Here is a 114,509-nt window from a genome sequence, read left to right as displayed (position 1 = left end):
GCGCGACCGCGGCCGCGACCGCCTTCGACGAGGCCTACGCGGGGGTTGCACCGCCGCCGGTGATCGCGGCGAACCGCAGCGCGCAGTCGACGCTCGTCGCGACGAATGTGCTCGGGCAGAACAGCGCGGCAATCGCGACGCTGGATGCCGAGTACGCACAACTGTGGGTCCAGGACGCGATCGCGATGTACGGCTACGCGGCCCAGTCGTCGGCGGCCACCACGCTGACCCCGTTCACCCAACCGCCGGCCACCACCGACCCCTCGGCATCGGGCCGGCAGGGGGCGGCAGTCGCGGCGGCCACCGCCGGCAGCGGGCAAGCTCAGCTGTCGCAGCTGATCGCCGCGGTCCCGCGGGCGCTGCAAGGACTGGCGCCGGCGGCGGCCTCGCTGCAACCCGCAGCGGACACCAGCACGCTCACCCTGTCGCAGCTGGTCTCCTACTTCCTGATCCTGCCGAAGAGCATTGTGCCGTTCAACGATGCGATCAAGACCGTCCTCTACGGCTTGATCCAGTACTCCCGCAACCTCAATACCGACCTGGATATCGCCGCGGCCACCGGTGGCAGGGCCGGGTTCGGTTCCGGTGCAACGGCGTTGGCCGCGGCCGAAGCATCCGTACCGGCCGGCCCCGGACCGGTGTCGGCCGGAGCGGGTAACGCGGGCACGATCGGCCGACTCAGCGTCCCACCGAACTGGGTGACGACTGCACCGGTGGCCAAGATGGCTGCCGCCGCCTTGCCGGGTACCGGACTGGCGGCGGCACCCGCCGCGGCGGCCGCCGCCGCGCAGATTCCGACCGGTGTGTTCACAGACTTGGCCCTGGCGAGTCTGGCGGGACGGGCACTCACCGGGGCCGCGCCGCGGAGTCATCCCGCCGCGGCGATGAACGGCCATGCACAGAGCCGGCTGGAACGCCTGGTCACCGAGCTGGCCGGCACCACCGACGTCCAGCACTGGCACGTCGACCCCAGCCGCCTGGACAGCCTGCTGGAAGAACTCGCCGAGCAGCCCGGCGTGCATGCCGTGCACGTCAAACCGGACGGTCGCAGCGGCCCCGGTCAGGATCGGCAGCCCAGCTGATGCCGGTGCGATTTCTGGCCGAAGACAAGCTGATTCGCAGTCGGCGCCGGCCAATCTCCGCCAGGAGGCCCGCGACCCGCCGCGCCTGATTGACCCGGCCCGCCGGCTGGTGCACTATGGTTAAGCAAGCACCTCGTTAGGTGAGGCGTCTGCACGGATACAGGCCACTGACCCCGAACGTCGAAAGACGCCCCGGGTCAGGACAGCTCCTCCCGGATTAAGGGTTGAGCCCAAGTGGCTTCCGGATCTGCGTACTTTGCGCAGGTCAGGACACGCCGTGCAGTGCCGAAGCTCTGACGAGAGGGGTGCGGTGTCTGTCCGGCTGTTTCCGGGCGACTTCACCTCTTTGTGCACACGTGCAGGCACCCCCGCGTGCCCAGGCCCAGAGGAGGTGAGAGCGACATTGAGTCCGAGTGATAGTTCCTATCCGAGATCGGCGGTCGTCTCCCTCAATCTCGGTACTGCTTTCACCATCTGATTCTCACCGGCGCTGAACTCGTCGTCTGGCGTGACTTTCGTTCGCGGAATACGCCAGGCTTCGGCATGTCCTGAAAACGCTTGGTAACTCGGCCTTTTCGTCGAGCAGCGATTTCGGCCGACATGCCCGGCTCCGGCATGTCGCCATGACCGGCTGACCCGATCTTTCGTTCCTCTGACCTACGGATGCAACGCGTATCGGGATATCGACGTGCCTGCACACCCGCAACAAACCCAGTCATCTGGAAAAGCCACTGATCAAAAAGGAGCAATGCCATGGACTTCGGAGCATTTCCGCCGGAAATCAACTCAGCTCGTATCTACACCGGGCCCGGCGCGGGACCGATGATGGCCGCCGCGGGGGCCTGGGACATGATGGCCGCCGAACTCGGTTCGGCCGAGGCCGCCTACCAGTCGGTCATCAACGGACTCATCAGCGAAGGCTGGATGGGGCCCGCTTCCAATGCGATGGCCGCCGCGGCAGCGCCCTACGCGGCGTGGATGGGCACCACCGCCACCCAGGCCGAGCAGGCCGCCGCCCAGGCCAAGGCGGCCGCTGCGGCGTTCGAGGCGGCGTACGCGATGACGGTGCCGCCGCCGCTGATCGTCGCGAACCGTTCCCAGCTCGCGCTACTGGTGGCCACCAACGTCCTGGGCCAGAACGCCGGGGCGATCGCGGCAACCGAGGCGCACTACAGCCAGATGTGGGCCCAGGACGCCTCGGCCATGTACGGCTACGCGGCGGCGTCGGCGGCGGCCACGAAGGTCACGCCGTTCAGCTCGCCACACGAGGTGGCCGACCCGTCGGCGCAGGGCACCCAGCAGGCCGCGACCGCCCAGGCCACCGGTACGGCGGCTGCTTCGAACGCGCAATCCACACTGTCCCAAGCGATCACGAACACGCCGCAGACATTGCAGGGTCTTGCGGCGCCGCTGCAACCGCCAACAACGGGCGCCGAGGGGATCAGCACGGGCGATCTGACCAATGGATTGACCAACCTGATGAGCAGCTCGTTCAGCCCGATGAGCGCGGCCGGGATCTCCGGCTTCGCCGCCGACATGGCGGTGGTACGTGGTGCTGCGATCGCTGCGGGTGATCCGCTGGGCTTGGGCGCGATCGACCCGTTCACGCCGATGCTCGGAGCACTGGGCGGCGGACTCGGCAGCGGGATGCACGGCCTGGGCGCCGGGTTGGGCGGTCTGGGCACCGCCTCAGCGACGATGAGCCAGGCGTCGATGGTCGGGGGACTGTCGGTGCCGCAGGCGTGGGCTGCGGCCGTCCCGGCCACCGGTCCCGCCGGCGGCGTCGCGGCTACCGGGTGGACTGTGGCCACGCACGCCCCCCAGGCGGGCGCGGCCGGGATGCCGGGCGTGCCGATGGCCGGCGCCGGGCAGGGCCGCAGCTACGGATTCGCCGCCCCGCGCTACGGCTTCAAGCCCACGGTGATGGGTCGGCCGGTGGTCGCCGGTTAGGGCGTGTGACAGGGTTAGCTCATGCAGACGCTGAGCGTCGCCGAGTTCACGCTGCGACTGGCCGTCGGGCTGGGCTGCGGTGCGCTGATCGGGCTGGAACGGCAGTGGCGAGCCCGGATGGCCGGGCTGCGCACCAACGCGCTGGTGGCCGCCGGCGCAACGCTGTTCGTGCTGTACTCGATCGCCGCCGGCGACACCAGCTCCACCCGGGTCGCCTCGTATGTGGTGTCGGGGGTGGGGTTCCTCGGCGGCGGGGTGATTCTGCGGGAGGGGTTCAACGTCCGCGGTTTGAACACCGCGGCCACCCTGTGGTGCTCGGCCGCCGTCGGCGTGCTGGCGGCGGCCGGGAACCTGCTGTTCGCGGTGATCGGTACCGGTGCGATCGTCGGCACCCACCTGTTGCTGCGGCCGCTGGGCCGGCTCATCGACCGCGACCAGCACGTCGAGGAGGACGAACCGCAGTCGCCCTATCAGGTGCAGGTGATCTGCCGCCCGAAGTCCGAGAAGTATCTGCGCGCCCAGATCGTGCAACACACCGCCGGCAACGACCTGGTGCTGCGCGGGATCCACACCGGCCCGGCCGCCGGCGACAACATCGCGCTCACCGCATCGATGATGTCGGACAACCGGGCGCCGGCCCGGCTCGAACGCCTGGTCGGCGAACTGTCCCTGCAGCCGGGCGTCTACGCGGTGCACTGGCACGCCGAGGACCAGCTTGTCCTGCCGCCGTCGGCGGCGGACTGACGCGGGCCGGTCAAAGGCCGGTCAAAGGCCGATCAGCGGCCGGGGTCCGGCCGGTCCTGCAATACCGGCGCGGCCGCGGCCAGCAGCTCCGTCCGGTCGCCGCCGGCCGGCGGGTAGATCCGGTGGGTGTTGATCACCCGCTTGGTGGCCTTGGCGGCGTCCCCGTGCGCCACCAGGGTGCGTTCCCAGCCCTGCGTGTAGACCGCCCCGGCCGGACCGAGGTCGACAACCGTGACGTACCAGGGAATCCGCAACCGCAACATCGGCTGACCGAGCAGTTCACCGACGACGTTGTAGCCGGCGTAACGCCCCATCGGCCGGCCGTGCTGGCACGACATCACCGACAGGTGCTCGTCGTCCATCCGCGCCGCGGCCACATCTCCGGCGGCGAACACCGCGGGCACCCCGACCACCCGCAGGTAGTCGTCGACCGGCAACCGGCCGAACCGGTCGAGCGGTACCGGCAGCTGCGAGGTCAGCGGGCTGGCACGCATGCCCGCACACCAGATGACCGTTGCTGCCGCAAGCACCTCACCGGAGGACAGCGTCACGTGGCGGGCACCCACCTCCGTCACCCCGACACCGGTTCGGATCGCGATGCCGTTGTCCCGCAATGCGGTTTCGATCACCGGACGTGCCGAATCGCCCATGTCCGAACCGACGTGGTCGTTGTGGTCGACCAGCACCACCCGCGGTGCGGCGGCGGGCCCGAAGATCGCGGCGAGCCGCCGCGGCAGTTCGCAGGCCGTCTCGATACCGGTCAACCCGGCCCCGACCACCACCACGGTGGCCGCCTCGGGGCCCGGCGCACCGGCCGCCAACCCGCGCAGGTGGCGATCCAGTGCGGTGGCGCCGTCGAAGGTGTCGACGTCGAAACCGAACCGGGCCAGGCCCTCGATCTCGGGTTCGGCCACCCGACTGCCCGAGGCCAGCACCAGGGCGTCATAGCGGTACGTCGTCCCGTCCGATGTGGTGATCCGGTGTGCGACGGTGTCGATTCCGATCACCTCCGCGACGACGTGCCCAATGCCTACCGGGTCGAGCAGACCGGCCAGCGGGATGCGGCAATCGCGAAGGTCGGCCTCATAGTTGCGCACCCGGATGTCGTGAAATGGGTTGTGGCTGAGGACGGTGATGTCCACCGTTGCAGGGGCCACCCCGAGTTCGTCGAGTCGGCGGGCGGCACCGAGTGCGGCCCACAGGCCGGCGAAACCGGACCCGATGACGATCACGTTGGGCATGGCTGCCAGTCAACACCAGTGCACGGCGGCGGAAGCGGGCTCTAAACTGCTAGCACGGAGGTGAACCACGGTGGATGCGATCGCTGGTGTGTGGTCGGTGTTGCCCGCGCAGATGCGTGACCCGGTGCTTTTCGCCATTCCGTTCTTCGTGCTGCTGCTGACCCTGGAATGGCTTGCGGCCCGCAAGCTCGAAGATCTCGAACGCGGGTCCTACCGCGCGAGGGACGCCTGGACGAGCATCTCGATGGGATTGGTCTCGGTGGCCACCACCGCAGGCTGGAAGCTCATCGCGCTGCTCGGCTATGCGGCGATCTACACCTACCTGGCGCCGTGGCAGCTGTCGCCGAGGCACTGGTACACCTGGGTGATCGCGATCCTCGGCGTGGACCTGCTCTACTACTGCTATCACCGCGTGGCGCACCGGATCCGGCTGATCTGGGCGACCCACCAGGCGCACCATTCCAGTCAGTACTACAACCTGGCCACCGCGCTGCGGCAGAAGTGGAACAACAGCGGTGAGATCCTGGCGTGGATCCCGTTGCCGCTGCTGGGAATTCCGCCCTGGATGGTGTTCGCGGCGTTCTCGGTGAACCTGATCTACCAGTTCTGGGTGCACACCGAACGGATCGACAAGCTGCCGCGGGCCGTCGAGTTCGTCTTCAACACACCGTCGCACCACCGAGTGCACCACGGGATGGACGCGGAGTACCTGGATAAGAATTACGGCGGCATATTGATCATCTGGGACCGGATCTTCGGCAGTTTCACTGCGGAGCGGTTTCGTCCGCACTACGGGCTGACCAAGCAGGTCGACACCTTCAACATCGTGCGGCTGCAGCTCCACGAATACGCCTCGATCCTCGCCGATGTGCGTGGCGCGACCCGGTGGCGTGATCGGCTCGGATACGTTTTCGGTCCGCCTGGCTGGCGGCCCGCATGGTCGGAGTCGTCTTCGGCGACCCTGGGACAATGAGGAGCGCACCGACCGGTGTTCGCATAGGCTTGCGAGGTCGCATTCGAGCGATGACGCCCCGGCGGTTTCGGCCGCGGCGTGACGACGAGAAGGGAACAACGTGGCACAGAGCTTGGGAGACACGCTCACCGCAGGCAAGAAGCTCGTCAAGGGCGAGTCTCTGACCTCCAATAATGGGGCGTACACCCTGACACTGCAGGACGACGGCAACCTGGTGTTGGCATCGCGCGGCAAGGCTGTCTGGTCGTCCGGCACCAACGGCAAGGACGTGGTGCGCGCCGAGGTGCAGTCGGACGGCAACTTCGTGCTGTACACCGCGGACGAGCCGATCTGGCACACCGACACCAAGGGCAAGAAGGACGTCAAGCTGGTGTTGCAGGACGACCGCAACCTGGTGCTGTACGCCGCCGACGGCGCGGCCTGGTCGACCAAGACCGAGACCGACGCCCCGCCGCCCGCCGAAGAGCCGAAGGCCGAAGAAGCTCCCGCGGCTCCCGCGGCGCCCGAGGCTCCCGCGGCTCCCGCTGCGCGCAAGTACACCGTGGTCTCCGGTGACACGCTGTTCGCCATCGCCGAGCGGTTCTACGGTGACGGCAACAAGTACCCGCAGATCGCGGAGGCCAGCGGTATCGCCAACCCGGACCTGATCCACCCCGGTCAGGAGCTGACGATCCCCTGACCACCGCTTGAGGCCGACGCGGCGGCCCGGAACCCATGGGACCGGGCCGCCGCGCTGCGCCGATGATCACAGCGGTCAACCCGGCCGGACCGAAACCGGCCCCCAACGAGCGGAGTCGACGGTGCGCGGGCGCATTGTGCGGGTGCTGACGGTGATCGCCGCGGCCGTAGCCACGGCCGCGGCCCCGGCGATCGGCACGGCTCGGGCAGATCCGGTGCTGGTGTTTCCGGGGATGGAGATCCGCCAGGACACCCATGTCTGCACCCTCGGCTACGTCGACCCGGGCATGCGCATCGCCTTCACCGCCGGCCACTGCCGGGGCAGCGGTCCCGTCACCGACCGGGCCGGCAACGTCATCGGCTCATTGGCGACATTCCGCGACAACACCCCCAACGGTGCGACCGTCAACACCGACCAGGTGATCGCCGACTACGAGGCGATCGTGCTGGCCGACGGCGTGGCCACCAACGACATCCTGCCCGGCGGCCTGCGACTCGAGGCCGGCCCGGACGACGCGGTGGCTCCCGGAGAGCCGGTCTGCCACTTCGGCATCGTCACCGGAGAGACCTGCGGAACCGTCGAACGGGTCAACAACGGCTGGTTCACCATGACCCGCAGCGTTCGCAGCCAACAAGGCGATTCCGGTGGCCCGGTCTATGCGATCCGCGGCCCCGGCTCGGCCCGGATCGTCGGGTTGTTCAACAGCGTGTGGGGGGAGTACCCCGCCGCGGTGGCGTGGTCGGCGATCTCCCAGCAGGTCCGCGAAGACGTCGGCGTACCAACCATTCGGCCATGATCCCGCCGCCCCGACCGCCCGTCCAGATCGCTTGGGTCACCGCTGATCTGGACGCCACCGAATCGACCCTGAGCGCGCTGTTGGGCGCCCGCAAATGGGTCCGCATGCCGGGCGTGCACTTCGCCCCGGACACCTGCAGCTACCGGGGCGAGCCGGCCGATTTCGTCGCCGACATCGCGCTGAGCTACGCCGGGGACATGCAGCTGGAGTTGATCGCGCCGGTTAGCGGGCGCAGCATCTACTCCGACTTCCTCGACGACAGCGGACCGGGCCTGCACCACATCTGTGTCGAGGCCGACGACCCCGACGACTTTGCCACGATGCTCGACGACGCGGCGGCCAACGGCGCCGAAACCGTCTCCCAGGGCGTGATGCCCGGGGGCATCCGGTTCGCCTACGTCTCGGCGGCCGACGCGGGTGTCCCGTTCGTGGAGATTGCGTACATTCCGGCGGAGATCCGAGCCGTCTTCGACTACATCAAACAGGAGCAGCGGTGAGCCGCACCGGCGACGCTGCGGAGACCCAACGACGAGAGAGGCGGCGCCGATGAGCACCGAGATACCGGAAACCCTAGGCGCCGAGGACGTCTCGTCGTGGTCCGACGACGTCGACGTGGTGGTGATCGGCTTCGGCATCGGCGGCGGTTGCGCCGCGGTCAGCGCGGCGGCCGCCGGGGCGCGGGTGTTGGTGCTGGAGCGCGCTGCCGAGGCGGGCGGCACGACCTCCATGGCCGGCGGACACTTCTACCTCGGCGGCGGCACCGCCGTGCAGGAGGCCACCGGGCACCCGGACTCGCCGGACGAGATGTTCAAGTACCTCGTCGCGGTGTCGCGCGAACCCGAGCACGACAAGATCCGGGCGTACTGCGACGGCAGCGTCGAACACTTCAATTGGCTTGAAGGCCTGGGGTTCCAATTCGAACGCAGCTACTACCCGGAGAAGGCGGTGATCCAGCCCAACACCGAGGGGCTGATGTACACCGGCAACGAGAAGGTGTGGCCGTATCTGAATCAGGCCGTTCCGGCGCCGCGCGGACACAAGGTACCGGTGCCCGGCGACACCCAGGGCGCCAAGATTGTGATCGACCTGCTGCTCAAGCGGGCCGAGAGCCTCGGAGTGGAGATCCGCTACGAAGCCGGTGCGACCGGTCTGATCACCGATTCCTCGGGCGGTGTCGCCGGCATCACGTGGAAACGCTTCGCCGAAAGCGGTGCGATCAAAGCGGATTCGGTGGTGATTGCGGCCGGTGGCTTCGTGATGAACCCGGACATGGTCGCCCGCTACACACCCAAACTGGCGGAGAAGCCGTTCGTGTTGGGCAACACCTACGACGACGGGCTGGGCATCCGGCTGGGGATGTCGATGGGCGGGGCGACCAAGCACATGGACCAGGTGTTCATCACCGCGCCGGTCTATCCGCCGTCGATCCTGCTCACCGGGATCATCGTCAACAAGCAGGGCAAGCGGTTCGTCGCCGAAGACTCATATCACTCACGCACGTCCGGCTTCGTGATGGATCAGCCGGACAGCGCGGCATTCCTGATCGTCGACGAAACCCACCTGCGGAAGCCGCAGGTACCCCTGGTGCCACTGATCGACGGGTGGGAGTCGGTCACGGAAATGGAAGCGGCACTGGGTATTCCGGCCGGAAACCTGGTGGCGACGCTGGACCGTTACAACGCCCACGCGGCGCGCGGGGAGGACCCGGACTTCCACAAGCAGCCGCCGTTCCTGGCCCCGCAGGACACCGGGCCGTGGGGCGCGTTCGACTTGTCGTTGGGCAAGGCGATGTACGCCGGCTTCACCGTCGGCGGGCTGGCGACGTCGGTGGACGGCGAAGTGCTGCGCGAGGACGGCAGCCCGGTGCGCGGCCTCTACGCGGCCGGCGCCTGTGCGGCCAACATCGCCCAGGACGGCAAGGGCTACGCCAGCGGAACCCAGTTGGGGGAGGGCTCGTTCTTCGGCCGCCGCGCCGGAGTGCACGCGGCTAAACGGGGCTGAGTTCCCACCGGCCGCGCCCGAGCAGCTCCAGCACGTGCTTGTGGTGCTGGCGGACGGTGTGCCGGTGGCTCACGCTGACGACGATGGTGTCGGGAAGTTCGCTGCGCAGCAGGCGATACAGCGTCAACTCCAGCCCTTCGTCGAGCGCCGACGTCGACTCGTCCAGGAATGCGGCTTTAGGCCGGGTCAGCAGCAGACGGGCGAACGCCACCCGCTGCTGCTCGCCCGGCGAGAGCACCTTGGCCCAGTCCTCGACATCGTCGAGCCGGTCGACCAGATTCGGCAGCGCCACCTTGACCAATGCCTCGCCGATCTCGGTGTCGGAGACCTCGCCGGCAGACAGCGGATAGGACACCACCGCGCGCAGATCACCCAGCGGGATATAGGGCAGCTGCGAGATGAACATGGTCGCGTTGACCGCATCCGGGCGCCGCAGGGTGCCCGACGCGTACGGCCACAGCTGGGCCAGGCTGCGCAGCAGGGTGGTCTTACCGCTGCCCGACGGGCCGGCGATCATCAACGCGTCGCCGATGTCCAGGTGCACGTCGAGCGCGTCGATGAGCGGATCGCCGGCCGGGGTGCGCACCTCGACGCCCTCGATCTCCACGGTGCCGTCCGGGCTGGGCTTGACCAGCAGCTCGGGCAGCTCGCGTGCCTCGCGGTCGACCTCCACCAGCCCGTGCAGACGGATGATCGAGGCGCGGTAGCCGGCGAAGTTGTCGTAGGCGTTGCGGAAGAACGACAGCGAGTCGGAGATGTTGCCGAAGGCCGACGCGGTCTGCGCCACCCCGCCGAACATGATCTGCCCGGAGAACAGCCGGGGCGCCTGAATCACCCAGGGCAGCGGCACGATCGCCTGGCTCACCGACAGGTTCCAGCCGGCGAACCCGATGGTCCGGTTCACGAACTTCAGGTAGTTGTCGATGATCGCGGAGAACCGCGACCGCAGCTGCATCCGCTCGGCGAGCTCGCCCCGGTAGAACGCGACGGATTCGGCGGCATCGCGCACCCGCACCAGCGCGTAGCGGAATGCCGCGTTGGTGAGCTCATTGCGGAAGCTCAACCGGATCAGCGGCCGGCCGATCCAGAACGCGACGATGGTGGCGATCGCGACGTAGACCAGCACGATCAGGAACATCGCCCGGGGAATGTCGACTCCCAACACGGTCAGCGTGCCCGAGAGGTTCCACAGGATGGCGGTGAACGACACCACCGTCACCATCGACTGGACGGCGCCGAACAACAGCGTGCTGCCGGTGCCGTTGGCCGGCGCATTGGGACTGGCGCCGTTGCCGGCGGTGAAGATGTCGATGTCCTGCTGGATGCGCTGATCGGGGTTGTCGATGGCACCTTCGATGGCTTCGCCGATCGACGGGTCCAGCGGCGACTTGACGAAGTGGGCCCGGTAGTAGGCCCGCCCCTCCAGCCAGTCGCCGGTGAGCCGCTCGGTGAGCCAGATGCGCCAGTTCACCATGAAGTGCTGGGTCAGGTAGATGTCGAGCATCACCCGCGCCACATGCAGCACCGCCATCAGGCTGAAGATGCCGATCGACATCCAGAACCCGTGCACGCCCGACTGTTTGACCGCGTCGTCGCCGCCGGCGGCGCCCTGGAACGCGGTCTGCAGCGAGGAGTACATGTCGTTGCCCTGGAAGCTGAACAGCACGTTGAGCCGGACCGCGGTGATCACCGACAGCAGCAGCACGCCCAGCATCAGCCAGACCCGGGCACTGTCACGTCCGGTGAAGTAGGGGCCGGTGATCGTCCAGAACTGACGGCCCCACCGGGTGCTCACCCGCAGCAGCGCCACCACCGCCACCACACCGACGGCGCTGATCGTCCAGGCGATCGCTATCCACAGCAGCGAATCGGGCAGCGCGTGCGCCCAGTCGATGGACGGGTTGAACAGCTTCGAGTCCACTGCCACGTCTCCTTGCTGTCCCTGCCGCCGGAGCCACGTCGCGGTCGGTGTCCGAATCGAGAAAAGCCCGTGCGCAACCTACCGCAGCGGTGCACGGTCGCGTCGGATGAGCGGGGACAGAAAGGCCGGTGACCCCGGTGGTGCCCCCGGCTTGCAGACGGTGCCCACCGCGTACGGTTGTGCTGTGGCTAACACCTCGAAGACGGTCTCCGGGACCACGCGCGCCAAGTCGGGCCGGCTGAGCGGAAAATTCTGGAAACTGCTGGGCGCCAGCACCGAGAAGAACCAGAGCCGTTCGATGGCCGAGGTCACCGCCGCCGCCGACTACGCCAAGAAGGCCGCCGGGCTCGACGACGAGCAGCTGCGTAAGGCCGCGCAACTGCTCAAACTCAAGGATCTGGCGGACGCGTCGGACATTCCGCAATTCCTGGCGATCGCCCGCGAAGCCTCCGAGCGCAGCATCGGACTGCGCCCGTTCGATGTTCAGCTGCACGGTGCGTTGCGGATGCTGGCCGGCGATGTGGTCGAGATGGCCACCGGCGAGGGCAAGACGCTCTCCGGCGCGATCGCCGCCGCCGGTTACGCCATCGGTGGGCGTCACGTGCATGTCGTCACGATCAACGACTACCTGGCCCGCCGCGACGCCGAATGGATGGGTCCGCTGCTCACCGCGATGGGGGTGACGGTCGGCTGGATCACCGCCGACTCCAGCGCGGCCGACCGCCGCGCGGCCTACAAGTGCGACGTCACCTACGCGTCGGTCAACGAGATCGGCTTCGACGTGCTGCGCGACCAGCTGGTCACCGACGTCGAGGATCTGGTCTCACCCAATCCCGACGTGGCGCTGATCGACGAGGCGGACTCGGTGCTGGTCGACGAGGCGCTGGTGCCGCTGGTGCTGGCCGGTACCACGCACCGCGAGACGCCCCGGATGGAGATCGTCGGGCTGGTCGGCCGGCTCACCCCGGGGGTGGACTACGACTCCGACGAGGACCGGCGCAACATCCACCTCACCGAGGAGGGCGCGCGCAAGGTCGAGAAGGCACTGGGCGGCATCGACCTGTACTCCGAGGAACACGTGGTGTCGACCCTGACCGAGGTCAACGTCGCCTTGCACGCCCATGTGCTGCTGCAGCGCGACGTGCACTACATCGTCCGAGAAGGCAAGGTGCAGTTGATCAACGCCTCCCGCGGCCGGATCGCCGCCCTGCAGCGCTGGCCGGACGGCCTGCAGGCCGCGGTCGAGGCGAAAGAGGGCATCGAGACGACCGAGACCGGCGAGGTGCTCGACACCATCACGGTGCAAGCGCTGGTCAACCGCTATCCCACGGTGTGCGGAATGACCGGAACGGCGCTGGCCGCCGGCGAACAGCTGCGCCAGTTCTACCAGCTGGGCGTCTCGCCGATCCCGCCCAACATGCCCAACATCCGGGAGGACGAGGCCGACCGGGTCTACATCACCGCCGCGGCCAAGAGCGACGCCATCCTCGAGCACGTCGTCGAGGTGCACGCCACCGGGCAGCCGGTGCTGGTGGGAACCCATGACGTCGCCGAATCCGAGGAACTCTACGAACGGCTGCGCAAGCGTGGGGTCCCGGCTGTGGTGCTCAACGCCAAGAACGACGCCGAGGAGGCCACGGTGATCGCCGAAGCCGGCAAGCTCGGCGCGGTCACCGTCTCCACCCAGATGGCCGGGCGTGGCACCGACATCCGGCTCGGCGGATCCGAAGAGTCCGACCACGACGAGATCGTCGAACTTGGCGGGCTGCACGTGGTCGGCACCGGCCGTCAACACACCGAGCGCCTCGACAACCAACTGCGTGGCCGGGCCGGCCGCCAGGGTGACCCCGGATCGTCGGTGTTCTTCTCCAGCTGGGAGGACGAGGTCGCCGCGACCAACCTGGAAGCCAACAAGCTGCCGTTGGAGACCGATGACGACGGCCGGATCCTGAGCACCAAGGCCTCCGGGATGCTCGATCACGCGCAGCGCATCGCCGAGGGCAAGCTGCTCGACATCCACGCCAACACCTGGCGGTACAACCAGCTGATCGCGCAGCAGCGCGCGATCATCGTGGAGCGGCGCAACACTTTGCTGTCCACGCCGGCGGCCCGCGAGGAACTGGCCGAGCTCGCACCGCAGCGCTTCGCCGAACTGCGCGAACAATTCGGCCAGGATGATCAGGACGCCGATGCGAAGCTGGAGAAGATCTGCCGGCTGATCATGCTGTATCACCTGGACCGCGGCTGGGCCGATCACCTGGCATTCCTGGCGGACATCCGGGAGAGCATCCACCTGCGCGCGCTGGGGCGGCAGAACCCGCTCGACGAATTCCACCGGATGGCCCTGGATGCGTTCGCTTCGCTGGCCGCCGATGCCATCGAGGCGGCCCAGCAAACCCTCGAGACCTCCGATTCGATCGAGTCCGAGCCGGGCATCGACCTGTCCAAGCTGGCGCGGCCCACGTCGACGTGGACCTACATGGTCCGGGACAACCCACTCAGCGACGACACGATGGATGCGCTGAGCCTCCCCGGGATCTTCCGCTAGGGGCACGGCGAACATGCCTGTCGGCTCAGAGCACGACCGGGTGCTCACGGTGCCCAACGTCATCAGCCTGGCTCGGCTCGGCCTGATCGGCGTCTTCGCATACCTGATGCTGGTCGCACAGGCCGACGGGCCGGCGGTGGCGGTCCTGATGCTCAGCGGCGCCTCCGACTGGGCCGACGGCAAGCTGGCCCGGTTGCTGGATCAGTCCTCGGCGCTGGGTGCGCTGCTCGACCCGGCGATCGATCGGCTCTACATGGTGGCGGTCCCGGTCATCTTCGGACTGCGCGGCCTGGTGCCGTGGTGGATCATCGGCACCCTGCTGGCCCGGGACCTGCTGCTGGTCACGGTGCTGCCGGTGTTGCGCAGTCGGGGCCTGACCGCGCTGCCGGTGACCTACATCGGCAAAGCCGGTACCTTCGCGCTGATGTCGGCGTTTCCGCTGATCCTGCTGGGGCAGTGGGACGCGCTGGCCAGCCGGGTGGTGCTGTCCGTCGGGTGGGCCTTCCTGATCTGGGGCCTGGGCATGTATCTGTGGGCGTTCGTGCTGTACCTGATCCAGGTGGTGCTGGTGGTCCGCACGATGCCGAAGGTCGCATCCCGAGTGGCAGATGTCTGAACCGTTCTTCGCGCTCAGCGGCTATGACGGCCAGAGTGACCGGGGCGCGCATGAGGCCGGCCGGCCGCAGAGATTCGCGGTGCCCTCGTTGCTGCGCTCACTGCTGTCCGAGCATCTCGACCCCGGCTATGCCGCGGCGGCGGCCCAGCGTGACCGGCGCGGCACGACGGCGCGGGCCCGGATTTCGGGATGGGCGTGGGAGGCGCTGGCGGCGCTGTTGGTGGCGACGGTGTTCGCCGTCGCATTCGCCCAGGCCCGGTCATTGGCGCCCGGTATGCGCGACGCCCAGCAGGTGCTTGCCACCAACGTGCGGTCGGCCGAGGACGTGACCGTCAAACTTGTCGACAAGCGCGACACCTGGACGAATCGCGTCGACGAGTTGCGCCGGCATCGGCTGGCCGACGACGCCGAAGGGCAGCGGGTGCTGGCCGGCCTGGACGCGCTCAGCCTGGCGGCCGCCAGCACCCGGGTGAGCGGTCCCGGCCTGATCGTCACGGTGACCGACCCGGGTGCCGGGCGAAACCTCTCCGACGCCTCCAAGCAGCGGGTGTCCGGCAGCCAGCAGATCATCTTGGACCGTGACCTGCAGCTCGTCGTCAACTCGCTGTGGGCCAGCGGCGCCGAGGCCATCGCGATCGGCGATGTCCGGATCGGTCCCAACGTGACGATCCGCCAGGCCGGCGGCGCGATCCTGGTCGACAACAAGCCGATCAGCAGTCCCTACACGGTGCGTGCCATCGGGCCGCCGCGCGAGTTGCGCGATGCCTTCGACCGGACGCCAGGGCTGTACCGGCTGCGACTGTTGGAGGTGTCTTACGGGGTGGTCGTGCGCGTCGACGGCCGGACCGGCGCCGATCTGACACTGCCTGCGGGTTCGGCGCGAGATGTCCGGTTTGCCAAACAGATAGGGCACTCGTGACGCAAGCTTGCGTTGCGGGCTGTGACGCTGCGGTGCTGTCGGCGGCGCGGCCGCAGGATCCGGTTCGGGAGGCTGGAGTGAGTTCTACATGATCGGTATCGCCGCGCTGATCGCCGGCATCGTGCTGGGTCTGGTCTTTCATCCCAGCGTTCCGGAGGTGGTTCAGCCCTATCTGCCGATCGCCGTGGTGGCGGCATTGGACGCCGTGTTCGGTGGCCTGCGCGCCTACCTGGAGCGGATCTTCGACGCGAAGGTGTTTGTCGTGTCGTTCGTTTTCAACGTCCTGGTCGCCGCGCTGATCGTCTACCTCGGCGACCAGTTGGGGGTCGGCACCCAGTTGTCCACCGCAATCATCGTGGTCCTGGGCATTCGTATCTTCGGCAACGCGGCCGCGCTGCGGCGACGGCTGTTCGGAGCCTGACCGGTGGCTGGGGATCCGGTGCCGCACGGCCGGCACGAGCTGCCGGAGGCGGATGACGGTGACGGCGCGCCGCCTCGGCGCGGCCCGCTCGGTATTCGCCGCGGCCCGCTCGGTATTCGCCGCGGCCGCTCCGGGCCGCTGTTCACCGTGCTGGCGATGCTGCTGTGCCTGCTGCTGGGAGTGGCGATCGTCACCCAGGTCCGCCAGAACGATTCCGCCGACGCCCTGGAAACGGCCCGGCCCGCCGATCTGCTGGTACTGCTGGATTCGCTGCGTCAGCGCGAAGCCTCGCTCAACACCGAGATCGCCGAGTTGCAGCAAACGCTCAACGCGCTGCAGCAGTCCGGCAGCAGTGACCAGGCCGCCATCGAGAACGCCCAGGCCCGGCTCTCCGCCCTGTCGATCATGATCGGCACCGTCGGCGCGGTCGGTCCTGGAGTCGTGGTCACCGTGGACGATCCGGCCCGTGGCGTCGCACCGGAGACGATGCTCGATGTGATCAACGAGCTGCGAGCCGCCGGCGCCGAGGCGATGGAGGTCCGCGACGGTACGAAGGCGGTGCGGGTCGGGGTGGACTCGTGGGTTGCCGGGACCCCGGGCTCGTTGGAATTCGACGGGATAGCCTTGGCTCCACCGTATTCCGTTCTGGCGATAGGAGATCCACCCACTCTGGCGGCCGCGATGAACATTCCCGGTGGGGCGGTCGACAGCGTCAAGCGGCTGGGTGGCGCCATGGGTGTGCAACAGGCCGGCCACGTGGAGGTGACCGTGTTGCGGCAACCGAAACCGCGCCAATACGCTCAGCCAGTCAAGTGAACCCGACACCGCAAGGAGCACGATCACCGTGAGCTCGGAAAGTTTAGTTCCGTCCGATCTGTATTACACCGCCGAGCACGAGTGGGTTCGGCGCACCGGCTCCGACACCGTCCGGGTGGGCATCACCGACTTCGCGCAGGCGGCGCTGGGTGACGTGGTCTTCGTGCAACTGCCCGGCGAGGGCACCGAGGTGGCGCCGGGGGAGAGCTTCGGTGAGGTGGAGTCGACCAAGTCCGTCTCGGATCTCTACGGGCCGATCTCGGCGAAAGTGGTTGCGGTCAACGCGGATCTGGACGCCAATCCACAGCTGGTGAACTCCGACCCGTACGGCGCCGGCTGGCTGCTGGACCTTCAGGTCGACGACACCGCCGCCGATGCCCTGGACCAGACCCTTGCGGGGCTGCTGACCGCCGACGCCTACCGCGCGACGCTGGGCGAATGATTATTGCTAGCCTGCCTGCCGGGACGCGCCGGGTATTCGGCGGGTATTCGGCCGACACGATCCCGCGGTGCGGGGGACATTATCGACCGCTGCGCGGTACGGTCGACTCAACAATCGTGGGTCCGGTGCCCTGGATATCCGGCGGGTGCGACCAGGTAGTACGACAGTGGCCAGTGAGGAGCAGCGGGTGACGGAGAAGGACTCGGGAAATGGGCAGGACCAGGCAGGCGACGAGGTCACCGTGGAAACCACATCGGTCTTCCGCGCTGACTTTCTGAGCGAGCTCGACGCCCCCGCACAAGCCGGCGGTGAGAGCCTGACCTCGGGCGTCGAGGGGTTGCCCGCGGGATCGGCGCTGCTGGTCGTCAAGCGTGGCCCCAACGCAGGGTCGCGTTTCCTGCTCGACCAGTCGGTCACCGCGGCCGGGCGGCATCCCGACAGCGACATCTTCCTCGACGATGTCACGGTCAGCCGTCGTCACGCCGAGTTCCGGCTGGAGGGCAACGAGTTTCAGGTCGTCGACGTCGGCAGCCTCAACGGCACCTATGTCAACCGGGAGCCGGTCGATTCCGCAGTCCTGGTCAACGGCGACGAGGTCCAGGTCGGCAAGTTCCGCCTGGTATTCCTGACCGGCCCGAAGACCGGTGAGCCAGAGGCCGGGCCGGGGAGCTAAGTGGGCGCGCCTGACAGTCCTGAACTGGCCGGGATGTCGATCGGAGCGGTACTGGATCTGCTTCGGCCGGAGTTTCCGGATGTCACGATCTCCAAGATTCGTTTCCTGGAGACCGAAGGGCTGGTAACGCCGCAGCGGGCGGCGTCGGGCTACCGGCGGTTCAGTGCATATGACTGCGCCCGGCTGCGTTTCGTCCTGACCGCGCAACGCGACCACTACCTGCCGCTGAAGGTGATCAAGGCGAAGCTGGACGCCGAACCGGACGGGGCGCTGCCGCAGGCCGAGTCGTCATATCCCGTCCCGCGGTTGGTGCCGGCGGTCGACGGTCCCTCCCGAAACGGCCCGGCGCTGCCCGCTCCGCCCAGGCGGGTCAGGCTGAGCCGGGAGGATCTGCTGGAACGCTCGGGTGCCGATGACGCCCTGCTGACGGCGCTGGTCAGATCCGGGGTGATCACCGCCGGGCCGGGGGGATTGTTCGACGAGCATGCGGTCGTGATCGCGCAGTGCGCCCGGGGGCTGGCTGATTACGGTGTCGAGCCGCGGCACCTGCGGGCGTTTCGCTCAGCCGCCGATCGGCAGTCTGATCTGATCGCCCAAGTTGCCGGGCCGCTGGTCAAGGGCGGCAAAGCCGGCGCACGCGACCGCGCCGACGACTTGGCGCGCGAGGTCGCGGCGCTGGCGATCGCGCTGCACACCGCGCTGCTCAAGTCGGCGGTGCACGACGTTCTGCACGGGTGAGGACTAGACTCGCCTCGGCGGCTTGTTGTGCGGCATGCGGTTGTCGGACCGCGGGTTTCGCAGCGAGTCGGACTGGGACGTCGGACTGGGAAACCGCCACTTGGGGCACAGGCAAACGCGGAGGGCTGACTGGAGATGGGTGAAGTACGCGTAGTCGGCATTCGCGTCGAGCAGCCGCAGAACCAGCCCGTGCTGTTGCTGCGCGAAGCCGACGGCGATCGATACCTGCCGATCTGGATCGGGCAGGCCGAAGCCGCCGCCATCGCGCTGGAACAGCAGGGCGTGGAGCCGGCCCGGCCCCTGACCCACGACTTGATCCGGGACCTGATCGCCGCGCTCGGACATTCGCTCAAAGAGGTCCGGATCGTCGATCTGCAGGAAGGCACCTTCTACGCCGACCTGATCTTCGACCGCGACATCACGGTGTCGGCGCGTCCGTCGGACTCGGTGGCGATCGCGCTGCGGGTGGGGGTGCCGATCTACGTCGAGGAGTCGGTGCTGGCCGAAGCGGGCCTGCTGATTCCCGACGAGAGCGACGACGAAACCCCCGGCGCGGTGCGCGAGGACGAGGTGGAGAAGTTCAAGGAGTTCCTCGATAGCGTGTCGCCCGACGATTTCAAAGCAACCTGACCCGGCGCGGCGGCCTCAGCCCCGTCACAGATCCGTCTCATCTGTGAGCGGCGGACGACACGCCCGTTCGAAAGCGTGTCCCACATAGCGCGCCCCCCATACTTGGAACACGGCGGGAACAACGGCACGGCGGCTCGACGGACGGCGTATGCTCACCAGCAACTCGGGCAAGAGCAAACGCGGCTACCGGCCAGCCAGTGGCAACGAGCGCGATCGGCGAGAGGAAGCATCGTGGGCGATCAACCGGGGCAGGATCAGCTGGACTTCGCGGGTCAGCCCGAATCGGGCTGTGATGTCGAGGTTGCAGCGACCGCTTCCGGCGTCGGTGAACCGGTCCAGGCCGGGCTGTTCCCCGATGACTCGGTCCCCGACGAACTGGTCGGCTACCGCGGTCCCAGCGCCTGCCAGATCGCCGGTATCACCTACCGTCAGCTCGACTACTGGGCCCGCACCTCACTGGTGGTGCCGTCGATCCGTGGTGCGGCCGGCTCCGGCAGCCAGCGGCTGTACTCGTTCAAAGACATCCTGGTGCTCAAAATCGTCAAGCGACTGCTCGACACCGGTATCTCACTGCACAACATCCGGGTCGCCGTCGACCACCTGCGTGAGCGCGGGGTCCGGGACCTGGCCAACATCACCTTGTTCTCCGACGGCACCACCGTCTACGAGTGCACCTCGGCCGAGGAAGTCGTCGACCTGCTGCAAGGCGGCCAGGGCGTGTTCGGCATCGCGGTGTCGGGCGCGATGCGCGAACTGACCGGCGTCATCGCCGACTTCCCCGGTGAGCGCGCCGACGGTGGCGAGTCGATTGCCGCACCGGAGGACGAACTGGCCAACCGCCGCAAATTCCGCGACCGCAAGACCGGCTGATCTCCGCCGGGTTCGCTCTGCGCTCACGGCGGTCGCCGCTCGCACTTTGCCGCCGCTGACGCAGCGTCGTCGTCACGTGGGCTCCGGCGACCGGGGTAACATTGGCGGCGCATCAGCCTCACGCGGGAGAGTCTCGGGACAGCCAGTCCCGGGCGCCGAAGGAGCAATACCTCTCCGTCAACCTCTCAGGCCCCCGGACCGCGCGGGCATCGATGCCTCTGGAAAGCGGTGCTGCCCGTTTCGGGTTCACCCGCCCATGGGGAAAGGCGCTCCGGATTTTCAGGCGCCGAATCTCTCAGGCGCCCGGGATGGGCAGACGACAGAGGGGGAGGACACCAGTCGTCTATCGCCGAGGAGTCCACGTGTCCGAACACTCTGAATTCCGTTTTGTCGACCGGCACATCGGTCCGGACAGCGACGCCATCGCCACGATGCTCGCCACCATCGGTGTCGACTCGCTGGAAGACCTGGCCGACAAGGCGCTGCCGACCGGCATCCTCGACGCACTGCGGCCCGACGGCACCGCTCCGGGACTGGATATTCTGCCGGCCGCGGCCAGCGAGACACAGGCATTGGCCGAACTGCGGGAGCTGGCCGACGCCAGCACGGTCGCCGTGTCGATGATCGGCCAGGGCTACTACGACACGTTCACCCCACCGGTGCTGCTGCGCAACATCATGCAGAACCCCGCCTGGTACACCGCCTACACGCCGTATCAGCCCGAGATCAGCCAGGGCCGGTTGGAGGCGCTGCTGAACTTCCAGACCATGATCGCCGATCTGACCGGCCTGGAGATCGCCAACGCGTCGATGCTCGACGAGGCCACCGCGGCCGCCGAGGCGATGACGTTGATGCACCGTGCGACGCGCGGGAACTCGCATCGGCTGCTGGTCGACACCGACCTGTTCACCCAGACCGCCGCGGTGCTGGCGACCCGCGCCGAGCCACTGCGCATCGAGATCGTCTCCGCCGATCTGCGCGACGGACTTCCGGACGGGGACTTCTTCGGAGTGATCGCCCAACTGCCGGGGGCATCTGGTCGGGTCACCGATTGGTCGGCGGTGATCGAGGCCGCCCACGAACGCGGTGCGATGGTGGCGGTCGGCGCCGATCTGCTGGCATGCACGCTGATCACACCGCCCGGCGAGATCGGCGCCGACGTGGCGTTCGGCAGCGCCCAGCGCTTCGGCGTGCCGATGGGCTTCGGTGGGCCGCACGCCGGCTATCTGGCAGTGCACGCCAAGCATGCCCGCCAACTGCCGGGCCGGCTGGTCGGGGTGTCCAAGGACAGCGATGGCACCAATGCCTACCGGCTGGCGCTGCAGACCCGCGAGCAGCACATCCGCCGCGACAAGGCGACGTCCAACATCTGCACCGCGCAAGTGCTGCTGGCGGTGATGGCCGCGATGTACGCCAGCTACCACGGCGCCGAAGGTCTGACCGCGATCGCGCGGCGGGTGCACGGCCAAGCCGCGAAGATCGGCGCGGCACTCGGTGACGCGCTGGTGCACGAGAACTACTTCGACACCGTGTTGGCCCGGGTCCCCGGCCGCGCCGACGAGATCATCGCGGCGGCCAAGGCCGCCGGCATCAACCTGTGGCGGGTGGACGCCGACCACGTGTCGGTGTCCTGCGATGAGGCCACCACCGACGCCCATCTGGCCGCAGTGCTGGACGCGTTCGGGGTCGCTCCCTCGGAGCAGGTCGGTGCCGGTTCACATGCCCTCACCCGCACCTCGGAATTCCTCACCCATCCCGCGTTTCGGCGCTACCGGACCGAAACCGAGATGATGCGCTACCTGCGTGCGCTGTCGGACAAGGACATCGCACTGGACCGCAGCATGATTCCGCTCGGCTCCTGCACGATGAAGCTCAACGCCGCGGCGGAGATGGAGTCGATAACCTGGCCGGAATTCGCGCGCCAGCACCCGTTCGCGCCGGCCGCCGACGCGGCCGGGTTGCGCCGGCTCATCACCCAGTTGGAGAGCTGGCTGGCCGGGATCACCGGGTACGACGCGGTGTCGCTGCAGCCCAACGCCGGTTCGCAGGGCGAGTATGCGGGCCTGCTGGCGATCCACGCCTTTCATGCCAGCCGCGGCGAGTCCCACCGTGACATCTGCCTGATCCCCTCCAGCGCGCACGGCACCAACGCCGCTTCGGCGGCGCTGGCCGGGATGCGGGTGGTGGTGGTGGCCTGCCGGGAGAACGGTGACGTCGACCTCGATGATCTGCGCGCCAAGGTCGACGAGCACGCCGCGACGCTGTCGACGCTGATGATCACCTACCCGTCCACCCACGGGGTGTACGAACACGACATCGCCGAGATCTGCGCCGCCGTGCACGACGCGGGCGGGCAGGTCTACGTCGACGGCGCCAACCTCAACGCGCTGGTCGGGCTGGCCCGCCCCGGCAAGTTCGGCGGCGACGTCAGCCACCTGAACCTGCACAAGACGTTCTGCATCCCGCACGGTGGCGGTGGCCCCGGCGTCGGGCCGGTGGCAGTGCGTTCGCACCTGGCCGGATTCCTGCCCGGACACCCGCTGGCCGCCGAGTTGCCCGGCGGTTCCCCGGTGTCGGCGGCTCCCTACGGCTCGGCCTCGATTCTGCCGATCACCTGGGCTTACATCCGGATGATGGGTGCCGAGGGCCTGCGGTCGGCGTCGCTGACCGCGATCGCGTCGGCCAACTACATCGCTCGTCGCCTCGACGAGTACTTCCCGGTGCTTTACACCGGGGAGAACGGCATGGTCGCCCACGAGTGCATCCTGGACCTGAGGCCGATCACCAAGGCCACCGGCGTGACGGTCGACGATGTGGCAAAACGATTGGCCGACTACGGTTTTCATGCTCCGACGATGAGCTTCCCGGTGGCGGGCACCCTGATGGTGGAGCCCACCGAGAGCGAGAGCCTGGCCGAGGTGGATGCGTTCTGCGAGGCGATGATCGCGATCCGCGGCGAAATCGACCGGGTCGGAGCCGGCGAGTGGACGGTTGAGGACAACCCGTTGCGGGGGGCCCCGCACACCGCCGAGTGCCTGATGGTGGACAAGTGGGAGCACCCCTACACCCGGGAGCGCGCAGCCTATCCGCTGGGTCGTGACTTCCGCCAGAAGGTGTGGCCCCCGGTGCGCCGGATCGACGGCGCCTTCGGCGACCGCAACCTGGTCTGCTCATGCCCGCCGGTGGAGGCTTTCGCCTGAGCTGCGACAGCCGTGCCGGCCGGGCCTGGGGCCGGCACCGATAAAATAGACGCGAACGTCAATATCAGCAAAATCTCATGCAAAGCCACGAAATAGCTTAAGCTGGTCTCACTTACACGGTGATGTGAATCACAATGAGGAGAGATCATGCTTCAACTCGCGCTTCGCCCCTACGTCACTGCCGGTATCGCCGTCGCGGGTGCCGGCGTCATCGCGGTCACGCCGGTGGCGCCGGTGGCGCCGGTAAAGCTGCCGGCCCCGGGCGCCGAGTACCACGCGGTGCAGTTGACCGACGCCTGGTCGGATCTGTTCACCCACACCACCGCGAACCTGAACAACATCGCCGACAACGCCGACCTCACGGCGATCTCGCAGGTATTCACCGCGCTGTTCACCAACCCGTTCGGCGTGATCGGCGCGTTCACCAGCATCACCCCGACGGTCACCACCGACATCTCGGAACTGCCGGCGTCGGTTTCGGTGCAGCTGCCGCCGGGGCTGGAGCTGGCGATCGCCAGCATGGGCGCGCAGGCGCTGGCCTCGCAGGCGATCAGCAACGCCGCGAGCGACATGGCCAACGGAAACTTCTCCGGACTGCTCAGCGCTCCGGCCACCATCGCCGATGCCTACCTCAACGGCGCGCAGAACGTCAGTCTGCTCGGCGGCATCATCAATATCCCGGTCCTCAACGGGATTCTCGCGCCCGAGCAGAACTTCGACGTCGACCTCAACCTGGCCAAGCTGCTGGACGTCCTCGGGCTGGGCAACCTGGATCTGAGCAACCTGGACCTGAGCGGTCTGGTGGGCGACATCACCTTGGGCAACTTACTCAGTGAGCTGGGCATCAGCGGCGACGGCCTGGGCGACTTGCTCAACGGCAGTGGCCTCACCAACCTGGGCGGAATGCTGGGCTTCCTCGGCCTGGGTGACCTCGGGCTGGGCAGCCTCAGCCTGACCGGCATCTTGAGCGGCCTGGGGCTGGACACCGGCGTCGACCTCAATAGCCTGAGCCTCTACGACGTGCTGGGCGCGTTCGGGCTCAACACGGACATCAATCTCGGCTTGGGCCAATTGTTGACCGATCTGGGCCTCGGGGGCCTGCTCGACACGTCGCTGGGTGACATGCTGGCCGGGCTGCCCGGCGGGGTCCTGGACGGCATCACCGGTTTCCTCAACTCGGTGATCGGCGACCTCATCACCAACGTCGTGGGCGGACTTCCGCTCGTCGGCCCGATACTGCAACCACTACTCGACGCCGTGCTCCTCAACCCGCAGAACCTGATCGACGCCCTCAGCGGCGTCACCATGGGTGATCTGCTGGGCGGCCAGAGCATCGACGAAACCGTCAGCTCGCTGCTGAGCGCACTGGGCGTCACGCTGCCGACCGGTGACCTGACCATCGGCGGCATCCTGGAGGGCCTCGGCTTCGCCCCCTCGACCGGCGACCTGACGCTCAGCGGCCTGCTCGGCGGCCTGGGCCTCGGCGGCCTGGACATCACCGGCCTGCTCAACGGCCTGGACCTGGGTGGCCTGATCAGCGGCTTGGGGCTCGACGACCTGCAGCTGAACCTCGGTGACCTGATCGGCGACTTGACGGGCCTGAACCTGGGCGAGCTGCTCGACGACCTGGGTCTGGGCAACCTGGACCTGGCCAACATCAGCGTCGGCTCGTTCGGCGGGATGATCACCGAGCTGGTCGACACCATCCCGCAGCAGATCCTGGCGGCGCTGGGCGGCTAAGGCGTGCGCAGGGGCGTTGCGAGCCCGGGCGGCCAGTTCAGTGAAATCTCATGTTGTTCCCGAAAAAGGTTTATGCTCAACTCACCTAAACGGTGATGTGAGTCACACATTTGGAGGGATCATGCAGTACGCGCTTCGCCCCTACCTCACCGCTGGCATCGCCGTTGCGGGTGCCGCCGTCATTGCGGTCACACCTGTCACGCCGGTCACAATCCCCGCCCCTGCGGTCGGCGTCGAATTCCACGCGGTGCAGTTGACCGATGCGTGGTCGGATCTGTTCACCCATACCACCGCGAACCTGACCAACATCAGTGACAACGCCGACTGGGGCGCCATCACGGCGGTCTTCGGCAAGCTGTTCACCGACCCGTTCGGCGTGATCAGCGCGTTCACCAGCATCACCCCGACGGTCACCACCGATCTGCCGGCGTCGATCTCGGTGCAGCTGCCGCCCGGCCTTGAACTGGCGATCGCCAGCATGGGCGCGCAGGCGCTGACCTCTCAGGCGATCAGCAACGCCGCGACCCAGATGGCCGGCGGCGACTTCTCCGGGCTGTTCAGCGCCCCGGCCACCATCGCCGACGCCTACCTCAACGGCGCACAGAACGTCAGCCTGCTCGGCGGCATCATCAACATCCCGGTGCTCAACGGCGTGCTCGCGCCGGTGCAGAACTTCGAGGTCGACCTCAACCTGGTCCAGTTGCTCAACGCCCTGGGGCTGGGGAACCTGGACCTGAGCAACCTGGACATCAACGGTCTGCTCGATGAGCTCGGGCTCCCCGGGACCCTGGGCGGGCTGTTCAGCGCGCTGGGCATCAGCGACGACGGGCTGGGCACGCTGCTCGGCGGCGGAAACCCGCTGGACCTGAACGCGCTGCTGGCCGATTTCGGGCTGGGCGGACTGAATCTGGGCCCGCTCAGCCTGGCGGGCGTCTTGAGCGGGCTCGGGCTGGACACCGGCGTCGATCTGAACAATCTGCCGCTGAGCAGCGTGCTGAGCGCTTTCGGCATCGACCCGACGACGCTGCTGTCGCCGGCCAGCCTGCTGGGGCTGGTGGGACTGGACCCGGCGAATGCGCTGTCGGCGACCATGCTGAACAGCCTGCTCGGATCGCTGGGCCTTGATCCGGCAGGCGGTGTGTCGACCGGGATCGTGAACAGCCTGCTGAGTTCGTTGGGGCTGGACCCGGCCGGCGCGATACCGACGGCGACGTTGACCAGCCTGCTGAACTCGCTGGGCCTGGATTCCAGCAGCACGCTGACGCCGGCCGTGATCAACAGTCTGCTCGGCGCGCTGGGGCTCGACCCGAGCACCTCGGTGTCGACGACGATGTTGAACTCGCTGCTCGGTTCGTTGGGCCTGGACCCGAACAGCACGGTGTCGCCGGACACGCTGCTCAGCCTGATCGGCCTGGGTACCAGCGACCCGCTGTCGGGCAACGTGGTCACGTTGCTGACCAGTGCGCTCAATGGTGTGCTGACGGCATTCGGCATACCGTTAAACGGCCTGGTGACCGGCGCGGTTCAGGTTCTTGTCACCACTATCAGCGCCCTGATACCCAGCACCGCCCCGAGCATCGGCGGCCTGATCGGCGGCGTACTGAGCGCATTGGGCATCACGCCCACCAGCCTGGGCCTCGACAATCTGCTCGGTGGCCTGGGCCTGTCGACCGCCGGCCTGACGCTCAATGACCTGCTGGGCGCGCTGGGACTCTCCGGTGGCACCACGACGATCGGTGATCTGCTCGGCAATCTGGGGCTGAACGGCAGCGGCCTGACCGTCGGCGATCTGCTGAACGATCTGGGGTCGACACCCGGTGGCTTGACTATCGGCGGCCTGCTCGGCGATCTGGGGCTGAACGGCAGCGGCCTGACTATCGGCGGCCTGCTCGGCGATCTGGGCCTGTCATCGAACGACCTGACCCTCGGTGGTCTGCTCGGTGACCTGGGCATCGTGCCCGGCCAGGGTCTGAGTGTCGGCGGAGTACTGGAGGCGCTGGGCTTCCCGGCGTCGACCGGTGACCTGTCGCTGAACGATCTGCTCGGCGGGCTGGGCCTCGGCGGCCTGGACGTCACCGGCCTGCTGAACGGGGTCAGCCTGGGTGACCTGCTCGGTGACCTGGGGCTGAGCAATCTGGCGCTGAACCTCGGCGACCTGGCCGACCCGTTGAACCTGAATCTGGCCGACCTACTCGACAGCCTGGGCCTGGGCAACCTGGACCTGGCCGACATCAGTGTGGGCTCGTTCGGCGGGATGATTACTCAGTTGGTGGACGTCATCCCGCAGCAGATCCTCGACGCACTGGGCGTCTAGCGGCGGGTTGCTTCGGGCGTCAGCTCAGCAGCGTGTTCAGCGCGCCGGCCAGTTCCGGGGTGTTCGCCCCGCGCAGGTTCTGGTAGGTGCCGCCGGACAGCTGAGCCACCGACTGCCAGGTCGGCCGGTCGGTGTCGGCGCCGAAGTCGATGACGTTGACGGCGACCGGGCGCTGCGGGTCGGTGTTTGCCCGGATGAAGTCCTGCAGTCCGGGGCCGTCCAGAGTGCGGTCGGTATGCGGGCCCGCCGTGATAACCAGCACCGAATTACTCTGCCCGGCATGGTAATTGGCCAAAGCCTGGCTGTAGACCATGCGCAGCGTGGTGAACGACACGGCGCCGCCGGACGTCGAGCTCAGATTATCGAGCTCCTTGGTCAACGTCTCGGCCCGGCTTGCGCCGTTCACCTGGTCGTCCAGCGGGCCGGAGGCGACCACGTTGCGGCCCTCCACGCCGTCGAAGGCCCACAGGCCCACGGCGGAATTCGGCGGCAGCGTCTTGATCCGTTGATCCAGGGCGGCGATCACATGGGCCAACCGGGTCTTGCCACCCTCGTCGGTGGTCATGGACTCATCGAGCATGAGCGTCACCGCCGAACTGCCGGGCAACGTGGTCAGTGCGTTGGCCAGCGTGGCCCGCATCGCGTCGTCGCCCACTGACAGGGTGTCCGAAACCGCGGGGAGCCCGGTGACATCACTGCTCGGCGGCGCGACACCTTCGACGCGGAATCCGGCTTTGGCCAGCTCCGCGAGCTGATCGGGCTTGCGGGTGAATCGAGCGAATTCGCTGGCGGCACTGACCTGTTCCTGCGAGAGCCACGAGCCGGCGAGCAACACGGTGGGGTAGTCGGCGACCGGCACCGGCCCCGGCGGCAGCCAGGAGCCGAGTGTGGTCGCCGGGTCCGACAGGGATTGGCCACGGGTGAACAGTTGCTGCTCGGTGGTCACCACTGCGTGCACCGGGGAAGCCGCCGGATCGCCTTGGCGCAAAAGTACGTTCATCGCCTCGGCAAGCGAATTGTCGGCGAGCTGGGGTTGCGCGCCGGCCAGTCGGTGTACCGCCCCGGTCCCGTCGGTGGCGGGGGCGCCTTTCGGGGCGGCACCGGAGGCCACCGCCTCGCCGGCCAGGAAAGCCGCGTCGCCGTTGCCGCCGATCGGCAGCGCCAGCCGCAGCTGCCCCCAGCCGGCAAGTCCGAGTCGACCCAAACCGTCGGGATCGGTTTGCAGCTCCGGCAGGCTCGCCCAACTTTGTTTCTGCAGTGCGGTCTTGAGCTGGGGCCGGACCGCCAGCAGCACCGGCGAGGTCACCAGGGAACGACTGTCGCTGACGGTTTCCTGGCCCGCGGAGGCCTGGAGGCGGGCCGCTGAGATCGAACTGCCCGGAATCCACAGCGCCGGGCGCTGGCCCAGTTGTGCCGGCCAGTCACCGATGAAACCGCTGACGACGGCGTCGGAATCCACCGGTTTGACCTGTACCGACACACAGCGGTCGCCCACCGGCTTGGCGGTCTTGTTGAACCGGTCGGCGAAGCCCTGTACGTGATCGGCTATCGACGGGTCCGCCACGACAGCGACCGTGAGATCACCGTCGGCGCACTTTCCGGCCGCGTCGGCGGAGCGATGCGACAGTGAGTTGCCGAAGAAGCGCCACAGGATCACCGCGCCCACCACGACGATCACCGCCACCAGCGCGGCGATCACGCCCTCGCTGACACCACGTCGGCCCGTCTCGTTGCGATGCCGGCGCCACCGGTCCAGGTCGCGGTGGCCACCGCGCGGCTCGTCACGTGCGGCCGCCTGGTCCGGGTAAGCGTCGATCGCGCCGAAAGGCCCGGTGCGGTAACGGGTTTCTTCTTCGTCGTCGCCGCCGCGCCGCATGTACTGCGCAGGGTCGACATCGTATCCGGCGTCGCCGCTGAACGGCGCGTCGTCGAACGCGTCGTGATAGTCGTCGACGTACTCGTCGTCGTCCGGATCGCCGAAACCGACGTGATCGGGCACCCCGGCATCGTGACCGTAGTCGGGCTCGTCGTCGCCGACCGGTTCGTCGGCGGAATCGTCCGATCCGGGGAAACTGTGCCTACCCACGGTGGATGCGTCCTCTCCGCCTGGTCGGCTCTCCGGCTACGGTCAATTCCAAACTCAAATTCCGCGTAGGGCTCAGACGCCGGCCTGGGCTTTGAACTCACGTCGGCGCCGGTGCAGGATCGGCTCGGTGTAGCCGTTGGGCTGGGTGGTTCCGGACAGAATCAGTTCCCGTGCGGCGGCGAACGCGATGCTGTCGTCGAAATCCGGGGCCATCGGCAGGTAGGTCGCGTCGCCGGCGTTCTGCCGGTCCACGGCCGGGGCCATCCGTTCCAGGCTGGACTGCACGTCGTCGGCGGTGATCACTCCGTGCCGCAACCAGTTAGCCAGCAGCTGGGACGAGATCCGCAGTGTCGCACGGTCTTCCATCAGGGCCACGTCGTGGATGTCGGGGACCTTCGAGCAACCCACACCTTGGGAGATCCAGCGCACCACGTACCCGAGGATCGACTGGCAGTTGTTGTCGACCTCCTCGCGGATCTCGTCGGGTGCCCAGGCCAGACCCTCGGAGAGCGGGATGGTCAACAGCTGATCGATTGTCGCGCGACGCTTACCGGCCAATTCCTGCTGCACCTCGAACACGTCGACCTGGTGGTAGTGCATCGCGTGCAGGGTGGCTGCGGTCGGCGACGGCACCCACGCGGTGCTGGCCCCGGCGCGCGGGTGTCCGATCTTCTGCTCGACCATGTCGGCCATCAGATCGGTCATCGCCCACATGCCCTTGCCGATCTGGGCGTGGCCGGTCAAACCGGTCGCCAGTCCCGCGTCGACGTTGTTGTCCTCGTAGGCAAGGATCCACGGCTGAGACTTCATGGTGGCCTTGCGGACCATCGGCCCGGCCTCCATCGAGGTGTGGATCTCGTCGCCGGTGCGGTCCAGGAAGCCGGTGTTGATGAACACCACGCGGTCAGCGGCGGCCTTGATGCAGGCCCGCAGGTTGACGGTGGTGCGCCGCTCCTCGTCCATGATGCCGATCTTGAGCGTCGCCTGCGGAAGTCCCAGGACGTCTTCGACCCGGCTGAACAACTCGGCGGTGAACGCCACCTCGTCGGGCCCGTGCATCTTGGGTTTGACGATGTAGATCGACCCGGTCCGGCTGTTGAGCAGCGGCCCGTTGTCATCGGATGCGGTCAGTCCGTGCACGGCGATCAGCCCGGTGAACAGCGCGTCCTGGATACCCTCGAACACCTCTGAGTCTTCGGTGCCCTCTGCGCCCTCGGCGCCGAACACGATGGCGTCGTTGGTCATCAGATGACCCACGTTGCGGACGAACATCAGGCTGCGGCCCGGCAGGGTCAGGGTGCCCGCGTCCGGCCCCTCGGGCAGGGTGAACTCACGGTCGGCGGACAGGGTGCGGGTGAAGGTCTTCTCACCCTTGCTGACCTGCTCGGAGAGATCGCCGCGGTTCAGGCCCAGCCAGTTGCGGTAGCCGAGCACCTTGTCGTCGGCGTCGACCGCGGCCACCGAGTCCTCGAAGTCCATGATCGTGGTGACCGCGGACTCGAGCACCACGTCCTTGATGCCGGCGGTGTCGGTCGCCCCGATCGGCGACGTCGGGTCGATCAGGATCTCGATGTGCAGTCCGTGGTGAGCCAGCAGCACCGACGCCGGCGACTCGGCATCCCCGGTGTAGCCGACGAATTCCGCGGGTGCGGCGACCGAGGTCTCCAGGCCGTCGCGCAGCGTGACCACCAGCCGGCCCTCATCCACGGCGAAGCTCTGGACCTCGGTCCACGCGCCGTTGGCCAGCGGCACGGATTCGTCGAGGAACTTGCGGGCGTAGGCGATCACCTTGTCGCCGCGCACTGCGTTATATCCAGCGGTATATCCCGTCGGCACCTTCTCCGCGCCGTCCTCTTCGCTGATCACGTCGGTCCCGTACAGCGCGTCGTACAACGACCCCCACCGGGCGTTGGCGGCGTTGAGCGCGAAGCGGGCGTTGAGCACCGGCACCACCAGCTGCGGGCCGGCCTGCACGGCGATCTCGTCGTCGACGCCCGCGGTGCTGACGGTGAAGTCCTCCGGCTCGGGCAGCAGGTAGCCGATCTCGGTGAGGAAGTCCCGGTAGGCCTCGGTGTCCAGCGGCTCGATCACCCGGTGGCGATGCCACTTGTCGATCTGCGCCTGCAGGTCGTCACGCCGCGCCAGGAGCTCCCGGTTCTTGGGCGCCAGATCGGTGACGACCTTGTCCACGCCGGCCCAGAAGCTGTCCGGGTCGACGCCGGTACCCGGCAGCGCCTCGTCGGTGATGAAGTCGTACAGCACGCGGGCCACCCGCAAATCGCCCACCGACACCCGGTCAGTCATGTCTTCCTCCCTCATAGCCGATCTACCACCTTACCGGCCGACAGCGCCGCTACCTGCATCCGGCGAAAGCCGACAACAGGTCACACCGCTCCAACAGGCCGGCCCGCAGTGGTTCCGCGCGCTGCGTGATCGCACTTTGACAACGGACGTATTCAGCACGGCCGGCCGCGTTTTCGACGGTGATGGGCGAATAGCCGTATCCGCTCAGGTCATAGGGACTGGCTCGCATGTCGATCTCACGAGCTGCCGCGGCCAGCTCCAAGCAGTCCACCAGCAACTCGGAGTCGATCAGCGGACCCAGCTTGTAACACCACTTGTACAGATCCATGTTGGCGTGCAGGCAACCCGGCTGCTCCCAATCGATTTGGGCGGCCCGGTTCGGCGCCCCGGCGTTGCGTGGCGCCGCAGCCGGGGTGAAGAAGCGGAATGCGTCGAAGTGGGTGCAGCGCAACGGTATTGCTTCGACGACTGCCTCGAGCTCGTTCAGGCTCATCCGCAGCGGGACGTGAGCGTGCCGGACTTTCTGCTCCACCGGGCCGCGATACAGCATCGCCCACTCGTGCAGTCCGAAGCAGTTCAGCTGGGCGGGCCGGGCAGCGGTGGCCCGCAAGAGACGCGCGACGAACTCCACGGTGTCGGCCCGCTCACGCGCGAAGCCCTCGGCGACACCGACCCCCTCCTCGGTCACGCTGTAGCCCCGCCGCCCGCGGTACTCGCGCACCGCCGCGGACCCGGCCAGCGTGACGCCGAAGCCGGGATTCCAGCTGCGCAACTGTCTGGGGCGCAGGCTGTAGTAGCTGAACAGGAACTTCGGCACCGGATCACCGGCGGCGATCCGGCGTAGCCGGGGTGCCAGGAAACGCTCCAGGCGCACCCGGTGGGCCGCGGCGCGGGCCTGCCACTGCTCGGCTTCCAACGCCACTTCGGCCAGGTCAAACACGATGCGTTCCGTCTCGGACGGTGCCGACGACGTCTTGGACCAGGTCTTCGAGGGCCACCATTGCCACCACTGCGCCGTCGGCGGCGACCGCCAGGGCCAGATGGCTGTTGGTGCGCCGCAGTCGTGTCAACGCGTCGGCCAGCGGCAGCGACGCGGGAACGCGGGGCAGGGGCCGCACGGCGCCGATGTCGACGATGGCTTCGGACCGCTCGGATGCCTCAGAGGCCTCGCTGAGCGGCAGGACGTCCTTGATGTGCAGGTAACCGACGAATTCGCCCTGGTCGACGACGGGAAACCGCGAGTAACCGGTCTGGGCGAGGGCTCTTTCGACGGCGGCCACGGTGGGGCCGCGGCCGGCGGCCGCCGCCGGAACGGCGCGGATGTCGCCGACCGGCAACGCCACATCGGCGACCGTCCGGGTGCGGATCTGCAACGCGCGGGTCAACCGGGTGTACTCCTCGAGGTCGAGTAGTCCCGCCGAGACCGATTCGGCGATCATCTCGCTCAGTTCGACGGTGGACACCGTGATCTCCAGCTCGTCCTTGGGCTGCACCCGCATGGCGCGCAGGATGGCGTGGGCACACCGGTTGTAGAACGCGATGAACGGCCGGGCGGCCGCCATGTAGACCAGGTACGGCGGGATCAGCAGCATCGCGGCCTTCTCCGGGCCGGCGAGCGTGATGTTCTTCGGGACCATCTCGCCGAACAGCACGTGCAAGGTGACCACGATCGTCAATGCGACGACGAACGCCACGGTGTGCAGCAGCGGGTCCGGGATTCCCGCCAGCCGGAACGGTTCCTCGAGCAGGTCGGCCACTGCGGGCTCCCCGATGCGACCGAGCAGGATCGAGCACACCGTGACGCCCAGCTGGAAGCCGGCCAGCATCAGCGGTAGTTGCTCGCCGGCGCGGATCACGGTGACCGCGCTGCGCCGGCCCTGTTCGGCCAGCGACTCGAGCCGGTCGCGCCGCGCTGAGATCAGCGAGAACTCCGCCCCGACGAAGAACCCGTTCGCCGCGACCAGCAGCACGGTCAACACCACGTTGAACAGGTCAGCCATCAGCTGGTCCCAGTTGGGTGAGTGCCAGCAAGTCGATGCGCCGGCCGTCCATCCGGACCACCCGGGCCAGCCAGCGCGGCGGGTGTGCGGACAGCTCGTCGGGGTCGAACGCGGTCAGTTCGACGGTTTCGCCGTCCTCCGGAATGTGCCCGAGTTCTTGCAGCACCAGCCCGCCGATGGTCTCGTAGGAGCCCTCGGGAGCCCGGTATCCGGTGGCGGCGGCCACTTCATCGATGCGCAGCAGGCCCGACACCTGCCAGCCGCCGCCGGCCGCCACCACGTACGGGGTGGCGTCGTCGTGTTCGTCGCGGACGTCGCCGACGATCTCCTCGATCAGGTCCTCCACCGTGACCATCCCGGCGGTGCCGCCGTACTCGTCGACGACCATGGCCGCCTGCTGGCCATTGGCCCGGATCTGTTCCATCACCGCGTCACCGTCGAGGGTCGATGGCACCACCGCGACGGGTTGGGCCACCGCGGTGATCCGGGTGGTGGCCCGGTCGGCGACGGCGACAGCGAACACCTGTTTGACGTGGACGATGCCGACGGTGGCGTCGAGGTCGCCGTCGACGACCGGAAATCGGGAAAAGCCGGTGTCGATGGCCCTCGTGGCCAGATCGGCGACCGTGTCGCCGGCTTGCAGGCTCACGATCTTGGATCGTGGCGTCATCAGCTCCGCGGCGGTCAGGGCGCCGAACCGCAGTGACCCTTCCACCAGGGCGGCGGTAGTCGGGTCGAGGGCTCCACTGCGCGCCGAATTGCGCACCAGCGACGCCAGTTCTCGTGCCGAACGGGCCGATGCCAGCCGGTCGGCGGGCTCGACGCCGAGCCGCTGCAGAATGCGGTTGGCCGTCCCGTTGGTCACCTTGATCGCGATCGCGAAGATCCGCGAGAACAGCAGCTGTGGCCCGGCCACCGCGCGGGCGACCGGCAGCGGGCGTGCCACGGCCAGGTTTTTGGGTACCAACTCGCCGAAGACCATCGACAGCGAGGTGGCGATCACCAGGGCCAGGACCAGCGCCACCCCGGCGGCCGCCCCGTCGGACAGCCCCAGGGCGGCAAGCGGGGGGCGCAGCCACCGGGCCAGCACCGGCTCGGCCAGGTAACCGGTGGCCAGCGTGGTGATCGAGATGCCCAACTGGGCGCCGGACAGCTGGAACGACAACGTGCGGTGGGCGTCTTGGATGTAGGCGTCGCGACGGCCGCCGCGGCGGGCGTTGGCCTCCACCGCGCTGCTCTCCAGGGTGGTCAGCGAGAACTCGGCGGCGACGAACACCGCGGTGCCCAGGGTGAGGACCACGAACGCCAGCAGACTGGCCAGGGTCAGGGCGATAGTCATGACGATCCAGTACTCGCCGCCGTGGGTCTCACCAGCCGAACGGTAACGGATGGCCCTCGGCGAAGCCGGCGGCCGACTGCACCCCGAGCACTGCGCGCTCATGCAACTCGGCCAGGTCGGCGGCGCCGACATAGGTGCAGGTGCTGCGGAGGCCGGAGGTGATGTGGTCCAGCAGATCCTCGACTCCGCCCCGATCAGGGTCCAGCGCCATTCGCGACGTCGAAATACCTTCCTCGAACAGTGATTTGCGGGCCCGGTCGAACGAACTGTCCGCGACGGTGCGCGCGGCCACCGCTCGTTTGGACGCCATGCCGTAGCTCTCCTTGTACGGCTTGTCGTCGCGGTCGAACATCAGGTCGCCGGGGGATTCGTAGGTACCGGCGAACCAGGAGCCGATCATCACGTTCGACGCCCCGGCCGCCAGGGCCAGTGCCACGTCGCGGGGATGGCGCACCCCGCCGTCGGCCCAGACGTGGGCGCCGAGTTCGCGCGCCGCCGCCGCGCATTCCTCGACGGCGGAGAACTGCGGACGGCCCACCCCGGTCATCATCCGGGTGGTGCACATCGCGCCCGGGCCGACGCCGACCTTGACGATGTCTGCGCCCGCGGCGATGAGGTCCCGGGTGCCGTCCGCCGATACGACGTTGCCGGCCACCAGGGGGACGCCCGGTTTCAGGGCGGCGACCGCGCGGATGGCCTGCAGCGCCTTTTCCTGGTGGCCGTGCGCGGTGTCGATGACCAGCACGTCCACCCCGACGGCCAGCAACGCGGCCGCGCGGGCCGTCACTTCGCCGGTGATGCCGACCGCGGCCGCGATACGCAATCGGCCGGCCGCGTCGGTGGCGGGGGTGTAGATGCCGGCCCGGATCGCACCGGTGCGGGTCAGCACGCCGGCCAGGGTGCCGTCGGCGTTGGTCAGCACCGCGACGTCGACCGGCGCGTGCTCCAGCAGGTCGAAGACCTTGCGGGGCTCGGTGCCGATCGGGGCGCAGGGAAGGTCGGATATCGCGACGTCTCGAACCCGGCTGAAACGGTCCACGCCCTCGCAGCACGCCCGGGTCACCAGGCCGGTGGGGCGACCGTCGACGGCCACCACCGCCGCGCCGTGAGCGCGTTTGGAGATCAGCGCCATCGCGGCGGACACCGAGTCGTCGGGGGAGAGCACGACCGGGGTGTCGGCGACCAGGTCGCGACTTTTCACGAAGGCCACGGTGTGGCCCACGGCATCGATCGGCAGGTCTTGGGGCAGCACCACGATGCCGCCGCGCCGGGCCACGGTTTCGGCCATTCGCCGGCCCGCCACCGCGGTCATGTTGGCCACCACCACCGGGATGGTGGCCCCGGAACCGTCGCGGGTGGACAGGTCGACGTCGAGGCGCGAGTCGACGGCCGAGCGATTGGGGACGATGAAGACATCGTCGTAGGTCAGGTCGTAGCCGGGCTCGTACCCGCTGGCGAATCTCATCGGGTGCCCGTCACCGGGCCGTTGGGTTCCGATGAGCCCATCTGCTGTTCGCCTCCACAGATCCTGAGCCGGGGTTTCGCTCAAACACCGGACGCCTACACGCGGCCACCGGGCGCGCAATTCGGCCCGGTCAGCCACGGTACCGCCAGCGCGTCGCCGGACACCACTTGTTTTCCCGCCGGCGAAGCGAATGAAAAATTGATCTTCCTCACAGCCGAATCGTCGGGTAAACTCATGACGTCGTTTAGGGGAACAGTGATGACAGTTAGCTACGGCCGGCGGGGTGTGGCCATTCAGGCCCCGGTCGCAGCCTCTGGCGTCCTACGGTCCGATCGGCCCGGCCACCCTGGCGTGCGCCCACGCGGGATCGCCCCTCGATCGGCGTGGCGGGGATGCAACGTCGAAGGTTACCTGCAGCGCAAGCTGCACCGGCAGTGGCGTAACCGCGGGTCGTAGCCGGTTCGCGCCGACTCGAGGTCCGTCTGAGACCGCCGATACCGTCTGCGACTTCTTAGCTTGCAACACAAGGAAGTTCGGTTACTTCAGTTCCTGCTGAAGAGCAGATCGGCGGGTGTGGATCCCGCGAAACCCCGGGATGGTCTCCCACGGTGCCGGTTCCCGCCGATGCATGGCCGATGCGTGTCGCGCGCCTACATCAGATGCGAGTGCGTCCGTTCGCTGTCCGCACTTGTCCCCCAAGGGTCGGGGATCCCCGTAAATATTGGGCGATACAGCGGCAGCGTCGTTGATCGCAGTTAGCTAGCGATAATTCAGCAACGCGACATGATACTTAGAAATCACTAAACTGCGCAATATTCAAACGTCCATTACGCAGCCGACCGGAAGCCACTCCCACCAAAAGAGGTACGCACCATGCAGGTCAGCCACATCCTGTCCGTCACCGCCGGTGCCGCCCTGGTCGGCGGCATCGCCGTCGCCCCGGTCGCTGCGTCGCCGGCGACATCGACCGCGGCCCCATTCGACGTTCGGCTCACTGCCCAAGATGTCGTCATCGATTTCGTGCGGCATGCGCAGATGACACCGCCGTACGATCTGCTGCTCACCCCCTCGCCGGACCATCCGGGCGCCCCGCTCAGCGACCTCGGCCACCAACAGGCGAACGATGTCGGGCAGCAGTTGTTCACCCAACTCGGCCCGGTCGCCGGCATCTTCACCGGGCAGGGCGTCCGGGTGGAGGAGACCGCAGCGCCGTTCGCCGACCTGCAGGGCACCGGCGGCACCCCCGCGGATGTGCAGATACTGCCCGGGCTCGACGAAGTGGACAGTGGCGTCTACGCGCTCGATCCGATTCAGAGTCTTGGCGGTCAGCTGGCCTTTCTGACGGTGGGTGCGTGGAGCCTCGGAGCGCCGCTGGGGTTGGCACTGGTGCAGGGCCCGGGCTCGCACGACATCAACGGGATCGTGCTGGACGATCGATTCAGCGACGCAGTTCAGACGATGTACGACCATGCGTTGAGCACCGGGGTGGTCAGTGCCAACGGCCAGCTCACCGACGTGGCGTTCAGCAGCACGGCGTCCATCTTCGCCTGGGTGATGCAGAACGTCGACAACCCCGATCTGCCGTTCTTCCTGGACCTCATCAAAGAGTCACACAGTGTCGCGAACGGCCAGACGACTATTTTCCTGCCCAACGCCGCCGTCGTCGAAGTCGAGGGCAATCCCACCGACGGCTGGACCCTGGTCAGCTGGGACGGGCACGCCATCCCCGCCGATCCAGGGCTGCTGACCGCCCTGTTCGTCGACGTGCGGGACGTGATGCTGCCGCTCCAGGAGTCGTGGTGGGCTGTGCACCAGGCCATTCTCGGCTCGGATCCCGAAGCGGTCATGAATGCGGTTCAAACCGGCTTCGAGCAGGTCAGTACCGCGCTGGTCCAATTCCCGGGTGCGGTGTTCCACGACATCGTCGATGCACTGAGCGGTGGCGCCGGCACCGGGGACGCATTCGCCGATCTGCTCACGGCGTTCTGACGAGAAGGAATCGATATGTTGATCAACCCGATGTGGTCGGTCGCTGCCGGTGTTGCCGTGCTGGGCGCCGGCGTCATTGCCGTCATCCCACCGGCTCAAGGCGGTGTCGCTGCGCCCGGAGTCGCAGTACCTGCCATCGCCCTCACCAGTGGTGAGAACCAGGATATCGTCATCGATATCGTCCGACACGGACAGCGGATGCCGCCGTTCAACGACGTCATCACCCCCTCCCCGGACCATCCGGGTCCGCCGCTCAGTGATCTCGGCGTGCAGCAGGCGCAGGACGTGGCCGACAAACTTCACCAGGAACTCGGCGACCACGTCGCGGGGATCTTCTCCGGGCAGGCCATCCGGGACATCGATACCGCCGCACCGTTCGCCGAGTTGCAGAACATGACGACGCAGATCCTGCCCGGGCTCAACGAGATCGACAGCGGCATCTACGCGGGTCAGCCGATCGCCAGCCTGTCCGGCTTCCTCTACCAGTTCACGCCGATGCTGTGGACGTTGCTCGGCTTGGTGCTGGTGCCGATCCCGGGTTCTGTCGAGGACCCCAACGGGGTGGTGATGGACCAGAAGTTCACCGAGGCCGTCGACGCGATGTACAGCGCCGCGATGGCCAACCCGGTCGAAAGCGACAATGGCGACATCACCGCCGTGGCGTTCAACAACGAAGCCGACATCGCGGCCTGGGTGGCGCTCAACGTCAAGAACCCCGACATCGCGCTGCTGCTGCCGCTGTCTCTGCAAACCATGTTCGCCAATGACGACGGCTCACCGCTGCTGCCCAACACCGGCATCGTGCAGATCGAGGGCAACCCCACCGACGGCTGGACGCTGGTCACCTGGAACGGGATCGCGGTCGCGCCGGACCCGGGGTTGCTGACAAGCCTGATCATGGAGGTGCGAGACCTGATCACCACGCCGCAGGTCGCGGTGTGGAACTTCTACCAGGCGCTGCTCGACGGCGATCCGACCGTGATCGGCAATGCGCTGCAGACCGGGTTGCAGGACATCGGTTCGGTGTTCCTCGGGTTCCCACAAGCGGTGTTCAACGACATCACCGATGCGCTCTCGAACCTCGGTGGCGCCGCCGCCGGGCAGGTGGCCGACGAAACGGGCTCGGCGTTGAGTGACCTGCTGGCGTGGATCTGAGCCGCGGCCCACGATGACGTTGTCGCAGAGCGTGCGCGAATGGCGCGACGGCGGTCGCTGGGTCTCGACCGACGCGGGGGAGTTGTTCGTGCGGTCAGGCGCGGGGCAAGGGCCGACTGTGCTACTGCTGCACGGGTTTCCGTCCTGCTCCTACGACTTCCGGCCGGCCGTCGCCCGGCTCGCCGGCCGGCCCTGGCTAACCATGGACTTCCTCGGGTTCGGGCTGTCGGACAAGCCGCGGCCACATCGATACAGCCTGTTGGAGCAGGCCGATCTGGTGCAGCAGGTGGTGGCGTCGACCACCACCGGGCCGGTGGTGCTGGCCGCCCACGACATGGGCACCTCGGTGACCACCGAACTACTGGCCCGCGACCTGGAAGGAACACTGACCTTCGATCTGCGCCGCGCCGTGCTGTCCAACGGCAGTGTGATCCTGGAGCGCGCCAGTCTACGACCCATCCAGAAAGTGCTGCGCGGCCCGTTCGGCGGAGTCGCCGCCCGGCTGACGAACCGGCGGAGCTTCGTGCGCAGCTTCGGCCGGCTGTTCAGTGCGCAGCATCCGCTGTCGCAGGACGAGGCCGCACTGCAGTGGGAGCTGTTGTGCCACAACGGGGGTAACCGGATCGCGCACCTGCTCTCGGCCTACCTCGACGAACGGGTGCGTTACGCGCAGCGCTGGCATGGCGCGGTGCGCGACTGGCCCAAACCGCTGGGGTTCGTGTGGGGACTCGGCGATCCGGTCGCCACCACCAACGTGCTGGACGGCCTGCGAGAGCTTCGCCCGGCCGCCGAGGTCGTCGAGCTGCCCGGGCTGGGGCACTACCCGCAGCTCGAAGACCCGCAGGCCTACACCGACGCCGTGCTGCGCCTGCTGGTTTAGACCGGCACCTCGCTGCGGTCCGCGCTCCACAGCGTGTGGTACTTGCCCTCGGCGTCCACCCGGCCGTAACTGTGGGCGCCGAAGTAGTCGCGCTGGGCCTGGGTCAGGGCGGCGGGCAGCCGCTCGGTCCGCAGGCCGTCGTAGTAGGACAGTGCCGAGGAGAATCCCGGAACCGGGATGCCCAGCTGCGTCGCGGTCACCACCACCCGCCGCCAGCAGTCGATGGCGGTCTCCACAGCACTGCGGAAATACGGGGCGGCGAGCAGGCTCACCAGGTCGGGATCGGTGTCGAACGCCTCTTTGATCCGGTTGAGGAACTTCGCGCGGATGATGCAGCCGCCACGCCAGATCGTCGCCAGGTCCCCGGGGGTGACGTTCCAGCCGTTCTCGGCACTGCCGGCCTGGATCTGGTTGAAACCCTGCGCGTAGGCGACGATCTTCGAGGCATACAGCGCCTGGCGGACGTCCTCGGTGAACCGGGCCGCATCGTGTGGGCGTTCGCCGAGAGCCCCGGCGGCCAGACCGGCCGCGGCGCGACGCTGGGGGACCGAGCCCGACAGCGCCCGGGCGAACACTGCCTCGGCGATGCCGGTCACCGGAACCCCGAGGTCCAGCGCCGATTTCACCGTCCAGCGTCCGGTGCCTTTCTGCTCCGCCTCATCGACGATGACGTCGACCAGCGGCTTGCCGGTCTTGGCGTCGACCTGACGCAGGACCTCGGCGGTGATCTCGACCAGGTAGCTGTCCAGCTCACCGGCGTTCCACTCGGTGAACACGTCGGCGATCTGCGGCGCCGAGAGCCCCAGGCCGTCGCGCAGCAACTGGTAGGCCTCGCCGATCAGCTGCATATCGGAGTACTCGATGCCGTTGTGCACCATCTTGACGAAGTGCCCGGAGCCGTCCGGGCCGATGTGGGTGCAGCACGGCACCCCGTCGACGTGTGCGGAGATCTCCTCCAGCAGCGGGCCCAGTGAGCGGTATGACTCCGCCGGGCCGCCGGGCATGATCGACGGCCCGTTGAGAGCGCCCTCTTCGCCGCCGGAGATTCCGGCGCCGACGAAGTGCAGTCCGCGCTCGGCCATGGCCTTCTCGCGGCGAATGGTGTCGGTGTAGAGCGCGTTGCCACCGTCGATGATGATGTCGCCGGGTTCCATCGCGTCGGCGAGGTCATTGATGACGGCGTCGGTGGCGGCGCCGGCCTGCACCATGATCAGCACCCGCCGCGGCTTCTCGCACGCGGCAAGGAATTCCGGAATCGACTCGCTGCGCACGAACTTTCCATCGGAGCCGTGCGCGCTCAGCAGGGCGTCGGTCTTGGCGACCGAGCGGTTGTGCAGTGCCACGGTGTAGCCGTGTCGAGCGAAGTTGCGCGCGATGTTGGATCCCATGACGGCCAGACCGGTCACCCCGATCTGGGCGGTGCCGACAAGCTCCGACGCGCTCATACATTCGCCTTTCGGTGGTAGGTGATCGATGCGCGGCACGCCGGACGGCGTGGGTTACTCCGCGATCAGTCGATGCAGTTCGGTCAGCCACGGTACCGCCAGTGCGATCGTGGGCACCGTCAGCACCCCGGCCGCGGCGGAGTACGCGGCCGCAGCCAGTGTGCGACTGTTGCCCCGCCCCGACAGTCGCTGCACGCGTAATACCGTGTTGGGGCCGCCGGCGGCCAGCGCGCCGGCGGGGGTGCTGGCCGAAGCGCAGGTCACCAGGGCGCGGGCCAGGGGCGGGGCGCCGGCAACCCGAACGGCGGCATCGTCGGCCAGCAGTTCGACCAGCAACCGCACCGCATCCAAGGCGCTGCCACTGCGCACGAACCGCGGAAACGCGGTGTGCACTGCCGTGAACGCCTCCAACACCAAATCATGCCGGGCCCGCAGGTGGGCCCGCTCATGGCAGAGCAGGGCGGCCAGTTCGGCGTCGCCGAGAGCCTGCAACGTCCCTGAACTGAGCACCACCCGGCTGCGCACCCCGGGCAGGCAGTAGGCCAGCGGCTGCATCACCTGCAGAATCCGCAGGCCGCTGCTGCGCGCCGCCGGGGTGCTGTCGGAGACGCCGACCAGGTCGACCAACATGCGGTGGCGGGCCCGGCGCTGCCGAGTGCCGATCGCGACCCGCAGCACGGTCAACGTGAGCCGCAGTCCCACCAGCAACGTCAAGGTGGACACCGCGGTGTAGAAGGTCCACAACGGCCAGCCCAGCCGGTCAATGGACCCGAGGATCGTCGCCGTGGGCCGGCCGTCCGGACCCGGCATCAGTAGACGACTCGAAGTGGCGACCCCCGCGCTGAAAGCCGACAGCACCGCGGCTATTGCAATGGCCTGCCAGAGCACCACCGCGGCCCGCGGGGCGCGCAACGGCCAGTCGGCACGCGCAAGTAGGGCGGGCACCGGCCCCACGAGCAGCAGCGCGAGGAGGGAGAAGGCCAGCGCGGACACGCTGCCAGTGTCCCTCAGGACGCGGGCCGGCCGCCAGCGGGCCGGCCGACGCGATGCTTGGCTTCCAACTCGTCGAGTGCGCGGCGCAGAGCCTCGGCCTCGTCCATGCCGACACGTTCGACGAAATGCACCAGAGCGGCCCGGCGGTCCCCGGAGTCGGCGGCCTGATCCAGCGCCTCCACCATCAGCCCGGCGACCAGTTCATCGCGGCCGCGGACCGGTGTGTAGCGGTGCGCGCGATCGTCGCGGATCTGCGAGACCAGATTCTTCTTGGCCAACCGCTGCAGGACCGTCATCACCGTGGTGTAGGCCAGGTCTCGCTGCACGGACAGCGCTTCGTGGACCTGGCGCACCGTCTGAGCCTCGGGTGCGGACCACAGGTGATCCATCACCGCTCGTTCCAAATCCCCTAGGTGGGTCTGCTTCGCCATGTGGTAATCAACTCCCTGGGCAACGGAGCAAGCCTACCCTCAATTACTACCGGCTGTCGTATGGGCGGCTGTGGGTCTGCTGCGGCGCAGGCGGGCCCTTCCGACGCCTTGACGCTGCGTTCAGCGGGCGCAACGCCGTCGTGTAAAACCATGGCATGGCTGCCAGCGGCTCCCCGCCTTCCTATTTTTCGCCCTTCGATGCCGAAATCGGCCTGGTCTACACCGATATCGGTCCCGACGGTGCGAGCGCCGAGCTGGAATTGCAACCCAAGCTGTGCCAGCCCACGGGGATCGTGCACGGCGGGGTGTACTGCTCGATCGTCGAGAGTGTGGCCAGCGTCTCAGCGCACACCTGGCTGAACGCGGACGGCGGCGAAGCAGGTGGCAACGTGGTCGGGGTCAACAACAACACCGATTTCCTGCGGGCGGTCTCGTCGGGCACGGTGTTCGCCGAGTCCACCCCGATCCACCGCGGCCGTCGCCAACAACTGTGGTTGGTGACGATCACCGATTCCGGTCAGCGGGTGGTCGCCCGCGGCCAGGTTCGGCTGCAGAACCTGCCGGCTAACTGACCGCGCGTTCGGCGCCACGCTGCGCCTCGGCCGCCAGCATTTCGAGCTGTTCGAGGCGGGTTCGGGCGAATGCCTGCTGTTCGGTGATGGTGAGCTGGCCGCGCCGCGTGCTCAGGAACGTCACGTTCCACGACAGCAGCGTGCTGATCTTGTTCTTGAACCCGACCAGGTAGACCAGGTGCAGTACCAACCAGGCCAGCCAGGCCAGGAAGCCGCTGAACTCCAGCGGCCCGATCTTGGTGACCGCCGAGAACCTCGACACGGTAGCCATCGAGCCCTTGTCCAGATACTGGAATGGTTCCCGGTCGGCCGGGTCGGCTCCGCCGAGTTCGGCTTTGATGGTGCTCGCAGCGTGCTTGGCGCCCTGGATGGCGCCCTGCGCCATGCCGGGCACGCCGTCGACGGCCGCCATGTCGCCGACGACGAACACGTCCGGGTGGCCCGGCACGGACAGGTCGGGCAGCACCTTGACCCGCCCGGCGCGGTCGAGTTCGACCGCGGACTGCTCGGCGAGGTCGCGGCCCAGCGGGCTGGCCGAGACGCCGGCGGACCACACCTTGCACTGGGATTCGATCCGCCGGATGGTGCCGTCGGACTCTTTGACGGTCAGCCCGTTGCGGTCGACATCGGTGACCATGGCACCGAGCTGGATCTCGACGCCCATCTTCTGCAGCCGCTCGGCGGCCTTTCTGCCCAACTTGTCGCCCATCGGCGGCAGCACGGCCGGAGCGGCGTCGAGCAGGATCACCCGCGCCTTGGTCGAGTCGATGTTGCGGAACGCGCCCTTGAGTGTGTAATTGGCCAATTCGGCGATCTGCCCGGCCATTTCGACGCCGGTGGGGCCCGCGCCGACCACGGTGAAGGTGAGCAGCTTCTCTCTGCGGGCGGCGTCTCTGGACCGCTCGGCCTGCTCGAAGGCGCTCAGGATGCGGCCCCGCAGCTCCAGGGCGTCGTCGATGGTCTTCATGCCGGGTGCGAACTCGGCGAACTGGTCGTTGCCGAAGTAGGACTGGCCGGCGCCGGCCGCGATGATCAGGCTGTCGAACGGGGTGTCGTAGGTGTGGCCGAGCACCTCGGAGGTGACGAACTTGCCGGCCAGGTCGATATGGGTGACGTCGCCCAGCAGCACCTCGGCGTTGCGCTGCTTACGCAGTACGACGCGGGTAGACGGCGCAATTTCACCTTCGGAGAGGATCCCGGTTGCCACCTGGTACAGCAGCGGCTGAAACAGGTGGTGGGTGGTGCGGGCGATCAACTTGACGTCGACGTCGGCCCGCTTGAGTTTCTTGGCCGCGGTCAACCCACCGAACCCCGAGCCGATGATCACGACCTGGTGGCGGCGGCTCGCTGGCGCAGTGACTTCAGGCTGGGCACTCATGGGAATCCGGTTGCTCCTCGATGGCGACTGCGTTCACAAATACGCTAGTCGACCGGATTGACGGTCACCGCATTCGCCGGTTGTGGGATTAACCACTTGCCGTGTGATCAGCCGAAATGCGCGAGCGCTCCGTGGCTGACGTGCAGCGTCTGGCCGGTGATGTGGCGGGCGGCCGGTGTGGTCAAGAACACCGCCAGGCGGGCGATCTCGGTGTCCGCGGTGGGCGGGGCACTGCTGAGCCCGTCGTAACCCGGGCGCGCCCCGACGCCGGGGGCGACCACGTTGACGGTGATCCCACGGGTGCCGAACGCGGTGGCCTGCCCGGCGGTCCAGTTCGACAGGGCCGCCTTGACCGCTGCGTCGGCACCGCCGTCGAGCGGGTTCTCCGGCATCACCGAAAGGATCGAGCCGCCGGAACGCAGGTGATCGCCGACGGTCGCGACCGTCAGCACCGCCGAGAGGACGGTGGCGTCCAGGGCACTGCGCCACGCGGCGGCCTGGTCCGCCAGCGAGTAGGTGCGCGGGTCACCGCCGTGCCAGCGCGGCGCCGGGACGTTGACAATGGTGTCGAGGTGATGGGGGAACAGGCCGCGGGCCTGCGACAGGCTGGCCGGATCGGTGTTGTCGCAGACGACGGCGTTGGCGTCGAGTTCCTTGGCGGCGACCTCGAGTTCGGGACCACGCATACCTGCGAGCGTCACCTTGTGGCCGGCGTCGCTGAAGCCTTCGGCGACGGCGCGACCTAGCTCAGTGTCACCACCGGTGACCAGCACATCCATCGGTAGGACCTCCTCGTGTTCGCAGCTATGTTACTGGACAGTAGCCGGTTTGTGTGAGAGGGGCGGAATCGGCACAGACACGATCCGGCTACGGTCCGAGTAAGTGCCGCTTCGCCCGGCTTCGCCGTGCTTGCGATCGACGTGGGCCGATGGCGCCGACCCGCGTCGCCCGGCTTCGCCGCGCTTGCGATCGACGCTGGGTCGATGGCGCCGACCCGCTTCGCCCGGCTTCGCCGCGCTTGCGATCGACGCTAAAGTTCCAGCCATGTGGCGAACCCGGGCGGTCTCCGGTGCGGTGTGGGTCATGCTGGCGACGGGGTTGACGGGCCTGACCGGCTGTAGCTCCGGACCCGCGGCGCCGTCGATCACGGTGTTCGCGGCGGCGTCACTGCAACCGGCATTCACCGAGATCGCCGAGCAGTTCAAGACCGACCACCCCGGCGTGGGCGTGCAGTTCAACTTCGCCGGCTCCTCGGAACTGGCCACCCAGCTGACCCAGGGCGCCGGCGCCGACGTGTTCGCCTCGGCCAACACCGCCCAGATGGACAAGGTCGCCCAGGCCGGCCTGCTGGACGGCGAGGCGGTGCCGTTCGCCTCGAACACGCTGGTGATCGTCACCGCCCCCGGCAACCCGCACGCGGTGCGCTCCTTCGCCGACCTGGCCGGCGCCGGCTTGGCCGTGGTGGTGTGCCAACCGCCGGTCCCGTGCGGAGCGGCGACGCACAAGGTCGAAGAAACCACCGGAGTGCGGGTGAATCCGGTCAGCGAGGAACCCGACGTCACCGACGTGCTCAACAAGGTCACCACCGGCCAGGCCGACGCCGGTGTCGTCTACCGCACCGATGCGATCAACGCCGGCGACAAGGTGGCCACCGTCGAGTTCCCCGAGGCCGCGGGGGCGGTCAACACCTACCCGGTCGCGCTGCTCGAGAACGCGCCGCAGGCCGGGCCGGGCCGGGCCTTCGTCGATCTGGTCACCGGTGCCGCGGGGCAGAAGATTCTGCACGCGGCCGGCTTCGGCAAGCCCTGATCTGGTGCACCGGCCCAACGACCTGCCCCGCTGGGTCTATGTGCCCGCCGCGATCGGCGCCGCCTTCGTGCTGCTGCCCCTGGTCGCGATCGCGGTCAAGGTCGACTGGCCGCATTTCTGGTCGCTGATCACCAGTCCGTCCTCAAGGACGGCGCTACTGCTCAGTCTGAAGACCGCCGCGGCCAGTACCGCGCTCTGCATCGTGGTGGGCGTGCCGATGGCGCTGGTCCTGGCGCGCAGCCGGGCGCGGGTGGTGCGGTTGTTGCGGCCCCTGGCGCTGCTGCCGCTGGTTCTGCCGCCGGTGGTGGGCGGTATCGCGCTGCTGTACGCGTTCGGCCGGCTCGGGCTGTTGGGGCGCTACCTGGACGCGGCCGGAATCCACATCGCGTTCACGACCACGGCGGTGGTGCTGGCGCAGACCTTCGTGTCGCTGCCGTTCCTGGTGATCGCGCTGGAGGGCGCGGCCCGCACCGCCGGCGCCGACTACGAGGTGGTCGCATCCACCTTGGGCGCCCGGCCGAGCACGGTGTGGTGGCGGGTGACACTGCCGCTGCTGACACCGGGCCTGATCTCGGGCGCGGTGCTGGCGTTCGCGCGGTCGCTGGGGGAGTTCGGGGCGACGCTGACGTTCGCCGGCTCCCGTGAGGGTGTCACCCGGACGCTGCCGCTGGCCATCTACCTGCAGCGGGTGACCGACGCCGACGCTGCGGCGGCGATGTCGCTGCTTCTGGTGGCGGTGGCCGCGGTGGTGGTGCTGGCCCTGGGAGCCCGACGGCTGGCCGGCGTCGGGTGAGTGCCGTGGCGGCGGGCCTGACCCTGCACGCGGTGGTGGCCGAGCGCGGCCTGGATGTGCGGGTGACCGTCGCGCCGGGTGAGGTGCTGGCCGTGCTCGGGCCCAACGGTGCCGGCAAATCCACCCTGCTGCACGTGATCGCCGGTCTGCTGCGGCCCGATGCGGGCCTGGTGCGGGTCGGCGATCGGGTGCTGACCGACTCCGGGGCCGGGGTGCACGTCGCCACCTGTGACCGCCGGGTCGGGCTGCTGCTGCAGGACCCGCTGCTGTTCCCGCACCTGAGTGTGGCGGCCAACGTGGCGTTCGGGCCGCACAGCCGGCGTCGCTTCGGCCGCCGACGACCGCGTCCCTCGGCGGCAATGGCCTGGCTGCGAGCGGTCGACGCCGAGGATCTGGCCGACCGCAGACCGCGCCGGCTCTCCGGCGGACAGGCGCAGCGGGTCGCGATCGCCCGTGCCCTGGCCGCCGAACCCGAAGTGCTCCTGCTCGACGAGCCGCTGGCCGGGCTCGACGTGGGCGCGGCGATCGCGGTGCGCACCGTGCTGCGCGACGTCATCACCACCGCCGGCCGCACCACGGTGCTGGTCACCCACGATCTGCTCGACGTATTCGCGTTGGCAGACCGGGTTTTGGTGCTCGAGTCGGGCAGGGTCGCCGAGATCGGGCGTACCGCCGAGGTTCTGGCCGCGCCCCGCAGCCGGTTCGGGGCGCGGATCGCCGGATTCAATCTGGTGGCCGGAGTGATCGACAGCGGCGGCATGCTGCGCACCCGGTGGGGGGATCGGTGGCATGGCACCGCCGATGACGGCTTGGTCGCCGGCCGGCCGGCCGTCGCGGTCTGCACGCCGCAGGCGGTTGCGGTGTATCGGGAGCCGCCGCCGCACGGCAGTCCGCGCAATCTCGTCGAGGTGACCGTGGCGGAACTGGAGGCACGCGGCAGCGCGATCCAGGTGCGCGGGGTCGACCAGCCGGACGGCGCGCCGGGACTGGCCGCAGACATCACCGCCGATGCCGCCGCCGAGCTGCGGCTCACCCCGGGTGAAGTGGTCTGGTTCGGTGTCAAGGCACAGGAAGTGACGCTGCGCGCGACACACCCCGGCATGGCATAACTTGCGTAGCGGTCTCGACGCGGTAGTTTTTCTGCCATGAAGCAGGTGGACCCGACCTCAACGGCCCACAGGGGCATCCGGGCGGTGGCCGCGACGACGTGGGCCGCCGCGATCGCGGGCGTGCTGGCATTCGCCACGGCATCGCCGGCCTACGCCGATCCGCCACCGCCACCGCCGCCACCGCCGCCGGCCACCGCCGACGCCCCGCCGGCCGACACGACGGCACCGCCGGGAGACTCGAACGCGCCGGCGCCGGTCGCCGAGCCCGGTGCGCCGGAGGTGGGCCGGGTCGATGATGTGGTCGGCGGGTTCAGCTACGTCCTGCCGGGTGGCTGGGTGCAATCCGACACCAGCCACCTCGAATACGGGTCCTCGCTGCTGAGCAAGACGGCCGGTGAGCCGATGCTGCCCGGGCAGCCGGCGCCGGTGGCCAACGACACCAGGATCGTGCTCGGCAAGCTGGACCAGCGGCTGTACGCCAGCGCCGAGACAGACAACGCCAAGGCCGCCACCCGACTCGGATCGGACATGGGCGAGTTTTTCATGCCCTACCCGGGGACCCGCGCGAACCAGGAGAACACCCCGCTGGCCGGGGGCGGTCTGACCGGCAGCGCGTCCTACTACGAAGTCAAGTTCACCGACCCGGCCAAACCGGTCGGCCAGATCTGGAGTGGCGTAATCGGCCTGCCGCCGACAGACGGTGGCACCGGAGTCCAGACCGAGCGGTGGTTCGTGGTGTGGTTGGGGACCGCCAACAACCCGGTGGACCGGGGCGCGGCCACCGTGCTCACGGAGTCCATCCGCCCGCTGGCCCCGGCTTCGGCTCCGGCCGAGCCGGCGCCCGGAATTCCGGCGCCTGCACCGGCACCCGCGCCTGCACCGGCACCCGCGCCTGCACCGGCACCCGCGCCTGCACCGGCACCCGCGCCTGCGCCTGCGCCGGAGCCCGCCCCGGCGCCTGCACCCGCGCCTGCTCCCGCCCCCGCGCCCGCTCCGGTTGCTCCGGCGCCGTGATCGCCGACTGATCGCAGTCGCCGGTGTGGCGGCGCGCGAACAGCTAGCCTGACGTCATGACTGCGCAACTGCACGTATTGGCGGCAACGGAGTTCCTCGCCGAGCGTTCGACGACGTTGACCAGTGTGGGCTGGATCGGGTACGTGATCATCGGTGCGATCGCCGGGTGGATCGCCGGCAAAGTCGTCGCCGGTGGTGGGTCCGGCATCCTGGTGAACATCGTCACCGGGATCTGCGGTGCGTTGCTCGGCGGGTTCCTGCTGAGCTTCAAATTCGACACCGCATCCGGCGGATGGTGGTTCACCCTGTTCACCGCGACGCTGGGGTCGATCCTGCTGTTGTGGCTGCTCGGGCTGGTGCGTAAACGCTGACCCGCTCGCTGTTGCTGCGCGCAGAATGTCGTAATGGGCGAGCGAGAGTCCGGCATGAGCATGAGTGCGTGGCGGGTGCAGCAACCCGGACCGATCGGCACCGCGCCACTGCGCCGGGTCAGCACCGCGGTGCCCCGACCGCAACCATCGGAACTGCTCGTGGCGGTGCGCGCCTGCGGGGTGTGCCGCACCGACCTGCACGTCGTCGAAGGTGATCTACCGGTACACAGCCCCGCAGTGACACCCGGCCACGAGGTGGTCGGCGAGGTCGTCGAGGTCGGCGCTGAAGCCGGCGACGACTTCGGCGTCGGGGACCGGGTCGGCATCGCCTGGCTGCGACACACCTGCGGATCCTGCCGATACTGCCGCCGAGGCGATGAGAACCTGTGTCCGCAGTCGCGCTACACCGGCTGGGACGACGACGGCGGGTATGCCGAATTTGCCACCGTCCCAGCGGCATTCGCCCATCACCTACCCGCCGGCTACAGCGACAGCGAATTGGCGCCGCTGCTGTGCGCGGGCATCATCGGCTACCGGGCGCTGCAACTCGCCGACCTGCCGCCGGGCGGCCGGCTCGGACTCTACGGTTTCGGCGGCAGCGCGCACATCACCGCACAGGTTGCGCTCGCCCGCGGCGCCGAGGTGCATGTGATGACCCGTGATCCGCAGGCCCGGGAGCTGGCGCTGGAGCTGGGCGCGGCCTCGGTGCAGGGGGCGGCTGACCCGCCCCCGGTGCCGCTGGACTCGGCGATCCTGTTCGCGCCGGTGGGCGAGCTGGTGCCGCCCGCCTGCCAGGCCCTGGATCGCGGCGGCACCTGCGCGATCGCCGGGATCCATCTGAGCGACATCCCGCCACTGAACTACCAGCGCGACCTGTTCTACGAACGCCGGATCCGGTCGGTGACGTCGAACACCCGCGCCGATGCCCGCGACTTCCTCGACTTCGCCGCGGCTCACCGCATCAACGTGACCACACCGGAGTATTCGCTGGGTGACGCCGACCGGGCGCTGGCGGACCTGGGAGCGGGCCGGATCGCGGGTGCGGCCGTGCTGCTGGTGTGATCAGGCGGACAACTGCCACACCAGGGCGGCGGCCAGTGCGCCCACCCCGTTGAGCGACCAGTGCAGCGCGATCGGGGCGATGAGACTGCCGCTGCGTCGGCGCAGCCAGCTGAAGACGAAACCGGCGGCCCCGGTAGCCAGCACTGCCAGCGTCACACCGGCCAGCATGCCGAGGAACCCGCCCCCGAACAACCGGGTAAAGCCGACGTTGCTGCTGGTCAGCCCGAGCGAGGTGGCGATATGCCAGAACCCGAACAGCAGGGAGCCGGCCGCGGCGACCCCGCGGAAACCCCAGGCCCGGTGCAGCGCGCCGTGCAGTGCGCCGCGGAATGCCAACTCCTCGGGGATGACGGTCTGCAGCGGGATGACCAGCATCGACGCCACCACGGCGCCGGACAGCGTGGCGTAGTGGTTGTTCAAGAACATCGGTCGGGTCCAGGGCAGCAACGCTCCGACGGCGATCACCGACACCACGACCAGTATCGCGGCCACGGCATAGCCGACTCCGGACTTCCAATGGGCGCGGCCCAAGCCGAGCTCAGCCCAGCTCAGACCGTTGCAGCGGACCAGAACCACCAGACCGACTGCAGTGGCGGGAACGGTGGCGACAGCCGCCCAGGGGGTGGTGAAATGCGCGACCAGGTTGGCCAGCGCCAAGACCACCACGACGACGGCGACGTCGACGAAGGCGCGAAACTGGTTCAGCACCGAGAGTTGTGACACCAATGGATGCCGCCCCCCGAGCGCCGCGAAATCATGGCAAGGCATTGGTCCGGATTCTACCCGCGGGCGGCCTCGGCGTCGCCTCGTCGTTGTAGGCCGCCTCGCGGCCGCCTGGTTTAGCGGGGTCCGTGGGTCTCGCAGAGCACCCGCGCCGGGTTGCCGGTCGCGGTGTTCTGGCTGACGATCTTCCCATCGACGCTGACCGTGCAGCTCAGCGTTCCCGGGCCGACGCCCTGGGCGCTCAGCGAGTACGAGGCGGGACTGGCCATGTTCGTCTTCGAGCCGGCCAGCTGGATCGACCACGGCAGTGCCGCGTTGGTGGCGTGCGCCTGACCGTTCTGGGTCTGGTAGGTGACGTAGCCGGCGACACCCGTTCCGGTCAGGTCGTAACGAACCGGCACCTTGGTGAGGTCCGGGGTCGCGCCGGCGGGGGCGACGCCGGCGACAGTGGCCGAGGCGACGAGAGCGCCGAACAGCAGCGTTGTCGCCTTACGGCGCATCGGGACCAGTGACGGGTGAACAGTCATGGCCGTCACCTTATCTCGCCGTCGTCGCCGGCCACGCCCGTTCGCCAGGTCCAGTCGGTGATACGGGGATCGTCCTCACCGTGCTCGCGCGTGTAGAGCCGGGCGGCCAGCCGGGCATCGGCCATCTGCTGACGCAGTACGGCGCTGCTTTCAGCCAGCCCGGGCACCCGATCGATGACGTCCATCACCAGGTGGAAGCGATCCAGGTCGTTGAGCATCACCATGTCGAACGGGGTTGTGGTGGTGCCGCGCTCGCGGTAGCCGCGCACGTGCATCTGGTCGTGGTTGGTCCGCCGATAGGTGAGCCGGTGAATCAGCCAGGCATAGCCGTGGTAGGCGAAGATCACCGGCTTGTCGCGGGTGAACAGGGCGTCGAACTCGTTGTCGGGCAGACCGTGTGGATGCTCCGTCGCAGGCTGCAGCCGCATGATGTCCACCACGTTGACCACTCGTACGGCGAGGTCGGGTAGCTCCCGGCGCAGGATGTCGGCGGCGGCCAGCGTTTCCAGAGTCGGGACGTCGCCGGCGCACGCCAGCACCACGTCCGGTTCACCACCGGCGGTGCCGGCCCAGTCCCAGATGCCCAGGCCCCGGGTGCAGTGCGCCACCGCCGCGGGCATGTCCAGGTAGGCAAGTGCCGGCTGCTTGCCCGCGACGATCACGTTCACGTAGTTGCGGCTGCGCAGGCAGTGATCGGCCACCGACAGCAGCGTGTTGCCGTCCGGCGGCAGGTAGACGCGCACCACCTCGGGTCGCTTGTTGGCCACCAGATCGATGAACCCCGGGTCCTGATGCGAGGCACCGTTGTGGTCCTGTCGCCAGACGTGGGAGGTCAGCAGGTAGTTCAGCGAGGCGATCGGTCGTCGCCACGGCAGTTCGCGGCTGACGGCCAGCCACTTGGCGTGCTGGTTGAACATCGAGTCGACGATGTGCACGAACGCCTCGTAGCAGTTGAACAGCCCGTGCCGGCCGGTCAGCAGATAGCCTTCCAGCCAGCCCTGGCACAGGTGTTCGGAGAGCACCTCCATGACCCGTCCGTCGGGGGCGACGTGGTCATCGTCGGGCGAGGTCGCCGACAGCCAGACCCGGTCGGTCGTCTCGAACACCGCCGAGAGGCGATTCGAGGCTGTTTCGTCGGGGCCCATCAACCGGAACCGGTCGCGGTTGCGGTCGATGACGTCGCGCAGGAACACCCCCAGCAGCCGGGTGGCCTCGTGCATCTCGGTGGCGGGCCGGGCCACCGGCACTCCGTAATCGCGGAAGTCCGGCAGGTCCAGGTCGCGCAGCAGCAGCCCGCCGTTGGCATGCGGGTTGGCGCTCATCCGGTGATTCGCGCGCGGCGCCAGCGCCGCCAGCTCCGGTTGCAGCCGACCGGACTCGTCGAACAGTTCCGCCGGGCGATAGCTGCGCAACCATTCCTCTAGTTGCCTGCGGTGCTCGGGGTTGGTGTGGGTCTGCGCGAGCGGCACCTGATGCGACCGCCAAGTGCCTTCCACCTGTACGCCGTCGACCTTTTCCGGCCCGGTCCACCCCTTGGGGGTGCGCAATACGATCATCGGCCACACCGGCCGCATGGCCGAGCCCTCGGTGCGCGCGGCTCGGCGGATTGCCGCGATGTCGTCGAACGCATCGTCGAGGGCGGCCGCGAGCAATCGGTGCACGACCGCCGGGTCGTCACCGGCGACGGTGATCGGCCGGTACCCGTAACCGCGCAGCAGCGCCTCCAACTCCGACTGCGGGATACGGGCCAGCACGGTCGGATTGGCGATCTTGTAGCCGTTGAGATGCAGGATGGGTAGTACCGCCCCGTCGACGGCGGGGTTGAGGAATTTATTCGAATGCCAGCTGGCGGCCAGCGGCCCGGTCTCGGCCTCGCCGTCGCCGACGACACAGGCCACCACCAGCTCCGGGTTGTCGAAAGCTGCACCGAACGCGTGCACCAGCGCATAGCCGAGCTCGCCGCCCTCATGAATGGAGCCCGGCGTCTCGGCGGCAACGTGGCTGGGTATCCCACCGGGAAATGAGAACTGCCGGAACAACTTCCGCAGGCCATCGGTGTTCTCGCCGATACCGGTGTACACCTGGCTGTAGCTGCCTTCCAGATAGGCGTTGGCGACCAGCGCCGGCCCGCCGTGACCGGGCCCGGTGACGAAGATGACGTCGGCGTCCCGGTTGCGGATGATCCGGTTCAGGTGGACGTACAGCAGATTCAGACCCGGCGTGGTGCCCCAGTGCCCCAGCAGCCGCGGCTTGACGTGTTCGGCCCGCAGCGGTTCGGTCAGCAGCGGGTTGTCCAACAGATAGATCTGGCCCACCGACAGATAGTTGGCGGCCCGCCAATAGGCGTCGATGCCCGCCAGTTCGTCGTCGGAGAGCGTGGGCGGCGCCGGCGTCGTGGTCTCTGCACTCATCTCCGCGATTGTCCGCGCCGATGCGGGGCCGCGGCAACCATTCAATACGCTGGCGGGGTGTTGCTGGAATCGGTGCGTGTCCTGGATCTGGCCGGCGGTGACGCCGACGCGGTCACCCGGTTGCTCGCCGACCTCGGAGCCGACGTTCTCAAAGTGGAGTCCCCCGGCGGCAGCCCGGCGCGCACCGAGGCGCCGTTGCTGGGCGGGGTCAGCATCGCGTTCGCGCTGCACAATGCCAACAAGCGAAGCGTGACCTTGGATCCGGCCGACGAGCGGGATTGCCGCCGGTTCGACGAGCTGGTGCAAACCGCCGATATCGTCGTCGACAGCGGTCTGCCGGGGCGCGGCACCGACTTCGGGACGCCGCCTTTGCCGACCTCGCTTTTCGGGACGTCGTGTGCGGAGCTGGCCGACCGGTTCGATCACCTGGTGACGATGTCGGTCACCGATTTCGGGTCGAGTGGGCCGCGTTCGCGGTGGCGGGCCACCGACGCGGTGCTCTACGCCCTCTCGGGTGCACTGTCACGATCCGGTCCCACCACCGGAACCCCGGTGCTGCCGCCGGACGGGATTGCCTCGGCGACCGCGGCGGTGCAGGCCGCCTGGGCCGTGCTGGTCGCCTACTACAACCGGTTGCGTTGCGGCGCCGGTGATTACATCGACTTCTCCCGCTTCGACGCGGTGGTCACGGTGCTCGACCCGATATTCGGCGCACAGGGCCAGGTCGCCGCGGCCCGGCGCGGGGCGAGCCGCTGGCGCGGGCGGCCGCGGAACCAGGACGCCTATCCGATCTATCCGTGCCGGGACGGCTACGTCCGGCTGTGCGTGATGTCGCCGCGCCAGTGGCGCGGGCTGTGGGCCTGGCTGGGGGAGCCGGCCGAGTACGCCGACCCCAGATTCGGCGTGATCGGTGAGCGGTTCGCGGTCTGGCCGCAGATCAGCGTGCTGGTGCGCGAACTGTTCGCCGGCCAGGACATGGCCGATCTGGTCGCGGCCGGGCAGGCCCGCGGAGTGCCGATCGCCGCTGTCGGCGATCCGGCGCAGGTGCTGGCCGGCGAGCACCTCGCCGCGGCCGGGGCGGTGATCCGCACCGAACTGGCCCCGGGACGCTCCGCGCTGATACCCACCGGCTACTACGTGGTCGACGATCAGCGGGCCGGCTTCCGGACAGCGGCACCGGCTCTCGGCGAGGCGTCCACCGGTTGGCGAGTCCGGCCGCCGGCGGGCCCCGCACCCGGCGGCGCGGTCGGTGCCCGGCCGTTCGAGGGGGTGCGGATCGTCGACCTGGGGGTCATCGTGGCCGGCGGAGAAGCCAGTCGGCTCTTCGGCGACCTGGGCGCCGAGATCATCAAGGTGGAGAGTGCGGCCTACCCGGACGGTCTGCGGCAGACCCGCGCCGGATCGGCGATGAGCGAGTCGTTCGCCTGGACGCACCGCAACAACTCCGGGTTCGGCCTGGATCTGCGCAGTCCGGCCGGCAAGGAGATCTTCGGCCGGCTGGTCGGAACGGCTGACGCGGTGCTCGCCAACTTCAAACCGGGAACGCTTGCTGCCCTGGGGTTTTCCTACGAAGCTCTGAGAGGGCTGAACCCGGGGGTGGTGCTCGCCGAGAGCAGCGCGTTCGGCGAGACCGGGCCGTGGAGTGACCGGATGGGGTACGGCCCGTTGGTGCGCGCCACTACCGGGGTGACCGCGTTGTGGACCGCTCCTGAGGGGCCCGAGACGAACCAGACGGGACGCCACTCGTTCTACGATGCGACCACTGTCTTCCCCGACCACGTGGTCGCGCGGGTCACTGCGATCGGGGCGTTGGCCGCGCTGATCGCCGGCCGGCGGACCGGCACCGGAGCACATGTCCACGTCTCGCAGGCCGAGGCCGCCGTCAACCAACTCGACACCTGCTACGTCGCGCGGACCGCGGGAACGGCAGTACAACCGGACACCGCGGTGGACCTGATCTGTCCGTGCTCCGGCGACGACGAATGGTGCGTGGTCTCCATCCGCACCGACGACGATTGGCGCCGTGTCGCAGCGGCTTTCGACGATGCGGGTCTGGCCGCCGACCCGCGCTTTGCCTCCGGTGCGGCCCGCGCCGCACATCGCGCGGAGCTGGTGGAGCAGCTGAGCCGGCACACCGGAGAACGCACCCCCGCCGACCTCGGCGAGTTGCTGCAGGCAGCCGGGGTGGCGGCCGCACCGATGAACCGGCCACCCGACATCGCCGAAGACCCACAGCTGGCCCACCGCGCGGTGTTCGCCGAGATGACCCATCCGCTGATCGAGCACCCGCTACCGGCCGAAACCGGCCCAGCACCGTTCCGCAACATCCCGCATGCCCCGCAACGGCCCGCTCCGCTGCCCGGTCAGGACACCCGCGCGATCTGCCGCGGCGTGCTCGGTCTCGACGAGGACGAAACCGAGCGGTTGATCGCCGACGGCGTGCTGTTCGCCACCGGCGGTTCAGCGAGCCTCGACGCAGGAGAGACGAAGCTGGGACCGCCGCATGGACCCTCCGATTAGTGTTGCGCCCATGCCCGTCGACCCCCGGACACCGGTACTGATCGGCTACGGCCAGATCAATCATCCCGAAGACAGTGAGCCCGTCGAGCCCGTCGATCTGATGGCGGCGGCGGCGCGCCACGCCGTCGAGGACCGGGTGCTGCGCGCCGTCGACTCGATCCGGGTGGTGAACCTGCTGTCGGCGCGCTACCGCGATCCGGGCCTGCTGCTCGCGCAGCGGATCGGGGCCGACCGCCCCGCCACCCGCTACAGCCCGATGGGCGGCAATGTGCCGCAGTCCCTGCTGAATCGGGCCTGTCTGGACATCCAAGACGGTCGCGCCGGGGTGGTACTGCTGGCAGGCGGTGAGACGTGGCGAACCCGCACCCGGCTGCGGGCCGCCGGCGGCAAACTGGCCTGGACCCGCCAGGACGACACCGTGGTCCCGATGGCCGAATGTGAAGGCGAGGACGTGCCACTGTCCGGCGCGGCCGAGGAACGCATCGGGTTGGACCGGCCCGCCTATGTCTATCCGCTGTTCGAGCAGGCGCTGCGCATCGCGGCCGGGGAGACGGTCGACGGACATCGTCAGCGCATCGGCGAGCTGTGGTCGCGGTTCAATGCGGTCGCGGTAGGCAACCCGCACGCCTGGATCCGCCGACCCGTTGGGGCCGAACAGATCTGGCAGCCGGGGCCGAAGAACCGGATGATCAGCTGGCCCTACACCAAGTTGATGAACTCCAACAATATGGTCGACCAGGCCGCCGCACTGGTGCTGACCTCGGTCCGGGTCGCCACCGAATTGCGGATCCCGTCGGAGCGCTGGGTCTTTCCACAGGCCGGCGCCGACGCCCACGACACCTACGCGATCGGCGCCCGGCACGAACTGCACGGCTCACCGGCGATCCGGATCGCCGGGGCGTGCGCGCTGGAGCTGGCCGGTGCCGAGGACATAGCCGAGATCGACTATCTGGACCTGTATTCGTGCTTCCCGTCGGCGGTTCAGGTTGCGGCGAATGAGCTCGGGTTGCCCACCGATGACCCCGACCGACCGCTGACCGTGACCGGTGGCCTGACCTTCGCCGGCGGGCCGTGGAACAACTACGTGACGCACTCGATCGCCACCCTGGCCGAACTGCTGGTCGCCAACCCCGGTCGGCGCGGCCTGATCACCGCCAACGGTGGGTACCTGACCAAGCACAGCGTCGGGGTGTACAGCACCGAACCGCCGGCTTCCGGCTTCCGCTGGCAAGACGTTCAATCGGCGGTTGAAGCCCAACCCACCCGGACGGCGGTCGCGCAGTGGCAGGGGACTGGCGCGGTGGAGTCGTGGACGACGCCCTTCGACCGCGACGGCCGCCCCCAGCAGGTGTTCCTGGCGGTTCGGACCCCCGAGGGCGCACGAACCCTGGCGGTGATCCGTGACCCGGACATCGCCGAATCGAGCGTGCAAGAAGATATCGCCGGCGCAACGGTCGACGTGCACGGCGACGGCACCGCGGCGCTACGGTAGTGCAGGCACCGACCGTCAGGCGGACAGTTCGCCCAGCGGCGTCTGCGGGTCGGCCAGCCGGCCGGGGTCGACGGGTGCCTGCGAGCTGATCAGGGCCTTGATGTCGTCCAGGCCCTCCCAGATGTTGACGTTCATCCCGGCCAGCACCCGGTTGTCCTCACCGAGCCAGAAGCTGGTGTATTCACGGGTGTCGGTGTCGCCCCGGAAGACCACGCGGGAGTCGCCGGACGCGTGGCCGACGTACTCCATCCCGAGGTCGTACTGGTCGGTGAAAAAGTAAGGCAGTTCGCTGTATTCGCTCGTCTCGCCGAGCATGCCCGCGACCGCGACCGCCGGTTGCTTGAGGGCGTTCGCCCAGTGCTCAGTGCGGATCCGGGTGCCCAGCACCGGATGCTGAGCTGCCGCGATGTCACCCACCGCGTAGATATCGGCGTCGCTGCTGCGCAGGCTCGCGTCCACCAGGACACCACCGTCAGCGGTGGCCAGGCCGGCCTGCTCGGCCAGTTCGATGTTGGACTTTGCTCCGACGGCCACCAGCACCGCGCCCGCGCTGATCTGCGAACCGTCGCCCAGACGCAGACCGGTGGCGGCACCGCCGGCTGTGGTGATCTCCGCAACGCTCGACCCCAGACGCAGGTCCACGCCGTGCTCACGGTGTAGCGCGGCGAAGATCGCGCCGTTGTCGGCGCCAAGGCTGGCCAGCAGTGGCGACGTGGCGGCCTCGACCACCGTCACGTCGACGCCGCGTTGCCTTGCGCTTGCGGCCACCTCCATGCCGATCCAGCCTGCACCCACCACCGCCAGCGAGGTGCCCGCGGCCAGTGCGGAATCCAGTGCCGAGGCATCATCGATCGTGCGCAGATAATGCACCCCGCGGGCGTCAGCGCCCGGGATCGGTACCCGTCGGGAGCGTGAACCCGTGGCCAGCAACAGCTTTTCGTAGCCCAGGCTGGTGCCGTCGGCCAATTCGACAGTGTGACCAGCCGGGTTCAAACCCACCACACGGGCACCGACCCGCAGCTCGACATCGTGATCGCGGTACCACTCCTGCGGGTTCACGGTGAAGTCACTGAGAGTCTTCTTGCCTGCCAGGAATTCCTTGGACAATGGCGGGCGCTCGTAGGGAAGGTGCTGCTCCTCACCGAGAAGCACGATCTTGCCGTCGAAATTCTTGTCCCGCAATGCTTCCGCGGCCTTGGCGCCGGCCAGGCCGGCGCCGACGATCACGAATGTGGTTGATGCCGGCACGAGATCCTCCGCTCTACGGCGATATCTCCAGCCACCATACCGGCCATTCAGGCCGGGCGTTCGGTCATTCGGCCAGCCGCTCGCGGACGTCGGAGTCGGCGGAGTAGCGCATCAGTGCCGCGGCGAGCTCAGCGTTGCGTCCCCGCGATAACGCACCGAGTTCGCTTGCGTCACCAGGCAACCCGAGATCGCGTGCGGCGGCCAGCGCACGGTCGTCGAAGGTGGCGCGGGCCCAGGGCCAGACGTCTTGGACCTCTCGCAGAAAGATGCTCGCACCGGTGTCACCGATTCCATTGAAGTCTGTGAGCAACGCGACGGCCGCCTCGACATCGCGCCCGCTACGTTCAGCCAGCAGGCGCAGGTCACCGTGATAGTGCTCCTGCACACTTTCGGCGAGTTCGACCAACCGAGTGGCTGAACTCTCGTCGTAACGGCGGTAGTGGGCGCGGCCAAATGCATCGATCATGGTGCGGCGATCTGCCTCGAGAATCTTATGCGGGGTGCGCAGACCGCTCTTGAACAGCTCGCGCGCCGCCCGCGCTGCGATCGCGGCATCGATCGGCTTGCTGGCGAGCATGCACAGCGTCAGCAACTGAAACAGCGGCATCGGTTGATTGCGCAACCGGATGCCGGCCTCGTGAGCGTAGGTCTTTCCGGCGCGCCGCAGCAGCCGGTGCACCAGTTCCTTGTGGGCATGCACCGCCCGCGTATACCCGGTTCCGCGGCACGGAAAACCTCGCTGCGGCGCCCGGCGCCTAACGGGCCAGGTCGCACGCCGGATATCGCGATGCGCGCTGCGCGACATCGACGATCTCCAGACCCACGGCAGCCAGCATCTCGGGGATCGCCCGCACGAAGATGCGGTCCACCTCGGCGACCTCGGGCGTCAGCTCTTTCATCGGCACCAGGTGCGGATCCTTCTTGAGCACCCGATCCTCTTCTCCCAGAGTCCAGCCGGCGGCGAGTTTCTCCTGCATCCACCGGCCGTGCTCCATGGTGCCCAGCTTGTCTATCTCTTCGTCGGTGAACCGGAAGTCCTTAGCGTGCCAGTTGCGCAGCGGCGCGATCACACACCCGATACTGCGCAACTTCACCCCGATGTGGCGTGCCTGGGCGCGGCAGGAGTTCTTCAGGGCGTCCGCCAGTTCCGACCACGGCGGCGGCGTGGGCGTGCCCTCGGGCTGGAGCAGACAGTAACGCCGGTGGATTTCCTGGGCAACGGCCTCAAGCGATCCACCCTCTACGAGTTCGACGCTGCAGCTCTCCCGCAAAGTCCTGAATACCGTGACACTCGCCCCGCCGAGGGCCGCCTTCTCCTCCAGCAATTCGGCCACGCCGTAGGCCCGGGAGATTGTCGTGACGACGGGCACCGAATCGTGGAGAGTCCGGCGCAGGTTCAAAGCGGACTCCACATTGCGCTCGTCGCTGTGGCCCGTCACATAGGCATGGGTGACCGGCCGGCCGGAGTCCTTTGCCAACCGGTCGATATCGAGCATCGACGTCGAAGAGCAGTTGAATTCACAGATCTCTTGCAGCGCGGGGTACTGGGCGATCAGCGCGGCCACCTTGTCGAAGGCATGATCGTCGATCACCGTCACTAGCAGGGGTTGGTCGTCGGGGCGTTCGTCATGCCACTGTCGGGCCGCCTGGAAGACCAGCTCCAATCCGATCCCGTCGAGGTGGGCGACCGCGATGTGCGGACGTTGCCGGGTCTGTATCGGGTGCTTGTCCAGCAGCACCCGGGCGCCGACGGTGTCGATGTTGAAGAAGTCGACGACCGACCGGTCGTCACCGCGATTGAACTCCCCGATCCGCAGCAGCACACACAACCCCGGTGCGTCGATACGCGCCAGGCAGCGCAACACGTGCCCGCCCGAACGGCCGAAGACCCGCCGGGAACGAGTGGGGTGGTCAGCCAATCGGCGTGCCAGCGTGACGATTTCGGTGTTCGCCACACTGTCCGAAGTCACCGCGAGCAACCGGGCGGCCCGCCTGACGCCGGCCGATTCCAGTGTCGCGCTCAGTTGCGCATCCCCGATGACGACGGGGAACCCCCAGTTGCGGCAGGTTCTGATCCGCGGGTTGGCCTCGTCGGATTCGATCACGACCGCCCGGTAACCGGCAGCCCGCAGCTTGCGAACGAATTCGAATCCGGCGTAGCCCAGTCCGCAGACCACGACGTGCCCGTGTTTGAACGGAATCAGCAATTGCTGGACCCGATCGCGGAACACCGACACCAGCGCGATGAGCGCTGCCCACCCGGCCACGATCGGGGCCATGAAGCGGGCGATGTCCAGCGCGGGGCCGACGTGGTTCTCCGGTTGCGGAGCGGCGTGCAGGAAGTACAACTTGACCGCGCCGTAGACCGCATCGGAGAACGAATGCTCGCCGCCCTCGTAGGAGCCGTAACCCCACACACCCAGTACGAAGGCCGCGATCCCCGCGGGTATCAGCATCCAGTACCAGTGCGGGTCGGTCAGACCGGTCAGCAACTTGTGCTGAAAAGTCTCCGGCGCCGGTGCCTCGTGCGCCAGCCCACCCGGGGCATTCGACTCGGCCGGGGAACCGGTCATCGACGCTTCTCCTTCCACGACCTTCGAAGCCTCGCGGCGGGCAGACCGGCCCGTCGCGGAGACGCGTTGTGCTCTCGTACACTAACCCGGAAACGTGATGACCGATATCGGCCATCGGTCTTGCAATACGGAGACTGATCGGTTCGCTTCCCGCACACGGGCCCTGGAGAGGGAACCATGCTGTTTGTCAGTTACGCCAGCCAGGATCGGGCGCTGGTCGATCCGCTGGTCACGTTCCTGCGCAGCGCCGAGCAACAGGTGTGGCTCGACGAGGAGCTGGGCGGCGGCGATGCGTGGTGGCAGACGATCCTGGACCGCATCCGTAGCTGCACGGTGTTCGTCGTTGCGCTGTCTAACAACTCGCTGAGGTCCAAACCCTGTCAGGCGGAGCTGGCTTACGCGCGTGCGTTGCACCGGCCGGTGCTGCCGGTGCAGATCGGCCCGGTCGACAGTGTGCGGGTCACACCGCTGGCCGCGACCCAGATCGTGGACTACCGACACCGTGATGCCACCGCCGATGCCCGACTGCTCGCGGCCCTGCACAGCTTGTCCCGTCGCGCCGTGCCGCTGCCCGCGCAGTTGCCGGAAGAGCCGATGGTGCCCTTCGCCTACCTGATGCGACTCTCCTCCGACCTGTCCGGACCCGAACTGAGCTACCACAAGCAGGCCGAGTTGGTACTTGAGCTTCGGGGCCGCCTCGATGAGGACTGCGACGATCCGACGGTCCGCAACGACATCGTCCAGCTGCTGTGCCGGCTGCGCGACCGGCCGGACGTCACGGTGCGCACCCGCGCCGACGTCGACGCCGTCCTGGCCGCCATCGACCCGAGCTTCACCGCGGCCACCGTCGGCATGCCGGTCGCCGCGGTGACCGGACCCCGGCCGGCGATCACCCGGCTGTCACCGGGGGCGCCACCCGCCGGTGCCGTGGATACCGAATCCTCCGGTGGCCGCCGGTGGCGGCCGGGTCGTTGGTCGAAAAAGAAGCTGCTGGTCGCCGGTGCCGTGGCGGCAGTGACGGCCGCGGGAGCGCTGGCGGCCGGCATTACCCGCACGCCGCCGGAGCCAGCTGTTCCGGTCCTGGCCGACGACACCGACGTCGAAGCCGTGATGGCCACCCCGGGCATGGTGACGGTGCAGGCCGATCTGGCGGCGTTCAAGCCGAGCGGCGCGATCGAGCTGTCACCGCCGGAGTGCCTGGGGGTGCTGTATCCGGGTATGGACGAGGTGTTCCAGGGCAGCCAGGCTCAGCACGCGGCGTGGAAGGTATTGGAGGAGCCGGGCGGCCTGCAGCGCGCCGGGATCAACGGCCGGCCGTTCGTGGACCAGGACATCGCGACTTTCGCCCCGAAATCCGGCCAGGCCGCCGCGTTCGTCGAGCGGTCGGTACCGCAGTGGCGAGGCTGCGTGGGGCGCACGGTGACCGTGAGCTACCCCGACCGCAACACCTATACCTGGGAAATCGGAGAGGTGACGGGTGAGGCACCACGGATCTCGCAGACCTACACCCTGGGCCCCGCCGGCTACACCTGCCAGCGGGTGCTCAACGCGGTGGCCGACACGGTGATCGACGTAAAGGCCTGCGGTGGGGACATCACCGACCAGGCGGGCGTGCTCACCGACATGATTGCTGCGCTGGTGACTCAGGCACCCTCGTTCTGAGCGGTCGCTAGCGGACCCAGCCGCCGCAGCTGGGTCACATGCTGCGGCGACAGCTCGGCGAGCTCGCTGACCCCCAGCAGTCGCATGGTGCGGCGGATCTGTTCGGCGAGGATGTCGATGACGCGGTGCACTCCGGCCTGACCGCCGGCCATCAGCCCGTACAGGTAGGCCCGGCCGATCAGCGTGGACCGGGCCCCGAGTGCGACGGCCGCGACGATGTCGGCGCCGGACATGATGCCGGTGTCCAGCAGGATCTCGGTGTCGGCCCCGACCTCGCGCGCCACCGCGGGCAGCAGTTGGAACGGTACCGGCGCCCGGTCGAGCTGGCGGCCGCCGTGGTTGGACAACACGATGCCGTCGGCGCCGAGCTCGACTACGGCGCGGGCGTCGGCGAGTGTCTGGATGCCCTTGACGACGAACCGGCCGGGCCACTGGGACCGCACCCAGGCCAGGTCGTCGAAGGTCATGCTCGGGTCGAACATGGTGTCCATGTACTGCGCGACGGTGCCCGACCAGCGGTCGAGCGACGCGAAAGAAAGTGGCTCGGTGGTGAGCAGGTCGAACCACCATGCCGGGTGGACGGCGGCGTCGACCGCGGTGCGCAACGTCAGCGCCGGCGGGATGGACATGCCGTTGCGGGCGTCGCGCCGCCGCGCCCCGGCGACCGGACAGTCGACGGTCGCCAGCAGGGTGTCGTAGCCGGCATCGGCGGCGCGGCGCAGCAGTGCCATCGACCGGTCGCGGTCGCGCCACATGTACAGCTGAAACCAGCGGCGGGCAGCGGGGGCGGCCGCCGCGACCTCTTCGATCGACGCGGTGCCCAGGGTCGACAGCGAGAACGGGATACCGGCGGCCTCAGCAGCCCGGGCGCCGGCCAGCTCCCCGGCGGTGTGCATCAGCCGGGTGAATCCGGTCGGCGCGATTGCGAACGGCAACGCGACCGGCGCCCCGAGCACGTCGCGGCTGGTGTCGACGCCGGAGACGTCGCGCAGTATCGCCGGATGAAACTCGATGTCGCGGAAGGCCTGTCGGGCCCGTTCCAGTGAGATCTCGTCCTCGGCGGCCCCGTCGGTGTAGTCGAACGCCGCCCTGGGTGTGCGGCGTTTGGCGATGCGGCGCAGATCCTCGATGGTCAGCGCGGCTTCGAGACGCCGCGCGTTGCGGTTGAGCCGCGGCTTGCGGAATCCGATCAGCGGCGCGAGGTCTCGGACTCGGGGAAACCGCCGCTGCGTCACCGGCATGGCTGACTCCTTCACTGTCCCCTCGAACTGTGCCACGGTTGGTGTCATGGCCGGCCACCCGGAGCCGTTCGATCTGCAGCGTTTCGTCGACGCACAGGCAGGCGTCTACGACACCGTGGTCGCCGAGCTGCGTGACGGGCGCAAGCGCAGCCACTGGATGTGGTTCGTCTTTCCGCAGCTGTGCTGGATCGCTTCTACGGCGGCCGGGGGGATCCGGTGACCCTGGACCGACTGGCGCGGCTCGCCGATTCCGACTGAGCCGCGCCAGGGCCGATCCTTAGCCGGAACCCTCCGGCAGGGCTTGGCCGGCGAAGATCGCCTGCGCCACCCCGGCCACGATCGAGGCGACCTTGAGGGCCTCCAGCACCGCTTCGCGGCCGACGCCCGCCTCGCGCACCACATGCTCATGGGAGGCGACGCACGCCTGGCAGCCGTTGATCGACGAGACCGCGAAACTCCACAGCTCGAAGTTGGCCTTGTCGACCCCCGGGTTGCCGATGATGTTCATCCGCAGCCCGGCCCGCAGGTCGTCGTAGGCGCCGTCCAGGAAGTGCCGGCCACGGTAGAACACGTTGTTCATCCCCATGATCGACGCCGCGCCCAGGGCGGCCTGGTAGGCCTCCGCTGAGAGGTTGTCGGCGGCCTCGGCGCCGATCTCGGTCAGCACCGTGGCGTTGCGTGTCGCCGCGGCGCTGGCCAGCAGACTGCCCCAGAGCTGTTCCTCGTTCAGGACGGTGGTGCGGGCGATGGAACCCAGGTTGAGCTTGAGGTCCTTGGCGAATTCCGGGATTGCATTCTTGAGATTCTCGATGCTCATGAGCGTTGCTCCTCCTGATCGCTTCGGGTGCGGCTCGCCTCGATCACACCGATTCTTTGAGCAGTTCGCCTACGTTGAGCGTCGGCTCGCCCTTCTTCCAGTTGCAGGCGCACAACTCGTCGGACTGCAGCGCGTCGAGCACCCGCAGCACCTCGTCGACGTTGCGGCCGACCGAACCCGCGGTCACCGAGACGAACTGGATCTCGTTGTTGGGGTCGACGATGAAGGTGGCCCGGTCCGCGACCCCGTCGGCATTGAGCACGCCGGTGGCCTCGACCAGTTCGCGCTTGAGGTCGGAGAGCATCGGGAACGGCAGCGTCTTGAGGTCCTCGTGGTCGAGGCGCCAGTTGTAATGCACGAACTCGTTGTCGATCGACGCGCCCAGAACCTGGGCGTCGCGGTCGGCGAACTCGTCGTTCAGCTTGCCGAAGGCGGCGATCTCGGTGGGGCAGACGAAGGTGAAGTCCTTGGGCCAGAAGAACACGATCCGCCACTTGCCGGGGTGGTCGTCACTGGTGACGGTGGTGAAGAAGTCCTCGGGTCCTTGCGCGTCGATCTTCGACAGGTCGCCCGCGATCAGCGCGGTGAGCCGGTAGGACGGAAACTGGTCGCCGATGGTCAGCAGGGCCATGACACTCCTCGTGGTGTGAGATTTCAGGGCGCTCGGGTGAGTTGAACGCCCGCACGCTCCATGTTGCCCTATCTCAATTAAAAATGAAAGGTGATACCTCGCACTATACTTATCGGTATGACCGATACAAGCTATCAGCCGACACTGGCGGGTCTGCGGGCGTTCGCCGCGGTCGCCGAGAAGCACCACTTCAGCCTCGCGGCGGCCGGCCTGGGTCTGAGCCAGTCGACACTGTCGCAGGCCTTGTCGTCGCTGGAGTCCGGGTTGGGTATCCAGCTGATCGAGCGGTCCACCCGGCGGGTCTTTTTGACCGCAGAGGGGCAGCAGTTGCTGGCACACGCCCATGCCGTGCTCGATGCGGCGGCACAGTTCTCGGCCGCGGCAGCCGGGGTCGCCGACCCACTGCAGGGCGCCATGCGGCTCGGCCTGATCCCGACCGTGGCGCCGTATGTGCTGCCCGCCGTGCTGGCCGGCCTGTCTGAACGACTGCCCGACCTGAACCTGCGGGTGATCGAAGACCAGACCGAACGCCTGCTCGCCGGGCTGCGTGAGGGGGCGGTCGATGCGGCACTGATCGCATTGCCGGCCGAGGCCACCGGATTGACTGAAATACCCATCTACGAAGAAGATTTCGTATTGGCGCTCCCGCCGGGACATGCGCTGGCCGGCAAGCGGCGGGTCTCGCCGAGTGCCCTGGCGGACCTGCCGCTGCTGCTGCTCGACGAAGGCCACTGCCTGCGGGACCAGACACTGGACATCTGCCGCAATGCGGGGGTGCGGGCCCAGTTGGCCAACACCCGCGCGGCATCGCTGGCGACCGCGGTTCAGTGCGTGACCGGGGGCCTGGGAGTGACACTGATTCCGCAGACAGCGGTACCGGTGGAAGCCGACCGCAGCGGGCTGGAACTCGCCTACTTCGCCGCGCCGCGGCCGGGCCGGCGAATCGGACTGGTGTTTCGCACCTCCAGTGGGCGTGAGGAGCCCTACCGGCGGTTGGCGGGAATCATCGGCGACGTGATCGCCGCGGGACACCAAGTCGACCGGATCAGCTAAGGGTCCCCGGCTGAGCGGCCCGGTTTAGGCTGCACGGGTGATCCTGACTATCGAAGACCAGAACCGGGTTCGGACCCTGACATTGAATCGCCCCGACGCCCTCAACGCTTTCAATGAGGCGCTCTACGATGCCGTCGCCGAGGCACTCCTGGCCGCCGCCGACGACCCGGAAGTCGCCGTCGTGCTGCTGACCGGCACCGGTCGATCCTTCAGCGCGGGCACCGACCTCACCGAGATGCAGGCCCGGATCACCGACCCGCAGTTCACCCCGGGCAAGCACGGCTTCCCGGGCCTCGTCGACGCCCTGGCGCGTTTTCCCAAGCCGCTGATCTGTGCGGTCAATGGCATAGGCCTCGGCATCGGCACCACGATCCTCGGTTATGCCGACCTGGTGTTCATGTCCGCGACGGCACGGCTGAAATGTCCGTTCACCAGCCTGGGGGTGGCACCAGAAGCCGGGTCGTCCTATCTGCTCCCGCAATTGATCGGACGGCAGAACGCGGCCTGGCTGCTGATGTCCTCAGAATGGGTCGACGGCGACGAGGCGCTGCGGATGGGCCTGGTCTGGCGGGTGTGCGAACCGCAGGTGCTGCTCGACGAGGCACGCCGTCACGCCGAAGTGCTTGCCTCCCGGCCGATTTCAAGTCTGAAGGCAGTCAAGGCCACCATGCTCGCCCCGGTCCGCGATGAGGTCGCCGCAGCCACTGCCCGGGAGAACGCGCTGTTCGCCGAACTGATGGGCGCGCAGGCCAATGCCGACGCCCTGGCCGAGTTCACCGGGCGGCGGCAGCGGAGCTGATCAGTGTGATCCGACGGCCGTGATGTTCAAGGCGAGGTGGGCCAGCGAACCGTTGGCCGGACCGGACGGCGCAGCCGCCAGAGTGGCTTCGATGATGCCGCGGACCGTGCATCGGCACCTGCCGCAGTCGCCGCCCGCACCGCACATCGCGGCAACCTCTTTCGACGTCGACGCGCCGGCGGCGACCGCATCGGAGACCATCTGATTGGTGGCGCCCACACAAAGACACACATACATGGCGCTACCCCTACCGACCGTCGCCCGCGGGCATCATCAGATCGATTGCGGCCGCGAACTTTCCGACGAACGGTCCGGGGTAACCACCCACCCCGACGCCGGTCATCCACTCCGCGGCGGTGTCGGGGTGGTCGATCCAGCGCTGCGCGCCTGCCGCACTGTCGATCTCCAGCAGGGTCATCACCTCATTCCCGTCGTCGACGGCCTGATACACCCACACCTTGCGCACCCCGGCGCCGGCGAACCGATCCAGCCCACGGTGCACGTTGGCCATCAGGTCCGCGGGATCGACGACGGTGGACACCACCCCGACGATCACCTCCGAACCGGGCTGCTCCGAACCGGGCTGGACGAGGTTGATCTTCTCCCGGACCTCGCCGGCGAAGATCGCCGGCAGATCGTTGACCCCGGAGCGGTCGAACCATTCGAATACCGCGGGGGAGCGCAGCAACTCCTTGACCGACACCCGGTGGCGCAAGCCGATCGTCACCAGCACCCGATCCGTCTCGAACACCGAGGTGTAGAGCACCGCATGGCGGGCGCCGAGACTGAGCAGCGGTGCGTGGTCGTCGCGGATCAGCGACCAGGTCCGGTCCACATCGTGAACCCGGTAGTCCAGCGCCAGCACCAGCGAATGCGGGTTGTCGCGGTCCGACATGCCGATGCCCGAACTGCCGACACGGCGGCCTGGGGAGGCTAGTCTCATGTTAGTAGAGTCTAACCTAACTTCAGCGCACCACGTAGGGCCGCACGGCGATCGGATTTCGCCGAGACCCGAGCCGGTGCGCCAATTCGACGCGCCGAGACACGGGTAAACAACCCTCTGAGCGCTGCGGCCTGCACTAGATTGAATTTCGGCGCGTCTCGGCGATGACTTTCCCCGTCCGTCGCGGCCGGCATGCGAGGTTCTTCACACCAGAGGAGTGATCATGCAAGGCGACCCCGAGGTCCTCAAGTTGCTCAATGAGCAGCTGACCAGTGAACTCACCGCGATCAACCAGTACTTCCTGCACGCCAAGATGCAGGAGAACTGGGGTTTCACCGAGCTGGCCGGCCACACCCGCGAAGAGTCGATGGAGGAGATGCGCCACGCGGAGACGATCACCGACCGCATCCTGCTGCTCGACGGCCTGCCGAACTACCAGCGCATCGGATCCCTGCGCATCGGCCAAACCCTGCGCGAACAGTTCGAGAGTGACCTGGCGCTGGAAATAGACGTGCTCAACCGGCTGCGGCCGGGCATCGTCATGTGCCGTGAGAAGCAGGACAGCACCACCGCCAAGATTCTCGAGACCATCCTCGTCGACGAGGAATCCCACATCGACCATCTGCAAACCCAACTGGAGCTGATGGACAAGCTCGGCGAGGCGCTGTACTCGGCGCAGTGCGTCTCCCGCCCGCCGTCGTGATCGGCGCGGGGGAGCCCATTAGCGTCCACCGCTGACGGGAAGGCGGGTATGACCACTTCGACGCCGGTCGCCGACGATGTGCGGCCCGCGCCGGTCAGCCCGCAGCGCCGCAATCTGATCTTCACCGCGATCGTGTTCGGCATGCTGATGGCCGCGCTCGACCAGACCATCGTCGCGACGGCACTGCCGACGATCGTGTCGGATCTGGGCAATGCCGGCCATCAGTCCTGGGTCGTCACCAGTTACCTGCTGACGTCGACGATCGCAACGATCCTGGCGGGCAAGCTCGGCGATCTGTTCGGGCGCAAGCGGGTGTTCCAAACCGCCGTGGTGTGTTTCGTGATCGGCTCGGTGCTGTGCGGATTGTCCCCGTCGATGCTGATGCTGGTCGGGGCCCGCGCGCTGCAGGGGGTCGGCGGCGGTGGAATCACCGTCACCGCCGCCGCGCTCATCGGCGAGGTCATACCGCTGCGCGAGCGGGGCCGCTACCAGGGCATGCTGGGCGCGGTTTTCGGTGTCACCACCGTGATCGGTCCGCTGCTGGGCGGGTATTTCACCGACTATCTGACCTGGCGGTGGGCGTTCTGGATCAACGTGCCGATCTCGGTGGTCGTGATGATCGTGGCCGCGGCGGCGATCCCCGCGCTGGCAACCCACGCCAAGCCCGCCATCGACGTCGCCGGGATCGTGTTGATCGGATTGGCCGCCACCGGGTTGACGCTGGCCACCAGCTGGGGTGGCACCCGCTACCCATGGGGATCGCCGGCGATCATCGCATTGTTCGCCGGGTCGGTGGCGGCACTGGCGCTGTTCGTCCGGGTGGAGAACCGGGTCGCGGCGCCCATCCTGCCGATCCGGCTCTTCGCGGACCCGGTGTTCACGGTGTGCTGCGTGCTGAGCTTCGTGGTCGGCTTCGCGATGCTGGGCGCCCTCACCTTCCTGCCGACCTTCATGCAGTACGTCGACGGCGTCTCGGCGACCACCTCGGGGCTGCGCACGCTGCCGATGGTGGTGGGCATGTTGCTGACCTCCACCGGCAGCGGCACCCTGGTCGGCCGAACCGGCCGTTACAAGATTTTTCCAGTGGTCGGTACGGCCCTGATGACGCTCGCGTTCGCGCTGATGTCGCAGATGGACGCCGCCACGCCGGCGCTGCTGCAGTCGGCCTACTTGTTTCTCCTGGGCGCCGGTATCGGGTTGTCGATGCAGGTCCTGGTACTGGTCGTGCAGAACATCTCGACCTTCGCCGACCTCGGTGTGGCCACCTCCGGGGTGACGTTCTTCCGGACTATCGGCAGCTCGTTCGGTGCCGCCGTGTTCGGTTCGCTGTTCGTGAACTTCCTGGACCGTCGGCTCGGCCCAGCGCTGAGCGCCGCCGGGCTGCCGGCCGAAGCAGCCGGCTCGCCCGAAGCGCTGCACCGGCTGTCGTCACAGCAGGCGTCGCCGATCGTGCAGGCCTACGCCGAGTCACTCGGCCAGGTGTTCTTCTGGGCCGCACCGGTCGCGCTAGTCGGGTTCGTCCTGGCACTGTTCCTGCGCGAGGTCCCGCTCAAGGAATTGCATGACAGCGCTGTCGACCTCGGCGACGGGTTCGGCATGCCCACCACCGCCTCATCGGATGAGCTGCTGGAGACCGCGATCGGGCGCCTGCTGCGGCACGAGCCCGGGATGCGGCTGCGCAACATCGCGATGCGGGCGGACTGCGAACTCGATGTCGCCGGGTTGTGGACGGTGCTGCGCATCTACCGTTACACCCAGGTGTTCCGGACCGCGCGGCTCAGCGACATCGGCAAGAGCTTGCGGGTGCCCTACGAAATCCTCGAACCCACCGTCGATCGCCTGGTCGCTCAGGGCTACGTGCTGCGCGACGGCGACCACCTGGGACTCACCCGGGCCGGTCTGCGTCAGGTGAGGTTCGTGACCTCGCTGGTTCAGGACTGGGTGAGCGACCGGCTGGCCCGCTCGCCCGCCTTCGAGGGGCGCCCGGACCGCGGTGAGGTCCAAGCCGCGCTGCAACGGATCGCCCACCGGACCCTTGTCGACCGTGACTGGTCGCCGTATTCGGAGGAGTTCGCAGGCACCGCCCACGGTGACGGCAAAGCCGATTAACATCCCCAGGTATGAGCCGAATCGGAACTTTCCCCGCGGATGACCTGACCGCCTGGATGGCCAAATCGCCCGAACTCGCCGCGGGCATCGGTGGATTCAGTACCGCGGTCTACAACCGCGGTCGACTGCCGATGCGCACTCGGGAGCTGGCCCGGATGGTGATCGCCTACGACAACGAGTGCGCGGTGTGCGTCAACACCCGCGACGCCGATGGCCCCGCAGCCGGGGTGAGCGAAGAGCTCTACGACCATGTGGCGGAATGGCGCACCTGGCCTGGCTACAACGACCAAGAACGCCTCGCGGCGGAGTTCGCCCATCGGTTCGCCATCGACCACACCGGTCTGCGCGACGACGAGGACTTCTGGTCGCGGTGCGCCGGGCACTTCAGCGACGAACTGCTCGCCGACCTCGCGCTGTCGTGTGCGCTGTGGTTGGGCATGGGGCGGTTGCTGCGCACCCTGGACATCGGTCAGGCCTGCGCGTTCACCCTGCCCAGCCGCGCTTGATGGCAGGACGGCGGTTGCGCCGAGCCGGATTGGCGTTGGCGGCTGCCGCTGCGGCGGGGGGCGCCGGCGTGGCGGCGCTGAAGTCGGCCGCCAACCGAACCCACCGGAACGCCACGTCGCCGCTGCGCCCGGAGTGGACCGTCCCGCCCGCACAGTATGGAGTCGGGGTGCGGCGCAATGTCGCCGTGCAGATGAGCGACGGTGTCGTGCTGCGCGCCGACGTGCATTTCCCCACGGTGCGCGAGACCGGGGAGCCGGCGGCGGGACCGTTTCCGGTGCTGCTGTCGCTTACCCCGTACGGCAAACTGGCCCCACCACCGGCGGCGCAGATCGGCGGAGGTCCCACGCCTCGCCTGATCCGGCGCGGCTATATCGAGGCGATGGTCGACGTCCGCGGAACCGGGGCATCCGGTGGATCGTTTGAGATGTTGAACGCCGACCAGGCCCGCGACGGGGCCGAGTTGGTCAGCTGGGCGGCGACGCTGCCCAACGCCAACGGCCGGGTCGGCATGTTCGGCATCTCCTACCTGGCGATCAACCAGCTGTTCACCGCCGCCGCCGTCGGCCCGGACTCGCCGCTGAAGGCGATCTTCCCGGTGATGGCCGCCAACGACTTCTACCGGGATGTCGCCGCGATGGGCGGAGCGCCCCACCTGCCTGCCGTGCGCGGTTATGGCGCGGTGTACGCGCTGCTCAATGTCGTCAACCCGACGTTGGAGTTCTTCACGCCGGGCGGACATGAGCGGCCCCGCGCGGGCGGGCTGGCGGCCGTCCGCCAGCGCGGCAAAGATCAGCGCAGCTACTTCGGGCCCCTGACCGCGGACGTACGCGCCGGCGGTGACGCCGCCTACGACGGGCCGTTGTGGGACGACATGCGGCCCGACCGGGTGCTGGCCGAGATCGCCGCCAACGACGTAGCCGTCTTTCTGGTGGGCGGCTGGCACGACGCCTTCCAGCGCGGCGCGCCGCTGAACTACGCCGCGCTGCAGAACGCCAGTGTCGGCCGCCCGGCGAGCGCCCCGATGCAACCCGGACAGCCGGTGACCGACCGGATCAGGCTGATGATGGGGCCCTGGTACCACGTGTCGGGTTACGACGGCCTGCGCCTGCAGGATCTGCAGTTGCGCTGGTTCGACCACTGGCTCAAAGACGATGCGGGCGCGGCGATCTCCGGCCCGCCGTTCACCTTCCAGGCGATCGGTGACAGCCGGTGGTATCACACCCGCGAGTACCCGATCGCTGAAGCTGCACCGACCCGGCTGTATCTGGCTCAGCAGGGCCGGTTGGTGGCCGAGGCCGCGGCCGAACACAGCGTGGCCATGCTGCCCTACCGGCCACGCGGGCCGATGTCGGGGCGCAGCCTGGAACAGTGGTCGTTGGGACTCAACAGTTTCGTCGCGGCGGCGGCCGGTGGCCGCACCCGCTACGACCAGGACAACCGCCGGATGCAGCGGGGCGCGTTGAGCTACACCACTGAAGCGTTCGACTCGCCGGTCCTGCTCGCCGGGCCGATCACACTCCACGTCCAGCTCACGGCCGACACCACCGAGACACTGCTGGTCGCCCATCTCGACGACGTCGCGCCGGAGGGGGTCAACCGCCCGCTGAGCCAGGGGGCGCTACTGGGGTCCCATCGGGAGCTGGACCCGGACCGGACCTGGTATTCCCCGGATGGCACGGTGCTGCGCCCGCACCACATCAGCACTCGATCCGCGGTGCGGCCCGTCGAACCGGGGGAGGTGACCGGCTACGACATCGAGATCTTTCCGACCGCGGCGATGATCGCCCCCGGGCACCGGCTGCGGCTGACCCTGACCACCTACGATTTCCCGCACCTGGTGCCGACCGCGCCGGCACGGCGGGCGCTGGCCGGCGGCACCTACCGCCTGCACCAGGGCGGTTCCGCCCCGTCGTTCCTGGTGGTGCCGCTGGCGGATCCGGACGCTGTGGGCTAACCGCCCTCGGCTATCCCTGTTCTGCGACGTCGCGGATGCGTTCCAGGGTGCGCCGCATGTCGCGAATGTTGTTGCGCTGCCGCAGGAAACCGCCGAACGCGTAGTAGTACAGGGTGGTCAGGAAGGAATCGGCCAGCTTGAACGACTCGGTGACGTCGGTGCCGTCCGCGGTGGGGGTCAGCTCGTAGCGCCAGCGGTTCAGCGCTCGATCACCGGCGAGCACCGCGAACCCGAACACCCGATTCGGCTCGCACTCGGTGACCCGGCACGCCGTCCAGTACACCGGTCCGATCCCGTTGCGCCGGACGTGCCCGCGGAACCGTGCGCCCACCGCCGGGCCGGTGGCGCCGTCGAGCCATTCGGCCTCGAAGGTCTCCGGGGAGAACTTCCCGATGTTGCGGACGTCGGCCACCAGATCCCAGATCCGCTCGGCCGGAGCTGCCATATGAACTGTCGCGGAACCCTGCATGCTTGCCAATCCAAGCATGTCTGCCGCGGCGGCGGTAACCCCGCCCGGGCAAAGCACTGAGCCCCACCCGAATCGGGTGGGGCTCAGTGATCAAGCTGCGAAGCTCATGCGGGCGTTAGCCCTCCGAGCCTCCGGTGCCCTCGGCGCTGCCGCCGCCGGCGCTGGCGCCCAGGTGGCTCTGCAGATCAGGCTTCATCGCCTGCAGCTGAGCGCCCCAGTACTCCCAGCTGTGGGTGCCGTAGTCCGGGAAGTTGAAGATGGCGTTGCTGCCACCGGCCGCGGTGTAGAGCTCCTGGAACTTCTTGTTCTGGCCGATCATGAAGTTGCCCTCGAGGAACGTCGCGGGCAGGTTGTCGCCGCCCAGCTCGTTCGGGCGACCGTTGCCGCAGTAGACCCACAGCCGGGTGTTGTTGGCCACCAGCTTGTCGACGTTGACCGTCGGGTCGTTGCGCAGCCACGCCGGGTCGTTGTCGGGACCCCACATGTCTTCCTTCTTGTAGCCGCCGGCGTCACCCATCGCCAGGCCGATCCAGCTCTTACCCTCGGAGGGGTTGACGTAGCCGGACAGCGAACCCGCGTAGGTGAACTGGTTCGGGTGGTAGATCGCCAGGTTCATCGCGGATGCACCGGCCATCGACAGGCCGACGGCAGCGTTGCGGCTCTGGCTCACGCCGTACTCCGAGGCCAGGTAGGACGGCAGCTCACTGGTGAGGAAGGTCTCCCACTTGTAGGTGGAGCAACCCGCCTTGCCGCAGGCCGGCTTGTACCAGTCGCTGTAGAAGCTGGACTGGCCACCGACCGGCATGATCACCGAGATGCCCGACTGGTAGTACCACTCGAACGCCGGGGTGTTGATGTCCCAGCCGTTGAAGTCGTCCTGGGCCCGCATACCGTCGAGCAGGTACAGCCCCGGGGAGCCCGAACCGCCGGGCTGGAACTGGACCTTGATGTCGCGGCCCATACCTGCCGAAGGAACCTGCAGGTACTCGACCGGCAGACCCGGCCGCGAGAACGCCGATGCGGTCGCTTCGCTACCCGTCAGGCCGATCAGCCCCGGCAGCGCTGCTGCGGCCACCGCGCCGACCATAAGTCGGCGCACCCAGCGCATTCCCTTGGTCACGTCTGTCATTCCTGCCCCTTGTCGTCTTGCTGCGGAACGCTCTCCAAATATTCTCAAAGTAGCTACTCGGTCGATCGCAACGCAAAGCACGTCACCGTTTGTGTGTCGGCCTTCACATGCAACAACGGCCGCTATCCGCAACTCCGCGGCCGTCTCGGGTATCCGACCCGCGGTATAGCATACCCGATTTCCGGGCGGGACCCGGTTAGGCACAGCTGTACGACGCGCGTAGGCTCGCCTCCGGTAAGCCGACAAGACCACACTGTCCCTGGGCTGTCCCCGCTCCGCTCCGGTGCCCGCCGAGCCCCACCACGGGCGAGGCGAAGGCTCTCCGCCGACGCGGTGACATCGCAGATCAGGACGATTGGGGCGCGCGATTTTGGATACGGTACTGGGGCTGGCGATGACGCCGACGACGATCGGCTGGGTCATGGCCGAGGGGCGGGACAACAGCTTCCCGACGGTTTCCGGTGACGAGTTCGTTATCACCCGCGGTGATGCCGGGTCCGACGCGGTGAGCATGGCGTCCTCGGCGTCGGCCGTCGCCGGTCGGGTACGCACCGTGCTGGCCGAGCGCGGCGAGCGGCTGCACGGAGTGGGCGTGACCTGGAGCGATGAGGCGGCCGTCGGGGCCGCGCTGCTGCTGGAGTCGCTGGCCGACGTCGGCTTCGACAACGTGGTGCCGGTGCGATTCAGTCGGGCCGCCGCGTCACTGACCAGCGGCATCGAGACCGGCGGCGGACAGACCGCGGTGTGCGTCATCGAACCCGGATGGGCCACGCTGGTGGCGTTCGACGGCTCAACTGACGCGGATCCGATAGTCACCGGCGCTCCGATCGACGGCGCCGATGATGTGATCGGTTGGCTGGCGGAAGCCTTCGGGTCGGGCGGGCGTCGGCCCGAGGTGCTGATGGTGGCCGGTTCGATGCGCGGCATGGACCGACTCGGGCGCCGTCTGGAGTCCACGCTGTCGGTGCCTGTCTTCGTTCAGGCCGGAGCACAGCAGGCGTTGGCGCGCGGGGCGGCGCTGTCCCTGGGGCCGCACGCCGACCTGTCCGGCCCACCGGCGGCGGGAATTCCGGCCGGCCGGGAGGTCGGAGCTATCGGCTCTGACCGTTCGATGTCGCTGTCGTACGCCGGAGCACTGATGATGCTGGTCGGAGGAGCGGTGACGTTCGTCGCGTCGGTATCCGCCGCGCTGAGCCTGCAGCTGGGCCCGAGCCGGGACGTCCCGGAGGTGCGGCCGGCCGAACACGTGACGGTGGCGCGTGTCGCCGTGCCCGGCGCCCCGCCACCCGCTGCTCCCGTGGTGCCACCCCCGGCAGCCCCGGCGCCCGTGGCCGAGATGCCGGAGGGGCCCGCCGAGATCGGCTCGCTGTGGGACGGGCCGGTCATGGACCCGGGGCCGCCGCCGAGCGGCGGACCGTCACTGCTGGACCGGGTCCGCAACCGCATTCCGCGCCTTCCCGGCCGCTGAGTCAGGACCCGCGGATCTGCTGGGCCGAGACCGTCGCCGAGAATGACACCGTCACCTCATCGGCGACCTTCATGGCCCCCATCAGCATCGAATAGCGCCGCACGCCGAAGTCGGCGTGGCGCACCACGGTTTCGCCGTCCACCCGCCACGAACCGGCGAGATCAACCACCCGCACCTCAATGACATGCGGCTTCGACGTGCCGCGGATCTCCAGCGTCCCGGCCAGCCGATAACCGTCGTCGGTCGATTCGATGTCGTTGCACTCGAACCGGATTCGCTCAAACTTGCCCGCGTCCAGACAGTTGCGCGCATTGGTTCGGATCAGGGCCTTCTCCGGAGCGGTCAGCGGGGTCAGCCCGCCGTCGCCGTGCAGCACCCTCAGTGAATCGACCTCGACGGTCAACGCGACGGCGGTGGGCCGCTCGCCTGACCAGGACACCGCCGCTTGCCAGCGCTCCATGGCGATGGTGAGCCGGTGGCCCATCTTCGCGGCGCGCCCGGACACACCCGTGGTGAGCTGCAGCTGACCGTGCGATGCGTCGAACTTCCCCTGCGTCCCGGCCACCTGCGGCACTCTAACGGCCTTGCACGTCGGCAGGCGCGTCAGCCGACAGCATTCGGCGGATTCCCGATGAGCCGCCGCGACCACCCGTTAGGCTTTCACCCGGGGCCGCCTGCTGGCCAGGATCGACCGACTTAAGGGCGAAGAATGATTCGTGAACTAGCTGCAGCTGCTTTCCTCGCGGGCGCCGCGGGTGCAGTCGCCGTCAGTGGTGCGCCGGCCGCCGGTGCGTACCCGGGTGATGTGCCGGGCATGGCCGAAGGGCAGCGACAAGGCGACGCGTGCTTCAGCTGGGAGCGCTTCATCTACGGCCACGGCCCCAACGGCCAGGCGCTGGCATGCCATTTCATCGCCAACCAGTGGCCACCCAAGGACACCGGGTTCTGGCAGATTTCCTACCCGCTCTACGGGGTACAGGACATCGGTGCCCCGTGCCCGAATCCGCAGTCGGCCGCGCAGTCGCCCGACGGGCTACCGCTGCTGTGCCTGGGCGCGCGGGGCTGGCAGCCCGGCATCTACACCGGTGGCATCGGTCCGTACTTCCCACCCGGGATCGCCCAGGTCGGGTGACCGTGACGTGAGCCCGCCCCGGGTATTCGCCGGACAGCCTTCGTCCAGGCGGGTGCACTAGCTTCGATCGCGGGCTACACGGGGAGGTGCCGGATTTGTCTGGACGTGATGCTGCGACGTCAGAGATGTTGGTGATCTTCGGGATAACCGGCGACCTGGCGCGCAAGATGACGTTTCGCGCGCTGTACCGACTGGAGCGCCGCAAGCTTCTGGACGTACCCATCCTGGGGGTGGCCAGCGACGACATCACCGTCGAAGAGTTGGTCAAGCGGGCCGAGAAAGCGATCCGGGACGCCGACGAGCCGTTCGACGAGGCGGTGTTTCGCCGGTTGGCAGATCGGTTGTCCTACTTGCACGGTGACGTCACCGATGCCGCACTCTACGAGGAGCTCGCCGAGCGTGTCGGTGCCGACCGGCAATGCCTGTACTACCTGGAGATGCCACCGTCACTGTTCGCCCCGATCGCCGAAAACCTCGGCCGGGCAGGCCTGCTGGAGCGGTCCCGGGTAGCGGTGGAGAAGCCGTTCGGCCGCGACCTGGCCTCCGCCCGTGACCTGAACGCCCGGTTGCGGGCGGTGCTGCGCGAGGACCAGATCCTGCGGGTGGATCACTTCCTGGGCAAGGAACCCGTTGCCGACGTGGAGGGCCTGCGGTTCGCCAACACGACACTCGCCGAACTGTGGGATCGGCACAGCATCGCCGAAATCCACATCACCATGGCCGAGAACTTCGGCGTCGAGGATCGCGGCAGCTTCTACGACGACGTCGGTGCGTTGCGCGATGTGGTGCAGAATCACCTACTGCAGGTGCTGGCGCTGATCGCCATGGAACCACCGGTAGGTCCCGGCGACGACGACCTCAACGACAAGAAGGCCGAGGTGTTCCGGGCCATGCCGGCGGCCGATCCGGCGCACTACGTGCGAGGTCAATACCGCGGTTACGCCGACGTCCCCGGGGTGGCCGGCGGGTCGCAGACCGAGACGTTCGTCGCGTTGCGTCTGCAGATCGAGAACTGGCGCTGGTCCGGGGTGCCGATCTTCCTGCGGGCCGGCAAGGCTCTGCCGCAACGCGTCACGGAGGTCCGGTTGTTCACCCGCCGGGTACCGGCACTGGCGTTCATGCCGCAACGCGAACGCGCGCCGCGAAATCAGATCGTGCTGCGCATCGATCCCGATCCGGGCATGCGGCTGCAGCTGGTGGCGCAGGACGACGACGTCTGGCGCGATGTGCACCTGGACTCCTCCTTCGCCCAAGATCTGGGCGAACCGATCCAGCCCTATGAGCGGTTGCTGCATGCCGCGATGATCGGCGACCGCAGCTTGTTCGCCCGCGAGGACAGTATCGAGGAGACTTGGCGCATCGTTGCCCCGCTGCTCGAGCAGCCAGGGGAGGTCCATCCCTACGAGCGCGGCTCGTGGGGGCCCGAAGCCGCGACAGCACTGGTGCGCGGTCACCGGAGCTGGCAGAAGCCATGGCTGCCCGTGAGCGACCCGTCAGACAGCGACCCGTCAGACTAAGCCGTCACACCACTAAGCCATCACACCACTAAGCCGTCACACCAAGGAGGACAGATATGCGACTGGGGATGATCGGCCTGGGCCGGATGGGCGCCAATCTCGTGAGGCGACTGGTCGACGACGGCCACGAATGCGTCGTCTACGACCACAATTCCGACGCGGTCGCCGCGCTGGCCGATGCGGACAACATCATCGGCGTGACCTCGCTGTCCGAGCTGGCGGAGAAACTACCCAGCCCTCGGGTGGTGTGGGTGATGGTGCCGGCCGGGAAGATCACCACCGGGGTCATCGAAGAGCTCGCCGACACGCTGACGGCCGACGACATCGTGATCGACGGCGGCAACTCCTACTACCGAGATGACATCGCGCACTCGAAGTTGCTCTCCGACAAGGGCATTCACCTGCTGGACTGTGGCACCAGCGGCGGAGTGTGGGGCCGCGAGCGCGGTTACTGTTTGATGATCGGCGGAGACCGCGACGCGTTCGATCATGCCGAGCCGATCTTCGCCACAGTCGCGCCGGGGGTCGGTGCCGCCCCGCGCACACCGGGACGCGACGGCGAGGTCTCCCAGGCCGAGAACGGCTATCTGTACTGCGGTCCCTCGGGTGCGGGGCACTTCGTGAAGATGGTGCACAACGGCATCGAGTACGGGATGATGGCCTCGATCGCCGAGGGGCTGAACATCCTGCACCACGCCAACATCGGCAAAGTCGACCAACAGGGTGACGCCGAGACCGCGCCGCTGACCAATCCCGAGTACTACCAATACGACATCGACATCGAGCAGGTCACCGAAGTCTGGCGACGGGGCAGCGTGATCGAATCCTGGCTGCTGGACCTGACCGCCAGCGCCCTGCAGAAATCGCCGGCGCTGGAGGAATTCGCCGGGCGGGTCTCCGATTCCGGTGAGGGCCGCTGGACCGTCATCGCCGCGATCGACGAGGGGGTGCCCGCCCCGGTGCTCACCACGGCGCTGTATGCACGCTTCGCCTCGCGTCACCTGTTCGAGTTCGGTGCGAAGGTGCTTTCGGCGATGCGCAAGCAATTCGGCGGGCACGACGAGAAAACTGCGTGAGCTGATCGCGCCCGACGGCGCCTAGAGCACAGTGCGCTGTGCCCGGATCCTGGCCGCTCACGGTCCTGGCATGCCAGTATTGGGGATGCCGCAGCCACGGCGGGCGACCCAGACGAGCGGTGTTCCGGTGAGCGCCGATGCTGACCGGATGACCGGGCGGGTGATCGCCCTGATACTGCTGGTGCTTGCCGCCGGTGCGGCGACGCGCGGCTATCTGCCCGGCGTCACGCACGGTCCGCGCCGGCCGGCCGCCGCGGGACCGGCCGAACCGATCGTGCTGGCCGTGCTTCTCGCGGTGTCCGTCGGCGCCGTCGCGGTCGCCGTGGTTCATCGGGCGCGTCATCGGCGTGCGGTGCCGGGCAGCATGGGTGAGCTGCCCGTGACGCCGGGTGCCGATCGGGGACGGCCGGCGTGGCGGGTGCTGCTCATCGGGCTGGCGGCGGTGACGGTGTGGCTGCTTATGGTCTTGGTGCTGGCGAGACTGGGCGGCGCGCACCGTTTTGCGATCCCGGCAGGCCTCTTCGGGTCGCGCGGTGATGTACCCGCGTCGCCAACCGCCCCGGACGCGCCCGCCCCGACGCCGCTGCACCCACCTCCGGCCGGCCCGGCCGGTGAGGTGCTCGGCCCGCTGCTGGCGGTCACCGCAGTCCTGCTGGTGCTGATCGCCGTGGCGGTCGTGGTCGCACGCGGCCGCAGGGTCTCGTCCGGGCTGGCCCAGGCCCCGGCCGGCCCGGCTGCGGTGCGGGCGCCCACCGCCGGCGAAGCCCTGGCGCGGGCAGCGGAACTCGGATTGACCCGTATCGCCGACCGGAGCCGGGAGCCGCGGGAGGCGATCATCGCCTGCTATGCAGTCATGGAGCGTCACCTTGCCGACGACCCCGACGTGGCACCGCGGGAGTTCGACACCGCCACCGAAGTGCTGGCACGGGCCGTCGAACACCACGCGCTCCCGGCGGACAACGCGGCCCGGCTGGTGGAGCTGTTCACCGAGGCACGTTTCAGCCGGCACCTCATGACCGAGCGGCACCGCGCCGACGCGGTCGCGATGCTGCGGCTGGTGCTCGATGAATTGCGGGCCCCGACATGAAAACGCTTGCTCTGCAAGGCGCGCTGCTGGTGCTCGCGGTGCAGCTTGCGGTGCTGTTGACCCAGCAACGTCAGGTCCTGCTGCCGGCGGCGGGAATCGCGGTCGCGGTGCCGCTGGTCGGCATCCGACGCCTGCTGACAACGGGTGGCGTCGGATCATCTGCGGCGCCGGCGCTCATCGACGAGCCCGGAGAGTCGTTGCAGCGGTGGCTGTCGGGCACCGAGGCCAGAATCCGCTGGGCGGAATCGTCGAGGGCTGACTGGGATCGGCGGTGGCGGCCTATCCTGGCCGGCCGATTCGAGGTCTCCACCGGTCAGCGGCGGGCGAAGAACCTCGCAGCGTTCAGCGCCACCGGGGCGATGCTGTTCGGCGAGGAGCTGTGGCCCTGGGTGGATCCCGGCAATGTCGCCCCCGCCGGAGACCGTGGACCCGGGCCGGGACGTGCGGTGCTGGAGGAGATCCTGTACCGGCTGGAGCAGCGATGAGTGCGGGCCTGTCGGGCACGGCGGCAGCCACCGCCGAGCGCTGCACCGCGGTGCTCGACGAGATCGAGCAGGCGGTGGTGGGCAAACGGGCCGCGCTCACGCTCATTCTGACCGCGGTGCTCGCCGGTGGCCATGTGCTCATCGAAGACCTTCCGGGCCTGGGCAAGACGTTGATCGCGCGGTCGTTCGCCGCCGCGCTGGGACTGGACTTCACCCGGGTGCAATTCACGCCGGACCTGCTGCCGGCAGATCTGCTCGGCACGACCATCTACGACATGACCTCGGGCCGCTTCGAGTTCCGGCGTGGGCCGATCTTCACCAACCTGGTGCTGGCCGACGAGATCAACCGGACCCCGCCCAAGACGCAGGCCGCGTTGCTGGAGGCGATGGCCGAAGGTCAGGTCAGCATTGACGGCCACACCCATCGGTTGCCCTCGCCGTTCATCGTCCTGGCCACCGACAATCCGATCGAGTACGAAGGCACCTACCCGCTGCCGGAGGCGCAGTTGGATCGGTTCGCGATCAGACTGCACCTGGGCTACCTGTCGGAGCAGGGCGAGGCGGCCATGCTGCGCCGGCGTCTGGACCCGGGCGCCGCGCTGCCGACGGTGCGCAAGGTGGTCGATGCCGACGACGTGATGGCGATGCGGGAGTCGGTGGAGCAGGTCAGCGTGCACGACGACGTGCTGCGCTACGTGGTCTCCCTGGCTACCGGCACGCGGAATCATCCGCAGGTGGCAGTGGGGGCCAGTCCGCGTTCCGAACTCGACCTGGTCCAGTTGGCCCGGGCGCGTGCGCTGCTGCTCGGCCGCGACTATGTGATCCCCGAGGACGTCAAGGCACTGGCCACTTCGGCTGTCGCGCACCGGATCACGTTGCGGCCCGAGATGTGGGTGCGGCGCATTCAGGGCTCGGATGTGGTGGAGGAGCTCCTGCGACGGCTGCCGGTGCCGCGGACCCCGGGTGGGCCCGGACTGGTACCGGAGGCGGCGTCGCCGTGACGGACCACCCGGAATCGGATGAGGTCCGCGAAGTCGAAATCGAATTGCGTTGGCGGGCCTCGCCGTTGGCGCGGGCGCTGGCAACCGGCGCGGCCCTGGCCCTGGTGGTGGCGGTGGGCGGGTCGCGCTGGCAGCTGATCGCCTTCGCCGCGCCGTTGCTCGGCGTGCTGTGCTCACTGGGCTGGCAGCCACCGGCGCCGGTGTTCCGGGTGCACGCGAGCCCGGCGGCACAGCGCTGCTTCGAATCCGAGCCGGTCGAGTTGACGGTGTGGGCTGCGCCATCCGCGGGTGAGGCGGCCGCGGTGTTGCTGCACGTGTCGGCACACCCGGCGGTGAAACTGGACACCGTTGCGACCGCGGGTGCGTCCGGTCACCGAGAGTCCGTGACGGCCAGCGCGGAACGCTGGGGCCGCTATCCGATTCGTGCCACTGTCGCCGGCGTGGGGCGGGGCGGGCTGCTGGCCGGGACGGCCACCGTCGACGCCGCCGAGGTCACGGTGTTCCCAGTGGCGCCCCCGCAGTCCACGCCCATCCCACACAGCGAACTGCTCGACCGGGTCGGCACCCACCTGACCCGGCACCCGGGCCGCGGCGTGGAGTACGCCGATATCCGCCCCTACGTGCCCGGCGACCCGTTGCGTTCGGTGAACTGGCCGGTCAGCGCGCGGCGGGGGAGCCTGCACGTGACCGAGCGGCTGACCGACCGTGCCGCCGACGTGGTAGTGCTGATCGACGCCTACCTGCAGCCGCGCGGTCCCGCAACGACTGCGACCGAACGGTCGGTGCTGGGTGCGGCGCAGGTGGTGCAGACCGCGTTGCGCAACGGTGACCGCGCCGGAATAGTCGCGCTCGGGGGCCGGCACCCGCGCTGGGTGGGTGCGGATATCGGGCAGCGCCAGTTCTATCGCATCGTCGATGCCGTACTGGGCGCCGGCGACGGCTTCGAGACCACCACCGGAACACTCGCACCACGGGCGGCGGTGCCGGCGGGCGCCCTGGTCATCGCGTTCTCCACCCTGCTGGACACCGAGTTCGCGCTCGCACTGACGGACTTACGTAAGCGCGGGCACGTGGTGTTGGCGGTCGATGTCCTGGTCGGCCCCCCGTTCGAGGAGGAACCCGATCCGCTGGTGGCCCGGATCTGGACGCTTCAGCGCACCGGCATGTACCGCGACATGGCCACCGTCGGCGTCGACGTCGCATCCTGGTCGCAGCAGCAGCCACTGGAGCAGTCGATGCGCCTGGTGACAGAGCGCCACCGCCCAACGGCGGTGCGGTGATGGAACATTCGGCCGGGGCCACGAGGAACCTGCCGCCGGTGGTGTCCGGCGCGTGCGGGCTGGCGATGGCGGCGGCCGCCGGTTCCGGCACCTCGGGGATCGCTGCGGCCGGGGCGCTGCTGACCGCCGGCGCGGTGCTGACCGGGCTCTGGTGGCGACCGGCGGCGACGGCCGCAGTGGCACTGGCCGTCGCCGTGCTCGGCTTCGCAGATCCGCCGACGGTGTCGGCGGCGGTGGCCGGGCTGGCAGCGGTGGGGTACCTGGTGTTGCGGCACGCCGGCACGATGACGCCGCAGACGGCGATCGCCGCCCTCGGGTTCACCGTCGCGGGGTTGGCCGCGACGGCGTTCCCGTTGAGCCTGCCGTGGCTGCCGTTACTGGCGCCGTTCGCGGTGCTCGGTGTCTACATCCTTGTCGCGCAACCGTTTCTGGTGGCCGAACGGTAGCCGCTCAGACGCCGGAAGCTTCGTTGAGCGCTTCCAGGGTGCTGGTCGCCTCGAGGTACTCCTGCACCCAACGCTGCATGACGGTCGCGGTCTTCTCCACCTTGGTGAACTGTCCGACGACCTGACCCACCGGGTTGAACGCGACGTCGACGCTTTCGTTGGGGTACTTGTTGGTGGCCCGCACCGCCATGCCGGAGACCATGTACTGCAGCGGCATGCCGAGCGGCTTGGGGTTCTCGGGCTGCTCCCACGCCTCGGTCCAGTCATTGCGCAGCATCCGGGCGGGCTTTCCGGTGAAGGAGCGGCTGCGGACGGTGTCGCGGCTGCCCGCCTTGATGTAGGCCTCGTGCTGGGCCTCGGTGTTCGAGGATTCCTCGACCATCAGCCACTGTGAACCGGTCCAGGCGCCCTGGGTGCCCAGCGCCAATGCCGCGGCGATCTGCTGGCCGCTGCCGATGCCACCCGCCGCCAGCACCGGCACCGGTGCCACCGCCTTGACGACCTCGGGCCACAACACGATCGAACCCACCTCGCCGCAGTGGCCGCCGGCCTCGCCGCCCTGGGCGATGATGATGTCCACCCCGGCCGCCGCATGCTTTTGCGCCTGCCGTGCGGAGCCGCACAGGGCGGCCACCTTGCGGCCCGCCTCGTGGATGTGCTTGATCATCTCCGCGGGGGGAGTCCCCAGCGCGTTGGCGATCATGGTCACCTTGGGGTGCTGCAATGCCACCTCGACCTGCGGAGTGGCGGTCGCCTCGGTCCAGCCGAGCAGTTGCAGGCTGTCCTCGTCGGCGTTCTCGACCGGCACACCGTGGTCGGCGAGCAGCTTCTTACCGAAGTCGAGGTGCTGCTGGGGCACCATCGCTTGCAGTTCCTTGGTGAGGGCGTCTGCGGACAGCGTGGAATCCATGCCCTCGTACTTGTTGGGGATGACGATGTCGACGCCGTACGGGTGATCCCCGATGTTCTCGTCAATCCAGTTCAGCTCGATCTCGAGCTGCTCGGGGGTGAACCCGACCGCGCCCAGCACCCCGAAACCGCCGGCCTTGCTCACCGCGACGACCACGTCGCGGCAGTGCGTGAAAGCGAAGATCGGGAACTCGATGCCGAGTTCGTCGCAGAGGGGAGTGTGCATGACCTACTCCAATTCAAAGACGGCGGATTAAAGTGAAACGTGTTCTAATTTAGTACCAGACTCGGCTTGGCGAGGCCAGTCGGCCACTGGCGGGCCGCTGAAACCAAACGCTACCGCCAATCGTATCCGGAATCAGCGGGTGGCTCGAGTGGGTAGCAAGGCGCGTAGCACCGCCACCCCGAAACCGGCGGCGCGACGCAAGGACCGCCCGGTCGTACGCCCGGTCCCGGTGACGTGCAGTACCGGCCAGCCCCGTTCGGCCGCCAGCGCTGCCAGCCCCGGACGCGGATTGACCGGCCGGGGCCGGCCCACCAGCGTCATCAGCGCGGCGTCCTCGTCACCGTCGGCGTAGAAGAAGCTCTGGGCGAGGTCGACCCCGTTGCCCGCGCATAACCGCTGTACCGCTGCCGCCTTCGCGGGACCCCACACCACAGGTTTGACGATGTCCCCGGTCAGAAGGCCCTGCTCGTCGAGTTCGAACCGGTTGCACAGCACCTGCGGAATCCCCAGGTGGCGGGCGACCGGCTCGGCGTGGATGGTCAGTGCCGAGGAACTCAGAACGACGGTATGGCCCTGCTGCTGGTGCGCCGCCACGACCTCCTGCATGAGGGGGTACACCCGGCTGGTGATGTGGTCGGTGAAGAGTCGTTCGCCGACGTCGTCGAGCTCGGTGATCGACTCGCCGCGCAGGTAGCCCGCCGCCCGTATCAGCAGTCGCTCGAATTGCATCCGGCCCAGCCGATAGCGCACGGCGGCCTCGACGACGCCGAGCACTTCGCCGGCCCGGGCCTGGCGCCGGCGGATCCGGTCGCCGGCATGTGCGGTGGCGGTGAACCCGGACACCAGCGTGCCGTCCAGATCGAAAAAGGCTCCGATCTGGGCTCCCGGTGGGGTCCGGCCGATCTCGGCGACCAGATCGCACGGTGATGCGGTCATCGGCGTCGATGTTACGTCCGTGGCGGTGCACGCGGGCGGCCACGCGCCGCACGACCGGACGTGAAACCGGCAGCTGATAGCGTGTTCGGCCTATGGCGAAAAAGGGGCCGGCGCAATGAGCACTGAGACCAGGGAGACCACCTCGACCGATGCGCGGCAAGCCCTGTCCGAGCAGGCCGAGCAGCTTGGCTGGCAGCGCACGCAGCGGGAGCGCGTCGACATCTACCGCCGGGGAATCTTCCACGTCCACGCGATCTGGCGCGACAGCGGCACCGTCAACGGCGGGGGGCACTACGAGGACTCCGTCCTGTTGGCCTACACCACCGACCTGGCGAAGCTCCAGAGTTGGCTGGCCAGGTAACTCCGGTTCGGTAACCGCGACGGCTCCGGTTCGCAACGGTTGGATAAACGCCCCTCGTGTCACACGGGCAACATTTTTCACACGGCTAACTTCGGTCTCGACCTTGTTGTTATCGGGATTGGGAAGAAGCCATGTCACGTATCCGAAATTGCCTCACCGTCGCGGCCGGCGCCGCCGCGGGATTGTTCCTGGCGACGCTCGCGTCGAGCGCCACCGCCCACGCGGACACGGTGCCGATCAATCCGGGGCTGCCCGGTGTGTTCGAGCAGGTGGTCGCGTCCTCGACGACCATCCCGGCGCAGTTGCTGCAGACCACCACGTCCGCACTGAGTGGAACGCCGCTGATGCCGTCGGCACCGGCACAGGCGCAGTCGCCGATCGCCACCGCCACCTTCAATGTTCCGCCGACCTCGAATGCACCGGCCACCCAGGCCACCGGCCTGCCCGGGTTCCCGGCCGATCTGAGTTCGGTGCTGCCGTTCCCGTTGCCGAACTTCGGTGGCACGACAGCGGCGGCGGCGCCGACGACGATGATTCCCGGCGCGTTCGCGCCGTCGGCCGCGGTGGCTCCGGTCGCTGCGGCATCTCCGATGGAGGTCATGCTGATTCCCGGCTTGCCCTGACGCTGACTGCGTAACCTCGGACCGGTGAACGCACGCGCAGGAATAGTGGTCACCGGTACCGAGGTACTCACCGGACGGATCGCCGATCGCAACGGACCTTGGCTGGCCGACCGACTTCTGGAACTGGGAGTCGAGTTGGCGCACATCACGATCTGCGGCGACCGGCCCCGCGACATCGAGGCCCAACTTCGATTCCTGGCCGGCGAGGGTGTCGACCTGATCATCACCAGCGGCGGTCTGGGGCCGACGGCCGATGACCTGACGGTCGACACCGTCGCCCGGTTCTGCGGCCGGGATGTCGTGCTCGACACCGCGCTGGAAGCCCGGATCGCCGAGATCATCAAACCGATGATGGCGCGCTTCACCGGTCCGGGCGCCCCGGATTTCGCGACGGTCCTGGCGGCCAACCGCAAGCAGGCGATGATCCCGGCCGGCTCGACCGTCCTCGAACCGATGGGTACCGCACCGGGCGTGGTGGTGCCCGGCACCCCGACGGTGGTGGTGCTGCCCGGGCCGCCAAGCGAGTTACAACCGATGTGGCACAAGGCTATCGACACCGCTGAGGTACAGCAGGCGATCGCCGGCCGTACCCGCTATGAACAGCAGACCGTGCGGATGTTCGGACTGCCCGAGTCGGGCCTGGCCGACACGCTGCGCCACGCACAAGAGGCCATCGCCGACTTCCTCCGCCTGGAGATCACCACCTGCCTGCGCCGCGGTGAGCTCGAGATCGTCACCCGCTACGAACCCGATGCCGCCGCGGCATACGCCCAACTGCTCACGCTGCTGCGTGAGCGGCACGCCCGGGCGATCTTCTCCGAAGACGGTTCGCGGATCGACGATCTGGTGGCGGGACTGTTGGCCGGCCGGCGGATCGCAACCGCGGAATCGTGCACCGCGGGAATGCTGGCGGGGAGACTGGCAGACCCACCCGGGGCCTCGGACTACCTCGTCGGCGGGGTGGTGTCCTACTCCAACGACGCGAAGGTGGATCTACTCGGCGTCGACGCGGCACTGATCGCCGAGCACGGCGCGGTCTCCGAGCCGGTGGCAGAGGCGATGGCCGCCGGCGCGCTGCGCCGCTTTGCGGCCGACACCGCGGTGGCGATCACCGGTATCGCCGGGCCCGGCGGCGGAACACCGGACAAGCCGGTGGGCACCGTCTGCTTCTGTGTGGCCCTGGGTGACGGTGCCTTGCTCACCCGGACCACCCGGCTGCCGGGGGGCCGGGCCGACGTCCGGGAACGGTCGACGACGGTGGCGATGCATCTGCTGCGCCGCGCATTGTCAACCGCCTGATTGCGGCCGCAACCGGTGGTATGAACATCACCGAGGAGTTGCGGGCGTTGAACGCAGAGTGGGCGTGGTTTAGCGGATCCGGTTACTGGCTGGGCCGGTTGGTGTTGGAGCGCGGGATCGCCGCGGTTTACGTCATCGCGTTCGTCGCCGCCGCGCGGCAGTTCCGTGCGCTGATCGGCGAACACGGCATGTTGCCGGTGCCGCGGTACCTGCGCCGACGGTCATTTCGTGTGACACCCAGCATCTTTGCGCTCTACTACTCGGATCGATTCTTCGCCGGCATCTGTTGGGTGGGTGCGGGTTTGGCGGCGGCGCTGGTGGTGGGCGCCGGCGAGTTGGTGCCGCTGTGGGCGGTGATGTCGATCTGGCTGCTGCTGTGGGCGATGTACCTGTCGATCGTCAACGTCGGCCAGACGTGGTATTCGTTCGGCTGGGAATCGATTTTGCTGGAGGCCGGGTTCCTGGCGGTGTTCTTGGGCAACGACCGGGTTGCGCCGCCGGTGCTGGTGTTGTGGCTGGCCCGGTGGCTGCTGTTCCGGATCGAGTTCGGGGCGGGGCTGATCAAGCTGCGCGGCGACTCCTGCTGGCGGGACCTGACCTGTCTGTACTACCACCACGAGACCCAGCCGATGCCCGGTCCGCTGAGCTGGTTCTTCCACCACCTGCCCAAGCCGCTGCACCGAATCGAAGCCGCCGGTAACCATGTCGCCCAGCTGGTGGTGCCGTTCGGGTTGTTCGCCCCGCAACCGATCGCCGGGGTCGCGGCGGTGATCATCATCGTCACCCAGCTGTGGCTGGTGGCATCCGGCAACTTCGCTTGGCTGAATTGGGTGACGATTGTCCTGGCCGCCGGCGCGATAGACCAGTCCTGGTTCACCGGAAGGTTTCCGGGATTGCAGCCCGCGGCGATACCGGAATCGCCGGCGTGGTTCGCCGGCCTGGTGCTGGCCTTCGCTGTCACGGTGGTGGTGCTCAGCTACTGGCCGGTGCGCAACATGGCATCACGTAATCAGCGAATGAACACCTCGTTCAACCCGTTTCATCTGGTCAACAGCTACGGGGCGTTCGGGACCGTCGGGCGCTCCCGCCGAGAAGTGGTGATCGAGGGGACCGCGGACGTTGAACTCACCGACCGGACGGTCTGGCGGGAATACGAGTTCAAGGGCAAACCCGGTGCACTCGACCGGCTTCCGAGGCAATGGGCGCCCTACCACCTGCGACTGGACTGGCTGATGTGGTTCGCCGCGCTGTCGCCGGCCTACGCGCAGCCGTGGCGCGAGGCGCTGCTGCAACGTCTGCTGCGCAATGATCGCGATACCTTGCGACTGTTGCGCCGCAACCCCTTTCCCGACGAGCCTCCGCGCTTCGTGCGGGCGCTGCTCTACGACTACCGCTTCGCCACTCCGGCTGAGCGCCGGCGGGACCGGGCGTGGTGGCATCGCAGCCTGGTGGGCACCTACCTGCCGCCGGTCTCGGTTACCGGGGCTTCGGGGCTGCCCATGCGATGAGCATCGTCTGCAGGATCTAGTGGGTGTCGACCCAGAAGACCATGCCGACCGACAGTACTGCGAGGATGCCGAGCAGCACGGTGTCCTTGACGGCCAGGCGCGGTGCAGCAGCCCCCGCGGTGGCGTTGATTCGCAGCTCGCGGGCGATCAAGAACAGCGGGAAGGTGACGCTGATCGCGACGAAGAGACCACCCACGATGTAGGCCCAGATCAGCCGTACCCCGTGCTTTCGCCCCTCGATGACCATCAGGATCGCCGCGGCGAGGAAGAACAGCACGATGTCGGCGGTGATCGAGCGTGACGCCGGAGTGACCGTCGTATCGCGCAGGAAGCTGCTGAACAGATCCGCGGTACCGCTCTGGTAGGCCAGATTCTGGCTCCAGGTGGCGATCAGCGCCACGGCGGCGATCGCGGCGTAGACCCCGCAAAGTACTTTGCGCGACATCGGCATTGGTTGTGCTTGTGCGTCGCTGATTTCCGGCATGGACTCAACGATAACGGCACGGTGCGGCGCCACACACGGTTTCGCGTTTACACCTCGAGCAGCAGGGTCACCGGGCCGTCGTTGACCAACTCCACTTGCATGTGCGCCCCGAATTGCCCGGTAGCCACGTGTGCGCCCAGTCTTCGCAGCGACTCGGCGAACTCGGCCACCAGCGGCTCGGCGACGGCGCCCGGGGCGGCCGCGTTCCAGGATGGCCGTCGCCCCTTGGCGGTGTCGGCGTAGAGGGTGAACTGGCTGACCACCAGAATCGGTGCACCGACATCGGATGCCGATAGTTGGCCATCGAGAATCCGCAACTGCCAAAGCTTTTCGGCCAGCCGCTTGGCCTTGTCGGCATCGTCGGTGTGGGTCACGCCGACCAGAGCGAGCAGGCCCTGCCCCTCGATCGCGCCGACCGTCCGGCCGTCGACATCGACCCGCGCCGAGGAGACCCGTTGAACCAGAACCCGCACGGGCTCGATGGTAGGTACGCTCGCGCTGGAGACTCCGGGAGGGGTGGTCAGGGTGTCGGTGCTGGTTGCGTTCTCGGTCACGCCGCTCGGTGTGGGCGAGGGAGTCGGTGAGATCGTCGCAGAGGCGGTGCGGGTCGTTCGCGAGTCAGGCCTGCCGAACCGCACCGATTCGATGTTCACCGTGATCGAAAGCGACAGCTGGGCCGAGGCAATGGCGGTGGTGCAACGGGCGGTGGAAGCGGTGGCGGCCCGATCACCGCGGGTGAGCACCGTGATCAAGGTCGACTGGCGACCCGGCGCGGTCGATGCCATGACCGCCAAGGTGGAGTCGGTGGAGCAGCACCTGGCGGCGCCACCACCTAGTTGACCGCCACGTCCTAATTGACCGCCACGTCGAGGATGGGTCGGCCCACGCCGGCGCCCGGCCCGTCGAAGTGCCACCACTCCCCGGAGTAGACGGCGAGGCCGCCGGCGCTCATCGCGTCGCGCAGGGCGGCGCGTTCGGCGGCGGCGGTGGTGCCGATCCCGTCGGCGAATGCCGCGGCGCGGGGCGAGAAGTCATCGAAACCGGTGCCCATCTGCACCAGGCGCCGCTGCGGGTCGGCGGTCGTCACGTCGACGGACCGCCCGGTCTCGTGGCTGCGGGCCAGTGAACCCGGGCGGGCCACAAAGTTCGGGTTCGGCACCGCTTCGAACATCCGGACCTGCACGTCGTGCGGCCGGTAGCAGTCCCAGAACACCAGCGTTCGGCCCCGGTTGCGCAGCGCCGCGGCTGCCGTCGCCAAACCCGGGGCCAGCGACTCGTGCACCAGGCACCGGGCGTCAGCCGGGTACAGCGCCACGCCGGTGAAATTGTTGGCCGTGGCGTACCGCAGATCGATGATCGCGTCCGGCACCGCGCTGCGGACGTCGACGAAACCGGCCGCGCGGGCCGGCGCGGGCAGCGGCGGCACGTCCGCGCCCGGAGTCGCCGCAGCGGGCCCGACCGGCACCCAGCCGGCGACCAGCGCGGCAAGAATCAAGGTTCGCAGCGTTGCCATTCGCCCATTGTCTCGTCTCAGGCGGGAACCACGACGGTCAATCGGTGGTCATCGCGTTCCACCTGCATCCCAGCCCGGCGGGCGGTCGCCGCCACGGCGGCGGCGTCATCCGGCTCGGCCCTGGTGGTCGCCAGCACCCGGGCCAGCCGGCCCTTGTGCGCCTTGTTGAAGTGGCTGACGGAGACCCGTCGGCCATCGGGGTGTTCGGCGACCACGTCGACGCGGACGGCGCCGGGGATTCCGGCCAACGCCGCATAGGAACCGGAGCGCAGGTCGACGACCAGTTCGGCGGCGGCGATCTCGGCCAGCACCGGCTCCAGCACGGGCCGCCAGCGTTTGGCCAGGCCGGGTTGTCCGGGCAGTTTCGAGGTCGCCGAGAGGCGGTAGGCCGGCACCGGGTCCATCGCCCGCAGCAACCCGAACAGCGCGGAACCCACCGCCAGTCGGGCAGCGGCACGCGCCGCTGCCGCACCGCGCAGCGAGTCGACGTCGAGCGCCTCGTACAGCACGCCGGTGTAGCGGTTGATGGCCGGCGCCGTCGGTGCGGTCCGCAACGCCGCGTTGCGCTCGATCTCGCCGTCCTGGGTGGCCGAGAGCGCCAGTGCGTGCCGGCTGGCTTCCCGGTCCGCGGCCAGGGCGACCAACTCGTCGACCAGCGTCGCCCGCAGCTCGGTGAGTTGCGGGGATCCCAGCGCGCCCAGCCGCAACGGCTGCCCGCCGCCGCCGGCCCGTTTGGTCTCCGAGGGCGGCAGCAGCACGATCACAGCGCAGACGTTAACCGAGCCGTTCCGCACACCAGCGCGGTGGCAAGCATCGCGGCCCCGAGCGTGTCGGTGAGGAAGTGGTAACCGCAGGCCACCAGCCCGAGCATGCCCAGCAAGCTCAACACCGTCGCCACGGCCAGCGCCCAGAGCCGGGCTTTCTTGCAGGCGTAGGTCACCACCACCATCATTCCCAACACTGCGACCAGCAGAGCGGTGTGCCCGCTGGGATATTCCAGGTAGAGGCCGTGGCGGCGGTCGAAGATGCGTTTGAGTGCCGCGGTGGCCGCAGTCACCACCACCGGGCAGGCCAGCACCGCGACCGCCAGCGGCCACTGCCGCCGGTGCAGGGCGACTGTCACGCACGCCACCAGTACCGCGAGCACCAGCCAGCCGCTGGTGAAGATCAGCAGCCACCGGGGCTGGGACCCGAGGACATCGCGGATGCTACGGCTGAACCAGCTGTCGAGGGGTGTCGAGCCGCGGCCCACGGCCGCGCCCAAGGCCAGTGTTGCCAGCAGACCGACCGGTGGCCACCAGCGCAGAGCGGCGGCGACCCCGCGAACTATCTCAAGCCGACTTCTGGAACAGCGGCAGCAGCATCTGACGGCGCTGGTCATTGCCGTCGGCGAGCGCGTGCAGCGCCTGTTCCACCGAGCGCGCCATCGGGAACTTGGCCTCCTCGTCGAAATCGCCGAGCAGTTCGCTGACCGCCGGGCCCTCGATGAGCATCCACTCCACACCCGCGGCGCGGCAGTCACCGTCGAGGACGCACAGCAGCCAGATACCGGCGGCGGCGAACGAGGTGACCCCGCTCAAGTCGAGCAGCAGCGGTTCTTTCGCGAGTACGAAACGCCGGGCCTGCTCGCTGAGCTGGTCAACGTTGGTGGCATCGATCCGGCCCCGGATCGTGACCACGGTCGCCAGGTGACGGTAGTGCGCCCGAATCTGCGCGTCGCCGCACTTCACGGTGGGGTTGCCCTGCTGTCCGATCCGCGCCGCGCCCCGTTCGGTGATCGTGATAGCCATGCCAGCCCCCGCTTCCGTTGTGGTCACTGTCGGCAATTGATCGACCGTGACATTTCCCGACGTTATGCGGTGAAGTTAAGGCAGCTTGGGCGGCCGATTAACGCTTTGGTGAGATATCGAACGGCTCGGTCACCCCGGTGAACGCGGTGATCCGTCCGTCGCGCCCCCGGGCGTCGCCGTCATAGCGGAGTCGATAGCGCCCGGCGGCGGTGTCCGCCGGCACCGTCCAGGTCACGGCGATGGTCGACCCGCGCCGGCCGGCCCGCCGCCAACGAAACGTCGTCGACCAGTCACCGTCGTCGGCCACGGTGCTCCAGCCACCCCCGGAACCGTCGAATTCACGCTCAACCCGCAGGTAGGTGCCGCCGCGGTGCAGGTCGTTGTTCGGGTAGGCGCCGGCGAACACCGCCGCCACGGTGGACCCCGGATGGTAGCGGGGCCCCGGCGGTTGCAGGACGTCCCCGAACCGGTGGCCGGCGGCCGGCTTATCCGGGTCGGCCCGGCGGCGTGACCGCCGCTTGCGGGGCGGTTCGGCGGGGGCGTTGCCGTCCGGTGCCGGCCGCCGTTCGCGCATCGCGGTGGCCAGCCCGGCCGCCACCTGCTGAAAGGCCGGCAGCTCCCAGCGCCCGAACATCGTGCTGCCGCCCTCGTAGCGTTGCTCTTCGTACTCCTCCGGTGTGGTGACGTAGTGCAGGTAGCCGTTGCTGTAGCCGGCCACCAGCACGTCACGCAGTTCGGCGCCGACGATGGCGGCCACGGTGCGGCGTAACCGCAGCCCGGCGACGATGGTCACTTCGGCGGGGATGCCGAGCAGATACAGCTGCCCGATGCGCAGCAGCTGGACCGGGCCGCCCTCGGCCATCAGCGGCACCATCTTGTTCAGCCGGAAGCCCGGGCCCACCGCCGCCTTGGGCGCGTGTGCGTCACGCAGCCGCGGTGCGAGCCGGTAGACGATCTGGCTGACCAGCGCGTCGACGATGCGGTTGCGGCCCTGCCTGACCAGTGTGTGCAGCGGGCCTGGGCCCTCATCGGTACCGGCCAGCGCGGCCGCGCCGGCCAACGCGGGGCCAGTGCGATGGGTTCGGTCGTTGCCGGTGAATTCGGGCCGGACCTCGAAATCCGACAGGTCGACGTAGGTGGCCAGCGCGTCGAGGCCCCCGGTGACCTCGGTGCCGTGCCCGGTCGTCAGGTCGGCGGCCGCGGCGGCCTGCCGTGCCCCGATGATCCGGGTGTTCTCGAACTCGTCCTCGGTGGGGCCACTGCCGGGACGGTGGTTGAGGTTCGGCGACATGTCCCCGGTGTTGGTCTGCGCGAATGCCGCGATGAAATCCGGCGGTTCGGACGCCAGGTAGTCGACACCGCGATCGAGACGCTCCAACTGGTAGGCGGCATAGCCCTTGTTGTCGCCGCTGATCAAGGTGTTGCGATTGGTCATGGAAGTGCCGTGGGTGGCGAACCAGTTCACCGCCCCGACCAGCCGGCCGCCGCGTTCGATGCGCAACAGCGTGGTCTGCGGGTCGATTGCGTCGGGGAAGTGGGCACGCTCGGCTTCCGGGTTGCGGGCGAACGCCGACGGTGAGCGGTTACTGCTGGCGTCGTGCAAGCGGCCGACGGCAAGGCTCAAGGTGGCGGGGGCGAGATCGGCATGCGCGCGCTCGATGGCCTCGCAGATGCCGTCGACGATCGCGGCGAACGTCTGCGGCCGAAACCCGCCGGTGTTGGAGTTGTAGAGCCAGTGGTCGGCATACCCTCCGGGGCCGCAATGGGTGTGCGTCGCGGTCAGCATCACGTTGTGAAACGAGTACAGCTCCCCGTAGCCGGCAGCCAGCCGCCCGAGTACCTCGCGGTGCACGCTTTCCAACAGCAGCGGCAATTCGCAGACGACCAGGAGCAGTCGGGTCGGGCCCGGGCCGGCGAACACGAAAGCCCGGGCGCGCAGCCGGTTGTGCAGGCCGGAAGTCTGCTGGGAGGCCACCCCGTACCCGAGCATCCCGCATTCGGCCGGCTCGCCGGTGATGTCGGCGATCCCGCGACCTACCCGATACTCCGCTGGCATCGCTCAAGTATCACCGGGCGTGGTCGCTCGCGGTCGGGGCGACCCGGTCGCTACGCTGTCCCCGCGACAGAGGCATCAAGACGGCAGAGCCCACCGGCGAAAGAGTGTTGTGCGCAGCGGAGAGATCAAAGCCCTCACCGGGCTTCGCATCATCGCCGCGGTGTGGGTGGTGCTGTTTCACTTCCGTCCGTTGCTGCAACTGGCGTCGCCGGCCTTCAGCGATGCGCTCGCCCCGGTGCTCGACCGCGGAGCCCAGGGCGTCGACCTGTTCTTCATCCTCAGCGGATTCGTGCTGACCTGGAACTACCTGGAACGGATGGGGGAGGCGTTCTCACTGCGGGCCACGGTGCACTTCCTGTGGCTGCGGCTGGCCCGGGTCTGGCCCATCTACCTGGTCACGCTGCACCTGGCGCTGCTGTGGGTGATCTTCACCCTGCACGTCGGCCACGTGCCGACCGAAGACCTCAGCCGGCTGACCGCGACCAGCTACGTGCGTCAGGTGCTGCTGGTGCAGCTGTGGTTCGAGCCGTTCTTCGACGGGTCGAGCTGGGACGGGCCGGCCTGGTCCATCAGTGCCGAATGGCTGGCCTACCTGCTGTTCGGTGTGTTGGTTCTGGTGGTCTACCGGGTGATGCGGGCGACGTCGGCGCGTGGCCTGGCCGCGCTGGCGATCATCGCCTCGCTGCCGCCGCTGCTGCTGTTGCTGGCGACCGGCCAGTTCTACACCCCGTGGAGCTGGTTGCCACGCATCGTCATGCAGTTCACCGCGGGCGCGCTGGCCTGCGCTTCGGTACGCAAGCTAGCGCCCAGTGATCGGGCCCGCGGCGCCGCGGGATACTGCTCCGCGCTGCTCCTCGCCGCGACCGTCGGCGTCCTGTACTACTTCGATGCACATCCGATCTCCGGGCTCCACGACAGTGGCGGGCTGGTCGACGTGCTGTTCGTGCCGCTGGTGATGGCGCTGGCGGTCGGAACCGGCAGCCTGCCCGTGCTGCTGTCGACTCGGCTGATGGTCTACGGGGGACAGATCTCGTTCTGTCTGTACATGGTCCACGAGCTGGTGCACACGGCGTGGAACTGGGCCGCAATACAATTCGAGATCGTGTTGGACGAGGGGGCGACCGCGGCCAAATGGATGGTGTGCGGGGTGTTGGCAGCGGCGACGTTGTTGTCGGTGCTGCTGTTTCACGGCGTTGAGGAGCCGGGTCGTCGCTGGATGCGAAAGATGATCGGTGCCCGGGCGGAATCGGCGCAAGTGACGCCGGAGGACGACCCGCTGGCCGTCGACCCGGTCGATAACATCCTCGATGAGCGCACCGCACCGGCGGTTCCAGTCAGTGTGTCCTGACGCGCCGACCGTGGCCGGCGTGCGCGCTGCCGATCGGGGAGGTGAGCCATGAGCCGGGTGATGACGTTTGCCGTCGCGCTGGGAACGGTCGTCGTCGCCATCGTGGTGGGCACCGGCTATCTGGCCCGCGATCACGATTCGGCGCGGCACTACGAGACGGTGCCGCTGAGTGCCTCGCCGAACCGAATCGCGGTGATCGGCGACTCCTACACCTCCGGGTTCGAAGACACCGGTCGCGGCGCGGCGAACTGGACCCAGCGGGCGTGGCAGATTCTGGCCGGCCGCGGTACCTATGTCAGGGCCGATGTGGGGGCCGAGGGCGGCGCCGGTTACGCCGTGCGCGGCAACCAGGGTGGTCTTTTCGGGGATCTGACCGCCCGGGTGGTGCAACCCGACGACGCGCTGGTGGTGTTCTTCGGCTCCCGCAACGATCAGGATGTCGAGCCGGGCCAACTGACCCGCTTGGTTGCCGACACCCTGGGCCTGGCCCGCCGGATCACACCGTCGGCCCGAATGCTGGTGATCGGGCCGCCGTGGCCCACGGTCGACGTGCCCGGCAACGTGTGGCGGATCCGGGACATCCTGAGCACCGAGGCACGCGTCGTCGGGGCTGAATTCGTCGACCCACTCGCCGAAGGCTGGTTCGTCGGCCGGCCGGAGCTGATCGGTCCCGACGGCGTGCATCCCACCGATGCCGGACACGCCTACATGGCCGACAAGATCGTGCCGCTGATCGCCGGCCAGTTGCCCAAGCGGACCTGACACAGCCCGGCCGCCCCCGCGGCACTGCACAATCGATGGATGAGTGCGATGCGCGTGTTGATCACCGGCGGAACCGGATTCGTGGGCGGCTGGACGGCGAAAGCGATCAGTGACGCCGGGCACCGCGTGCGATTCCTGGTTCGCAAACCCGCGGGCTTGCACACCAGCGTCGAACGCCTCGGTGTGGACGTATCGGACTACGTCGTCGGTGACATCACCGACGCCGACTCGGTACGGCGCGCACTGGACGGCTGCGATGCCGTCGTGCATGCGGCCGCGCTGGTTGCCACCGACCCGCGCCAGAACGAACAGATGATGGCCACCAATTCCGACGGCGCCCACAACGTGCTCGGCGGCGCGGTCGAGTTGGGCCTGGATCCGATCATCCACGTCTCGAGCTTCACCGCGCTGTTCCGCTCCGGCCTGCGCACGCTGCACGCCGACCTGCCGGTAGCGGGCGGATCCGACGGCTACGGCCGGTCCAAAGCCCGCGAGGAACGCTATGTGCGCGGCCTGCAGGACGCCGGCGCCCCGGTGGACATCACCTACCCCGGCATGGTGCTCGGCCCACCGGTCGGCGACCGGTTCGGCGAGGCAGGGGAGGGCGTGCGGGCCGCTTTGCAGATGCGGGTGATTCCGGGCCGCAGCGCAGCATGGCTGATCGTCGACGTCCGTGACCTGGCGGCATTGCACGTCGCACTGTTGGAGCCGGGCCGCGGCCCGCGCCGGTATATGGCCGGCGGTCACCGGGTACCGCCGCAGCGACTGGCCGGAATGCTCGGTGCGGTCTCGGACTCGCGCATGCTCGCCGTGCCGGTGCCCGATGTCGCGTTGCGCTGGGCCGGGCGCCTGCTGGATCAGGCCGAGCGGGTGCTGCCGATCACCACGCCGATCACCGCGGCGGGCATGCAGTACTACACCCAGATGCCGGCCTCCGACGATTCACCGGCTGAACGCGATCTCGGCGTGGTGTTCCGCGACCCGCGGGAAACACTGGCCGATACGGTAGCGGCGATCCGCGGTTAGCCGCCGTTGCCGGGCGCTACGGTCACCGGCGGCGGCTACACATGTGGCATTCGTCTGCTCAGCTTCTCGAGCGTCAGCATCTCGCGGCCTGGGGCATCGAGGTAGGGGATGCCGATTGCGTAATCGTCCCAGCGGACAGCGATCCGCGCTTCCAGTTCTGCGGGCAGTCGGTCGGTCGGCGGAGCACAAGTGCGTTTCGACGCCCAGCTGCCCGAGGGCTTCCAGTAACCGGACGCCCAGCGCGGCCCCGGTGGCTCCGGTGATGCCCACTACCAATCGCATGTCGACACCTACTCGGGCCATGAATTGTCGAGGATGAGGTCGGCGAAGTCGACCGGCACGAAGTCAGGGTCGAAGTGCTTCAGGACGTCGTCGTTCATGGTGCCGAACGTGGTGTGCGGACGGTGCTTCATACCTTCGTTGAAGGCGGCAAGGATCTGCTTCTTGAAGTTCGGACGCGGATGGGCCGTCGTGACCGCGGTGATGTCCGCGGGGGAGAGGTCGTCGCGTCCGATACCGATCACGTCGGTCTCGACGCCGGCAGTGACCAAGGCAATCTCCGGGTCGAGGAATTCGGGCACTCCCGGGGTGGTGTGCAAGGCGATAGCCAGCCAGACCTTGCCGGCGTCGGCTTCCTCGACGCCGCGTTCGAGCAGGAAGTCTCGCGCTGCGTTGGCGCCGTCGACCTCGAAACGCACTGACGAAGTGCGGTAGCGCTGAGTCAAACCCAGATCGTGGAACATGGCTCCGGCGTAGAGCAGTTCCAGGTCTGGGTCCAGGCCGCGGCGTCGCCCCTGTAGTGCGCCGAACAGGAAAACCCGCCGAGAATGGTTGAACAGTAAGTCGTCTTCGGTGTCGCGGACGAACTCGGTGATCTCGCGAGCGAGCGTGGTGTCGGGAATGGTGATGTCGGCGATCGTCTCGATCGACTGGGCGGCCATGGTCGCGCCTCCTCGGTGTCGGGTATGGCCAGTCTGCGCGTCGTCCGAGGTTGTCCGCGAGGTCAATCGTGCCCGATTTCCCACAGATTGCGACACCCAGCTGCGACGAGATCTAGGGGTGGGTGTTTGCCGAACGACATAATGGCTGGGTGGTTGAAGAAGTCAGGCGCCCACGGTTGGTGGTGATCGTTGTCTTCGACGACGTGACGATGCTCGATGTCGCAGGGGCCGCGGAAGTCTTCGTGGAGGCCAACCGATTCGGTGCCGACTACCGGGTGCGGTTCGCTTCGGTCGATGGTCGCGACGTGACGACCTCGATCGGCGCCCGATTGGGCGTCACCGACAGCATCGCCGCCATCGAATCGGCGGATACCGTCATGGTCGCAGGCAGTGACCACCTGCCCCGGCGCGCGATCGATCCCGGGCTCGTTGAAGCCGTCAGATCAGTGGCGGACCGGACCCGGCGTCTGGCGTCGATCTGCACGGGTTCGTTCGTTCTCGCCCAGGCCGGAATGCTTGATGGACGCCGTGCCACCACGCACTGGCACGAAGCCCGATTGTTTGCCCGGGCGTTCCCGAACGTCACCGTGGAGCCGGACGCGATCTTCATCCGCGATGGTGACGTCTTTACCTCCGCCGGGGTCTCGGCGGGTATCGATCTGGCTTTGGCCCTGGTCGAAATGGATTACGGCACAGAGTTGGTGCGAGAGGTGGCCCGGTGGCTAGTCGTCTATCTCAAGCGGGCGGGCGGTCAATCACAATTCTCGGCGTTGGTCGAGGCGGGGCCGCCACCGCAGTCTGCGCTGCGCTCGGTGACCGACGCGATCGCGGCGGACCCGGCGGCTGACCACAGCGTGAATTCCCTTGCCCTGCGGGCCGCCTTGAGCCGGCGGCATCTGACGAGGCTATTCCAGTCCGAACTCGGGACCACCCCGGCCCGATACGTCGAAATGGTCCGCATCGATGCTGCCCGAGCAGCACTCGACGCCGGACACTCCGTCGCCGTCTCCGCCGGCCGGGCGGGCTTCGGCAGCGCCGAGACGCTCCGGCGGGTGTTCATCGACCGATTCGGTGTGTCACCGAAGGCCTACCGGGACCGCTTCCGTACCACCGCTCGCAGCTGACATGGCGCCACGGCAGCCTAGGCGTCTTTGCTGATCAGCTTGCCCAACGCCGTCCGGTCCGGTGCCAACAGTTCGTTGATGCGTGGCTGGTTCACATCGGCCACGATGATCTCGCCGACCTCCTGATTGACGCTGCTGAAGATGCCGTGCTCCTGCATCTTCTCCGTCTGGTACAGGTTGTCCTGGGTGGGCGTGACGTAATGCACCGCAGCCGCTTTGAACCGGTGGATCAGCCACAGGTGGGTCAGATCCATCAGGCGCTTCTGCCGCAGCTTCTCCGAGAAGGTGTTCTGGTCGCGCACCGTCAGGATGCTGCGGCCATGCCGGTCTTTGATCGGGTCGACGATCACATTGGCGAGCTTCTCGTCGCCGTCGCCGTAGATGCCGAGCTCCAGCACATCGGATCCGGGACGGGTCGGGCGTAGCTGCGCCCGCAGCTTCTCGCCGAGTCGGTAGTGCTCGCTCCACAACGCCAGCCAGTCCTCCAGCAGCTTCTTGGGCACCTCGGTCTGCACCAGGTGCTGATGCTGGGTGGAGCCGGCGCCCATCGCCTTGGTGGTGGCGGTGCGGCCGGACGACGCGGCCAGCGCGGCGTCGCTGCGCGGTCCGCCGACCAGGGTTTGCGGCGTCCGGTAGGGCGACTCGACGAGCCGCATTTTGCGCTGCAGGCGGGCCAGCGCCAGCATGCCGTCCTGCAGCAGGGTGGCCGCGAACTCCTCGGAAGCCACGCCGTCGACCTGGTGTCCGCCGTAGGTGATGAAGTTGAAGACGAAGCCCAGCTTGCCGATCTCGGCGGGGAAGGCCCGCATCTCGTCGTCGGTCATACCGGTGGTGTCCCAGTTGAACGAGGGGGACAGGTTGTAGGCCAGCATCTGGTCGGGGTACACCGCGTGGATGGCCTCGGCGAATTCCCGGGCGTCGGCCAGGTCGGCGGTCTTGGTCTCCATCCACAGAATGTCGGCGAACGGGGCGGCGGCCAGCGACTTGGCGATGGCATACGGGATACCGCCGCGCACCTGGAAGTAGCCCTCGGAGGTTTTCGCCCGATCGCAGTCCCAGCCCGGGTCGGCATTCAACTCCGCGGCCTTGGCCCGCGCGGTGTACAGCGGTGCAGTGGCGGCGAATTCCCGCCACTGCGCTGCGGTCATCTCCTTCGGTTCGCCCTCGCGTTCGGCGAAGTCCAGCATCTCGGCGACGGCGTCACCGAACGTCATCAGCCCGGCATCGTTCTGCCAGGCCTCCACGAACTTCGACTCGATCTCGTCGAAGACGGCGTCCACCGATTGCCGTCCGTCACTGCGCCAGCCCTGCGCGGCCTCGGTGATCAGCGCGGTGATGCCCTGGCGTTCCAGCCAGGCGTCCGCGTCGGCGTACTCGCCGTCGGGCAGGGCGTAGAGCAGATGGCCGTTGATCTCGGTGATGCCTGAGGAGTGAAAACGTCGGGTCATCGCCAGGAAACAGGCCTTGTAAGAAGGGATCTTCAGGTTGGTGGTGCCCAGGATGAACGGCTGGTCGCGTTCATCGGAGCGACTCTCGACCAGGTTGGCCGCCTCGGCGTCGGTGCGCGCCACGATGATGCCGGGGACACCCATCATGTCCAACTGGAACCGGGCGGTGTTCAGGCGCTTGATCTGTTCGTCGGAGGGCACCAGCACCTTGCCGCCCTGGTGCCCGCACTTTTTGGTGCCGGGCCGCTGATCCTCGATGTGATAGCCGGGGACACCGGCTTCCACGAAGCGCCGGATCAGGTTGCGCACGTGCGGATCACCGCCGTGCCCGGTGTCGGCGTCCGCGATGATGAACGGCCGGTAGTCCACGGCCGGGGTGGCGGCGCGCTGCTCGTCGGTCATCCGCAACCGCAGGTAGTACTGGTTCCGGTCAGCGGTGAGCAGCGCCCGCACCAGCCCGGCCGCCTCGTCGGGCACCTGACTCAGCGGGTAGCTGGCCAGGTCGGGGCCGGGGTCTTCGCTGATGGAACCCTTCGCCGACGTCGCCCAGCCGCCCAGGTAGATGCCCTCGATGCCGACCCGCTTCATCACCACCGCCTGGCCCGGCGAGTACGGCCCGAACGTGGTGATGCTCTCCTTGGCGGCGAACAGCTCACGCAGCCGGACGTAGAACGCGGCCGCCGCCTCCCGGGCCACCGGATAGTCCGCCGGGATGGTGCCACGCTGCTCGACGACCTGACGGGCGGAGTAGAGGCGGGTGATGCCTTCGAAACGCGGACTGTCGAAGTACTGCTGTGTCGCCACGATATCGGCGTCGACGTCTGGTTGGACCGGTGCGCTCGCCGCCGCGTTCGTTTCGATGGTCGTCATGGAATTACGCTCCTGTTCGCCCCGGCTCAGTTTGTTACTCCCACGTATTGTGCCGCCGCCCGCTGAGCGATAGCGCAGTTTTGCCATACATCTTCCGTACGCCGGCGACGACCGCACAGAACTTGCGCGAAGCCGGTGGATACGGCCGCTTTCGTGGCTATGGTGATCAGTTATGACGGCCCGGTCGCACCGGTGGGACACCCCCTGGGATCAGCCGCCGCAGCGCAGCGCTTCGCTGGGCCGTCCGGTCGGCCGCTGGGGCGCGCGGCGGATGAGCCGGCGCTTCGCCGGCGTCGGGGTGCAGATCCCGGCCGCCCGGCTGCGCGCGATGACGGCCGGCGCGCCGCTGGCGTCCGCGGAGTCGATCGACTACACCTTCGCGCTCGCCGCGACCGCGATCCAACGAGAACAGCGGATGGCCCGGGCCCAGCGCAACCGACGGCGCCTGGTTCACGCGCTCATCGTGGCCGGGCTGATGCTCGCCGCGCTGAACCTGCTGATCTGCATGGGCTACGTCTTCGTCAGCCTGGCGCTACACGAAGCGTCCATGTGAACGGATAGCGGCGCCCGGAGATTCGGCCGGCGCGCGGAGTGCGGACCTTGCTGGTAAATGCGGTACGGTAACGACCGTCGCAGTGACGGAACCCGGGTTCCGCGTCGGTGGGAGAGTCCATCGTCTCGCCTGAATCGGGCCGTCCTGCTTCCGGGCCAGATGAACGAGGGAGAGGCGCGCGCCGGGTGTATCGAGTGTTGAGGCGGTTCTGGATTCCGCTGCTGCTGGTGGTCGTCATGGCGCTGGGCGGGTATGCGATTGTCCGGATTCGCCAATCCCTGGGGCACCAAGGCCCGAACTTGGCGGAGGGCTCCGCGATTACCGAGAACTTCAACCCGAAGCACATCACCTACGAGGTCACCGGGACGGGCGGGACCGCGAACCTCAACTACCTTGACGAGAACGGCCAACCCAACCTGATCGAAAATGCCTCGCTGCCTTGGTCGTTCACGATCGTGACGACGCTACCGTCGATGTCGGCCAACATCATCGCTCAAGGCGATCGCAATGTCAGTGACCTGCGGTGCCGAGTGACGGTCGACGACAAGGTGCGCGATGACCGGGCCAGCACCGACACCGTCAAACCGTTCATCTACTGCCTGGTGAAAAGCGTATGAGCGACACCGACACGACGCCGCATCGCCCGTTCTTAGGCCGGATGGTCCGGATCTTCTCGGTGCCGATCATCCTCATCTGGGTGCTGCTCGCAGTCGTCCTGGGCACGGTGATCCCATCGCTGGGCAATGTCGCAGCGACCCGGTCGGTTCCGATCAGCCCCACGGGTGCACCGTCGTACGAGGCGATGCTGAACATCGGCAAGGTATTCCAGCAGTACGATTCGGACTCCACGGCGATGGTCGTGCTGGAGTCCGACGACCATCTCGGCGATGCCGCGCACAAGTTCTACGACGAGATCGTCGCCAAGCTCGAGGCCGACCACGAGCACGTGCAGAACGTTCAGGACTTCTGGAGTGACCCGCTTACCGCGGCGGGCTCACAGAGTGTGGACGGCAAGTCCGCCTACGTGCAGATCTTCCTGGACGGCTCGCAGGGCACCACCGAAAGCCACGAGTCGGTGGCCGCCGTACGTGACATCGTCGCCTCGGTTGACCCGCCACCGGGTATCAAAGCCCACGTTGCGGGCAACACGGTCCTCAACGCCGACACCAGCGTGGCCGGGCATCAAAGCATGTCGAGGCTGGAGTTGGTGTCTGTCGCCATCATCATCGTGATGCTGCTGACCATCTACCGCTCGGTGGTGACGATGCTGGTGTCGATGTTCGTCATCGGGCTGGGACTGTTTGCCGCGATGGGTGTTACGGCCGCAGCCGGCAACGTGAACATCATCGGTCTGACCCCGTATGCGGTGAGCATGGTGACGATGTTGTCCATTGCGGCGATAACGGATTACCTGATCTTTCTACTCGGCCGATATCACGAGGAGAGATCGAAGGGCCTTGATCGCGAAGAGGCGTTCTATGTTTCCTACAGCGGCGTCTCGCACGTCATCCTGGGGTCCGGGTTGACCATTGTGGGCGCCTTGATGTGCCTCGGCATGACGACGCTGCCCTACTTCCAGACCATGGGCCCGCCCTGCGCGATCGCGATTCTGGTGGTCATCGTCGCGTCACTGACGTTGGCGCCGGCGGTGGTCACCGTGGCATCGAAGTTCGGACTGCTCGACCCCAGACAGAATCTCTCGACGCGCAACTGGCGCAAGGTCGGAACCAGCACGGTTCGCTGGCCCATTCCGATCATCTTGCTGACCGGCGCGGTCGCCGTCGTGGGGTTTGTCAGCCTGTTGACCTATGTGCCGCAGTACAACGACCAGAAATTCACTCCCGCCGATATGCCCGCCAACCTGGCAATGGCCGTCGCGGACCGGCATTTCTCCCAGGCCCGGATGAACCCCGAACTGCTGATGTTGCAGACCGACCATGACCTGCGCACACCTTCGGACATGCTGGTGATCGAAAAGGTCGCCAAGAACATCTTTCGCATGCGGGGCATCGACCGGGTGCAGACCATCACCCGTCCACTGGGCTCACCGATCGAGCACAGCTCCATCCCGTTCCTGCTCGGCGCGCAGAACGCCGGCACCCTGCAGGCCGCGAAGTTCAACAACGACAACGCCGCGCAGCTGCTCGAACAGGCCGACGAGATGGCCAAGACCGCCGCCAGCCTGGAACGCATGTACACGATCATGAAGGAGACCAGCGAAACCACGCACAGCATGGCGGGCAAGACGCACCAGATGTCGACAACAACCGCTGAATTGCGCGACCACATCGCCGATTTCGATGATTTCTTCCGGGTGTTCCGCAACTATTTCTACTGGGAGCCGCACTGCTACGACATCCCTATCTGCTGGTCGCTGCGGTCGATCTTCGACACCATGGACGGCATCGACCAACTCGCCGAACAGATCCAGAGTCTCACCATCGACATCGACCGTTTGGACGAGTTGATGCCGCAGATGCTGCCGGTGCTGCGGGAGAACATCGACTCGATGAACAAGATGCACGACATGATGATCGCGACCCACAGCACCATGGCCGGCACCCAGGCCCAACAACAGGAACTGGCCAAGGGCGCCACCGAGATAGGGCTGTACTTCGACCAGGCCAAGAGCGATGACTTCTTCTATCTGCCGCCGGATGTGTTCGACAATCCCGACTTCAAGCGCGGCATCAAGATGTTCATGTCACCGGATCACAAGTCGGTCCGGATGATCATCACCCACCAGGGTGACCCGGCCTCGGTGGAGGGAATCGCCCATGTCCGCGACCTCAAGGATGTCGTCGCGGACGCGCTCAAGGGCACCCCGCTGGCCAGCGCGAAGGTCTCGATCGCCGGTACTGCATCGTTGTACGCCGACATGCAGGACGGCGTGGTAATCGACCTGATGATTGTGCTCATCGCGTCGCTGATCCTGATCTTCTCGATCATGCTGATCATCACCCGCAGCGTGGTGGCCGCCGTCGTGATCGTCGGCACTGTGGCTGCGTCGCTGGGCATTGCGTGTGGAATATCGGTGCTGCTCTGGCAGGACATCCTGGGCCTGGGCGTGCAATGGATCGTGATCCCGTTGTCGATGGTGATCCTGCTGGCAGTGGGGTCGGACTACAACCTGCTGCTGGTGTCACGACTCAAAGAAGAGATACACGCCGGGCTCAACACGGGCATCATCCGAGGCGTGGGGGCTACCGGACGCGTCGTCACCGCGGCCGGCCTGGTGTTCGCCTTCACCATGATGGCGATGATCGTCAGCGACCTGCGCGTGGTCGGCCAGCTCGGTACGACCATCGGTATCGGCCTGATCATCGACACGTTGATGGTGCGGGCGTTCATGACGCCATCGATTGCTGCGGCGTTGGGTCGTTGGTTCTGGTGGCCGCTCAACACCTTTAAGATCACCGGGCATGACGGCAGCGGACCCGAGCCGAGGCCGGCGCGCGGCGGAGAAGACACCGCGCCCATTCCGACAACAACTGCGTGAGTGGCGCCAACCGATCAGGAGAGCTGGTGATGGAGTTGTCGGTCGCCGGTTCCGGCCATAGCGCAGTCGCGAGATCGAAACTGCGCCAACGCACCGACGGTCGGCTCGATCGCTCGCGTGATTCCGCGATTCTCGATGCCGCGCTGGCCGCGTTGACGGAGAACGGGTACAACGGCACGAATATGAACGACGTCGCCACCCGAGCCGGAGTCGGCAAGGCAGCGATATACCGCCGCTGGTCGTCGAAGGCCGCGTTGATCACCGATGCGCTGGTGTACTGGCGGCCAGACCTGATCGGCGATGATGCCCCGGACACCGGCAGCCTTACCGGCGATTTCGACGCGCTGGTCGAACGTGTGGCGCGCAACGACAGCGAGCGGATCCCCAACGATCTGATACTGCGGGTGGCGATGGAGGCGATGCACGATCAGCATCTCACCGCAGCCCTCGACGACCTGATGATCCTCAAGGGCAGGCGCACGGTGACGGCCATCCTGCACCAGGCGGTGGCGCGCGGCGAGCTCGCACCCGATCGGGACTGGTCGCTGATCGCCGACGCCTTGACGGGAATGGGCCTGATGCGGGCCATCAACGGTCAAAGCGTCGACGCGAAGTTCATCCGGAGCGTCATCGACACGCTCATCCTGCCTGCTGTCTGCGCGGCGAACACCCGGCCTGGCGGGAGCGCGGAGTAGCGAAGCCGCCGGCGCATCAGCCGATCTGGGCCAACCTGGGTGCCAACTCGTCGCCGAGTCGGCGCACGAAGCCGATTGGGTCGGGGTTGCCCGGCAGCGGTCCGGTGTGGACGAGGTCGAAACCCAAGCCGGCGCAGTAGTCCACGGTCCGCAGATAGCCGTCGAGATCGGTGAACGGGTCGTCGAACAGTCCGACGGTCTTGCGGATCTCAGCCGGGTCGCGCCCGATTTCATCGCAATGACGTCGCAGCACATCGACTTTGCGGCTCAGGTCGTCGGGTCGCAGCACGGTGCCGTTGCGGTTCCACACGTCGGCATAGCGGGCGGCCAGTCGCAGTGTCTTCTTCTCGCCGCCACCGCCGATCAGCACCGGTGGCTGCGCGGTCGGCCGCGGCTCGCAGATGGTCTCGGCCAGCTGGTAGTGCTTGCCGAGGTATGGCCCGTCGTTCGCACTCCACATCTGCTTGCAGATCTGCAGCGTCTCTTCCACCATCTCGAAGCGGTCGCTCAGTGGCGGAAGCGGCACGCCGAGACCGGCGTGTTCGCGCTCGTACCAGCCGGTCCCGAGACCGAAGATGAATCGGCCGCCCGACAAAGCATCCAATGTGGCAGCGGTTTTGGCCAGCACGCCGGGGTGGCGGTAGGTGACTCCGGTCACCAGCACACCGAGTGGGATGCTGCGGGTCCGACCGGCGACATAACCCAGTGCGGTGTAGCACTCCAGGAAGGGATCCTGGGCGCGGCCGAGTTGTTCCATCTGAAAGAAGTGGTCCTGCATGGTGAACATCGCTGCGCCGGCATCTTCGGCTGCGGCGGCGGCTCCGGCCAGCACCGGTCCGAGCCAGGCCGGGTCACCGGGCTGAAAATCGACGAAATGTATGCCTAACTCCATCGTGGTGGGCGTCCTTTGCGGTCAAGGCAGAAGAAGACGGGAAGCGACAGGCCGCGACTGCTCAACCCATCATCTAGCTGCAACCACGCCGCACCACGGATACTTCCGGGCCGCGGTTTCGCGGACACTTAGACTGCGGGGCATGACGGGCCTGGTGCAGATCGAGGAGTGCCTGGACGCCGACGGGGGCATCATCTTGCCGCCGGATACCACCTTGATCTCGCTGATCGACCGCAACATCGCCAACGTCGGCGATGCGGTGGCCTTTCGCTACCTCGACTACGCCGGTCCGTTCGAGGGCCGGGCGGTCGAACTGACCTGGACACAACTCGGCGGGCGACTGCGGGCCATCGGCGCCCGACTGCAAGAGGTCACCGCCCCGGGCGACCGGGTGGCGATCTTGGCGCCCCAGGGACTCGACTACGTCACCGGGTTTTATGCGGCGATCAAGTGCGGCACCATAGCGGTGCCGTTGTTCGCCCCGGAACTGCCTGGGCACGCCGAGCGACTCGACACCGCGCTGCGTGACTCCAGCCCGACCGCCGTCTTGACCACCGCGGCGGTACGCGAGATCGTCGAAGACTTTCTGCGGGAGCTGCCGCAGCCTTTGCAGCCGCGTGTAGTCGTCATCGACGAGATCCCGGACTCGGTCGCCGAAGCATTCGTGCCCGTCGAAATCGACGTTGACGCCGTGTCGCACCTGCAGTACACCTCGGGTGCCACCCGGCCGCCGATCGGTGTGCAGGTGACCCACCGTTCGGTGGGAATCAACTTACTGCAGATGATCCTGTCCATCGACATGCTGGACCGAAACACGCACGGGCTCAGCTGGTTACCGCTCTACCATGACATGGGCCTGTCGATGATCGGGTTTCCCGCCGTCTATGGGGGACACTCCACGCTGATGTCGCCGACCGCGTTCATCCGCCGGCCGAACCGCTGGATCGACGCCCTGTCGGACGCATCGCGGCGCGGCCGGGTGGTCACCGCCGCACCGAACTTCGCCTACGAACTGACCGCCCAGCGCGGCCTGCCCGCGCCGGGCGCCGACATCGACTTGTCGAATGTCGTGATGATCATCGGATCCGAGCCGGTCAGCATGCCGGCCATCACGGCGTTCAACGAGGCGTTCGCCCCGTATGGGTTGCCGCGCACCGCGATCAAGCCGTCCTACGGAATCGCCGAGGCCACCCTGTTCGTGGCGACGATCGATCCCGACGCCGAGGCGAGTGTGCTGCACCTGGGCCGCGATCAACTCGGTGCGGGCTGGGCGGTGCCGGTGGCCCCCGACGCCCCGGATGCGGTGGCCGCGGTGTCCTGCGGTCGGGTGGCCCGCAGCCTGTGGGCGGTGATCGTCGACGGCGAAACCGGCGAGGAATTGCCCGACGGCCACATCGGCGAGATCTGGCTGCATGGCGACAACGTGACCGCCGGCTATTGGGGCCGGACTGATGAGACCCGGAGGGTCTTCGGCGCTCGCCTGCGACGCCGGCTGGCCCAGGGCAGTCACGCCGAGTGTGCACCGATCGACGGGAACTGGCTGCGCACCGGCGATCTGGGCTTCTATCGCGACGGCGAACTTTATGTGACCGGCCGGACGGCGGATTTGATGAACATCGGCGGTCGCAGCCACTATCCGCACGATGTCGAGGCCACGGTGGCGCAGGCCTCACCGATGGTGCGCAGTGGCTACGCGGTGGCGTTCACCGTCGCGGCCGAACCGGTCAGCCGACTGGTGATCGTCGCCGAGCGCGCCACCGGCACCGGCCGCAAGGATCCCGCACCGGCGATCGCGGCGATCCGCGCGGAGTTGACCCGGGTGCACGGGTTGGCCGCCTCCGACATCCGATTCGTACCGGCCGGGGCGATCCCGCGCACCACCAGCGGCAAACTCGGCCGTACGGCCTGCCGCGAGCAGTACCTTTCGGGCGCGCTGGATCAGCGCTGACCTCCCCGAGGCGGCGCCGCCGCCCCGCACAGCGGGCGCACAGCCGGGACATGCCGGGCACCAAAATTAGCTAGCTAGCCTTCCTAAATGGATTTCGGAGCCTTGCCGCCGGAGATCAATTCGGCGCGGATGTATGCCGGGGCGGGGCCTGGTTCGCTGCTGGCCTCTGCCACAGCCTGGCAGGACCTGGCCGGCGAGCTGAACTCGGCAGCCGCGTCCTACAGCTCGGTGATCGCGGGCCTGACCAGTGGAACCTGGGTCGGACCGTCGTCGGTGGCCATGGCGGCCGCAGCCGGCCCGTACATCACCTGGCTCAGCACCACCGGTGCGCAGGCGCAGCACGCGGCCACCCAATTGTCCGCGGCTGTCGGGGCTTACGAAACCGCGTTCGCGGCAACGGTTCCACCCTCGCTGATCGCGGCCAATCGCAGCCTTCAGGCGACGCTGATCGCGACTAATCTCCTGGGGCAGAACACCGCGGCGATCGCGGCCACCGAGGCGGAGTACCTGCAGATGTGGGCTCAAGACGCCGCGGCGATGTATGGCTATGCCGGGGCGTCAGCGGCGGCCACCCAGGTCACGCCGTTCAACTCTCCGCCGCAGACCACCGACCCGTCCGGTCAGACCAGCCAGGCCGTTTCGGTCGCTCACTCCGCCGCCGCCACCACGGGCGCCGACACCGAGACATTGATGACGCAAGGGCCGCAGCTGATCTCGACAACCCCGGCGGCCCTGCAGAGCCTGGCGGCACCGGCCACCGAGACGTCCTCGGGTGCCTCCGCGTCATCGCTGTCCAGCCTCAGCTCGCTGAGCATGCCGTTGCGCATGGCGATGATGCCGATGAGCATGCTGATGCGGATGCTCATGGGGGGTGCCAACGGAGCCAAGGGGGCCGCGGCGCCGGTCGCAGCGGCCGGCGCGCTGACGTCGGGGACCGGCGTGGTGACGCTGACCGGCTTCACCGGCGGGCAGGCGGCAACGGCAGGCCTGGGCCGAGCCGCCTCGATCGGAGCGCTGTCGGTGCCGCCGGCATGGACCGGTATGGGTGCGGCCGCCGGCCCAGCCGCCGCGGCACTGCCGGTCACCGGTCCGGTGGCGGGCCCGGCAGCCGGGATGGGACACGGGTCGGGGCTGCCGCCGATGGTGCCGATCGGGAATCTGGCTGCACGCAACGGCTTCGGCGCTA

At 68.2% G+C, this 114,509-nt stretch carries 103 protein-coding genes, 1 pseudogene and 2 riboswitches (2 of these 106 running past the window's edge); of the genes and pseudogenes, 65 read left to right on the top strand and 39 right to left on the bottom strand.

Annotated elements, in window-relative coordinates; genetic code table 11:
- The 3 genes from ACZYY4_RS10755 to ACZYY4_RS10745 all read left to right on the top strand — a co-directional run.
- A protein-coding gene (locus tag ACZYY4_RS10755) for a PPE family protein (protein WP_463809957.1) crosses the window boundary here: on the top strand, positions 1-1,082 show its 3' portion. It extends 265 nt beyond the left edge of the window; only the last 1,082 of its 1,347 coding nucleotides appear in the window; its start codon lies off the left edge, out of view; it ends in the stop codon at positions 1,080-1,082.
- A 125-nt stretch (positions 1,083-1,207) separates the two neighbouring features.
- A riboswitch (M-box (ykoK) riboswitch) is annotated at positions 1,208-1,394 on the top strand.
- A 441-nt stretch (positions 1,395-1,835) separates the two neighbouring features.
- Positions 1,836-3,032: a PPE family protein gene (locus ACZYY4_RS10750; RefSeq protein WP_463809956.1), complete on the top strand. Its 1,197-nt coding sequence runs from the start codon at positions 1,836-1,838 to the stop codon at positions 3,030-3,032.
- A 21-nt stretch (positions 3,033-3,053) separates the two neighbouring features.
- Positions 3,054-3,776, top strand: coding sequence for an MgtC/SapB family protein (locus tag ACZYY4_RS10745; protein ID WP_463809955.1), 723 nt, complete (start codon positions 3,054-3,056; stop codon positions 3,774-3,776).
- Between the two features lie 32 nt (positions 3,777-3,808).
- Here the strand turns inward: ACZYY4_RS10745 and ACZYY4_RS10740 are convergent, their stop codons facing one another.
- Positions 3,809-5,017, bottom strand: coding sequence for an NAD(P)/FAD-dependent oxidoreductase (locus tag ACZYY4_RS10740; protein WP_463809954.1), 1,209 nt, complete (start codon positions 5,015-5,017; stop codon positions 3,809-3,811).
- 70 nt (positions 5,018-5,087) lie between these two features.
- Between ACZYY4_RS10740 and ACZYY4_RS10735 the strand changes: the two genes are divergently transcribed.
- The 5 genes from ACZYY4_RS10735 to ACZYY4_RS10715 all read left to right on the top strand — a co-directional run bounded on the left by ACZYY4_RS10735 (position 5,088) and on the right by ACZYY4_RS10715 (position 9,466).
- On the top strand, positions 5,088-5,990 hold the full coding sequence (locus tag ACZYY4_RS10735; protein WP_463809953.1) for a sterol desaturase family protein: 903 nt from the start codon (positions 5,088-5,090) through the stop codon (positions 5,988-5,990).
- Between the two features lie 112 nt (positions 5,991-6,102).
- A complete protein-coding gene (locus ACZYY4_RS10730; protein ID WP_463809992.1) occupies positions 6,103-6,669 on the top strand; it encodes a LysM peptidoglycan-binding domain-containing protein in 567 nt (188 codons plus the stop codon).
- Positions 6,670-6,790: 121 nt separating this feature from the next.
- Positions 6,791-7,465: an Rv1815 family serine proteinase gene (locus ACZYY4_RS10725; RefSeq protein WP_463809952.1), complete on the top strand. Its 675-nt coding sequence runs from the start codon at positions 6,791-6,793 to the stop codon at positions 7,463-7,465.
- The gene (locus ACZYY4_RS10720) at positions 7,462-7,962 is read left to right on the top strand and encodes a VOC family protein (protein ID WP_463809951.1); all 501 of its coding nucleotides are present in this window, start codon (positions 7,462-7,464) and stop codon (positions 7,960-7,962) included. Before ACZYY4_RS10725 ends, ACZYY4_RS10720 begins: the two co-directional genes overlap by 4 nt.
- A gap of 49 nt (positions 7,963-8,011) precedes the next feature.
- Positions 8,012-9,466, top strand: a complete 1,455-nt coding sequence (locus ACZYY4_RS10715; RefSeq protein WP_463809950.1) for an FAD-binding protein — start codon at positions 8,012-8,014, stop codon at positions 9,464-9,466.
- On the opposite strand, the gene ACZYY4_RS10710 is transcribed toward ACZYY4_RS10715, so the two are convergent.
- Entirely contained in the window at positions 9,453-11,387 is a 1,935-nt protein-coding gene (locus ACZYY4_RS10710) for an ABC transporter ATP-binding protein/permease (RefSeq protein WP_463809949.1), read from the bottom strand. The two genes, ACZYY4_RS10715 and ACZYY4_RS10710, sit on opposite strands and share 14 nt — an antisense overlap.
- Before the next feature lie 184 nt (positions 11,388-11,571).
- Between ACZYY4_RS10710 and secA2 the strand changes: the two genes are divergently transcribed.
- The 13 genes from secA2 (at position 11,572) to ACZYY4_RS10645 (ending at position 27,314) form a co-directional block, all read left to right on the top strand.
- The gene (gene secA2 / locus ACZYY4_RS10705) at positions 11,572-13,935 is read left to right on the top strand and encodes an accessory Sec system translocase SecA2 (RefSeq protein WP_463809948.1); all 2,364 of its coding nucleotides are present in this window, start codon (positions 11,572-11,574) and stop codon (positions 13,933-13,935) included.
- 13 nt (positions 13,936-13,948) lie between these two features.
- On the top strand, positions 13,949-14,551 hold the full coding sequence (locus tag ACZYY4_RS10700) for a CDP-alcohol phosphatidyltransferase family protein (protein WP_463809947.1): 603 nt from the start codon (positions 13,949-13,951) through the stop codon (positions 14,549-14,551).
- Entirely contained in the window at positions 14,544-15,470 is a 927-nt protein-coding gene (locus ACZYY4_RS10695) for a DUF881 domain-containing protein (protein WP_463809946.1), read from the top strand. The genes ACZYY4_RS10700 and ACZYY4_RS10695 overlap by 8 nt, the downstream gene beginning before the upstream one ends.
- A gap of 88 nt (positions 15,471-15,558) precedes the next feature.
- Positions 15,559-15,891, top strand: coding sequence for a small basic family protein (locus ACZYY4_RS10690; protein ID WP_013828851.1), 333 nt, complete (start codon positions 15,559-15,561; stop codon positions 15,889-15,891).
- A gap of 3 nt (positions 15,892-15,894) precedes the next feature.
- Positions 15,895-16,707: a DUF881 domain-containing protein gene (locus ACZYY4_RS10685; RefSeq protein ID WP_463809945.1), complete on the top strand. Its 813-nt coding sequence runs from the start codon at positions 15,895-15,897 to the stop codon at positions 16,705-16,707.
- Between the two features lie 28 nt (positions 16,708-16,735).
- Positions 16,736-17,149, top strand: a complete 414-nt coding sequence (gene gcvH, locus ACZYY4_RS10680) for a glycine cleavage system protein GcvH (protein WP_463809944.1) — start codon at positions 16,736-16,738, stop codon at positions 17,147-17,149.
- Positions 17,150-17,336: 187 nt separating this feature from the next.
- Entirely contained in the window at positions 17,337-17,822 is a 486-nt protein-coding gene (gene garA, locus ACZYY4_RS10675) for a glycogen accumulation regulator GarA (protein WP_463809943.1), read from the top strand.
- Complete coding sequence (gene ftsR, locus ACZYY4_RS10670; RefSeq protein WP_463809942.1) at positions 17,823-18,560, top strand: transcriptional regulator FtsR; 738 nt, start codon at positions 17,823-17,825, stop codon at positions 18,558-18,560.
- Between the two features lie 135 nt (positions 18,561-18,695).
- Complete coding sequence (locus ACZYY4_RS10665; protein WP_463809941.1) at positions 18,696-19,190, top strand: bifunctional nuclease family protein; 495 nt, start codon at positions 18,696-18,698, stop codon at positions 19,188-19,190.
- Between the two features lie 231 nt (positions 19,191-19,421).
- Positions 19,422-20,060 (top strand): MerR family transcriptional regulator, encoded by a 639-nt coding sequence (locus ACZYY4_RS10660; protein WP_463809940.1) that lies wholly within the window; start codon positions 19,422-19,424, stop codon positions 20,058-20,060.
- Positions 20,061-20,173: 113 nt separating this feature from the next.
- Positions 20,174-20,271, top strand: a riboswitch (glycine riboswitch).
- A 151-nt stretch (positions 20,272-20,422) separates the two neighbouring features.
- Positions 20,423-23,260, top strand: a complete 2,838-nt coding sequence (gene gcvP / locus ACZYY4_RS10655; RefSeq protein ID WP_463809939.1) for an aminomethyl-transferring glycine dehydrogenase — start codon at positions 20,423-20,425, stop codon at positions 23,258-23,260.
- 147 nt (positions 23,261-23,407) lie between these two features.
- Entirely contained in the window at positions 23,408-25,000 is a 1,593-nt protein-coding gene (locus tag ACZYY4_RS10650) for a hypothetical protein (RefSeq protein ID WP_463809938.1), read from the top strand.
- A 121-nt stretch (positions 25,001-25,121) separates the two neighbouring features.
- Positions 25,122-27,314, top strand: a complete 2,193-nt coding sequence (locus ACZYY4_RS10645) for a hypothetical protein (RefSeq protein ID WP_463809937.1) — start codon at positions 25,122-25,124, stop codon at positions 27,312-27,314.
- 19 nt (positions 27,315-27,333) lie between these two features.
- Here ACZYY4_RS10645 and ACZYY4_RS10640 read toward each other — a convergent pair whose 3' ends face one another.
- The 6 genes from ACZYY4_RS10640 to ACZYY4_RS10615 form a co-directional block, all read right to left on the bottom strand.
- On the bottom strand, positions 27,334-29,400 hold the full coding sequence (locus ACZYY4_RS10640; RefSeq protein ID WP_463809936.1) for a hypothetical protein: 2,067 nt from the start codon (positions 29,398-29,400) through the stop codon (positions 27,334-27,336).
- A 72-nt stretch (positions 29,401-29,472) separates the two neighbouring features.
- Positions 29,473-31,704, bottom strand: coding sequence for a malate synthase G (locus tag ACZYY4_RS10635; protein WP_463809935.1), 2,232 nt, complete (start codon positions 31,702-31,704; stop codon positions 29,473-29,475).
- A 49-nt stretch (positions 31,705-31,753) separates the two neighbouring features.
- Positions 31,754-32,644, bottom strand: a complete 891-nt coding sequence (locus ACZYY4_RS10630) for a 3-methyladenine DNA glycosylase (protein WP_463809934.1) — start codon at positions 32,642-32,644, stop codon at positions 31,754-31,756.
- Positions 32,637-33,704, bottom strand: a complete 1,068-nt coding sequence (locus ACZYY4_RS10625) for a hemolysin family protein (protein ID WP_463809933.1) — start codon at positions 33,702-33,704, stop codon at positions 32,637-32,639. The genes ACZYY4_RS10630 and ACZYY4_RS10625 overlap by 8 nt, the downstream gene beginning before the upstream one ends.
- Positions 33,697-35,043 carry a hemolysin family protein gene (locus ACZYY4_RS10620; protein ID WP_463809932.1) on the bottom strand — a complete coding sequence of 449 codons (1,347 nt, stop codon included), beginning with the start codon at positions 35,041-35,043 and terminating at the stop codon, positions 33,697-33,699. Before ACZYY4_RS10620 ends, ACZYY4_RS10625 begins: the two co-directional genes overlap by 8 nt.
- Before the next feature lie 28 nt (positions 35,044-35,071).
- Positions 35,072-36,508 (bottom strand): GuaB1 family IMP dehydrogenase-related protein, encoded by a 1,437-nt coding sequence (locus tag ACZYY4_RS10615; protein ID WP_463809931.1) that lies wholly within the window; start codon positions 36,506-36,508, stop codon positions 35,072-35,074.
- An 873-nt stretch (positions 36,509-37,381) separates the two neighbouring features.
- On the opposite strand from ACZYY4_RS10615, the gene ACZYY4_RS10610 reads away from it, so the two are divergent.
- Genes ACZYY4_RS10610 through ACZYY4_RS10600 form a run of 3 tightly spaced genes read left to right on the top strand, consistent with a single transcriptional unit; the run spans position 37,382 to position 40,532 of the window.
- Entirely contained in the window at positions 37,382-38,497 is a 1,116-nt protein-coding gene (locus ACZYY4_RS10610; protein ID WP_463809930.1) for a histidine phosphatase family protein, read from the top strand.
- A gap of 15 nt (positions 38,498-38,512) precedes the next feature.
- Positions 38,513-39,652 (top strand): histidine phosphatase family protein, encoded by a 1,140-nt coding sequence (locus ACZYY4_RS10605; RefSeq protein ID WP_463809929.1) that lies wholly within the window; start codon positions 38,513-38,515, stop codon positions 39,650-39,652.
- A gap of 13 nt (positions 39,653-39,665) precedes the next feature.
- Positions 39,666-40,532, top strand: a complete 867-nt coding sequence (locus ACZYY4_RS10600; protein ID WP_463809928.1) for an alpha/beta fold hydrolase — start codon at positions 39,666-39,668, stop codon at positions 40,530-40,532.
- Here ACZYY4_RS10600 and gndA read toward each other — a convergent pair.
- Genes gndA through ACZYY4_RS10585 form a run of 3 tightly spaced genes read right to left on the bottom strand, consistent with a single transcriptional unit; the run spans position 40,529 to position 43,401 of the window.
- The gene (gene gndA / locus ACZYY4_RS10595) at positions 40,529-41,977 is read right to left on the bottom strand and encodes an NADP-dependent phosphogluconate dehydrogenase (protein ID WP_463809927.1); all 1,449 of its coding nucleotides are present in this window, start codon (positions 41,975-41,977) and stop codon (positions 40,529-40,531) included. The two genes, ACZYY4_RS10600 and gndA, sit on opposite strands and share 4 nt — an antisense overlap.
- A 54-nt stretch (positions 41,978-42,031) precedes the next feature.
- Positions 42,032-42,970 (bottom strand): M56 family metallopeptidase, encoded by a 939-nt coding sequence (locus tag ACZYY4_RS10590; protein ID WP_463809926.1) that lies wholly within the window; start codon positions 42,968-42,970, stop codon positions 42,032-42,034.
- Positions 42,971-42,984: 14 nt separating this feature from the next.
- Positions 42,985-43,401, bottom strand: a complete 417-nt coding sequence (locus ACZYY4_RS10585) for a BlaI/MecI/CopY family transcriptional regulator (RefSeq protein ID WP_463809925.1) — start codon at positions 43,399-43,401, stop codon at positions 42,985-42,987.
- Between the two features lie 155 nt (positions 43,402-43,556).
- Between ACZYY4_RS10585 and ACZYY4_RS10580 the strand changes: the two genes are divergently transcribed.
- Positions 43,557-43,973, top strand: coding sequence for a PaaI family thioesterase (locus ACZYY4_RS10580; RefSeq protein WP_463809924.1), 417 nt, complete (start codon positions 43,557-43,559; stop codon positions 43,971-43,973).
- On the opposite strand, the gene ACZYY4_RS10575 is transcribed toward ACZYY4_RS10580, so the two are convergent.
- Both ACZYY4_RS10575 and ACZYY4_RS10570 read right to left on the bottom strand, forming a co-directional pair.
- Entirely contained in the window at positions 43,966-45,351 is a 1,386-nt protein-coding gene (locus tag ACZYY4_RS10575) for an NAD(P)/FAD-dependent oxidoreductase (protein WP_463809923.1), read from the bottom strand. The genes ACZYY4_RS10580 and ACZYY4_RS10575 overlap by 8 nt on opposite strands.
- Before the next feature lie 107 nt (positions 45,352-45,458).
- Complete coding sequence (locus ACZYY4_RS10570) at positions 45,459-46,130, bottom strand: SDR family oxidoreductase (protein ID WP_463809922.1); 672 nt, start codon at positions 46,128-46,130, stop codon at positions 45,459-45,461.
- Between the two features lie 265 nt (positions 46,131-46,395).
- Here ACZYY4_RS10570 and modA point away from each other — a divergent pair, with 265 nt between their 5' ends.
- The 6 genes from modA (at position 46,396) to ACZYY4_RS10540 (ending at position 51,509) form a co-directional block, all read left to right on the top strand.
- A complete protein-coding gene (gene modA / locus ACZYY4_RS10565) occupies positions 46,396-47,160 on the top strand; it encodes a molybdate ABC transporter substrate-binding protein (RefSeq protein WP_463809921.1) in 765 nt (254 codons plus the stop codon).
- 4 nt (positions 47,161-47,164) lie between these two features.
- A complete protein-coding gene (locus ACZYY4_RS10560) occupies positions 47,165-47,953 on the top strand; it encodes an ABC transporter permease (protein WP_463809920.1) in 789 nt (262 codons plus the stop codon).
- A 5-nt stretch (positions 47,954-47,958) separates the two neighbouring features.
- Positions 47,959-49,062: a sulfate/molybdate ABC transporter ATP-binding protein gene (locus tag ACZYY4_RS10555; RefSeq protein WP_463809918.1), complete on the top strand. Its 1,104-nt coding sequence runs from the start codon at positions 47,959-47,961 to the stop codon at positions 49,060-49,062.
- Between the two features lie 36 nt (positions 49,063-49,098).
- Positions 49,099-50,076 (top strand): alanine and proline-rich secreted protein Apa, encoded by a 978-nt coding sequence (locus ACZYY4_RS10550; protein ID WP_463809916.1) that lies wholly within the window; start codon positions 49,099-49,101, stop codon positions 50,074-50,076.
- Positions 50,077-50,144: 68 nt separating this feature from the next.
- Positions 50,145-50,447: a GlsB/YeaQ/YmgE family stress response membrane protein gene (locus ACZYY4_RS10545; protein WP_463809991.1), complete on the top strand. Its 303-nt coding sequence runs from the start codon at positions 50,145-50,147 to the stop codon at positions 50,445-50,447.
- A gap of 33 nt (positions 50,448-50,480) precedes the next feature.
- Positions 50,481-51,509: a zinc-binding alcohol dehydrogenase family protein gene (locus ACZYY4_RS10540; protein WP_463809915.1), complete on the top strand. Its 1,029-nt coding sequence runs from the start codon at positions 50,481-50,483 to the stop codon at positions 51,507-51,509.
- Here the strand turns inward: ACZYY4_RS10540 and ACZYY4_RS10535 are convergent, their stop codons facing one another.
- From ACZYY4_RS10535 to ACZYY4_RS10525, 3 genes are all read right to left on the bottom strand, one after another.
- Entirely contained in the window at positions 51,510-52,277 is a 768-nt protein-coding gene (locus ACZYY4_RS10535) for a lysostaphin resistance A-like protein (RefSeq protein WP_463809913.1), read from the bottom strand.
- A gap of 71 nt (positions 52,278-52,348) precedes the next feature.
- Positions 52,349-52,759 (bottom strand): MmpS family transport accessory protein, encoded by a 411-nt coding sequence (locus ACZYY4_RS10530; RefSeq protein ID WP_463809912.1) that lies wholly within the window; start codon positions 52,757-52,759, stop codon positions 52,349-52,351.
- A 5-nt stretch (positions 52,760-52,764) separates the two neighbouring features.
- A complete protein-coding gene (locus tag ACZYY4_RS10525; RefSeq protein WP_463809911.1) occupies positions 52,765-55,170 on the bottom strand; it encodes a phosphoketolase family protein in 2,406 nt (801 codons plus the stop codon).
- A 39-nt stretch (positions 55,171-55,209) separates the two neighbouring features.
- On the opposite strand from ACZYY4_RS10525, the gene ACZYY4_RS10520 reads away from it, so the two are divergent.
- Both ACZYY4_RS10520 and ACZYY4_RS10515 read left to right on the top strand, forming a co-directional pair.
- The gene (locus ACZYY4_RS10520; protein ID WP_463809990.1) at positions 55,210-57,690 is read left to right on the top strand and encodes a CoA transferase; all 2,481 of its coding nucleotides are present in this window, start codon (positions 55,210-55,212) and stop codon (positions 57,688-57,690) included.
- Positions 57,691-57,700: 10 nt separating this feature from the next.
- The gene (locus ACZYY4_RS10515; protein WP_463809909.1) at positions 57,701-59,182 is read left to right on the top strand and encodes an acetyl-CoA acetyltransferase; all 1,482 of its coding nucleotides are present in this window, start codon (positions 57,701-57,703) and stop codon (positions 59,180-59,182) included.
- Between the two features lie 15 nt (positions 59,183-59,197).
- Here ACZYY4_RS10515 and ACZYY4_RS10510 read toward each other — a convergent pair whose 3' ends face one another.
- The 3 genes from ACZYY4_RS10510 to ACZYY4_RS10500 all read right to left on the bottom strand — a co-directional run bounded on the left by ACZYY4_RS10510 (position 59,198) and on the right by ACZYY4_RS10500 (position 63,003).
- Positions 59,198-60,430, bottom strand: coding sequence for an NAD(P)/FAD-dependent oxidoreductase (locus ACZYY4_RS10510; RefSeq protein ID WP_463809908.1), 1,233 nt, complete (start codon positions 60,428-60,430; stop codon positions 59,198-59,200).
- A gap of 64 nt (positions 60,431-60,494) precedes the next feature.
- Entirely contained in the window at positions 60,495-61,130 is a 636-nt protein-coding gene (locus ACZYY4_RS10505) for an HhH-GDP family DNA glycosylase (RefSeq protein ID WP_463809907.1), read from the bottom strand.
- Positions 61,131-61,185: 55 nt separating this feature from the next.
- Positions 61,186-63,003: a potassium channel family protein gene (locus ACZYY4_RS10500; protein WP_463809906.1), complete on the bottom strand. Its 1,818-nt coding sequence runs from the start codon at positions 63,001-63,003 to the stop codon at positions 61,186-61,188.
- Positions 63,004-63,180: 177 nt separating this feature from the next.
- On the opposite strand from ACZYY4_RS10500, the gene ACZYY4_RS10495 reads away from it, so the two are divergent.
- Positions 63,181-64,665 carry a sensor domain-containing protein gene (locus tag ACZYY4_RS10495; protein ID WP_463809905.1) on the top strand — a complete coding sequence of 495 codons (1,485 nt, stop codon included), beginning with the start codon at positions 63,181-63,183 and terminating at the stop codon, positions 64,663-64,665.
- Here the strand turns inward: ACZYY4_RS10495 and ACZYY4_RS10490 are convergent.
- Positions 64,647-65,906 carry an alpha-hydroxy acid oxidase gene (locus ACZYY4_RS10490; RefSeq protein ID WP_463809904.1) on the bottom strand — a complete coding sequence of 420 codons (1,260 nt, stop codon included), beginning with the start codon at positions 65,904-65,906 and terminating at the stop codon, positions 64,647-64,649. The genes ACZYY4_RS10495 and ACZYY4_RS10490 overlap by 19 nt on opposite strands.
- 46 nt (positions 65,907-65,952) lie before the next feature.
- Here ACZYY4_RS10490 and ACZYY4_RS10485 point away from each other — a divergent pair.
- A pseudogene (locus ACZYY4_RS10485) lies at positions 65,953-66,105 on the top strand (DUF1810 family protein); the annotation flags it as partial.
- A gap of 78 nt (positions 66,106-66,183) precedes the next feature.
- Here ACZYY4_RS10485 and ACZYY4_RS10480 read toward each other — a convergent pair.
- On the bottom strand, positions 66,184-66,723 hold the full coding sequence (locus tag ACZYY4_RS10480) for an alkyl hydroperoxide reductase (RefSeq protein WP_463809903.1): 540 nt from the start codon (positions 66,721-66,723) through the stop codon (positions 66,184-66,186).
- 43 nt (positions 66,724-66,766) lie between these two features.
- The gene (locus ACZYY4_RS10475; RefSeq protein ID WP_463809902.1) at positions 66,767-67,354 is read right to left on the bottom strand and encodes a peroxiredoxin; all 588 of its coding nucleotides are present in this window, start codon (positions 67,352-67,354) and stop codon (positions 66,767-66,769) included.
- Between the two features lie 117 nt (positions 67,355-67,471).
- Here ACZYY4_RS10475 and ACZYY4_RS10470 point away from each other — a divergent pair, with 117 nt between their 5' ends.
- Both ACZYY4_RS10470 and ACZYY4_RS10465 read left to right on the top strand, forming a co-directional pair.
- Complete coding sequence (locus ACZYY4_RS10470) at positions 67,472-68,407, top strand: hydrogen peroxide-inducible genes activator (protein ID WP_463809901.1); 936 nt, start codon at positions 67,472-67,474, stop codon at positions 68,405-68,407.
- Between the two features lie 37 nt (positions 68,408-68,444).
- The gene (locus tag ACZYY4_RS10465) at positions 68,445-69,206 is read left to right on the top strand and encodes an enoyl-CoA hydratase/isomerase family protein (protein ID WP_463809900.1); all 762 of its coding nucleotides are present in this window, start codon (positions 68,445-68,447) and stop codon (positions 69,204-69,206) included.
- On the opposite strand, the gene ACZYY4_RS10460 is transcribed toward ACZYY4_RS10465, so the two are convergent.
- Both ACZYY4_RS10460 and ACZYY4_RS10455 read right to left on the bottom strand, forming a co-directional pair.
- On the bottom strand, positions 69,207-69,443 hold the full coding sequence (locus tag ACZYY4_RS10460) for a (2Fe-2S)-binding protein (protein WP_463809899.1): 237 nt from the start codon (positions 69,441-69,443) through the stop codon (positions 69,207-69,209). It abuts the gene before it with no gap.
- A 10-nt stretch (positions 69,444-69,453) separates the two neighbouring features.
- On the bottom strand, positions 69,454-70,101 hold the full coding sequence (locus tag ACZYY4_RS10455) for a fatty-acid--CoA ligase (protein WP_463809989.1): 648 nt from the start codon (positions 70,099-70,101) through the stop codon (positions 69,454-69,456).
- Positions 70,102-70,372: 271 nt separating this feature from the next.
- Between ACZYY4_RS10455 and bfr the strand changes: the two genes are divergently transcribed.
- From bfr to ACZYY4_RS10435, 4 genes are all read left to right on the top strand, one after another.
- Complete coding sequence (gene bfr, locus ACZYY4_RS10450) at positions 70,373-70,852, top strand: bacterioferritin (protein ID WP_463809898.1); 480 nt, start codon at positions 70,373-70,375, stop codon at positions 70,850-70,852.
- A gap of 48 nt (positions 70,853-70,900) precedes the next feature.
- Positions 70,901-72,961, top strand: coding sequence for an MDR family MFS transporter (locus ACZYY4_RS10445; RefSeq protein ID WP_463809897.1), 2,061 nt, complete (start codon positions 70,901-70,903; stop codon positions 72,959-72,961).
- Positions 72,962-72,972: 11 nt separating this feature from the next.
- Positions 72,973-73,467 (top strand): carboxymuconolactone decarboxylase family protein, encoded by a 495-nt coding sequence (locus ACZYY4_RS10440; protein ID WP_463809896.1) that lies wholly within the window; start codon positions 72,973-72,975, stop codon positions 73,465-73,467.
- 191 nt (positions 73,468-73,658) lie between these two features.
- On the top strand, positions 73,659-75,422 hold the full coding sequence (locus tag ACZYY4_RS10435) for a CocE/NonD family hydrolase (protein ID WP_463809988.1): 1,764 nt from the start codon (positions 73,659-73,661) through the stop codon (positions 75,420-75,422).
- Between the two features lie 10 nt (positions 75,423-75,432).
- Here ACZYY4_RS10435 and ACZYY4_RS10430 read toward each other — a convergent pair whose 3' ends face one another.
- Together ACZYY4_RS10430 and ACZYY4_RS10425 are read right to left on the bottom strand one after the other, a co-directional pair.
- A complete protein-coding gene (locus ACZYY4_RS10430) occupies positions 75,433-75,909 on the bottom strand; it encodes an SRPBCC family protein (protein WP_463809895.1) in 477 nt (158 codons plus the stop codon).
- A 97-nt stretch (positions 75,910-76,006) separates the two neighbouring features.
- The gene (locus tag ACZYY4_RS10425; protein WP_463809894.1) at positions 76,007-77,020 is read right to left on the bottom strand and encodes an esterase family protein; all 1,014 of its coding nucleotides are present in this window, start codon (positions 77,018-77,020) and stop codon (positions 76,007-76,009) included.
- 355 nt (positions 77,021-77,375) lie between these two features.
- Between ACZYY4_RS10425 and ACZYY4_RS10420 the strand changes: the two genes are divergently transcribed.
- Positions 77,376-78,488 carry a DUF7159 family protein gene (locus tag ACZYY4_RS10420; protein WP_463809893.1) on the top strand — a complete coding sequence of 371 codons (1,113 nt, stop codon included), beginning with the start codon at positions 77,376-77,378 and terminating at the stop codon, positions 78,486-78,488.
- Between the two features lies 1 nt (position 78,489).
- Here the strand turns inward: ACZYY4_RS10420 and ACZYY4_RS10415 are convergent, their stop codons facing one another.
- A complete protein-coding gene (locus ACZYY4_RS10415) occupies positions 78,490-79,062 on the bottom strand; it encodes a YceI family protein (protein ID WP_463809892.1) in 573 nt (190 codons plus the stop codon).
- 135 nt (positions 79,063-79,197) lie between these two features.
- Between ACZYY4_RS10415 and ACZYY4_RS10410 the strand changes: the two genes are divergently transcribed.
- The 8 genes from ACZYY4_RS10410 (at position 79,198) to ACZYY4_RS10375 (ending at position 86,512) form a co-directional block, all read left to right on the top strand.
- The gene (locus ACZYY4_RS10410; protein ID WP_463809891.1) at positions 79,198-79,620 is read left to right on the top strand and encodes a hypothetical protein; all 423 of its coding nucleotides are present in this window, start codon (positions 79,198-79,200) and stop codon (positions 79,618-79,620) included.
- A 95-nt stretch (positions 79,621-79,715) separates the two neighbouring features.
- Entirely contained in the window at positions 79,716-81,137 is a 1,422-nt protein-coding gene (locus tag ACZYY4_RS10405; protein ID WP_463809890.1) for a glucose-6-phosphate dehydrogenase, read from the top strand.
- 56 nt (positions 81,138-81,193) lie between these two features.
- The gene (gene gnd, locus ACZYY4_RS10400) at positions 81,194-82,213 is read left to right on the top strand and encodes a phosphogluconate dehydrogenase (NAD(+)-dependent, decarboxylating) (protein WP_463809889.1); all 1,020 of its coding nucleotides are present in this window, start codon (positions 81,194-81,196) and stop codon (positions 82,211-82,213) included.
- Positions 82,214-82,298: 85 nt separating this feature from the next.
- Positions 82,299-83,300 carry a DUF4129 domain-containing protein gene (locus ACZYY4_RS10395; RefSeq protein WP_463809987.1) on the top strand — a complete coding sequence of 334 codons (1,002 nt, stop codon included), beginning with the start codon at positions 82,299-82,301 and terminating at the stop codon, positions 83,298-83,300.
- Positions 83,297-83,785 carry a hypothetical protein gene (locus tag ACZYY4_RS10390; RefSeq protein WP_463809888.1) on the top strand — a complete coding sequence of 163 codons (489 nt, stop codon included), beginning with the start codon at positions 83,297-83,299 and terminating at the stop codon, positions 83,783-83,785. Before ACZYY4_RS10395 ends, ACZYY4_RS10390 begins: the two co-directional genes overlap by 4 nt.
- On the top strand, positions 83,782-84,786 hold the full coding sequence (locus ACZYY4_RS10385) for an AAA family ATPase (RefSeq protein ID WP_463809887.1): 1,005 nt from the start codon (positions 83,782-83,784) through the stop codon (positions 84,784-84,786). Before ACZYY4_RS10390 ends, ACZYY4_RS10385 begins: the two co-directional genes overlap by 4 nt.
- Complete coding sequence (locus ACZYY4_RS10380) at positions 84,783-86,066, top strand: DUF58 domain-containing protein (RefSeq protein ID WP_463809886.1); 1,284 nt, start codon at positions 84,783-84,785, stop codon at positions 86,064-86,066. The genes ACZYY4_RS10385 and ACZYY4_RS10380 overlap by 4 nt, the downstream gene beginning before the upstream one ends.
- On the top strand, positions 86,066-86,512 hold the full coding sequence (locus tag ACZYY4_RS10375; protein ID WP_463809885.1) for a hypothetical protein: 447 nt from the start codon (positions 86,066-86,068) through the stop codon (positions 86,510-86,512). The genes ACZYY4_RS10380 and ACZYY4_RS10375 overlap by 1 nt, the downstream gene beginning before the upstream one ends.
- Before the next feature lie 4 nt (positions 86,513-86,516).
- Here the strand turns inward: ACZYY4_RS10375 and ACZYY4_RS10370 are convergent, their stop codons facing one another.
- The gene (locus ACZYY4_RS10370; protein WP_463809883.1) at positions 86,517-87,647 is read right to left on the bottom strand and encodes a nitronate monooxygenase; all 1,131 of its coding nucleotides are present in this window, start codon (positions 87,645-87,647) and stop codon (positions 86,517-86,519) included.
- Between the two features lie 132 nt (positions 87,648-87,779).
- Positions 87,780-88,583 carry an HAD family hydrolase gene (locus ACZYY4_RS10365; RefSeq protein WP_463809882.1) on the bottom strand — a complete coding sequence of 268 codons (804 nt, stop codon included), beginning with the start codon at positions 88,581-88,583 and terminating at the stop codon, positions 87,780-87,782.
- Between the two features lie 115 nt (positions 88,584-88,698).
- Between ACZYY4_RS10365 and ACZYY4_RS10360 the strand changes: the two genes are divergently transcribed.
- The 4 genes from ACZYY4_RS10360 to ACZYY4_RS10345 all read left to right on the top strand — a co-directional run bounded on the left by ACZYY4_RS10360 (position 88,699) and on the right by ACZYY4_RS10345 (position 92,374).
- Positions 88,699-88,944: a hypothetical protein gene (locus ACZYY4_RS10360; RefSeq protein ID WP_463809881.1), complete on the top strand. Its 246-nt coding sequence runs from the start codon at positions 88,699-88,701 to the stop codon at positions 88,942-88,944.
- A 131-nt stretch (positions 88,945-89,075) separates the two neighbouring features.
- A complete protein-coding gene (locus ACZYY4_RS10355; RefSeq protein WP_463809880.1) occupies positions 89,076-89,567 on the top strand; it encodes a hypothetical protein in 492 nt (163 codons plus the stop codon).
- 24 nt (positions 89,568-89,591) lie between these two features.
- On the top strand, positions 89,592-90,866 hold the full coding sequence (locus tag ACZYY4_RS10350; RefSeq protein WP_463809879.1) for a competence/damage-inducible protein A: 1,275 nt from the start codon (positions 89,592-89,594) through the stop codon (positions 90,864-90,866).
- Between the two features lie 20 nt (positions 90,867-90,886).
- The gene (locus ACZYY4_RS10345; protein ID WP_463809878.1) at positions 90,887-92,374 is read left to right on the top strand and encodes a lipase maturation factor family protein; all 1,488 of its coding nucleotides are present in this window, start codon (positions 90,887-90,889) and stop codon (positions 92,372-92,374) included.
- A gap of 16 nt (positions 92,375-92,390) precedes the next feature.
- On the opposite strand, the gene ACZYY4_RS10340 is transcribed toward ACZYY4_RS10345, so the two are convergent.
- Positions 92,391-92,858 (bottom strand): DUF2834 domain-containing protein, encoded by a 468-nt coding sequence (locus ACZYY4_RS10340; RefSeq protein WP_463809877.1) that lies wholly within the window; start codon positions 92,856-92,858, stop codon positions 92,391-92,393.
- A 47-nt stretch (positions 92,859-92,905) separates the two neighbouring features.
- Entirely contained in the window at positions 92,906-93,331 is a 426-nt protein-coding gene (gene dtd / locus ACZYY4_RS10335) for a D-aminoacyl-tRNA deacylase (protein ID WP_463809876.1), read from the bottom strand.
- 52 nt (positions 93,332-93,383) lie between these two features.
- On the opposite strand from dtd, the gene ACZYY4_RS10330 reads away from it, so the two are divergent.
- Positions 93,384-93,698 (top strand): MTH1187 family thiamine-binding protein, encoded by a 315-nt coding sequence (locus tag ACZYY4_RS10330; RefSeq protein WP_463809875.1) that lies wholly within the window; start codon positions 93,384-93,386, stop codon positions 93,696-93,698.
- Positions 93,699-93,708: 10 nt separating this feature from the next.
- Here ACZYY4_RS10330 and ACZYY4_RS10325 read toward each other — a convergent pair whose 3' ends face one another.
- The 5 genes from ACZYY4_RS10325 to ACZYY4_RS10305 all read right to left on the bottom strand — a co-directional run bounded on the left by ACZYY4_RS10325 (position 93,709) and on the right by ACZYY4_RS10305 (position 98,217).
- Complete coding sequence (locus ACZYY4_RS10325) at positions 93,709-94,371, bottom strand: M15 family metallopeptidase (RefSeq protein WP_463809874.1); 663 nt, start codon at positions 94,369-94,371, stop codon at positions 93,709-93,711.
- Between the two features lie 17 nt (positions 94,372-94,388).
- The gene (yaaA, locus tag ACZYY4_RS10320; protein WP_463809873.1) at positions 94,389-95,135 is read right to left on the bottom strand and encodes a peroxide stress protein YaaA; all 747 of its coding nucleotides are present in this window, start codon (positions 95,133-95,135) and stop codon (positions 94,389-94,391) included.
- Positions 95,132-95,623: a phosphatase PAP2 family protein gene (locus ACZYY4_RS10315; protein ID WP_463809872.1), complete on the bottom strand. Its 492-nt coding sequence runs from the start codon at positions 95,621-95,623 to the stop codon at positions 95,132-95,134. Before ACZYY4_RS10315 ends, yaaA begins: the two co-directional genes overlap by 4 nt.
- Positions 95,624-95,702: 79 nt before the next feature.
- Positions 95,703-96,161, bottom strand: a complete 459-nt coding sequence (locus ACZYY4_RS10310) for an STAS domain-containing protein (RefSeq protein ID WP_463809871.1) — start codon at positions 96,159-96,161, stop codon at positions 95,703-95,705.
- 97 nt (positions 96,162-96,258) lie between these two features.
- Positions 96,259-98,217, bottom strand: a complete 1,959-nt coding sequence (locus ACZYY4_RS10305) for a neutral/alkaline non-lysosomal ceramidase N-terminal domain-containing protein (protein ID WP_463809870.1) — start codon at positions 98,215-98,217, stop codon at positions 96,259-96,261.
- A 109-nt stretch (positions 98,218-98,326) separates the two neighbouring features.
- Between ACZYY4_RS10305 and ACZYY4_RS10300 the strand changes: the two genes are divergently transcribed.
- The 3 genes from ACZYY4_RS10300 to ACZYY4_RS10290 are packed head-to-tail and all read left to right on the top strand — an operon-like array spanning position 98,327 to position 101,353.
- Positions 98,327-99,565 carry an acyltransferase family protein gene (locus ACZYY4_RS10300; RefSeq protein ID WP_463809869.1) on the top strand — a complete coding sequence of 413 codons (1,239 nt, stop codon included), beginning with the start codon at positions 98,327-98,329 and terminating at the stop codon, positions 99,563-99,565.
- A gap of 48 nt (positions 99,566-99,613) precedes the next feature.
- Positions 99,614-100,327 carry an Rv0518 family GDSL lipase gene (locus ACZYY4_RS10295; RefSeq protein ID WP_463809868.1) on the top strand — a complete coding sequence of 238 codons (714 nt, stop codon included), beginning with the start codon at positions 99,614-99,616 and terminating at the stop codon, positions 100,325-100,327.
- 48 nt (positions 100,328-100,375) lie between these two features.
- Positions 100,376-101,353, top strand: a complete 978-nt coding sequence (locus ACZYY4_RS10290) for an NAD-dependent epimerase/dehydratase family protein (protein WP_463809986.1) — start codon at positions 100,376-100,378, stop codon at positions 101,351-101,353.
- 290 nt (positions 101,354-101,643) lie between these two features.
- On the opposite strand, the gene ACZYY4_RS10285 is transcribed toward ACZYY4_RS10290, so the two are convergent.
- Positions 101,644-102,294 (bottom strand): HD domain-containing protein, encoded by a 651-nt coding sequence (locus tag ACZYY4_RS10285; protein ID WP_463809867.1) that lies wholly within the window; start codon positions 102,292-102,294, stop codon positions 101,644-101,646.
- 149 nt (positions 102,295-102,443) lie between these two features.
- Between ACZYY4_RS10285 and ACZYY4_RS10280 the strand changes: the two genes are divergently transcribed.
- Positions 102,444-103,418, top strand: a complete 975-nt coding sequence (locus ACZYY4_RS10280; RefSeq protein WP_463809866.1) for a GlxA family transcriptional regulator — start codon at positions 102,444-102,446, stop codon at positions 103,416-103,418.
- Between the two features lie 17 nt (positions 103,419-103,435).
- On the opposite strand, the gene aceA is transcribed toward ACZYY4_RS10280, so the two are convergent.
- Positions 103,436-105,736 carry an isocitrate lyase ICL2 gene (gene aceA, locus ACZYY4_RS10275; RefSeq protein ID WP_463809865.1) on the bottom strand — a complete coding sequence of 767 codons (2,301 nt, stop codon included), beginning with the start codon at positions 105,734-105,736 and terminating at the stop codon, positions 103,436-103,438.
- Positions 105,737-105,908: 172 nt separating this feature from the next.
- Between aceA and ACZYY4_RS10270 the strand changes: the two genes are divergently transcribed.
- The 4 genes from ACZYY4_RS10270 (at position 105,909) to ACZYY4_RS10255 (ending at position 110,483) form a co-directional block, all read left to right on the top strand.
- Positions 105,909-106,289 carry a hypothetical protein gene (locus ACZYY4_RS10270; RefSeq protein WP_463809864.1) on the top strand — a complete coding sequence of 127 codons (381 nt, stop codon included), beginning with the start codon at positions 105,909-105,911 and terminating at the stop codon, positions 106,287-106,289.
- Positions 106,290-106,483: 194 nt separating this feature from the next.
- Positions 106,484-106,906 carry an MmpS family transport accessory protein gene (locus ACZYY4_RS10265; RefSeq protein WP_463809862.1) on the top strand — a complete coding sequence of 141 codons (423 nt, stop codon included), beginning with the start codon at positions 106,484-106,486 and terminating at the stop codon, positions 106,904-106,906.
- Complete coding sequence (locus tag ACZYY4_RS10260) at positions 106,903-109,788, top strand: MMPL/RND family transporter (protein WP_463809861.1); 2,886 nt, start codon at positions 106,903-106,905, stop codon at positions 109,786-109,788. Before ACZYY4_RS10265 ends, ACZYY4_RS10260 begins: the two co-directional genes overlap by 4 nt.
- Before the next feature lie 29 nt (positions 109,789-109,817).
- Positions 109,818-110,483, top strand: coding sequence for a TetR/AcrR family transcriptional regulator (locus ACZYY4_RS10255; RefSeq protein ID WP_463809860.1), 666 nt, complete (start codon positions 109,818-109,820; stop codon positions 110,481-110,483).
- Positions 110,484-110,499: 16 nt separating this feature from the next.
- Here the strand turns inward: ACZYY4_RS10255 and ACZYY4_RS10250 are convergent, their stop codons facing one another.
- Positions 110,500-111,375, bottom strand: a complete 876-nt coding sequence (locus tag ACZYY4_RS10250; protein WP_463809859.1) for an LLM class F420-dependent oxidoreductase — start codon at positions 111,373-111,375, stop codon at positions 110,500-110,502.
- A 142-nt stretch (positions 111,376-111,517) separates the two neighbouring features.
- On the opposite strand from ACZYY4_RS10250, the gene ACZYY4_RS10245 reads away from it, so the two are divergent.
- The gene (locus ACZYY4_RS10245) at positions 111,518-113,323 is read left to right on the top strand and encodes a fatty acyl-AMP ligase (protein WP_463809858.1); all 1,806 of its coding nucleotides are present in this window, start codon (positions 111,518-111,520) and stop codon (positions 113,321-113,323) included.
- An 87-nt stretch (positions 113,324-113,410) separates the two neighbouring features.
- Positions 113,411-114,509, top strand: partial view of a PPE family protein gene (locus tag ACZYY4_RS10240; RefSeq protein ID WP_463809857.1) — the 5' portion only. 59 nt of this gene lie beyond the right edge of the window; 1,099 of the gene's 1,158 nt are visible here — the first part of the coding sequence; it begins with the start codon at positions 113,411-113,413; its stop codon lies beyond the right edge, outside the window.

Source organism: Mycobacterium sp. IDUB_21 (assembly GCF_055419425.1).
The sequence above is the reverse complement of the archived record's forward strand: the minus strand, read 5'-3'. Positions and strand labels throughout refer to the sequence as shown.

Excerpts from the sequence above, each read along its gene's own strand:
- ACZYY4_RS10530 (WP_463809912.1), bottom strand. The coding sequence starts at position 52,759 with ATGACTGTTCACCCGTCACTGGTCCCGATGCGCCGTAAGGCGACAACG.
- modA (WP_463809921.1), top strand. The coding sequence starts at position 46,396 with ATGTGGCGAACCCGGGCGGTCTCCGGTGCGGTGTGGGTCATGCTGGCG.
- ACZYY4_RS10490 (WP_463809904.1), bottom strand. The coding sequence starts at position 65,906 with ATGCCGGTGACGCAGCGGCGGTTTCCCCGAGTCCGAGACCTCGCGCCG.
- ACZYY4_RS10470 (WP_463809901.1), top strand. The coding sequence starts at position 67,472 with ATGACCGATACAAGCTATCAGCCGACACTGGCGGGTCTGCGGGCGTTC.
- ACZYY4_RS10355 (WP_463809880.1), top strand. The coding sequence starts at position 89,076 with ATGTCACGTATCCGAAATTGCCTCACCGTCGCGGCCGGCGCCGCCGCG.
- ACZYY4_RS10475 (WP_463809902.1), bottom strand. The coding sequence starts at position 67,354 with ATGGCCCTGCTGACCATCGGCGACCAGTTTCCGTCCTACCGGCTCACC.
- ACZYY4_RS10390 (WP_463809888.1), top strand. The coding sequence starts at position 83,297 with ATGAAAACGCTTGCTCTGCAAGGCGCGCTGCTGGTGCTCGCGGTGCAG.
- ACZYY4_RS10500 (WP_463809906.1), bottom strand. The coding sequence starts at position 63,003 with ATGACCGGTTCCCCGGCCGAGTCGAATGCCCCGGGTGGGCTGGCGCAC.
- ACZYY4_RS10610 (WP_463809930.1), top strand. The coding sequence starts at position 37,382 with ATGCAGGTCAGCCACATCCTGTCCGTCACCGCCGGTGCCGCCCTGGTC.
- ACZYY4_RS10600 (WP_463809928.1), top strand. The coding sequence starts at position 39,666 with ATGACGTTGTCGCAGAGCGTGCGCGAATGGCGCGACGGCGGTCGCTGG.
- ACZYY4_RS10540 (WP_463809915.1), top strand. The coding sequence starts at position 50,481 with ATGGGCGAGCGAGAGTCCGGCATGAGCATGAGTGCGTGGCGGGTGCAG.
- ACZYY4_RS10650 (WP_463809938.1), top strand. The coding sequence starts at position 23,408 with ATGCTTCAACTCGCGCTTCGCCCCTACGTCACTGCCGGTATCGCCGTC.
- ACZYY4_RS10455 (WP_463809989.1), bottom strand. The coding sequence starts at position 70,101 with ATGTCGGACCGCGACAACCCGCATTCGCTGGTGCTGGCGCTGGACTAC.
- ACZYY4_RS10305 (WP_463809870.1), bottom strand. The coding sequence starts at position 98,217 with ATGCCAGCGGAGTATCGGGTAGGTCGCGGGATCGCCGACATCACCGGC.
- gndA (WP_463809927.1), bottom strand. The coding sequence starts at position 41,977 with ATGAGCGCGTCGGAGCTTGTCGGCACCGCCCAGATCGGGGTGACCGGT.
- ACZYY4_RS10270 (WP_463809864.1), top strand. The coding sequence starts at position 105,909 with ATGACGGCCCGGTCGCACCGGTGGGACACCCCCTGGGATCAGCCGCCG.
- ACZYY4_RS10635 (WP_463809935.1), bottom strand. The coding sequence starts at position 31,704 with ATGACTGACCGGGTGTCGGTGGGCGATTTGCGGGTGGCCCGCGTGCTG.
- ACZYY4_RS10605 (WP_463809929.1), top strand. The coding sequence starts at position 38,513 with ATGTTGATCAACCCGATGTGGTCGGTCGCTGCCGGTGTTGCCGTGCTG.
- ACZYY4_RS10525 (WP_463809911.1), bottom strand. The coding sequence starts at position 55,170 with ATGAGTGCAGAGACCACGACGCCGGCGCCGCCCACGCTCTCCGACGAC.
- ACZYY4_RS10410 (WP_463809891.1), top strand. The coding sequence starts at position 79,198 with ATGATTCGTGAACTAGCTGCAGCTGCTTTCCTCGCGGGCGCCGCGGGT.
- ACZYY4_RS10550 (WP_463809916.1), top strand. The coding sequence starts at position 49,099 with ATGAAGCAGGTGGACCCGACCTCAACGGCCCACAGGGGCATCCGGGCG.
- ACZYY4_RS10395 (WP_463809987.1), top strand. The coding sequence starts at position 82,299 with ATGCCGCAGCCACGGCGGGCGACCCAGACGAGCGGTGTTCCGGTGAGC.
- ACZYY4_RS10425 (WP_463809894.1), bottom strand. The coding sequence starts at position 77,020 with ATGACAGACGTGACCAAGGGAATGCGCTGGGTGCGCCGACTTATGGTC.
- ACZYY4_RS10575 (WP_463809923.1), bottom strand. The coding sequence starts at position 45,351 with ATGAGTGCCCAGCCTGAAGTCACTGCGCCAGCGAGCCGCCGCCACCAG.
- ACZYY4_RS10255 (WP_463809860.1), top strand. The coding sequence starts at position 109,818 with ATGGAGTTGTCGGTCGCCGGTTCCGGCCATAGCGCAGTCGCGAGATCG.
- ACZYY4_RS10375 (WP_463809885.1), top strand. The coding sequence starts at position 86,066 with ATGGAACATTCGGCCGGGGCCACGAGGAACCTGCCGCCGGTGGTGTCC.
- ACZYY4_RS10620 (WP_463809932.1), bottom strand. The coding sequence starts at position 35,043 with ATGACTATCGCCCTGACCCTGGCCAGTCTGCTGGCGTTCGTGGTCCTC.
- ACZYY4_RS10435 (WP_463809988.1), top strand. The coding sequence starts at position 73,659 with ATGAGCGACGGTGTCGTGCTGCGCGCCGACGTGCATTTCCCCACGGTG.
- ACZYY4_RS10445 (WP_463809897.1), top strand. The coding sequence starts at position 70,901 with ATGACCACTTCGACGCCGGTCGCCGACGATGTGCGGCCCGCGCCGGTC.
- ACZYY4_RS10715 (WP_463809950.1), top strand. The coding sequence starts at position 8,012 with ATGAGCACCGAGATACCGGAAACCCTAGGCGCCGAGGACGTCTCGTCG.
- ACZYY4_RS10285 (WP_463809867.1), bottom strand. The coding sequence starts at position 102,294 with ATGGCCGCCCAGTCGATCGAGACGATCGCCGACATCACCATTCCCGAC.
- ACZYY4_RS10440 (WP_463809896.1), top strand. The coding sequence starts at position 72,973 with ATGAGCCGAATCGGAACTTTCCCCGCGGATGACCTGACCGCCTGGATG.
- ACZYY4_RS10745 (WP_463809955.1), top strand. The coding sequence starts at position 3,054 with ATGCAGACGCTGAGCGTCGCCGAGTTCACGCTGCGACTGGCCGTCGGG.
- ACZYY4_RS10645 (WP_463809937.1), top strand. The coding sequence starts at position 25,122 with ATGCAGTACGCGCTTCGCCCCTACCTCACCGCTGGCATCGCCGTTGCG.
- ACZYY4_RS10570 (WP_463809922.1), bottom strand. The coding sequence starts at position 46,130 with ATGGATGTGCTGGTCACCGGTGGTGACACTGAGCTAGGTCGCGCCGTC.
- ACZYY4_RS10690 (WP_013828851.1), top strand. The coding sequence starts at position 15,559 with ATGATCGGTATCGCCGCGCTGATCGCCGGCATCGTGCTGGGTCTGGTC.
- ACZYY4_RS10740 (WP_463809954.1), bottom strand. The coding sequence starts at position 5,017 with ATGCCCAACGTGATCGTCATCGGGTCCGGTTTCGCCGGCCTGTGGGCC.
- ACZYY4_RS10460 (WP_463809899.1), bottom strand. The coding sequence starts at position 69,443 with ATGTATGTGTGTCTTTGTGTGGGCGCCACCAATCAGATGGTCTCCGAT.
- ACZYY4_RS10385 (WP_463809887.1), top strand. The coding sequence starts at position 83,782 with ATGAGTGCGGGCCTGTCGGGCACGGCGGCAGCCACCGCCGAGCGCTGC.
- ACZYY4_RS10295 (WP_463809868.1), top strand. The coding sequence starts at position 99,614 with ATGAGCCGGGTGATGACGTTTGCCGTCGCGCTGGGAACGGTCGTCGTC.
- ACZYY4_RS10325 (WP_463809874.1), bottom strand. The coding sequence starts at position 94,371 with ATGGCAACGCTGCGAACCTTGATTCTTGCCGCGCTGGTCGCCGGCTGG.
- gnd (WP_463809889.1), top strand. The coding sequence starts at position 81,194 with ATGCGACTGGGGATGATCGGCCTGGGCCGGATGGGCGCCAATCTCGTG.
- ACZYY4_RS10260 (WP_463809861.1), top strand. The coding sequence starts at position 106,903 with ATGAGCGACACCGACACGACGCCGCATCGCCCGTTCTTAGGCCGGATG.
- ACZYY4_RS10750 (WP_463809956.1), top strand. The coding sequence starts at position 1,836 with ATGGACTTCGGAGCATTTCCGCCGGAAATCAACTCAGCTCGTATCTAC.
- ACZYY4_RS10515 (WP_463809909.1), top strand. The coding sequence starts at position 57,701 with ATGCCCGTCGACCCCCGGACACCGGTACTGATCGGCTACGGCCAGATC.
- ACZYY4_RS10290 (WP_463809986.1), top strand. The coding sequence starts at position 100,376 with ATGCGCGTGTTGATCACCGGCGGAACCGGATTCGTGGGCGGCTGGACG.
- ACZYY4_RS10720 (WP_463809951.1), top strand. The coding sequence starts at position 7,462 with ATGATCCCGCCGCCCCGACCGCCCGTCCAGATCGCTTGGGTCACCGCT.
- ACZYY4_RS10495 (WP_463809905.1), top strand. The coding sequence starts at position 63,181 with ATGCTGTTTGTCAGTTACGCCAGCCAGGATCGGGCGCTGGTCGATCCG.
- ACZYY4_RS10365 (WP_463809882.1), bottom strand. The coding sequence starts at position 88,583 with ATGACCGCATCACCGTGCGATCTGGTCGCCGAGATCGGCCGGACCCCA.
- ACZYY4_RS10360 (WP_463809881.1), top strand. The coding sequence starts at position 88,699 with ATGAGCACTGAGACCAGGGAGACCACCTCGACCGATGCGCGGCAAGCC.
- ACZYY4_RS10430 (WP_463809895.1), bottom strand. The coding sequence starts at position 75,909 with ATGCTTGGATTGGCAAGCATGCAGGGTTCCGCGACAGTTCATATGGCA.
- ACZYY4_RS10310 (WP_463809871.1), bottom strand. The coding sequence starts at position 96,161 with ATGGCTATCACGATCACCGAACGGGGCGCGGCGCGGATCGGACAGCAG.
- ACZYY4_RS10585 (WP_463809925.1), bottom strand. The coding sequence starts at position 43,401 with ATGGCGAAGCAGACCCACCTAGGGGATTTGGAACGAGCGGTGATGGAT.
- ACZYY4_RS10370 (WP_463809883.1), bottom strand. The coding sequence starts at position 87,647 with ATGCACACTCCCCTCTGCGACGAACTCGGCATCGAGTTCCCGATCTTC.
- ACZYY4_RS10250 (WP_463809859.1), bottom strand. The coding sequence starts at position 111,375 with ATGGAGTTAGGCATACATTTCGTCGATTTTCAGCCCGGTGACCCGGCC.
- ACZYY4_RS10615 (WP_463809931.1), bottom strand. The coding sequence starts at position 36,508 with ATGAGATTCGCCAGCGGGTACGAGCCCGGCTACGACCTGACCTACGAC.
- ACZYY4_RS10245 (WP_463809858.1), top strand. The coding sequence starts at position 111,518 with ATGACGGGCCTGGTGCAGATCGAGGAGTGCCTGGACGCCGACGGGGGC.
- ACZYY4_RS10580 (WP_463809924.1), top strand. The coding sequence starts at position 43,557 with ATGGCTGCCAGCGGCTCCCCGCCTTCCTATTTTTCGCCCTTCGATGCC.
- ACZYY4_RS10665 (WP_463809941.1), top strand. The coding sequence starts at position 18,696 with ATGGGTGAAGTACGCGTAGTCGGCATTCGCGTCGAGCAGCCGCAGAAC.
- ACZYY4_RS10480 (WP_463809903.1), bottom strand. The coding sequence starts at position 66,723 with ATGAGCATCGAGAATCTCAAGAATGCAATCCCGGAATTCGCCAAGGAC.
- aceA (WP_463809865.1), bottom strand. The coding sequence starts at position 105,736 with ATGACGACCATCGAAACGAACGCGGCGGCGAGCGCACCGGTCCAACCA.
- ACZYY4_RS10625 (WP_463809933.1), bottom strand. The coding sequence starts at position 33,704 with ATGGCTGACCTGTTCAACGTGGTGTTGACCGTGCTGCTGGTCGCGGCG.
- ACZYY4_RS10700 (WP_463809947.1), top strand. The coding sequence starts at position 13,949 with ATGCCTGTCGGCTCAGAGCACGACCGGGTGCTCACGGTGCCCAACGTC.
- bfr (WP_463809898.1), top strand. The coding sequence starts at position 70,373 with ATGCAAGGCGACCCCGAGGTCCTCAAGTTGCTCAATGAGCAGCTGACC.
- ACZYY4_RS10535 (WP_463809913.1), bottom strand. The coding sequence starts at position 52,277 with ATGCCTTGCCATGATTTCGCGGCGCTCGGGGGGCGGCATCCATTGGTG.
- ACZYY4_RS10345 (WP_463809878.1), top strand. The coding sequence starts at position 90,887 with ATGAACATCACCGAGGAGTTGCGGGCGTTGAACGCAGAGTGGGCGTGG.
- ACZYY4_RS10340 (WP_463809877.1), bottom strand. The coding sequence starts at position 92,858 with ATGCCGGAAATCAGCGACGCACAAGCACAACCAATGCCGATGTCGCGC.
- ACZYY4_RS10695 (WP_463809946.1), top strand. The coding sequence starts at position 14,544 with ATGTCTGAACCGTTCTTCGCGCTCAGCGGCTATGACGGCCAGAGTGAC.